Here is a 115,343-nt window from a genome sequence, read left to right as displayed (position 1 = left end):
AGCGCTCGATGGCCGGCGGGGCGGTGTACTCCGAGCCGGACAGGCCCAGGGTGGCGTCGTAGATCTTCTTGTAGGTGCCGTCCTGGACGTGCTTCTCCAGCGAGTCGTTGATCGCGTCCCGCAGCACCTTGTCGTCCTTGTTCAGGCCGACGCCGTAGGGCTCCTCGGTGAAGGGCTTGCCGATGACCTTCAGCTTCTTGGGGTTCTGCGCGGCGTAGCCCTTGAGGATCGAGTCGTCGGTGGTGACCGCGTCGACCTGGTTGGTCAGGAGCTGCTGCACGCAGTCCGAGTACTTGGCCAGCTCGACGACGCTCGCGCCGTACTCGGGCTTCTTGATCTCCTGGAGCGGGGTGGAACCCACGATCGAGCAGACCTTCTTGCCCTTCAGCGAGTCCGTGCCGGTGATGGCCGACTCGTCGTAGCGCACGAGCAGGTCGGCGCCCGCCTTGTAGTACGGACCGGCGAAGCCGACCAGCTGCTTGCGCTTGTCGTTGATCGTGTACGTACCGACGAAGTAGTCGACCTGGCCCTTGGAGATCGCCGTCTCGCGGATGCCGGAGTCGACGGTCTTCCACTCGATCTGCTTCTCCGAGAACCCGAGATCGGCGGCGATCATCTTGGCGATCTCGATGTCGAAGCCGGAGCGCACCTTGGTCGACTGGTCCTCGAAGCCCAGGAACGGCTGGTCGGCCTTGGCGCCGATGATCAGCTTGCCGCGCGACTTCGCCTCCTTGAAGGCCGGGGAGTCCAGGTCCACGCCGGTGGCGACGGTGTACGTGGGAAGGGCGGGTGCCTCGGAGGCGCCGGGCTTGGTACCGGCGGGCTTGTCCCCGGCCGAACCTTCCTTGCCCCCACAGGCCGTGGCGGTCAGGGCGATGACGGCGATGGCCGCGAGGGCGGCGGACTTGCGGAGCTGCATCTGAACTTTCCTTCTGTCGTAGGTCGTTGTCGTCAGTGGTGGAGGATCTTCGACAGGAAGTCCTTGGCCCGGTCGCTGCGGGGGTTGCTGAAGAACTGCTCGGGTGTCGCCTCTTCGACGATCTTTCCGTCCGCCATGAAGACCACGCGGTTGGCGGCGGAGCGGGCGAAGCCCATCTCGTGGGTGACGACGATCATCGTCATGCCGTCCCGGGCGAGCTGCTGCATGACTTCGAGGACCTCGTTGATCATCTCCGGGTCGAGCGCCGAGGTGGGCTCGTCGAAGAGCATGACCTTCGGGTCCATCGCCAACGCCCGTGCGATGGCAACGCGTTGCTGCTGGCCACCGGAGAGCTGAGCCGGATACTTGTCCGCCTGCGCACCCACGCCGACCCGGTCGAGCAGCGTCCGGGCCTTCTCCTCCGCGCTCTTCTTGTCCGTCTTGCGGACCTTCGTCTGGCCCAACGTGACGTTCTCCAGCACGGTTTTGTGTGCGAAGAGGTTGAACGACTGGAAGACCATGCCCACATCGGCACGCAGGCGGGCGAGTTCCTTGCCCTCCTGCGGAAGCGGCCGCCCGTCGATCGTGATCGATCCCGAATCGATCGTCTCCAGGCGGTTGATCGTGCGGCACAGCGTGGACTTGCCGGACCCGGACGGTCCGATGACGACCACGACCTCGCCCCGGGCGATGGTCAGATCGATGTCCTGGAGCACATGCAGCGCGCCGAAGTGCTTGTTGACGTCGCTCAGAACGACAAGGTCGCTCGCCTCGGGTATTGCGTCCTCGGCGGCCTTCGTCACTGAAACTCCGCTCATCGGCTCTAGCTCCGTCCTCCTCGGGTGGCTAGGACACTAGTGACGCAGTGCGATGACCGTCAGCAGATCTGAGGGAGAATTGAGGATAACGATCCGGCATTCACCGGACACGCGGCGTGAAGGGGGATCGGCGCCCGGCGCGCGGTGGCGTACCGGGTGCGTAACGGAAACCCCCTCGTAACGGGCCGGGACTTGACTGGGGCCCGCGAGTCGGCGTTGATGCCCAGGAGGGCGACGCGGCGAACCGTGGGCCGACGGCAGGTCCGACGAGCGCGCCGGGAGGCGCGAGGGACGTCTATCGTCTCTCCCTGGAGTGACGCCCTGTAATGCCGCGCAGCGAACCGCCGGCGGTACCGGAACCGCCGGAACACGGAAAGGAGGGCCAGTGAGACTACTGCTCGTCGAGGACGACAACCACGTCGCCGCGGCCCTGTCCGCCGTGCTCGCCCGCCACGGCTTCCGGGTCGTGCACGCCCGCGGCGGCGAGGAGGCCCTGCGGGCCCTGCTCCCGGCGGAGCGGGAACCCTTCGGGGTCATCCTGCTGGACCTCGGGCTGCCGGACCAGGACGGCTACGAGGTGTTCGGCAGAATCCGCAAGCGCACCTCCACCCCCGTCATCATGGTGACCGCCCGCGCCGACGTGCGCTCACGCATCCACGGACTCAACCTCGGCGCCGACGACTACGTCACCAAGCCGTACGACACCGGCGAACTGCTCGCCCGCATCCATGCCGTCGCCCGCCGCACCACCGGCGGCGAGGACACCGCGCAGATCCCGCTCGCCGCGCTGCTCCTCGGAGCCGTACGGGTCGAACTGCCGACCCGGCGGGTCAGCGTCGACGGCACCGAAGTCCAGCTCACCCGGAAGGAGTTCGACCTTCTCGCTCTGCTCGCCCAGCGGCCCGGCGTGGTCTTCCGGCGCGAGCAGATCATCAGCGAGGTGTGGCAGACCAGTTGGGAGGGGACCGGCCGGACGCTGGAGGTGCACGTCGCCTCGCTCCGGTCCAAGCTGGGGCTGCCCGCGCTCATCGAGACCGTGCGAGGGGTCGGCTACCGGCTCGTCCCGCCGGCCGCCTGAGGATCAGCCGCTCCGGTGCGTACCCGTCTGCTTCCCCTGCTCATCGTGCTCATGGCCGCCGTGCTGCTCGCGCTCGGCTTCCCCCTCGCGATCAGCGTGGCCCGCGCCGAGCAGCAGCAGGTCGTCATCGACCGCATCGACGACACCGCGCGCTTCGCCGCGCTCGCCCAGTTCATCAGCGAGCCGGTCGCCCCCGACGACGAGCGCCGCCGGACCTTGCAGGCGGACCTCGACGCCTACGCCACCGTGTACGGGATCCGGGCAGGGATCTTCTACCGCGACGACCGCTACCTGGCCAGGGCGCCGGCCACCTGGAACCTGCCCCGGGAGGGCGAGGGCCGCGCCGCCTTCCAGGAGGCGCTGCTCGGCCGCCGCTCCCACGACCCGCCGCAGGTCTGGCCCTGGCAGCACGGCCGGATCGTCGTCGCCTCGCCCGTGGTGCGCGACGGGGACGTCGTCGCCGTCGTCGTCCTCGACTCGCCCACCGACGAGATGCGGGCCCGCGTCCTGCACGGCTGGCTGATCATCGCGCTCGGCGAGGTCGCGGCGATGCTGGTGGCGGTCGGAGCGGCGTTCCGGCTCACCGGCTGGGTGCTGCTCCCGGTGCGCACCCTCGACGCCGCGACCCACGACATCGCGCGCGGCCGGATGCGCTCCCGCGTGGTCGAGGGCGGTGGGCCGCCCGAACTGCGCAGGCTCGCGCGCTCGTTCAACGAAATGGCCGACAACGTCGAGGAAGTCCTCGAACAGCAGCGGGCGTTCGTCGCGGACGCCTCCCACCAACTGCGCAATCCGCTCTCCGCGCTGCTGCTGAGGATCGAGCTCCTCGCCCTCGAACTCCCCGAAGGCAACGAGGAGATCGCCTCGGTACGCCTGGAGGGGAAGCGGCTGGCCCAGGTTCTCGACGACCTGTTGGACCTGGCGCTCGCCGAGCACGCCGAAGCCGACCTCGCTCTCACCGACGTCGCCGCCCTCACCGCCGAACGGGTCGCCGCCTGGCATCCGGTCGCCGACGGGAAGGGGGTGGGCCTCACTCAGGACGGGGCCCCGGCCGTCACCGCCTGGGCCGACCCGATAGCCCTCTCCAGCGCGCTGGACGCGGTGATCGACAACGCGCTGAAGTTCACCCCGCCCGGCCAGGACGTCACCGTGTCGGTAGCGGCGGAGGGCCCCGTCTCCACCGTCGTCGTCGCGGACCGGGGCCCCGGCCTCACCGACGAGGAGCTGGCACGTGTGGGCGACCGCTTCTGGCGGAGCAACCGCCACCAGAACGTACGGGGCTCGGGCCTCGGGCTGTCCATCTCCCGGGTGCTGCTCGCGGCGGGCGGCGCGACCATCGGCTACGGCCGCAACGACCCCCACGGCCTGCGGGTCACCGTCTCCGTACCGCGCGACGCGCCGCGCGACTGACGGGCCCCGGACCCCACCGGCCGGAAGCGATCAGGGCTTGACCGACCGGTAGTACTGCTGGGCGCCGTCGTGCAGCGGCAGCGGATCGGTGTAGATGGCCGTCCGCAGGTCCACCAACTGCGCCGAGTGCACCTCCCGCCCGATCCGGTCCCGGCTGTCGATGACGGTACGGGTGAACGCCTCGGTCATCGCCGCGTCCGTACGGTCCGTGGTCACCAGGAGATTGGCGACGGCCACCGTGGGCACGGACTGCCCGCGCTGCACCTCGGGGTAGGCGTCGGCGGGCATGACGGCCGCACGGTAGTAGCGGGTCGAACCGCCCGCCGCCTGGAGCCGGCGGATCAGCTCGTCCTCCAGCGGCACGAGGCGGACGTCGGTCCGCCGGGAGAGCTGCTGGACCGCGCTGGTCGGCAGCCCGCCGGACCAGAAGAAGGCGTCGAGCTTCCCCTCCACCAGCAGCGACGGCATGGTGTCGATCCCGGCGGTCACCGGGGTGACCCCCTTCGCCGGATCGACCCCGGCGGCCGTCATCAGCCGGTCGGCGACCAGCTTCACCCCGGACCCGAGCTGCCCGACGCCCACCCGCTTGCCCCGCAGGTCGGCGACGGTGCGCACGGAGGAGGAGCGGGGGACGATCAGCTGCACGTAGTCGTCGTAGAGGCGGACACAGCCCCTCAGCCGCCGGGCACCGGGCCTGCCGCCGCGCAGATACGTCGCCACGGCGTCGGCGGTGGCGATGGTGAAGTCCGCCTCACCCGCCGCCACCCGCTCGATGTTCTGCTGCGAACCCTGACTGGTCCGCAGCCGTATGGACACCGCCGGCATGTCCGTGGCGAGCGCGCCTTCGAGCCGCTCCCCGTAGAGCTGGTAGACCCCGGTGCGCACACCGGTGGAGAAGACCAGGGAGCCGCTGGGTGAGGGACTGTCGAGGGGCAGCACCCACCAGAGCAGGAGTCCCAGGGAGACCGTCGAGGCGGCGCCCGCGCGCAGCAGACGGCGACGGGTGGAGGACGGGCCGGTCGGGGACATGGCCGCGATCCTGCCAGCCCGGGGCCCGCGCTGACCAGAGCCGCCCGCCTGCCCGGCGGGAGAAGGGTCTTTCCCGGAGCGCCTACCCTTGAGGGATGACCAGCAGCAGCGACCGGAGCCTCGCAGTGGACGTTCAAGAACGCAAGAGCTACGAAATCCGTACGTACGGATGCCAGATGAACGTCCACGACTCGGAGCGGCTCTCAGGCCTGCTGGAGGGTGCCGGTTACGTCCGCGCGCCCGAGGACGCGGACGGCGACGCCGACGTGGTGGTCTTCAACACCTGCGCGGTCCGGGAGAACGCCGACAACAAGCTCTACGGCAACCTCGGCCGGCTCGCCCCGATGAAGACCAAGCGCCCCGGGATGCAGATCGCCGTCGGCGGCTGTCTCGCGCAGAAGGACCGCGACACCATCGTGAAGCGGGCCCCGTGGGTGGACGTGGTCTTCGGCACGCACAACATCGGCAAGCTGCCGGTGCTGCTGGAGCGCGCCCGCGTCCAGGAGGAGGCGCAGATCGAGATCGCCGAGTCCCTGGAGGCGTTCCCCTCGACGCTCCCCACCCGCCGCGAGTCCGCCTACGCGGCGTGGGTCTCCATCTCCGTCGGCTGCAACAACACCTGCACCTTCTGCATCGTGCCCGCCCTGCGCGGCAAGGAGAAGGACCGCCGCACCGGCGACATCCTGGCCGAGATCGAGGCTCTCGTCGCCGAGGGCGTCTCCGAGATCACCCTGCTCGGCCAGAACGTCAACGCCTACGGCTCCGACATCGGCGACCGCGAGGCGTTCTCCAAGCTGCTGCGGGCCTGCGGGAAGATCGAGGGCCTGGAGCGCGTCCGCTTCACCTCGCCGCACCCCCGCGACTTCACCGACGACGTGATCGCCGCGATGGCCGAGACGCCGAACGTCATGCCGCAGCTCCACATGCCGATGCAGTCCGGCTCGGACACGATCCTGAAGGCCATGCGCCGCTCCTACCGGCAGGAACGCTTCCTCGGCATCATCGAGAAGGTGCGCGCCGCGATGCCGGACGCCGCCATCTCCACCGACATCATCGTGGGCTTCCCCGGCGAGACGGAGGAGGACTTCGAGCAGACCATGCACGCCGTGCGTGAGGCCCGCTTCGCCAACGCCTTCACCTTCCAGTACTCCAAGCGCCCCGGGACCCCGGCCGCCGACATGGACGGTCAGGTCCCCAAGGAGGTCGTGCAGGAGCGCTACATGCGCCTCTCCGCCCTCCAGGAGGAGATCTCCTGGGAGGAGAACAAGAAGCAGGTCGGCCGCGTTCTGGAGGTCATGGTCGCGGAGGGCGAGGGTCGCAAGGACGGCTCCACCCACCGGCTCTCCGGCCGCGCCCCCGACAACCGCCTGGTCCACTTCACCAAGCCGGAGGGCACCGTGCGCCCCGGCGACGTGGTGACCGTCGAGATCACCTACGCCGCCCCGCACCACCTGCTCGCCGAGGGCGCCACCCTCGCCGTGCGCTCCACCCGCTCCGGCGACGCCTGGGAGAAGCGGAACGCCGCGGCGACCAAGCCCGCCGGTGTGATGCTGGGCCTGCCCACCGTCGGCGCACCCGCCCCGCTGCCCGCCGCCGCGGCGCCGGGTTGCGGCTGCGACTGACCCGCCACCACCGGCCCTGCCGGGGCAGGGCCCGTCCGTGAGGGAGCGGCCAGTACGCTGACCGGCATGCTTGTCGCCGCCGCCGTGAGCCCCTGCCCGCCCCTGCTGGTTCCCGAGGTCGCCGCCGGGGCCGCCCCCGAGCTCGCCCCGGCCCGGGCAGCCTGTGCCGAAGCCCTCGCCGTCCTCGCCGAGGCCCGCCCCGATCTGCTGATCGTGGTCGGGCCCGCCGGCGAGGGCGAGCGCGGTGTCTTCCCTCCGGGGAGCCCCGGGAACTTCCTCGGTTTCGGCGTGGACCTCGGGGTCCGGCTGGGCCCGGACGCCCCTGACGGCGGCGACGCCTGCGCCCGGCCGCTGCCCGCCGCGCTCGCCGTCGGCGCCTGGCTGCTCGCGGCGGCCGACTGGACCGCGTGCCCCGTGGAGGGGCTCGGCGTCGGCGAACCCCTGTCCCCGGAGCGCTGCGCCGAGGCCGGACGGGGTCTGGCGGAGCGCGCCGACCGGGTGGCCCTGCTGGTGATGGGTGACGGCAGCGCCTGCCGCACCGTCAAGGCGCCCGGCTATCTGGACCCCCGCGCCGAAGGATTCGACGCCGTCGCCTTCCGGGCCCTGGGGGAGGCGGACGTGCGGACCCTCGCGGAGCTCGACGCTCCGCTCGCGTACGCGCTGAAGGCGGCGGGCCGGGCCCCCTGGCAGGTGCTGGCCGGCGCCGCGGACGGGACCGGACTCCGGGGCCGTCCGCTGTACGAGGACGCGCCTTACGGAGTGGGCTACACGGTCGCCGCCTGGTCCTGAGCCGGTCCGGGCGGTGTACGGCCGCGGCCGGGCCCCGCGAACGGGCCGGTGTCCCACCCGGACGGGCCCCGCGAACGGGTGACGGCCGCGGAGCCGGGCCCCGCGGCCGTCACCCGGAGGCCGCGCACGGTCGTGCCGCAGTGGTCGTGCCGTCGCGGCCGGTGCCGTACGGGTGTGCCGTAGGGCGCTGCCTCAGTGGGCCGGCGGCGGGGGCGTTCTGTCCGTGCCGTCGAAGCCCGTCGTCGGGCCCGGACCGGGGGCGTCCTTGTGGCCGAGGCGGTCCACCGTGTCCTTCGCCTTCCGCGTACCGCTCTGGATCTTGTCGCTGTACTTGCCCTTGGTCTTCTCGTCGACCGTGCGCGCCGCCTTGTCCAGGCCCTGCCCGATCTTGCCCCCGTGCTGGTGCGCGAGGTCGCCGACCTTGTCGCCGACCTTCTCCTTCGCCGGTCCCAGCCGGGCCTTGAGATTGTCCAGGAACCCCATGGGTCATCCTCCGTGCCGTGGTCGCTCGGGCCGAGTCAGCTCCCGCACCGGCACTCCTGTCCGGTGGAGCCGATTTTACTCGCGAGGAACAAAAGGTGCTCAGTCGTACAAATGGAGGGGTTGGGTCGGCGGTACGCGGGAGGTTTGGGAGACTGGGGCGGTGAGAAACCCAGTTCCGGCCCCGCGTGTCATCACCGTCGTCGGCCCCACCGCGGCAGGCAAGTCCGATCTGGGGGTCTTCCTCGCCCAGCAGCTCGGCGGCGAGGTGGTCAACGCCGACTCCATGCAGCTCTACCGGGGCATGGACATCGGCACCGCGAAACTCACCCTTCCCGAGCGCGACGGAGTCCCGCACCACCTGCTGGACGTCTGGGACGTGACCCGCACCGCCAGCGTCGCGGAGTACCAGAGGCTGGCCCGGGCGGAGATCGACCGGCTGCTCTCCGAGGGCCGGTCCGCGATCCTGGTCGGGGGCTCCGGGCTGTACGTGAAGGGCACCATCGACGCCCTGGAGTTCCCGGGCACCGACCCCGAGGTGCGCGCCCGGCTCGAACAGGAACTGGCCGAACGCGGCCCCGGCGCCCTCCACGAACGGCTCGCCGCGGCCGATCCCGGTGCCGGCCGGGCGATCCTGCCCAGCAACGGCCGCCGCATCGTCCGCGCCCTCGAAGTCATCGAGATCACCGGAAAGCCGTTCACCGCCAACCTCCCCGGCGAGGAACCCGTCTACGACGCCCTGCAGATCGGCGTGGACGTCGAGCGCCCGGAGCTCGACGCCCGGATCGCCCTGCGCGTCGACCGGATGTGGGAGGCCGGGCTGGTGGACGAGGTCCGCGCGCTGGAGGCCGTGGGGCTGCGTGAGGGGCTCACCGCCTCCCGCGCGCTGGGGTACCAGCAGGTGCTGTCGGCGCTGGCCGGCGAGTGCACCGAGGACGAGGCCCGCGCCGAGACCGTCCGCGCCACCAAGCGTTTCGCGCGTCGTCAGGACTCCTGGTTCCGCCGCGATCCGCGGGTCCACTGGCTCGGCGGCGGAGAGCTGGACCGGGAGGAACTCCCGGCCCGAGCCCTGGCGTTGGTCGAGCGAGCGGTCGCACTCTGATCGCACACCGGCACCCGCCCCGCCAGCTGACGGTGAGTCGCGGACCAGGGCGTGGCGGTGGATCAACGACCTGCCCGGGCCCTTTCCGGGGGTCCCGCGTGGCAGGAACGTGGTGTGCGGCGCTCCCGACGGAGCGCCGCAGGTCCGCCGTCTGAGGTCGTTCCGTGATCCCGGCGGGTGTGCGACGGCGGTTGAGGAACTCCCCAGGGCTGTCCCGCGATTCATGGCGGGTGCGCGACGTCGGCCGGGGCACCTCGCCGCGCTGTCGGAACGTCCCGCTTCAGCCGGTGGGCGAACGCTGCTGCGCCGTGCGACGCACCGCATCCGACGCCGCGCACCGATCCACCAGGAATCGCGGGACGGCCCTGCGTCCACGTATCCCTGATTTCCGGTGGGCACGCCCGACCGGAATCGGACAGGGGCGAAGTCCGCCACGCGAGCCGGACGCGCAAGGAAAGAGCGTGCCGTGCGGGCCGCCGGCCGGATTCTTCCCGTGTTCCGCCGAACCCTGCCGTCTTTTCGCGCGGTTCCTCGCGTATCCCTGGCCGAAAGTCATAGGGAGTGTCGATCCGAGCTGATCACCGGTTCTGTCCACCTGTCGGACGGCGCCTTAACACGATCTTCCGTCGGGCTTTATCTTCCCGTTGTCCGATTGCTGCACCGCAGCAAGTTGCCATGGGTGCGAGAGGGCGGAAATGAAGACACATGAGGATGTTCCGGGGGAGCTGTTGGACGGTGGACTTCTCCGACGCGTGTACGGATTCATGCTCGACGACAGCCGGTGTGACGGGGAGGTGCTCGATGTGGAGAAGGTGTGTGTGCAGCTTGAGGTGCCCGAGGAGGACTTCCGGGGGGCACTGGCCGACCTGGTGGCACTGGGCCTCCTGGTGAACCGTCCCGGGCGGGGCTTCGTCGCGGTCTCGCCCGACGAGGCGACCACCCGCGTCCTGCTCCCGCTGGAGTCCGAACTGCGCACCAGGCGCGCCCGGGTCGAGGAGGTCAGGCGGCGGCTGGTGTCGTTCTCGCCGGTCTTCGACGCCAGCCTGCTGGCGCGCGAGAACAGGAGGCAGATCGAGCTCATCGACAACCTCCCCGACGTGCGCGAGGCGATCGCCGAGCTGTCGGCCAAGGCGCGCCGCGAGATCCTCACTGCCCAACCGGGCGGCGGACGCCGCGAGGACGTCCTGGTGGAGGCCGCGCCCCGGGACTACGACACCCTCCAGCGGGGCGTGCAGATGCGCATCCTGTACCAGCACACGGCCCGCAACAGCCGCGGCACCCAGTCGTACGTGGAGCAGGTGACCCGGCGCGGTGCCCAGGTGCGCACGCTGGACGACCAGTTCATGCGCTTCCTGGTCTTCGACCGGGAGTGCGCGGTGTTCGCGAACCCGGCGGACCCCGCCGGTGCCGTGGTGGTCCGTAACCCGTTCGTCATCGCCTTCATGGTCGAGACGTACGAACGCCTGTGGCTAACGGCCGAGCCCTTCGAGGCCGACGGGGACGTCCAGCCGGAGATCATGGACGACCTCAAGGACGCCATCGTGCGGCTGCTGACGGCCGGGATGACGGACGCGGCCGTGGCCCGCCGGCTCGGCATGTCCGTGCGCACCTGCCGGCGCCACGTCGCGGAGATCATGACCACCCTCGACGCGGAGAGCCGCTTCCAGGCCGGCTACCTGCTGGCCCTCCAGGAGCAGCCCAAGTGACGCGTGGCGACGCGCCAGAGCCGTCGCGTCGCCACAGTTCCTCCGCCCGGCAGCCCGATTGATCCCCTCCTCGCTGCTTGCGCCCCTTTTTCTTCTCTCGGACATCAAGTTGCCATGCAGCTTGATGCTCCACCATTTCTCCACTACTCGGCCCATAGTCCTGGCACTTTGATGCCACAGCGGTGAGCGGCCCGCAGTGCGGTACGGCGGAATTCGCGAGAACCGATCACATGGCGCAGCAACGACTGAGTGAGGGGCTGGACAGTGAATCGCTTCAGCAAGGCGACTGTTGCGGGAATCGCGATCATCGTGGCCGTCCTGGGCAGTGCAGGAGGAGCTGCGGCCCGGCAGCAGGAATTGCCCGCGAGTGCGACCCTCGCCACGGCCGGCGACACCGGCTGGGGATAAGCCCTGTGTCCACTTCGCTCAATGATCTGTACCGGAGCCTGGCGGAACACCCCGCGCAACGGATGCGTTTCCTGTCGCTCGCGGGAAAATCGGTAACAAAGAATTTTCCGCAGATTTACGAGGACGTGCTGGAACTCATGGGTGAGTTCCGCGAACGCGGGATCGGTCCCGGCGACCTGGTGGGTGTCACCGGTCCCAACTCCTACGAGTGGGTCCTGGCCGACCTGGCCCTTCTGGGCCTCGGCTGTGTTCCGGTGGCCTTGCCGCTGGAGCAGCGGGCCGACGCCGCGGCGCTGGGCGAACTCGCCGAGAAGTACGGCCTCGTGGCGGTGGTCACGACCCGGCCGACGGTGCCGGAGTCCGACGTGCCGGACCAAGTCGCGTTCCTCGGTGAGCGCCCGTTGAAGCTCGTGCGCAGGCAGGTCCCCGACGGCCACCGGCAGAACCTGCCCGAGGACGTCTTCACCATCGCCTTCTCGTCCGGCACGGCGGGCAGCAAGAAGGGCCTGCTGATGTCCGCGAAGGGTGTGGAGAACACCATGCGCACCTCGGCGGAGGCGTGGCGGCTCACCGCGGACGACGACCTGCTGATCGTCATGCCGTTCTCCAACTTCCAGCAGCGGTACCTGCTGTACACGGCCGTCCGGTACGGCACGGACGTGACGGTGGTCGCGCCGGAGCGGATGTTCCAGAAGCTCAGGGAGCTCCGGCCCACGGTCGTCCTGGGGCCGCCCTCGTTCTTCGAACTCGCCGCCAACCGGGTCGGTTCGGCGAGCCTGCGCGAGAGGTGGCCGTACCTCCTCGCCACGGCTCTGCACGCGGTCGCCCCAGGACGGGTGAGCCGCCGGCTGCGCACCCGCCTCGGGCGCGGCTGGCTGGACATGTACGGCTCGCGGGTGCGGCTGATGCTCACCGGGTCCGCTCCCGTTCCGCCGCGCACGGTACGGGTGTTCCAGCGTCTGGGCGCACCGCTCTTCGAGGTGTACGGGAGCACCGAGATCGGCTGGATCGCCTTCAACCTGCCGGGGCGGCACCGGATCGGCAGCGCCGGGCGCCCGGTCGACCGGATCGACGTGGACGTCGCCGACGACGGCGAGGTCACCGTACGCACCCGCCATCCCCAGTGCCTGGGCTACGTCTTCGAGGGGGTGGAGACGCAGGACGCGGTCTTCCTGGGCGACGACCGGATCGTGACCGGCGACCTCGGGGCGTTCGACCGGGCGGGCTTCCTGCGGCTCAAGGGCCGTAAGAAGAACGTGATCATCACGCGCAGCGGCGTCAAGATCAACCCCGAGGAACTCGAACTGGACCTGGAGAGGGCCTGCCCGGGCGCCCGGGCGATGGTCGCCTCACCCGACGGCGGCGGGCTGCTGACCTGTGTGGTGTGGCTCGACGACGAACGGCACGCCGGCCGGGTGGCGCAGGTTCGGGCCTACCTCGACGAGGCGAACGCCAAGCGGGAGCCTGCGCTGCGCATTTCGGAGACGGTCTTTCGGGCTTCGACCGAACTGAGCGTCGAAGAAGGGCTGTTGACGAGGAATTTCAAGATCGACCGAAACGCGGTCATGCGAAGGGTCTTCACCGAACGGACCGGAGTGGGACGTTGAACACGAGTCAAGCGAGCGACGAAGAGATCTGCGGGATCATCGCGAGCGTCATCACGAAGAAAGCGGCCAAGGGCGGTGTCCGTCCCGGCATGAGCTTGCGGGGCGACCTGGGAATCGACTCCCTCGCCCTGATGAGCATCGTCTTCGTCCTGGAGGAGAAGACCGGCATCGACGCGTTCGCCCGGGTCGACGCCTTCGTCGCCGCCGAAACGGTATCGGACATCATCGACATCGTCCGCAAGGGCTGAGGGGCACCGGCCGTGAACGACATCCGGAACGCCGAAGAGCCCCGAACCGGCGACACGCAGAAGATCATCGACTTCCACACCCACATCGCCTCCGGGATGTGCTTTCCCCGGTCGTTCAACGACGGCGTGGTCGACAACATGACCGTCGCCCTGACGAGCAGGGGCCTGCCCATCACCCGGGACAAGGTGGCCCGCATGCACGCGGGCACCCTGACCGACCCGCTCTGCGACGAGCTGGTCATGCAGATGGACGAGGCCGGCATCGGCGAGTCCGTCCTGCTGCTGCCCGACTTCACCTTCGCGCTCAGGGACAGTACCCACTCCATCGAGGAGCTCATCGACCACCACCGGGCGGTCGTCGAGCGCCATCCCGGACGCTTCCGGGTGCTGGTGGGGGTCGACCCGCGCTGGGGCGCCGACGGGCTCGCCCTGTTCGAGCGGGCCGTCGTGGAGTACGGGTTCGACGGCATGAAGCTGTACCCGCCGTGCGGCTACACGCTCTCCGACGAGCGCCTCTACCCGTACTACGAGATCTGCGCGCGGTACTCCCTTCCCGTCCTCTCGCACATCGGGGCCACCTCCCCGGTCCTCGACTTCGAGATCGCCCAGCCGATCTACGTCGACAAGGCCGCCAAGGACTTCCCCGGTGTCGACTTCGTCCTCGCGCACGGCAGCGTCCACTACCCGGACGAGGTCGCGATGCTGTGCACCAACCGCCCCAACATCTACGTGGACGTCAGCGGTTACGAGGCCTTCGGGGCCACGGCACTGCGCACGCTCTTCGGCCGGGGCATCAACCACAAGGTCCTCTTCGGCACCGACTGGCCGGTGTTCCGCCTCCAGGGCCGCCAACTGAGCCTGGTCGAGAAGCTGGAGAAGGAAGGGGCCTTCCCGGAGTCGATGAGCGACGCCGACCGGGACCTCTTCTTCCACGGCAACGCCGCCCGGCTGCTCGGCAAGAACAAGCTCAAGCAGGCCGCGCCCGCCACCGCGTGAGCCCACCGTCCCCGTCCCCCTCTCTTCCCTCCCTCCCCACTCCGGTTACTGAAGGGCTTCGACGTGTCTGAAAGCGCGACCGGTACGACCGGGACCGAGTTCCTCGGCCTCACCGACGAACAGATCAAGTTCTTCCAGGAGAACGGCTTCGTCGGCCCGTTCGACCTCTACGGCGAGGAAGAGGCTCCACTGCTGTGGAACCAGGCCATGATCGAGATGGTCACCTCGCAGAACAAGCCGCACAACTCCACGATCATCAACTACGACCGCCACCTGGACTGCGACACGCTGTCCGAGCACGTCGGCCGCCCGGAGATCGTGCACAAGCTGCGCAGCCTCATCGGCGACGACATCCTGTGCTGGAAGACCAACATCTTCAAGAAGGCGCCGGGCGACGCGGGCACCGGCTGGCACCAGGTGGAGACGTTCGTGGTGGGCGACACCACCACGGAGGCCTCGCCCTCCCTGAAGTACACCGAGGAGGGCGAGGCGTACACCCAGGAACTCACGGTCTGGACCGCGTTCTCCCCGGCGGGCAAGGAGAACGGCTGCCTGCGCTACATCCCCGGCAGCCACAAGAAGTGGTACTACGACGAGTCCAAGCCGCTCACCTACGACGTGGCGAGCAAGTCCCACGACTTCTTCGGCTACGACTACTCCGAACTCCAGCTCGACAGCGACTGGAACCCGGAGGACGAAGAAGTCTTCGAGATGGAGATGAAGCCCGGCCAGTTCGTCATCTTCCTCGCCAAGTGCATCCACGGTTCGCTGCCCAACGTCAGCGACACCACCCGCCTCGGCTACGCCTCCCGCTACGTCGCGCCCTCGGTGAAGGTGTACGAGGAGGTGGACAGCCTCAGCGAGTTCGGCGACACGATCAGCCTCGACTACCACGGCAGCGTCCTGGTCTCCGGCGAGGACAGGTACGGCTACAACCGCATCCACGCGCAGAACCTGAACGGCGTGCCCTTCAAGAAGGTCGGGACCGATGAGCGCTGACGACTACCGCGCGAAGTTCGCCGACTTCCTGCGGACCCAGCCCGCGACGGCCGGCCTCACCCGCGAGGACGTCGAGCGGGCCACCACCCGCGAGGAGCTGGGCATCAGCTCCCTGAACATGATCCTTCTCCTGGTGAACTACATCAAGGAGGAGGCGAGCGACAGCGTCCAGTTGCGCCCCGAGTGGGTGTCCAGGCTGGGTTCCGTCGACGGCATCGTCTCCGTCGTGCGCGAGATCGACGAGAGCGCGCTCGCCGCGGCGAAGTGACACCCGTGCCGGAGCGCACGGAGCGGCCCCGCACCGCCGAGCGGGACCAAGAGCTGTGAGCCGTACCCGGGTCCGGCGTCCCCCAGGGCGCCGGACCCGGGCCCATCGAAACGGGAGACAGTGACCGACAACCAACTCATCGCCCTCGGCTCCTTCGCATGTGCCTTCGGCGCCCTGGAACGCAAGGCGGAGGACATCCCCGGGTTCGAGCGGCTGTGGCGCGAGCAGTCGTCGGACACCGAGTTCTCCGCCATGGGCAGCCGGACCTTCCGCGGGTTCTCCGGCCCGGTCGAGGACCATGTGATCGAGACGGTGCGCGCCACCCTGCGGGACGGGTCGGTACGGCCCGCGGACGTGGACCGCATCGTCTTCGCCACCAGCGACGCCCGGCTCGCCTCGCTGCGGCCCGACTTCGCGGGCGAGGTGCTCGCGGCCCTCGGGCTGGTGCACTGCGTACCGGTGGTGCTCTCCTTCCAGCAGTGCTGCAGTTCGCTCGCCGCCCTGGGCCACGCCCGGCACCTGCTGGCCGAGGAAGGCGTACGCAACGTCGTCCTCGTCTCGCTCGACTTCACGCCCGACGACGCCGACCGGGTCAGGTCCTTCGCCCTGTTCAGCGACGCCGTGGCCAGCTGCCTGCTGACCCGCGACGAGGGTGTGGTGCGGCTGCTGTCGACCGCCGTCGGCGTCGACCACGCCGGTCTGCGGGGCCAGGACTCCTTCGTGTCGCGCCAGCAGGTGGCGCAGTCCTCGCTCACCACCGCCCTGGGCGGGCGCGGCCTCGCGCCGAGCGAGGTCACGAAGGTGTTCCCGGCCAACCTCTACCGGCCGGTGGCACTGTTCAACGCCGCCATCGCCGGCATCGGCCAGGACCAACTGCACTTCACCGGACCGCTGGAACGCTACGGTCACTGCGGCAACTCCGACTGGATGATCAACCTGGCCGACTACCACGACCGGACCGGCATCCGGCCGGACGAGACCTACCTGGCCGTGTCCTCGGCCCCCGGCTTCTTCGCCTGCGCGCTGCTCGCCGGCGTCTGAGACGCCGGGCCACCCTCCAGACGAGAAAGCGAAAGCCGGACGATGAAGATCTCAGTGGACGACCTCTCCGGGCGCGACATCGCCGAGTTCCTCCAGGCCCACGTGGACGAGATGCGGGCGATCACCCCGCTGGAGAGCAAGCACGCCCTCGACCTCGACGGACTGCGCGTACCCGAAGTCACCTTCTGGACCGCCTACGACGGTGACACCCTGGTCGGCTGCGGAGCCGTCAAGCGCATCGAGGAGGGCCACGCCGAGATCAAGTCGATGCGCACCGAACCCACCCGCAAGCGCTCCGGGGTGGCCTCCCGGCTGCTGGCCCACATCATCTCCGAGGCCCGTGGCATGGGCTACCGGCGCCTCAGCCTGGAGACCGGCGCCACCGACGCCTTCGCCCCGGCCCGCGGACTGTACGAGAAGTTCGAGTTCACCTACTGCGGCCCCTTTGCGAACTACCGGGAAGACCCCAACAGCGCGTTCATGACGCGCCTCCTGTAGCGCCCACTTTCGAAGGCGACGGTCGATGAAGGACATTCCCTACCCCTACGACACCGCGCTCTACAGCCGGCTGTTCCTGAACTGCTCCCAGCGCCAGTCCCTGGTGATGCTCGCCGAGCGCGGCCGGCCCGTGCACCAGCTGCTCTTCCGCGGCCTGGTCAGCACGGACGAGATCCTGCGGCAGATCATCAGGGAGCAGCGCCCCAAGTACGGCTTCGAGAGCGGCGTCGTCGGGCGGGAGGACCTCGCGCTCATCGGCGTCGCCGGCGAGGAGGCCGTGTTCGAGACCTACGCCGACGCGCGCGCCCTGCTCCTCGACGTCGTCGCCCAGGAGGGCTTCGCGATCCTGGTCGGCGACGTCTTCTACTGGCCGCACTGCCCCGAGTACCGCACCAAGCATCTGGTGCACACCATCGTGCTCACCGGGTACGACTCCGCCACCGGCGCGTGGCACGTCGTGGACGACAACCCGGCGAGCCTGCTGTGCTCGTACACCTACCCCGAGGACGTCGTCGCGGCCTCCTTCGACCACAACGAGCTGCGCCGCGTGCGGTACTTCACCACCAAGGACCTCGACCCGGCGCACGCCGTACAGGGCACCCGCGAGGCCTTCGCCGCCCTTCTGGCGGAGTACCGGGACAGCCACGCGCTGCTGGCCGGGGTGGAGGACCTGATCTCCTGCCGCTGGATCGCGCCCGAGCGGGTCTTCGCCTCCCTGCACGCCGCGTTCTCCCTCTACCAGGGCTCGCGCACCGCACTCAGGGAGTACCTGCGGCACGCGTCCGGCGACCCGGTCCTGGACGCACTGCTCGACCGGATCGTGCGGGGCGCGGCCGACGGCATGAACCAGATGCTCCTCGCCCAGGTGACCGGGGCGATCGACGTCCGGTGGACGGCCGAGGCGTGCCTCGCGCTCCAGCGGGCCGAGGAGGAGCTGCTGTCCCGGCTGCGGACCGTCGCGGGCGTCACCGCAACGGGCACCACGACCGGAACCACGGCCGGCACCAGCACGGCCGGAACCACGACAGCCACCCCGGCCGGAACCACGACAGGCACCAGCACGGCCACCGGAGGCGGGACATGACGGAGACACAGGCGGCGGTGCTCCTCGCCGACATCGCCCTGATCATCGCGGTGGCTCTGCTCGCGGGCCGGATCGCCCGCCGCCTCGGCCAGCCGTCGGTCATCGGGGAGATCGCGGTGGGCGTGCTGCTCGGCCCGACCCTGCTGAACGGGACCGTGGCCTCCACGCTCTTCCCGACCGACATCCGGCCCTACCTCGGCGCCGTGGCCAACCTCGGCCTGGTCCTGTTCATGTTCCTCATCGGCCTGGAGTTCGACTTCGCCCGGCTGCGCGGCTCGGGCCGGGTCACCGGGGCCACCGTCCTCGGCTCCACGCTCGTCCCCTTCGCGCTCGGCATCCTGCTCGGCTGGTACCTGCTGCGCTCGTACGACCCCGACCACCGCGTCGCCTTCGTCCTCTTCATCGGGGTCGCGGTGTCGGTGACGGCCTTCCCGGTCCTCGCCCGCATCCTCGCCGACCGGGGCATGAACGGCACCTGGCTCGGCGCCGTCGCCCTGTCCGCGGCGGCGTTCTGCGACCTCGCCGCCTGGACGACACTGGCCGGTCTGCAAGCCCTGGCCGGCGCGAGCGGCACCCGCCCATGGCTGGTGCTGCTCTGCGTCCCGTACGCCCTGGTGCTCTTCCTCGTCGTACGCCCCCTGCTCGCCCGGTTCCTGGTCCGCAGGGGGAGCGAGGAGCCACTGTCGGCCGGTGACGTCACGGTCGTCGTCGCCGGGGCCCTGGCCTCGGCGGCCCTCACCCAGCTGCTCGGGCTGCACTTCGTGATCGGCGCCTTCCTCTTCGGGCTCGCCATGCCCCGGCTGCGCCCGGCCCGGCACGAGGGCCTGCTGAGGCGCACGGAGCACACCACCACGCTGCTGCTCCCGGTCTACTTCATCGTCGCCGGCCTGAAGGTCGACCTCTCCGGCCTGGGCGCCGACGGTCTCGTCCAGCTCGGCTGGATCATGGTCGTGGCGGTCACCGGGAAGTTCGCCGGAACCTGGCTCGGCGCCCGCTCACAAGGCCTCCCGGCCCGCAACTCCGCCGTGCTGGCGGCCTTGATGAACACCCGAGGGCTCACCGAACTCGTCGCGTTGGGCGTCGGCCTGGAGGCCGGACTCATCGACGAGCGGCTCTACTCGCTCTTCGTCGTCATGGCCGTGGCCACCACGGTGATGACCGGCCCTCTGATCGGCCGCCTCATGGGCCGGGACGACGGCTCCCCGGCGCTCCTGGACCCGGACCTCGCCGTACCGCCTCGCGAGCGCGCGGTGGCCGGCGCCGGCCGGTGACCTCGCGTCCCCGCGCACCGACGCCGAACCACTCGCGTCGGCCCGGCGCGCCCGCGCGCGGACCGCTCCACGGGACGCCGGCGGGATCCGGGCGGGCCGGGCCCGCCACCACCCCCGAGGGTGTCTGATTTGTCTCCGTGGGCATCAAGTTGCCACGCAACTTGATGCCCACGGAGGGACGACTGCGGCGCCGGGCGATCTGGCACAGTCGTTCACGGCGCCGGACCCGGCCGGAGGGAATTTCCCGGTTTCCCCGCCCTTCCCGTACCTCCCGCGCGGGGCCGTTCCCCGGCCCGGACCGACCCGTCCCCGTGCGGCCGGCGGCATCAACACCCGGCGTCCTCACACGGCTTGAAGAAGCTTCTTCGTACTCCTGGAGGTGAACCGCATGAGTGGCGTGGTGGGCTGGATCGACTTCCGGCGCGACCTGGGCGACCAGCTCGGCGTGCTGCGATCGATGACGCGGACGATGGCGCACAGGGGCCCCGACACCGAGGACGTGTGGATCGGAGGGAACGCCGCCCTCGGCCACCGCGGCCTGGCCACCGGACGCCCCGACGACGTACGCCCCGCGCGCATCACCCTCGGCGGTGACACCGTCCACGTCGCGCACACCGGCGAGGTCTACAACGGCGACGAGCTGCGCCGCGACGTCCAGGCGGCCGGCGGCGCCCTGCGCGGCGGCTCGACCGCCGAAGCGCTCCTGCAGGCCTACCTGCTGTGGGGCACCGACTTCGTGGAGCGCGTCAACGGCGCCTTCGCCCTCGCCGTCTGGGACGGCCGCACCCGGCGACTGCACCTGGGCCGGGACCGGGTCGGCGTCAAGCCCCTCTACCACCACCCGTACGACGGCGGGGTCCTCTTCGCCTCCGAACCCAAGGGCATTCTCGCCAACCCCCTGTTCCGGCCCCGCCTGGAGCTCTCGGCGCTGCCCGTCGTCCTCCAGCCGCGCCTGGCCCGGCCGGGCGAGACACCGCTGAAGGACCTGTACGAGGTCGAGCCCGCCCACGTCGTGACGTACACCGCGAGCGGGGTCACCCGGCGGCGCTACTGGCAACTGGTGAGCGAGCCGCACCACGACACCTTCGAGGAGAGCGCCCGCACGGTCCGCGAACTCCTCGACGACACCGTGCGCCGCCAGCTCGCCACCGGTGTCCCGCTCGGCGCGATGCTCTCCGGCGGCGTCGACTCCACCTCCGTCGCCGCGCTCGCCGCGAGCGCCCTGCGCAAGGACGACCCGGACCGCCGACTGGCCACCTTCTGCGTGGAGTTCGAAAGCGACCCGGCGCACTTCGTGGCCACCGAGCTGCGCCCGGACCTCGACGCCCCGTACGCCGCCGAGGCCGCCGCGTTCCTCGGCACCGAGCACACCACGCTCACCGCCTCGGTGCAGGACCTGCTGGACGTCGTCCCCGCCACCCGGCGCGCCCGCGACCTGCCCGGCTGGGGCCAGTTCGACGCCTCGATGTACCTGATCTTCCAGCAGATCCGCGCCGAATGCCCCGTCGCGCTCACGGGCGAGGCCGCCGACGAGGTCTTCGGCGGCTACCCCTACTTCTTCAAGCCCGAGGCGCTGGCCGTCGACCGCTTCCCCTGGCTCTTCGACGGCCCGAAGCTGTCCCGCTACCTCGTCCCCGACCTGCTCGCCGAGCTGGACCCGGAGGAGGACGAGCGCGCCCGCTACGCGGACGTCCTCGCACGCGTGCCCCGGCTCCCGGGCGAGAGCCCCGAGGACGCCCGGATCCGGGAGGTCTTCTTCCTCGGCCTGGCCGGCCCGCTCTCGGTGATCCTGGACCGCAAGGAGCGCATGAGCATGGCCCACGGGCTCGACGTCCGGGTGCCGTTCTGCGACCACCGGCTGCTCCAGTACGTGTGGAACGTGCCCTGGGAGATCAAGTCCCGGGGCGGGGTCAAGGGGCTGCTGAAGGCCGCCATGGCGGACATCCTGCCGGCGAGCACCGTGAACCGCAGGAAGAGCGCCTACCCGCACGTGCAGAACCCCGCCTACGACCGGACCCTCGTCCAGGAAGCGACGTGGATCGTCAACGACGACGCCTCGCCGCTGAAGCCGCTGTTCGACACCGGGCGCACCAACGGCCTGATCCAGCAGATCGCCGCGGGCGCCGTCCACGGCGAGCTGCCCGGCGGCTCCAACCCGGCCGCGATCCTGATCCAGCTCGTCGAGATGCGGCGCTGGATGGACGAGTACCAGGTGTCCCTGCCCTGACCCGCCCGGCCCCGTGATCCGTGCGACGGACCCGGGCGCCGCCGACGTACCGACCGACCCCCAGGGAGTACCCCTTCATGCTCGAACTGGTCCCCATCACCGACGGCATCGGCACCGAGGTCCGCGGCATCGACGTCACCCGGCCGCTGTCCGACCGCGACTTCGACCGGATCTACCAGGCCTGGATCGACACGACCATCCTGCTCGTCCGCGGCCAGGACATGACGCCGGAGCAGCACATCGCGTTCACCCGGCGCTTCGGCGAGGTGTTCGCCTACACCCGCTCGCAGTTCAACGACGCCGAGTACCCCGAGATCCTCATCCTGTCCAACCTCACCCAGGACGGGAAGCCGATCGGCTCGGCCTACAGCGGGCGCGTCTGGCACAGCGACGGCGCCTACCTGACCAGTCCGCCGGTGGGCTCCATGCTGTACGCCCGCGAGATACCCCCGGCCGGGGGCGACACCTGGTACGGCAACATGTTCGCCGCGTACGAGGCGCTGCCGAGGGCCGTCAAGGAGCGCATCGAGGACCTGAAGGTGATCATCAGCCGGGTCCAGTCGCGCCCGTACAACTACCCCGACCGGCCGGCGCCCACGGAGCAGGAGCGCGCCGAGTGGACCGAGGTGGCGCACCCGCTGGTCCGCCTCCACGAGGAGAGCGGCCGCAAGGCCCTGTACGCGGGCGGCAACGTGCCCTGGCGCATCGAGGGCCTGTCCGAGGACGAGAGCGCACCGCTGATCACCTTTCTCCAGGAGTTCGCGATCCAGCCCCGCTTCACCTACCGCCACCAGTGGCAGGTCGGCGACATCGTGCTGTGGGACAACCGCAGCGCGATGCACCGGGCCACCCCGTACGACCAGGTCAACCACCGGCGGCTGCTGCACCGCACCACCGTCACCGGCCGGCGCGGCGCCACCGCCGCGGCCGCGTGAGGGGGCGGGCCACGGTGAGGTACGACTACGTCGTCGTCGGCGCGGGCGCGGCGGGCTGCGTGCTCGCCGGCCGCCTGACGGAGGACCCCGCGATCCGCGTGCTGCTCCTGGAGTCGGGCAGCGAACGGCGCAGCCCGCTGCTCAACGTCCCCGCCGCCGAGACGGTGCTGATGGGGAACCCGAAGTACGACTGGTGCTTCGAGACCGACGCCGACCCGACCATCGAGGGCCGCAGCGTCGGCATCCCCCGGGGCCGCCTGCTCGGCGGTTCCAACCAGATCAACGGCATGATCTTCGTACGCGGCCAGCGCCACGACTACGACGACTGGGAGGCCCTGGGCAACCCGGGCTGGTCCTGGGAGGGCGTCCTGCCGCACTTCCGCAGCCTGGAGCGGGTCAGCGGCATCGACGGCGCCAGCCGGGGCCGCGACGGGCGGATCGCCGTCGGACTGCCGCGCGACCGCGACGAGCTGACCGACGCCTTCCTCACCGCCGCCGTCAAGGCCGGCTACCCCGAGAACCCGGACTACAACTCCGGGGACCAGGAGGGCTTCGGCTACTACCAGGTCAACCACGAGGAGGGCCGCCGCTCCTCCGCCGCGGGCACCTACCTCAAGGCCGCCCGCAGCAGGCCCAACCTCACCCTGGTCACCGAGGCGCACGTCACCGGCCTGCGCTTCGACGGCAAGCGCTGCGTCGGCGTCGACTACCGGCGGGGCGAGGGCGAGCACCGCGCCGACGCGGCCCACGAGGTGATCGTCAGCGCCGGGACCGTACAGTCCCCGCAACTGCTCGAACTCTCCGGCATCGGCTCGGCCGCCCACCTCGGCGACGTCGGGGTGCCCGTGGTGCACCACCTGCCCGGCGTCGGTGAGAACTTCCGCGACCACTTCGCCGCCCGGCTGCGCTGGCGGGTGCGCCGCCCGGTCACCTTCAACGAGCGCTCCCGCGGCCTCGGTCTGGTCCGCGAGATCGGGAAGTACGCCCGCGAACGGCGCGGCCTGCTCAGCCTGCCGATCGCGCTCGGTCACGGCTTCGTCCGCTCCGACGACTCCCTGACCCGCCCCGACCTCCAGTACCACTTCGCGCCCGCCAGCTACGGCGGCGGCCGCAGCCGCCGCCTGGACACGGCCCCCGGCATGACCCTGGGCGTCTACCCGCTGCGCCCCGAGTCCAAGGGCTCCGTCCACATCCGCTCCCGGCAGCCGCTGACCCCGCCGTCGATCCGCACCCGCTTCCTCGAATCGGAGACCGACCGCGCCACCCTCGTCGCGGGCATGCGCATCGGCCGCCGCATCGTCGAGGAGCCGAGCCTGGACGCGTACCGGGCGTTCGAGCTGCTGCCCGGCAGCGACGTCCGCTCCGACGACGAACTGCTCGCCTACGCACGGCAGTACGGCGACACCTCCTACCACCCCGTGGGCACCTGCCGGATGGGCGACGACCCGCTGGCGGTCGTCGACGCACGGCTGCGGGTGCACGGCGTCGAGGGCCTGCGCGTCATCGACGCCTCCGTCATGCCGGCCATGGTCTCGGGCAACACCAACGCCGCGAGCATGATGATCGGTGAGAAGGGCGCCTCCCTCGTCCTGGCCGACCACAAGGACAGGACCCGCGCGTAGGCCGTGCGGTGAAGTCCCGCCTGTCCGGCGACGCCTGGCACACACGCTCGCCCACCACACGACCCGGCCGCCGCCCCGGGGCCGTACGCCGGCCGCCCCGCGGGCCCACCTCCTCCAGCAGCCGATTCCAGAACGGGAACCCCCATGCCTGAAAACCCCACGGTGGACCGCTTCGACTACCCGTCCAACCTCACCAGGGCCGGCTCGTACCGCACCCACCGCAGCGCCTTCTGGCCCCCCGCGGACAGCTACGCCCTGGGCTGCCTGGATCTCGCCGGGGCCGCCCCCGACCTCGGCGAGGGGTTCCGCCCGGCCCTCGCGGACCTCCGCGTCGCCGTGGAAGCCGAGTGGCAGCGGGTCAAGGAGATCGGTATCCCCGCGCGCCGCCGTTTCAACGACCCGGCGGCGATCGCCCAGGCGGTGCGCGGCGTCGCCGAGCACCTGCCGGGCGAGGCCGACCGGCGGGCCGCGGAACTGCGCGCCACCGCCGTCCAGGACGGCTACGACGACGACATCCTGCGCGAACTCGCCTCCCTCCAGGAGCAGATCACGCTCGTCGCCGGCCAGGTCTCCACCTGGTACGGCAAGGAGGTCCGGGGCCTTCCCACGGCCTTCGCCTGCCGCGCCGACGAGGCGCGCCAGCAACTGGTCACCGATGCCCTCGCCGACCGCGACGAGGTGGCCGGCTACCTGCGCGGTCTCCACGCCGACCTGCGCCTGGGCGACCTGCCGGCCTTCGGCGCCGCGGAACTCTTCTTCATGGCCGGAGAGGGAAACCTCCACCCCAAGCACATCGCCTACTTCCTCCCCGAGGACGAAGGCGTGAAGCACTCGCCGTTCAAGAAGACCTACTACTTCGCCAACGCGCACCGCGCCCTGCTCTCCACGGTCTCCGCGCCGTTGGCCCGGCGCTTCCTCGACATCGGCGTGGAGTTCGACCCGGCGCACGAACGCTTCGCCGCGATCCCCACCCTGGGCGTCCTCAGCCACGAGCTCGGCCACTTCGCGCACCGGCCCGCCACCGAGTACAAGGACCTCAACGCCGCCGACCGGTGGGCCTCGGTGGTCCTCCAGGAAGTCGCCGCCGACGTCTTCGGCATCCTCATCCTCGCCGAGGTCTGGGCGCCCCGCCTGGGCATCGACCCGGCCGACTGCGTCGCGTACTACCTCGCCGAGTGCCTGCGCTACACCGACCGCGGGCTCGGCCACTTCCCCGACAGCGACGGGATGTTCCTCCAGCTGTCCTACTTCGTCCAGCTCGGCGCCCTCGACCTGACCGGCACCCCGCACCTGACGGGAACGCCGCAGGTCGTCCTCGCCGGACTGCGCTCGCTGGCCCGCGTCCTGGCCGACACGCTCCTGGCCACCGACACCGACCGGGCCCTCCACCTGCACCGCGGCTACGGCCCGGCCACGACCGCCCCACTCGCCCCACTCGTCGAGCGCCTCCGTCCGGAGCCCTTCCGGTCTCTCGAGTACACGCAGGAACACCTCCACTCCGCCGCGACCTCCGGCCGCTGAAAGCGAGACACGATGATCACCGAGGCGAACCAGGATCTGGGTCAGGTACGCGACTACTACACGGCGCAGCGCTCGACCAGTGGCGACGGCGGGACCATCTACGCCATCTGGGAGAAGGGCGGGGCGTTCAACGATTCGGTCACCCCGTCCACCTACGTGCCGGAGTACCGCTCCCACATGGCCCTCAAGCTGCTCTCCCTGAGCGACGAGGGAGCGTCCGTCTTCTCGCTCGGCTGCGGCAACGCCGCCGTCGAGGGCGTCGTCGCCGGACTCGGCCGGACCGTGCGCGGGATCGACTACAACGAGGAGGCCGTCCAACTGGCCCGCCAGAAGGGTGTCGACGCCTTCGCCGCCGACTTCTACACCCTGCGGCCCGCCGACGTCGCGGGCGCCGACATCATCTACGCGGACGGCTTCCTCGGCCACCTCTTCGACGCCGACCGGGAGACCACGCCCGTCCTGGACAAGCTGGCCGAACTCCGCCCCAAGTCCGGCTCCTACCTGGTCTTCTCCAACGACGCGCCGCAGGACCGCGAGGCGCACTTCGCCCCCCACCAGCGCGTCGCCGACTTCTGGTACCTGTCCAAGGACTACCTCGCGGAACGCCTCGAAGCACGCGGCCACCGCGTGGTGGAGAGCTACTACTTCCCCTACCTGCGCCCGGTCAGCGGCATGCGCAACCGCACCATCTGCATCGCACGCGTCGCGTAGCGGAGGAGGAAGCCGTGCCCGTCTCCGACACCTTCGCCGCACGCCTGAACCCCCTCCTGGGCGACCTGGTGGCCACCTACGGAACGCCCTTCCACATCTACGACGCCGCCGGCATCGTCGACACCTACCGCGCCATGACGGACGCCTTCGCCGGCGAGCCCTACCGGCAGTACTTCGCCGTCAAGGCCCTGCCCAACCCGCACGTCCTCGCCCTGCTCCTGGCCGAGGGAAGCGGCCTGGACTGCGCCTCCCCGGTGGAGCTGGGACTCGCGGGCAGCCTCGGTGCCGGCCCCGGCGACACCGTGTTCACCTCCAACAACACCGCCCGCCACGAATTCGAACTCGCCCACAAGACCGGCTCGTTGGTCACCTTCGACGACCTCACCGCCCTGGACCGCTGCGACCCGCTGCCCGACACGGTCGCCTTCCGCGTCTCCCCGCACGGACTGTCGGCCGGCTCCCGCCTGATGGGCGACGCGCAGGCCACCAAGTTCGGCGTGCCCGTCGGCCAACTGGCCGACGCCTACCGCGAGGCGAAGGCACGCGGCGCCCGCCGGTTCGGCATCCACGGCATGACCTGCGCCAACGAGCTCGACGTCGACCGTGCCGCGCGCGCCGCCACCGACGTCGTCGAACTCGGCGCCCGCGTCGCCGAAGACGTCGGCATCCAGCTGGACTACGTCAACGTGGGCGGCGGCCTCGGCATCCCCTACCGCCCCGAGGACCGGCCCTTCGACTTCCGCCGATACGCCGAGGCCATCCTCGCCGCCCGCCGTGCCGCCTTCCCCCGTTCCGCGCCCCGCGTCCTCATGGAGTGCGGCCGTTACGTCACCGGACCGCACGGCGTCCTGGTGACCACCGTCATCAACCGGTGCGGCAAGGGCCGCGAGGTCGTCGGCGTGGACGCCTCGATGTCCGCGCTGATGCGGCCCGGCTTCTACGGCGCCTACCACCACGTCACCCTGCCCTTCGCACAGGGCCGCGCCGAGGCGCCGTACGACGTCGTCGGCTCGCTCTGCGAGAACATGGACAAGTTCGCGATCGACCGGCCACTGCCCGATCCGCGCGAGGGCGACGTCCTCCTGGTGCACGACACCGGCGCGCACGGCCACGCGATGGGCTTCACCTACAACGGCCGCCTGCGCCCCGCCGAACTGCTGCTCACCGGCGACGGCGACATCGTCGAGATCCGCCGCGCCGAGACCTACGACGACTACGTCAGTACCGTGCCCGGCACCCCCGCTTCCGTCCTCCCCGCCACACCGCACGCACGACAGGAGCGCCCCGCATGTACTCCCGACCGCTGATCGAGGACGCCTGGGAGCGCCGCGCCGCGCTGACCGAGGCCGAGCTCGCCGAGCTCGCCCCGCACGTCGAGGCCGGACTCGACGCCCTGGACCGCGGCGAACTGCGCGCCGCGAACCCCACCGACGGCACCTGGGCCGCCGATCCCTTCGTGAAGAAGCTGATCCTGCTCTCCTTCCCGCTCGGCACGAACACCCTCGCCGACGCCGGCCCGGGCCGCCCCAAGAGCTACGACAAGATCCCGCTGAAGTTCGAGCACTGGCAGGGGCCGGACTTCGAGAAGGCGGGCATCCGGGTGGTACCGGGCGCGGTCGTCCGGCGCGGCGCCCACATCGCCCCGGGCGCCGTCCTGATGCCCTCCTTCGTCAACATCGGCGCCTACGTAGGCGCCGGCACGATGATCGACACCTGGGCGACCGTCGGCTCCTGCGCCCAAGTGGGGGAGCGCTGCCACATCTCCGGCGGCGCGGGCCTCGGCGGCGTACTCGAACCGATCGGCGACAGCCCCGTCGTCATCGAGGACGACGTCTTCGTCGGCGCCCGGAGCGAGATCGCCGAAGGAGTACGGGTACGGCGCGGCGCCGTCATCGGCATGGGCGTCTACCTCGGCGCCTCCACCCCGATCGTGGACCGCGCGACCGGCGAGGTGACGCGCGGCGAGGTCCCCGAGGACGCCGTCGTCGTCGCCGGCACCCGGACCGACCCCCGCCACCCCGGCCTGGCCACGTACGCCGCGGTCATCATGAAGTACGCCGACGAGCGCACCCGCGGCAAGACGGCCCTGAACGACCTGGTGCGGGACTGACCCATGAGCCCCCTCGCCGGCGCCTTCGCCCGGCTGCGCGCACTGAACGACGGCGTCCCCGCCCCGGCCGGCCTCGCCCCCGTCCAGCTCCACCTGGGCGAGTCCCGGCTCGGCACGGGCGGCGTCGACGCCACACTGCTGGCCGACCCCGACGGCTGGACCCGCTACCCGCCGCTCGGCGGCACGCCCGCCCTGCGTACGGCGTACACCGGGTGGCTGCGCCGGCGCTTCGGCGCGGGCCCGATGCTGGACGGCCGCACCCTCGCGGTCGAGCCCACCCCGGGCACCAAGCAGGCGCTGGCCACCGCACTGGCGCTGGCGGTGGAGCGCGTACGGGGCGCGGGCGGCGGGCCGGTGGAGCGCGTAGGGGGCGCGGAGGGCGGGCCGGCGGAGCGCGTACGGGGCGCGGAGGGCGGGCCGGTGGTCGTCATGCCCAACCCGTTCTACCCGACCTACCACGCCGCCACCGAGGCCGTGGGCGCCCGGCCGGTGTTCTACGACCCCCGGGGCGGTCCCGCCGCACTGGAGGAGGCCGTCGCGGCGGCGGGCGGGGCCGTCGCCGCGGTCATCGTCTGCGACCCGGGCAACCCGCGCGGCGAACTCCTGCCCGCCGAGTTCCTGGGCGCGGCCACCCGCGCCGCCGTCACGGCCGACGCCCTGCTCCTCGTCGACGAGTGCTACACCGACCTGTGGCTCGCCCGGCCGCCGGCCGGATACCTGGCGCTGGTACGCCGCGGCGCCGTCCACCCGGAACGGTTCCTGGTCCTGCACACCCTGTCCAAGCGGTCCGGCGCGCCCGGCTTGCGCAGCGGCTTCGCCGCCGGGGACCCCCGGACCGTCGCCGACTACGCCCGCCACAACCAGGCCTGCGGCGTCCCGACCCCGCTGCCCGTGTGCGCCGCCGCCGCCCGGCTGTGGGACGACGACGCCCACGTGGAGCGGGCCCGCGCCCGACTGGCCGTCAACTGGGCCCTCGCCGACCGCGTCCTGGCCGGCGTCCCCGGCTACCGGCGGGCCGACGCCGGGTTCTTCCTCTGGCTGCCGGTCGGCGACGACGAGGCCGCCGCCCGCGCCCTCTGGCGCGACCAGGCGCTGACCGTCATGCCCGGCCGCTACCTGGCGGCCGGCGGACCCGACGGCACCAACCCCGGCGCCGGACACCTGCGCGTCGCCCTCGTCCACGACGAGCCGCTGATGCGCGAGGCCCTGCACCGCCTGCGCGCCGGACTGACCCGCACCTCACCCCTTCTCTGCGAGGACGTCTCCGCATGACGCTGACGCGACCCGACGACAAGCCGCTCCTGCTGGTCATCACCAGCGGCCTGCGGCGGTACCGCGAGTACCTCCTGGCCTCCATCGCGGGCAGCTACCGCGTCCACCTCATCGACGCGGTCGCCCCCACCTGGGAACTGCCGTACCTGTCCGGCCACACGGTCGTCCCCGACACCGGAGCCGGGCCGGTCCTGCGGGCCGCCCGCGAGGTCGCGGCCGGGGCGCCGGTCGCCGGGGTCATGAGCTGGCACGAGGAACACATCGTGCAGGCGGCCCTGGTCGCCGAGGCGCTCGGCCTGCCCGGCACGGCGCCGGACGCCGTGCGGCGCTGCCGCGACAAGTACGCCACCCGCACCGCGCTCGCCGAAGCGGGCCTGCCCCAGCCGGAGTTCGCGCTGGCCGGAAGTCTCGACGAGGCGCTCGCCGCCGCCGGCAAGCTCGGCTGGCCCGTGGTCATCAAGCCGCGCGCCGCCGGGGGCAGCCAGGGCGTCGTGCTGGTCCGCGACGCGGACGAGCTGGCCGACCAGTTCGACGCCACCCGGGGGGTCCACGTCCCCCACAACCCCGACTTCACCGAACTGGTCCTCGTCGAGGAGTACCTCGACGCCCCCGAGGTCAGCGTCGACGCCGTCGTCCACCAAGGCCGCGTCACCCCCGTCTTCGTCGGCCGCAAGGAGGTCGGCTTCCCGCCGTACTTCGAGGAGACCGGCCACCGCGTCAGCGCGGACGACCCCCTGCTCACCGACCCGGAACTGCTGGCGGCCCTCAGCGGCATCCACGAGGTCCTCGGCTTCACCGACGGCTGGACCCACACCGAGCTCCGGCTCACCGCCCGGGGACCGAAGCTGATCGAGGTCAACGGGCGCCTCGGCGGCGACCTCATCCCCTACCTCGGCCTGCGCGCCACCGGCATCGACCCCGGTCTCGCCGCCGCCGACGTCGCCTGCGGCGTCACCCCCGACACCACGGCCGGCAGGACGGCCCACGCCGCGATCCGCTTCTTCTACCCGCCCGCCGACGACACCACGATCGGCTCGCTGGACTTCGACCGCAGCGAACTGCCCGCCTGTCTGGACCTGTTGGAGCCGCTCGTCGGGCCGGGCGACGTCGTCTCACCGCCCCGCAAGGGCCTCATCGACGGCCGCGTCGCCCTCGCCTCGGCCGTCGCCGACACCGCCGAGGAGTGCGCCGCCGCACTCGACCGGGCCGAGCGGGCGCTCCGGCTGACCGTGGCAGGTGCGTGAGATGCGCGTCCTCGTCATGCACCGGGTGCCCGACGCGTTCGTACGGTACGCGCGCAACCTCGACCACATCCGCCACCAGGTCACCTACGTCAGCGTCCCCGAACGGGCCGCCACCCTCCCCGCCGACGTCCCGGCCCGCCGCGTCGAACGCCCCGGCACCGGCGACACCGCGGCCGAGGTGATCGCCGCCGTCAGCGACCTGCCCCGCCCCGACCTCGTCGTCGCCCTGTCCGAGTACGACCTGCTGCCCGCCGCCCGGGTCCGCGAGGCCCTGGACGTCCCCGGCCCGCGCGTCGCCGACGTCCTGCCCACCCGGGACAAGGTCGTCATGAAGACGGCCGTCGCCGCCGCCGGCCTGCGCACACCGCGCTACGCCCCGCTGGCCCGGGCCCTCGCCCACGGCGTCGAGTGGACCGGCCGCAGCGTCCTCAAGCCCCTCGCGGGCGCCTCCAGCGAGGGCATCACCACGTACCCGACGCCGGACGCCGCCCTCGCCGCCGTGCGCGACGGCTCGGCGCGCGTGGACGTCGACGACTTCGAGATCGAGGAGTTCGTCGAGGGCCCCATCACGCACATCGACGGAGCCGTCACCGCGGGCCGTCCGCTCGCCGTCGTCGCGAGCCGGTACCTCGGCACCTGTCTCGGCTACGCCCAGGGCGCGCCCCTGGGGTCCGTGCAGACGGACACACCGCCCGCGACGGTCGACTTCACCCTCGCCTGCCTGCGCGCGGTCGGCATCACCGACGGGCCTTTCCACCTGGAAGCCGTCGAGACCCCGCAGGGCCCGGTGTTCCTGGAAGTGGGCGCGCGCGTCGGGGGAGCGGACGTCGCCGACAGCTTCGAGCTGGCCACCGGCGTCCACCTGCCCTCCGTCCAACTCCGGCTCCTGACCGGCGAGTCGGCCTGGGTGCCCGAGCCCCCGGCCACCGACCCCGACGCCCGGTACGGCTGGTTCGTCGTCCCCGGCCACACCCTCGGCTCCACCCACTGCCGGATCGACGGCGAGAAAACCTTCCGCGACGACCCCGTCGTCCACCGCTGGGTGCAGCGCGCCCCGCACGAACCCGTCACGGCGGCCCTCACCTACGCGGACGCCGACATCCCCCTCGCGGGCGTCGTCGGCCCCGCCCCCACACCCGTACTGGAACGTTTCCTCACCGGCCTCTTCGCCTCGGTGACGGTGGAACCCGCAAAGGACCCGCGATGACCGTCGAGCCCCGCCTCGTCGTGGCCGCGCGCACGGCCGACGGCACCTCCGTGGTCGCCGCCGACGCGCCCGTCCCCGGCATCACCGTCGACGCCTGGCCCGGCTCCCGCTTCCACCTCGCCTGGGGCACCCCGGACGGCGGCGCCCGGGTCGGCGACGGCCTGCCCGAGCCCGTGACCCTGCCCTTCTTCGCGGGCACCGGCGGCACCCGGCTGCTGTTCGCCCGCTACGAGCCGGACCGGTCCGTGCCCGCCCCGACCGGCGACCCGGACGCGCTCGCCGCCGAGGTCAAGGAGCGGCTGCCGGGCCTGTGGGAGGTCTTCGAACCCGGCGGCACCGGCATGCACGCCACCGACACGCTCGACTACGGCATCTGCCTGGAAGGCGAACTCCACCTCGAACTCGACGACGGCAAGGAGGTCCTGATCACCCCGGGCACCTGCGTCGTCCAGCACGGCACCCGCCACACGTGGCACAACCGGGGGACGGCCGCGGCCCTCATGTGCTTCGTCGGCATCGGCGCCGCACGTGACCGCTGATCGGAGCACACCCATGGATCCCAAGGCCGCAGTCCGGTCGTGGCTGCCCGCGGGCGGCAGCGCCCGCCGGCTCGTCGCGGCGTCGTTCGTCGACTCCCTCGGCACCGGACTCTTCCTCGCGGGCTCGGCCCTGTTCTTCACCCGCGCCCTCGGCCTGTCCGCCGTCCAGGTCGGCATCGGCCTGTCCCTGACCGGCCTGGCCGGGTTCCTCGGCATGGTCCCCACCGGCAGGCTCGCGGACCGCATCGGCGGCAGGAACGCCATCGTCGCCCTCTACCTGTGGCGCGGCGCCTGCTTCGTCGTCTACCCGTTCGCCCACGAACCCGAGGTCTTCTACGTCGTCGCCTTCCTCATCGGGGTCGCCGAGTGGGGCGGCGGACCGATCGTCCAGGGCATCGTGGGCGCCGTCGAGAGCGACACCGACCGGGTCCGCACCATGGCCGTGATCGCCTCCGTGCGCAACGTGGGCTTCAGCGCGGGCGCCGTCCTCGCCTCGCTGGTCCTGGCGATGAACAGCGTCACCGCTTTCTCCGCGCTCGTGCTCGTCGACGCCCTGACCTTCTTCGCCGCCGCGACCGTACTGTCCCGCCTGCCCGCGACCGCCAACGTCCGCTCCCCGCGCGCCGGGAAGGGCGGGGCGCCCCCGACCCGCGTACGCGACCCCCGGTTCCTGGCGCTGGCGTTCCTCAACGGGGTGCTGTTCCTGCACTCGGTGCTGCTCGCCGCCGCGCTTCCGCTGTGGATCGCGACCCGCACCCAGGCGCCCACCTGGGTCCTGGGCGCCCTGGTCGTCCTCAACACCGCCCTGGTCATCCTGTTCCAGGTCCGCCTCAGCGGCGGTGCCGACGACCTGCGCAACGCCGCCCGGCGCCAGCGCTGGTCGGGCTGGTGCCTGGCGGCGTGCTGCCTGCTCACGGCCCTGACCGCCGAGGTCGGCCCGGTCGCGGCGACCGTGCTGATCGCCCTCGCCACGGTGACGCTCACGCTCGGCGAGATCTGGCAGTCGGTCGGTGCCTGGCGCCTGTCGTACGCGCTCTCCCCGCCGCAGTCGCGCGCCTACCACCTGTCCGTCTACGAACTCGGAACCAGCGCAGCCTCGGCCGTCGGCCCGGCGCTGATCACCTGGGCGGTCGCCGGGAAGGGACTGGGCGGCTGGGCGGCCCTGGCCGCGGGCTTCGCGGCGGCCGGGTCGGCGGTGGTCGTCATCGCGGCGGCCGCCCAGCGCGGGCTGGCGCCCGACGAGCCCGACGAGCCGCGCGAGCACGCGCGCGAGCCACACGAATCAACCCGGGAGAGGTGATCCATGCACGGGCAGAGACTGCTGCTGGTCGGAGTGGGAGTGACCGGACGGCCCTACATCACGGCCGCCCGGCGGCTCGGCGTACGGGTCCACGCGGTCGAGACCGCGCCCCGCGCCGAGGCGCTCGCCGGACTCGCCGACGAGGTCACGGTCTGCCGGGGCGGCTCGGACGAACTCTGGTACGAGGCCGCCTGCGAGGCGGTACGCCACACGCGCCCCGACGGGGTCGTCGCCTTCAGCGAGCCCCACGTCCTGGCCGCGGCGCTCGTGCAGAACGAACTCGGCCTGCCCGGACCGTCGTTGCGGGCCTCCGTGCTCTCCCGCAACAAGGCCCTCCAGCGGGGCCGCTTCGCCGCCGCGGGCATCGGCCAGCCCGAGTTCCTGGTCACCGAACGGCTCGGCGAGGGCCGCGACTGGGCCGCGGGACGCTTCCCGGTGGTCGTCAAGCCACTGTCCTCGGCGGGCAGCGCGGGCGTCGAACTCGTCGGTGACCGCGGCGCGTTCGAGGACGCGGTGGCCCGCAGGGACACCGAGGGCCGGCTCCTCGTGGAGCGCGCGGCGACCGGCCCCGAGTACAGCTGGGAGGCGCTGGTCCGCCACGGAAAGGTCTGGTTCGCCAACCTGACCGCCAAGGAGACCACCGGCCCGCCGTACTTCGTCGAGGTCGCCCACCGGGTCGCCACCGGGGCCGACGCCGCCACCCGGGCGACCGTCGCCGACCTCGGTGGAGCCGTCCTCGACGCCCTCGGCATGGACACCGGCATCGTCCACCTGGAGTTCCGCCTCACCGCCAGGGGCCCGGCGGTCATGGAGGTCGCGGTGCGCACCCCGGGCGACCACCTGATGGACCTGCTCGGCGACGCCTACGGCATCGACTGGTACGAGATGGTCGTACGCCTGGCCCTCGGCGCCGACCTGCCCGCACCGCCCGCCGCCCCCCTGCGGCACACCGCCGGCTACCTCCCGTCGGCCCGCCCCGGCACGGTCACCGAAATCCGCGGCCTCGACGAGGTCCGGGCCCACCCGCACGTCGTGGCGGCCGAGGTGACGGCCGCCCCCGGCGATACCGTCGCCCCGGCCCGCTCCTCCGTCGAACGCGTCGGCCACGTCCTGCTCTCCGCCCCGGACCCGGGAACGCTGGAAGTCGCCCTGGACGACGTGCGCACGACGCTGCGCGTGGTGACCCGCCCGGGAGGACTCCCCGATGACGGGACTTCGTGACCCCAGGGTCCGCGCAGCCGTCGAGCTCGACCTGGCCCACGCCCGCGAGTACGCGGGACTGCACGCGTACGACGGCACGCTCCAGGACCTGTCACCGGCAGGCGTCGCGGCGGCCCTCTCCCGCCTGGGGGAGGGCACCGCGCCCGCGGACGCCTTCGACGCCGAGGTGCTGGAGGTCCACGAGGACGGACTGCGCGCCCGCTTCGCCGAAGCGGAGCTGCACCGCCGCGATCCTCTGCTGCACCTGGCCGCCATGGACCTGGCCTGCTACGACCGCGCCTACGCACCCGCCGAGGACCGCCGCCGCGCCCGACAGGCGCACCTGGCGGCCTGGCCGGACGCCGTGGACAACGCCGTGACGGCCCTGGACCGGGTGCCGTCCCCCGTCGCACGCGCGGCCCTCCCCTCCCTGCGCGGCCTCGCCCAGGACGCCACCGGCGACGAGCCGGCCCTGGCCGCCGTGCGACGGCTGGTCGCGCACGTCGAACGGGCGGCGGACACCGGCCCCCCGTCGGCGGCCCTGGGCGAGGCCGCGTTCCTGCGCCTGCTGGGGGCGGGGGAGGCAATGACGTACGGCACCGCCGCGCTGACGGACACCGCGGACCGCGAACGGGTCCGGCTGTGGGCCTTGTTGGAGCAGGCGGTGGAACGCCTCGCCCCGGGCGTACACGTACGCCGGGTCGTCCCGGCCCTGATGAAGGACCACCCCACCACCGCGGAGGGCGTGTTCGCCCAGGCGCGGGCCCTGCTGACCGAGGTGACGTCCTTCGCGGTGACCCGTGACCTGATCGCCGACCCCGGCGGCGAGTGCCGGGTGGGCCCGGCCCCCGCGTCCCGCGCCTACGCGCAGGCCATGATGTCGTGGTCCGCACCCTACGAGCAGGACGCCCCCAGCTGGTACTACGTGGTCCCGCCGGACCCGGCCTGGCCGCCGCACGAGGCCGAAGAGTGGCTCTCGGTCTTCAGCCGCACCTCCCTGCCCGCCATCACTGTCCACGAGGTCACCCCGGGCCACTACGCCCACGGCCGCGCCCTGCGTGCCCTGACCGGCGACGTGCGCAGGTCCCTGGAGTCCCCGGCGTTCGTCGAGGGCTGGGCCCACTACGCCGAGGAGTTGTACGCCGAGGAGGGCTTCCGCGCCCACGACCCCCGCTACGTCATCGGCATGGCCCTGGAGGCGCTGCTCCGCGTGACGCGCCTGACCTGCTCCATCGCCCTGCACACGGGAGCCATGACGGTCGACGAGGCCGCGGCGCGCTTCGAGGCGGACGCGTTCCTGCGCGGGCGCTCGGCCCGTGCCGAGGCCCTGCGCGGCGCCGTCGAGCCCACGTACGGCCGTTACACCCTGGGCAAGACGGAGATCCTTCGGGTCCGCGACCAGGCCCGCGCCCACTGGGCCGGCGACTACACGCACCGCCGCTTCCACGACGCGCTCCTGTCGCTCGGCATGCCCCCGGTCGGCCTGCTGGCGAGGGCCGTCGTGGGCGACCTGGCCGCTGCCGTGCCACCGACCGTCCGACGCACCCCCACAGGTGGCAAAAGCTGACGCCCGAGGGGGAGTTGTCGGTGCGCGGGGTGGTCGCCGGCGCCGGAGCCCCGCCGGCTCCTCCACCCGCGGGAAGTTCTGCGCCCGGGGCCGCGGCTCTCGCGCGGCCGGCGGGGGCGGGGGGACGATACGGACTCCTGGGTGGCGGGCAGGATTCCCCGGACCGCCCGGAGAAAGATCCGTCTCCGGCCCAATTGGGCGCTGACCTGGGGCTATTGCTGACCCCCTACCGATCCGTCGACCGGCGACAGGCGTCTGACCTGCATAAACCCTGAATGAGGGGCTATAACAGCCTGATCACGTGATGGCATCGGGACGCCCCGGGCGTCCTTTCCGCCCGCGTGGGCGTGCCATCATCGAGCATCGATGGATTCCGGAAGTTCCGAGTGGGGAGGGCGCGTGGCGATGGAAGCCGGCCCTCGTGACACGGAGCAGGAGGCGGCGGAGAGGCGGCTCGCCGCCGACCGGCTGAACTCCGACCTGCCCGACGAGAGCGTCGTGGCGCCCGAGGTCGAGGTCGAGCTCCGCCCCGCCCGCAGGCTGCGGATCTGGCAGCTCGCCCCGATCGTGGTGCTCGCCGCGACCGGCTCGCTGATGTTCGCGTTCCCGCTCGCCTTCGAGTTCGGCGACGGCGGTGCCGTCGTCGCCATGCTCGGCCTGCTGATCAGCGGCTGCGCCGCCGGCTGGGGCATGATGGCCGCCCGCCGCGTCGGACACACCTGGCCCGGCCTGCCCGCCCGCGGCTCCGGCACCCGCCCGGACTGGCGGGTGATCGCGCTCTACGGCGCGTGCGTCCTCGCCCTCGTGGGCCTGGCCGTCTGGCGCGTGGCCCGCCTGCGCTGACCGGGCGCACCCCGGCGCCCGTACAGTTGCCTTGTGAGCACCGAGCAGATCACCTTCTTCAAGGGTCACGGCACCGAGAACGACTTCGTGATCATTCCGGACCCGGACAACGCCCTCGACCTGCCCCCGGCGGCCGTCGCGCGGCTCTGCGACCGCAGGGCCGGCATCGGCGGTGACGGACTGCTGCACGTCGTGCGCTCCGCGTCCCACCCGGAGGCCCGCGCCATGGCGGGCGAGGCCGAGTGGTTCATGGACTACCGCAACGGCGACGGTTCGATCGCCGAGATGTGCGGCAACGGCGTGCGCGTCTTCGCCCGCCACCTGCGGCGCGCCGGACTCGTCGAGGAGGGGGACCTCGCGATCGCCACCCGCGGCGGGGTCAAGCGGGTGCACCTCGCCAAGAACGGCGACATCACCGTCTCCATGGGGCGGGCCGAGCTGCCCGAACGGGGCGTGGCCGTCACCGTCGACGGCCGGAGCTGGGAAGCGCGCAACGTCAACATGGGCAACCCGCACGCCGTCGCCTTCGTGGACGACCTGGCGCACGCCGGGAACCTGTTCACCGAGCCCGCGTACAGCCCCGCGGAGGTGTACCCCGAGGGCGTCAACATCGAGTTCGTCGTCCGCCGGGGCACCCGCCACGTCGCGATGCGGGTGCACGAGCGCGGTTCCGGCGAGACCCGCTCCTGCGGCACCGGCGCCTGTGCCGTCGCGGTCGCCTCGGCCCGCCGGGACGGCATCGATCCCGCGGTGACCGGCACGCCCGTCACGTACACCGTCGATCTGCCCGGGGGCTCCCTGGTGATCACGGAACACCCGCACGGCGCCGTCGAGATGACCGGACCGGCCGTCATCGTCGCCGAAGGGGTCCTGGACGGGGACTGGCTCGGATCGGCGCTCGGACGATAACCCGACCACGTTTCGCTCGAACGGGTGATCCGCTTCACGCTGAGCGAGAGGCGGACTGCCGTACGTGGTGGGGTCGGTAGCATCAAGCACCGGCCCGGGGACACCAAGGTCTGCCTCTCACCGCCGGTCGACGTCGCCGGAGGTGCCCATGAGTGCAGAGGCCGCCAGTCCAGGTGTCCCCGTCCGCAAACGCTCCCGTCCCCGGATCGATCTGCGCAGACTCGGCCGGGTGGCGCTCCTCGGCCCGGTCTCCCGGGGAAGACTGCCGGACGCCATCGGCCATGTGGCGGAGGCGCACCGCGCGCATCACCCGGACGCCGACCTCTCCGTGCTGAGCCGGGCCTACGTCCTCGCCGAGTCCTCCCACCGCGGACAGATGCGCAAGAGCGGTGAGCCCTACATCACCCACCCGCTCGCCGTGACCCTGATCCTCGCCGAACTCGGCGCTGAGACGACGACTCTGACGGCCTCTCTGCTCCACGACACCGTCGAGGACACCGAGGTGACGCTGGATCAGGTGTCCAAGGAGTTCGGCGAGGAAGTCAGTTATCTCGTCGACGGCGTCACGAAGCTGGAGAAGGTCGACTACGGCGACGCCGCCGAGCCCGAGACCTTCCGCAAGATGCTCGTCGCCACCGGTAACGACGTCCGGGTCATGTCGATCAAACTCGCCGACCGCCTGCACAACATGCGCACCCTCGGGGTGATGCGGCCGGAGAAGCAGGTGAGGATCGCCAAGGTCACCCGGGACGTGCTGATCCCGCTCGCCGAACGCCTCGGCGTGCAGGCGCTGAAGACCGAGCTGGAAGACCTCGTCTTCGCCATCCTCCGCCCCGAGGAACACGCGCACACCCAGACGCTGATCGCCGAGTCGGAGAGCGGGCACAGCCCCCTCGACACCATCGCGCAGAACGTCCGCGGCGTCCTGCACGAGGCCGGTATCAGCGCCGAAGTCCTCATCAGGCCGAGGCACTTCGTCTCCGTGCACCGGGTCCGGACGAAACGCGGGGAACTGCGCGGCACCGACTTCGGCCGGCTCCTCGTGCTGGTCGGCGAGGACGCGGACTGTTACGCGGTCCTCGGTGAACTCCACACCTGTTTCACCCCGGTGATCTCCGAGTTCAAGGACTTCGTCGCCGCCCCCAAGTTCAACCTCTACCAGTCGCTGCACACCGCGGTCGTCGGCCCCGGCGGCGCGGTCGCCGAAGTCCTCATCCGCACGCACCGGATGCACAAGGTCGCCGAGGCGGGAGTCGTCGCCCTCGGCAATCCCTACGCGCCGGACACCGCTGCCCCCGCCGGGGAAGAACCGTCCGACGGCGAACGCGCCGACCCCACCCGGCCCGGATGGCTCTCCCGGCTGCTGGACTGGCAGGAGTCCGCGCCGGACCCGGACACCTTCTGGAGCACGCTGCGCGCCGATCTCGCGGAGGACCGCGAGATCACCGTCTTCCGCACCGACGGCCGCACCCTCGTCCTCCCCGCCGGCGCCAGCTGCGTGGACGCCGCCTACGCGCAGTACGGCGACGGGGCGCACCGCTGCATCGGCGCGCGGGTCAACGGCCGCCTCGCCACCCTGGCCACCTCCCTGGGCGACGGCGACACCGTGCAACTGCTGCTCGCCCGCGACACCGCCTCCGGCCCCTCCAGGGAGTGGCTCGACCACGCCCGTACCCCCGCCGCGCGCATCGCGATCGCCGGCTGGTTCGACGCCCACCCGGAGGACGCGGCCTCCCAGGACGCCGAGGACGCGCGGTACGCCCCCGACGCCGAAGGTCCGGCCGGGGCGGAGCCCGGTGGCGGGGACGCCGGCGGGCTCGACTGGCCCCCCTCGCACTCCTGGCGGCCCGGGACGGCCGCGGAGACCGGCGACGCCGAAGAGGCGGGCGCCGACGCCTCCGAGTGCCTGGTCACGCTCGTCGCGGAATCCTTCGGGCGCCCCCGGCTCCTCGCCGACCTCACCGAGGCCATCGCGACCGCCGAAGCCGCCATCGTCTCCGCCACCGTCGAGCCGCCCAGCGAGCAACGGGTGCGCCACACCTACACGTTGCAGCTCACCGACGCGGACGGCCTGCCCGCCCTCGTACGGGCCATGCGGGACGTCGCCGGGGTCTACGACGTCAGCCGCGCCTGACAGCCTCCGAGAGCCGGTGCCGGGCGGGCCCCGCCGCCGGGCGGCCCGCCCGGCCACCTCGTTCGGGTGGCCCGGCAGCGCGGCGTCCCCCGCCGGGGCGATCACCGCTGATAGCGGTGATCCATGCCGCCCACCTCCCGCCGCCTGCGCACCGTCCTGCTGGCCGCCGCGTCGGCCGGCCTGATCGCCGCCGCACCGCCCGCCCCTCCCGGAGGCGGCCCCCTCGGAATCGGGGACCGGCTCTTCCCCACGCTCGGCAACCCCGGGTACGACGTCCTCTCGTACGACATCTCCCTCGACTACGGCGGCCTCGGCACCGAGCCGATGGAAGCCGTCACCGTCATCGGGGCACGGACCACCGAGCCCCTGGACCGGATCAACCTCGACTTCGCCCGGGGCGAGGTCCGCTCGGTCGCCGTCAACGGACTGGCCGCCCGGTTCAGCGGCGAGGACGAGGACCTGATCGTCACGCCGGCCGCACGGCTGCCCGCGGGGGTGCCGCTGCGCATCACCGTCCGGCACACCAGCGACCCCGACCAGGGCAAGGACAGCGGCGGCTGGGTGCGCACCGCCGACGGCCTCGCCCTCGCGGCCCAGGCGGACGCCGCACACCGGGTCTTCCCCTGCAACGACCACCCGTCCGACAAGGCGTACTTCACCTTCCGGATCACCACCCCCGAGCGGCTCACGGCCGTCGCCAACGGACTCCCGACCGGGGTGAGCCACCAGGGCGCCACGGTGACCCGGACCTTCCGCACCGCGCACCCGATGGCCACCGAGCTCGCCCAGGTCTCCCTCGGCACCTCCGCGGTCCCGCACCGCAGCGGCCCCGGCGGCCTGCCGCTGCGCGACGTCGTCCCGGCGGCGGACGAGGCGGTCCTCGAACCCTGGCTGAGCAGGACGCCGGGCCAGATGGAGTGGATGGAGCGGCAGGTCGGCCCCTACCCCTTCGAAACGTACGGGCTGCTGGTCGCGGACACCGTCACCGGCTTCGAGCTGGAGACCCAGACCCTGTCGCTCTTCGAGCGGCGGCTCTTCACCGGGGACACGCACCCCGCGTGGTACGTCGAGTCGGTGATGGTCCACGAACTGGCGCACCAGTGGTTCGGCGACAGCGTCTCCCCGGCGTCCTGGTCCGACCTCTGGCTGAACGAGGGGCACGCGAGCTGGTACGAGGCCCGCTACGCCGAGGAGCGGGGCGGCCCCACGCTGGAGCGCCGCATGCGGGACGCGTACACCGGCTCCGACGGCTGGCGGGCAGCCGGCGGGCCCCCCGCCCGCCCTGCCCTGCCGGCCCCCGGGAACAAACTCGACCTGTTCCGGCCGGTGGTCTACGACGGCAGCGCCCTGGTCCTCTACGCGCTGCGCCAGGAGATCGGCGAGGACGCCTTCGGCCGGCTGGAGCGCGCCTGGGTGCGCGGGCACGCGGACGGGTCCGCCACCACGGCCGATTTCGTCGAGCTCGCCTCGCGCGAGGCCGGACGCGATCTCTCGGTTTTCCTCGACGGCTGGCTGTACGGGGAGACGACCCCCGCCATGCCCGGCCACCCGGAGTGGCACGCCACCGCCCCGAAGGCGGCGGGACCGGCCGCCCCGTCCCCGCACCCGGGCCGGGGCGCCGCGGGGAAACCCGCATGACGGGCCCGGCGGGCGCATGCCAGTATCAGGGGGTCGGCAACGAGGCCGGGCCGGTGAATCCCCCGGGAATCATCCGGAGACGTGACGCGTTGTGACAGTCACCACGGGAAATCTTCGACGTAAGGATCCAATGACCTCCTCTTCCTCCCTTCCCCAGGACGCGCAGGACGCGCAGAGCGCCACGGAGTCCGCCTCCGCACGTGCCACCGAGAGCCTTCGGGCCGACGCCCTGATGGAAGAGGACGTCGCCTGGAGCCACGAGATCGACGGGGCGCGGGACGGAGAACAGCTCGACCGCTCCGAGCGTGCCGCGCTGCGACGCGTGGCCGGCCTCTCCACCGAGCTGGAGGACGTCACCGAGGTCGAGTACCGGCAGCTCCGTCTGGAGCGTGTGGTGCTCGTCGGCGTGTGGACCTCCGGGACCGTGCACGACGCCGAGATCTCCCTCGCGGAGCTGGCCGCCCTCGCCGAGACGGCGGGCGCCCAGGTGCTCGACGCCGTCTACCAGCGGCGCGACAAGCCGGACCCGGCCACCTACATCGGTTCCGGCAAGGCGCTGGAGCTGCGCGACATCGTGCTCGAATCCGGTGCCGACACCGTCGTCTGCGACGGTGAACTCAGCCCCGGCCAGCTCATCCACCTCGAAGACGTCGTCAAGGTCAAGGTGGTCGACCGGACCGCGCTGATCCTCGACATCTTCGCCCAGCACGCCAAGTCCCGGGAGGGCAAGGCGCAGGTCTCCCTGGCACAGATGCAGTACATGCTGCCGCGCCTGCGAGGCTGGGGCCAGTCGCTCTCCCGCCAGATGGGCGGCGGTGGTTCCAGCGGCGGTGGCGGCATGGCCACGCGTGGTCCCGGTGAGACCAAGATCGAGACCGACCGGCGCCGCATCCGCGAGAAGATGGCGAAGATGCGCCGGGAGATCGCGGAGATGAAGACCGGCCGCGAGATCAAGCGGCAGGAGCGCAAGCGCAACAAGGTGCCCTCGGTCGCCATCGCCGGCTACACCAACGCCGGCAAGTCGTCCCTGCTCAACCGCCTGACCGGGGCCGGTGTCCTGGTGGAGAACTCGCTGTTCGCCACCCTGGACCCGACCGTCCGCCGGGCCGAGACGCCCAGCGGCCGGCTGTACACCCTGGCCGACACCGTCGGGTTCGTACGGCACCTGCCGCACCACCTGGTCGAGGCGTTCCGGTCCACCATGGAGGAGGTCGGCGACTCCGACCTCATCCTGCACGTGGTGGACGGCTCGCACCCCGTCCCCGAGGAGCAGCTCGCCGCCGTGCGCGAGGTGATCCGGGAGGTCGGCGCCACCAAGGTTCCCGAGATCGTCGTGATCAACAAGGCGGACGCGGCGGACCCGCTGGTCCTGGCGCGGCTGCTGCGCGCGGAACCGCACGCCATCGCCGTCTCGGCGCGTACCGGCGCCGGGATCGACGAGCTGCTCGCGCTGGTCGACGCCGAACTGCCCCGGCCGTCCGTGGAGATCGAGGCCCTGGTCCCGTACATCCAGGGCGCCCTGGTCTCGCGGGTGCACGCCGACGGCGAGGTGATCTCCGAGGAGCACACCGCGGAGGGCACCCTGCTCAAGGCGCGGGTCCACGAGGAACTCGCCGCGGAACTCGCGGTGTTCGTCCTCGCGGCCCACTGACCGCGACAGCCGTTCACGACGCCGGAGGCCCGGCCGCTCCCCACCGGGAACGGCCGGGCCTCCGGCGCGAGCGTCACTGCCCGGCGTACTTCCGGCTCACCCCTTCGTAGACCGCCTCGGCCTCCTTGCCCAGGCGCGGCCCCGCGAGCCAGCCCGCCGTGACCGGGCCGATCGAGGTGTTGGAGAACAGGGCGGGCTTGCCGTCGGCGCCCTCGCCGACCCAGCCACCGCCCGAGGCGCCCCCGGTCATCGAGCAGCCGATGCGGTACATCGTGGGCTCGCCTTGGAGCACCGAGAGCCGGCCCGGGGTGTCGTCGCACTGGAACGCCCTCTGCCCGTCGTACGGGGGAGCGGCCGGGTAGCCGGTCGCCGTCAGCGAGGAGATGCCGGACACCGCGGGCGCGTCGAAGTCGACGGGCAGCGCGTAACCGACCGTCTCCTCCAGCGACTTGGCCGACGCGCCGGTCTCCGGCGTCACGTGCAGCACCGCGAAGTCGTACGGGGCGCCCTGGCCACCGGTCGACGCGCCCTCGGCGATCCACTGGTCCGAGGTGGAGGCCCAGTCGCTCCACCAGACGCCGTAGGGAGCGATCTCCTCCTTGGTGGCGCTCTCCAGCTTCGCCGTCTCCATACCGCTGTCGTTGTACCCGGGGACGAAGGCGATGTTGCGGTACCAGCCGCCCTCCTTGCCCGCGTGCACGCAGTGCCCCGCGGTCCACACCAGGTTCGACTTGCCCGGGTGCGCCGGGTCCTTCACCACGGTGGCGGAACAGACCATCGAGCCCTCGGGCCCGTCGAACAGCAGCTTGCCGCTCTCCGGAACGCTGTCGTGGTACGGAGTGTGCGCCTCGGCGGCCTCCCGGACGGCGGGGGTCGGGTCGGTCACTCCCTCGTCACCGGAGATGTCGTCGGCGACGGGCTGCTCCGGAGAGGTGTCGGCGTCCCGCATCCGCTCCGGGTTCCAGAGGTTCTCGATGATCGGGTTGACGTAGTCCTTGGCCTCACGGAGCCACTGGTCCTTGTCCCAGTTCTTCCACTCGCCGTTCCGCCACTTGTCGAGATCGATCCCGTGCTCCTTGAGCCGGTTCTTCAACTCGTCCGGGATGACGATCTTCCCGTCCGAGGAGGCCGCGGCCGAGGCGGTGGGCTCCCCGGACGCGCCGTCCTCCTCGGGCCCGCAGGCGGTCGCCGTGAGGGCGAGTACCGTCGCGAGGGCGGCGGCCGCCAGCACGGACGAGGACCCGCGGCGCCCGCCCCTCCCGTTCCGGGCCGCATCGATCGGGTGAATGGGTCGCATCTGGTGATCCCCCTGGGACTTCGTCGTTCGTCGCTGCGTACGGCACCCCGGTCACCCCGGTGCGCCATGCCTGTCCGCTTGCGCGGTGCCGTGCCGTGCGGGAGGGAGCGGGAACGCCCCTTGCCCCGCGCCCGGCCGGGCAACGGCCCTATGCTGAGCGGCCTCTACTATGCCGGTGCTGTCGAAGACCGTGCCGGGCAGGTCCGTGGTTCCGCTCCGTCGAGTACCGCCGCCGCAAGGAACTTCCGATGTACCCGTGATCCCCGGCCCGTTGGCTCGTTGGTCCGTACGGGGGACACACGCCCGGAGTCCACCCGCGCGTTCCGCCGCCGGGAGAACGTACTCCGGGACGACGTGCAACACGACCGTGAACGCAGGAGGATCAACAGCCGTGGCCGTGACCGAATCAGCACCGGCGGCCCCGGCCGCGGCGCACGAGGGCATTCTCCGCCGCCAGTCGTCGCGCGAGTCGGCGGCGCGCACCTACGCGCGCTCCCTGCCGATCGTGCCCGTGCGGGCACGCGGGCTGACCATCGAGGGAGCCGACGGCCGCAGATACCTCGACTGCCTCTCCGGCGCGGGCACCCTGGCGCTCGGCCACAACCACCCCGTGGTGCTGGAGGCCATCCGCAAGGTCATCGACTCCGGCGCACCGCTGCACGTGCTGGACCTCGCCACCCCCGTGAAGGACGCCTTCACCACCGAGCTGTTCGCCACGCTCCCCGGCGAACTCGCCCGCGACGCCCGCATCCAGTTCTGCGGACCCGCCGGTACGGACGCCGTCGAGGCCGCCTTCAAGCTGGTGCGCGCGGCCACCGGCCGCACCGGACTGCTCGCCTTCACCGGCGCCTACCACGGCATGACCTCCGGCGCGCTCGACGCGTCCGGCGGTGCCACGGACGTCCGCGTGACACGCCTGCCCTTCCCGCAGGACTACCGCTGCCCCTTCGGGATCGGCGGGGACCGGGGAGCCGAGATCGCCGCCCACTGGACCCGGCACCTGCTGGACGACCCCAAGGGCGGAGTGCCCGCCCCGGCCGGGATGATCCTCGAACCCGTGCAGGGCGAAGGCGGGGTCAACCCCGCGCCCGACGCCTGGCTGCGCCGGATGCGCGAGATCACCGCCGACCGGTCCATCCCCCTCATCGCCGACGAGGTGCAGACCGGCGTCGGCAGGACCGGCCGCTTCTGGGCCGTCGAGCACAGCGGGGTGGTGCCCGACGTGATGGTGCTCTCCAAGGCCATCGGCGGCTCGCTGCCGCTCGCCGTGATCGTCTACCGCTCCTCGCTCGACCTCTGGCGGCCCGGCGCCCACGCCGGCACCTTCCGCGGCAACCAGCTCGCCATGGCGGCCGGCGCGGCCACCCTCGCGTACGTCCGCGAGAACGGCCTCGCCGAACGCGCCGCCACGCTCGGGGAGCGCATGCTCGGACAGCTTCGCGAGCTGGCCGGGCGCCACCCCTCCATCGGGAACGTCCGGGGGCGCGGCCTGATGATCGGCGTCGAACTCGTCGACCCCGAGGCCGCTCCCGAACACGACGGCGGCCCGCCGCCCGCCGACCCCGCCTTCGCCGTCGCCGTGCAGCAGGAATGCCTGCGCCGCGGACTCATCGTCGAACTCGGCGGACGGCACGACGCCGTCGTCCGGCTGCTGCCGCCCCTCACCCTCACCGACGAACAGGCGACGGCGGTCCTCGACCGCCTCGCCGACGCGCTGCAAGCCGCAGAAGGCTCGCCGCACCGGCGGGCCGCCGCCGGGTCGCTCCGCTGACCCCGCAACCCCTCACAAGGAAGACGCCGTGAACCCCACCCCCGCGCCCGAGGCCGACACCACCCTCACCAGCCAGCTCCGAGGGCAGGACGCACCGCTCGGCCCGCGTACGGCCGAGACGACGACCGTTCCCCGCCAGAAGGCCGGCCACCACGAGGACGAGAGCGCCCCGGCCCCGCACGCGGACCCGCTGGACGATCCGGACCCGTACCGCGCGGCCGACGTCGCGGGCGCCGAGAGCCTGCTGCGCTGCTGGGCGCGGGAGATGGACCTGCCCCGCCCGGAGCGGGACACCCTGCGCGTCCCCCTCCCCGCCAGCGGAACCGCCCTCCTCGTGCCGGTGCTCTACTGGTCGCCGACCGGCCACCACCGCTTCGGCCCTGCCGTCCTCGAAGGCGCCCCCGCGGGAGCCCCGACCACCGACGCGGTCACCGTCGCCGCCCTGCTCTGCCGCGAGGGCGACCGGCACGCCGCCGCCGAACTCGTGGGCCGCGTCGCCGACTCCGTACGCCACACCACCGGATTCCTCACCCAGCGGCGCCGCACGCCCGAAGAGCCCCCCGGCAGCGACCCCTTCCTCACCGCCGAGCAGTCCCTGCTGCACGGACACCCGCTCCACCCCACGCCCAAGAGCCGCGAAGGGCTTTCGGAGTCGGAGGCCCGGCTCTACTCGCCCGAACTCCACGGCAGCTTCCCGCTCCACTGGATGGCCGTCGACCGCTGCGTCCTCGCCACCGACTCCGCCTGGACCCGCGACGGCCGCCCGGTCACCGCCGAGGAACTGCTGGCCCCGCACACCGAGGGGCTGCGCCTGCCCGAGGGCACCGTCGCCCTGCCGGTCCACCCCTGGCAGGCCGAGGAACTGCGGCGCCGCACCGAGGTCACCGAACTCCTCGACGCGGGCCTTCTGCACGACCTCGGCGAGGCGGGCGGACGCTGGCACCCCACCTCCTCGGTCCGGACCGTGTACCGGCCGGGAGCGGGCGTCATGCTCAAGCTCTCGCTGGGCGTACGCATCACCAACTCCCGCCGGGAGAACCTCCGCAAAGAACTCCACCGGGGTGCCGAGGTGCACCGGCTCCTGAGCGGCGGCCTGTCCGCCGAGTGGCGCCGGGCCCACCCCGGGTTCGACATCGTCCGCGACCCGGCCTGGCTCGCCGTCGACACCAAGGACGGCACCCCGGTCCAGGGACTCGACGTGGTCCTGCGGAACAACCCGTTCGGCCCGCACGACGACGCGCTCTGCGTCGCCGGCTTCACCGCGGTGCGCCCCCGTCGCGGGCGTACGGCGATGCGCTCACGGCTGGCGGAGACCGTCTCCCGCCTCGCCGAGCGGACCGGACGCACCGTCGGCGCCGTCTCGGCGGAGTGGTTCCTGCGCTACCTCGACCGCGTCGTACGCCCCGTCCTCTGGCTCGACGCCAACGCCGGGGTGGCTCTGGAGGCACACCAGCAGAACACCCTCGTCATGCTCGACGCGGACGGCTGGCCCGTGGGCGGCCGGTACCGCGACAACCAGGGGTACTACTTCCGCGAGTCCCACCGGGGCGCGCTCGACCGACGGCTGCCCGGCATCGGCGCCGAGAGCGACACCTTCGTCTCCGACGCCGTCACCGACGAAAGGTTCGCCTACTACCTCGGCATCAACAACGTCCTCGGCCTGATCGGGGCCTTCGGTTCCCAGCACCTCGCCGACGAACACCTCCTGCTCGACGCGTTCCGCGGCTTCCTGCGGTCCGCCGCCGCGATGGGCTCGCCCCTGCCCGCGTACCTCCTGGAGACCGGCCGGCTGCGCTGCAAGGCCAACCTGCTGACGCGGCTGAACGGCATGGACGAACTCGTCGGACCCGTCGACACCCAGTCCGTGTACGTGACCATCACCAACCCGCTGAATTCCTGACCCTCCCGGCACGCAGGGACACCCCCGGCCCGCACGGACGGCCTTGCGTCCGGATCGTGCCGGACCCGCGCGGGGGCCGGGCGCCGCTCCTCGCGGCGTGGCGGGCGGCCGAAGTCGCTCCGCCCCGGCCGCCCCCGCCCCTCGCCCCGCGGCAGGGCACCTGCCCTCGCCCGGGTCGCGGACCGATCCGGGCGGAACCCCCGGGCCGGGACCCCGCCCACCCCCGGCCGCAGGGTCCCGGGCCCTCGCACACGCCGGAGACCGGAACGCCGGCACCCAGGAGAGCCGGGTACCGGTACGGCCGGTACCCAGGAGAGGAGAACGTCGTTGTGCCACCCGTCGACACGCCCGGGAACCCGGCGGCCGGACCGGTTTCGCGGAAGACCGCAGGAGGACAAGATCCCAGGATGACGAGAGCGGAAGACCCCGGGCCGAGCGGCGGGGCGCCCCGGGCGCACCGCCCGGCGACCGCCGTCGAGGACACCCTGGACCTGCGTCTGACCGAGGAACTCCTGGCCCTCATCACCTCGGACACCCCTCCCTCACCCGACCCGGCACCGGTCGGCGGTCCCGGGGCCTCCACGCTGCTGGACGCGCCCGGCACCTGGCGCCCCGCCACCACGGCCACCGGAATCTTCCAGCTGGTGCCGGTACGGCTCGAACGCGACCTCGCCGTCGTCACCCGCTGGATGAACGATCCGGCCGTCGCAGCCTTCTGGGAGCTCTCGGGGCCCGAGGAGGTCACGGCCCGCCACCTCGCCGCGCAGTTCGACGGCGACGGGCGGAGCGTCCCGTGCCTCGGCGTTCTCGACGGCAAGGCGATGAGCTACTGGGAGATCTACCGGGCCGACCTCGATCCGCTGGCCCGCCACTACCCCGCGCGCCCCCACGACACCGGGGTGCACCTGCTGATCGGCGGGGTCACCGACCGGGGCCGGCGGCTCGGCACCACCCTGCTGCGCGCGGTGGCCGATCTCGTGCTCGACCACCGCCCCGCCTGCGCGCGTGTCGTCGCGGAACCCGACCTGCGCAACACCCCCTCCGTCTCGGCCTTCCTGAGCGCCGGATTCCGCTTCTCCGCCGAACTCGAACTGCCCGAGAAGAAGGCCGCCCTGATGATCCGCGACCGAGCCCACCGAGACCAGCTGTGAAGACCACGCCGAAGCGCGCACACCGCTCGAACCCCATCGGTTCCGTCCCGAGGAGTCCCCGTGCAGAAATATCCCGTGAGCCCTGAACCTGCGGGGCGCCAGCAGCTCCCGGACCGCCCGGAACTGAACAGAGCCGTCTGGGACCGGGTCACGGCCCGCCTGCTCGCGAAGATGCTCGGTGAATTCGCGTACGAGGAGATCATCCGGCCGCTCCGGCAGCAGCCGCCCGTCACCACGGACGGTGCCGGCGAACCGTACGAGCTGCTCCTCGACGACGGGGCCGTGCTCGCCTTCCGGGCCCGCAGAGGGGTGTACGGCAGCTGGCGCGTCGACCCCGCCTCGGTCCGCGAGACCACCGCGCGGCAGAACGGCGACGGGAAGGGCCCGTCGCAGGGGCGGCCGTTCCGCGATCCACTGCTCTTCCTCACCCGCGCCCGACACCTCCTCGGCCTGGACGGCGCCACCCTCGGCCACCTCGTGCGCGAACTCACCCGCACCCTGGCCTCCGACGCGCACCTCGCCCACACCGCCCTCGGCGCGGCCGAACTCGCCGACCTCGGCTACGCCGAGCTGGAGGGCCACCAGACCGGCCACCCCTGGCTCGTCGCCAACAAGGGCCGTCTCGGCTTCTCCGCCGCCGACGCCGCCCGCTTCACCCCGGAGGCACGCGTGGCCACCACGCTGCCGTGGATCGCCGTCAGCACCCGGATCGCCGGCTACCGCGGCGTACCCGGGCTCGCCACCCCCGACCAGCTGTACGCCCGCGAGCTCGACCCCGCCGTGCGGGAGGCCTTCGCGGCCCGGCTCGCCGACCGCGGGCTCGACGCGCGGGAGTACGTCTACCTGCCCGTCCACCCCTGGCAGTGGGACGAGTGGATCGTGCCGCTCTACGCGCCCGCCATCGCCGGGAACGACATCGTCCCGTTGCACGCCGACGACGACCTCAGGCTGGCGCAGCAGTCCATCCGGACCTTCGCCAACGTGGGACGTCCCGACCGCTTCACGGTGAAGCTCCCGCTGTCGATCCTCAACACCCTCGTCTGGCGCGGACTGCCCACCGAGCGCACCCTCGCCGCGCCCGCCGTCACCGGCTGGGTGCAGGGGCTGTGCGCCACCGACCCGTTCCTGCGCGACACCTGCGCGGTGATCCTGCTCGGCGAGGTCGCCTCCGTGACGGTGGAACACCCGCTCTACGACCGGCTGCCCGAGGTGCCCTACCAGTTCAAGGAGATCCTCGGCGCGATCTGGCGCGAGCCGCTGCCGCCCAGGCTGGCGGCAGGCGAACGGGCGCGGACCCTGGCCTCCCTCCTGCACACCGACCCCGACGGCCGCGCCTTCACCGCCGAACTCGTCGCACGCTCCGGGCTGGCCCCCCGCGACTGGCTGGTCCGGCTCTTCGCCGCCCTGCTCCCACCGCTCCTGCACTTCCTCTACCGTTACGGGACCGTCTTCTCGCCGCACGGCGAGAACGCCATCGTGGTCTTCGACGAACGGGACGTACCCGTGCGGCTCGCGATCAAGGACTTCGTCGACGACGTCAACGTCAGCGCCCACCCGCTGCCCGAGCTCGACACCATGCCCGCGGACGTGCGCGCCGTGCTGCTGACCGAGGCGCCCTCCTTCCTCACGCAGTTCATCCACTCCGGGCTCTTCGTCGGCGTCTTCCGCTATCTGTCGCCGCTCTGCGAGGAACAACTGGGCGTTCCGGAGGGTGAATTCTGGTCACTCGTCAGGGCCGAGATCCTGCGCCACCACGCCCGGTTCCCGGAGCTGAAGGACAGGTTCGAGATGTTCGACATGCTGACACCGCAGATCGAGCGGCTCTGTCTCAACCGGAACCGGCTGCTCGTGGACGGTTACCGGGACCGCCCGGACCGCCCGCACGCGGCCGTCCACGGGGTCGTCCCGAACCCGCTGCACTTCGCCGGATCCGTTCTGGAGTGACCGCCCCTGTCACTGCCGCGCCGTAGGCTGGAGCGGCTATGACGAAGCCATCCCTCACCGAGCTCCTCCACGCCGCCGTCTCCGCCGTCGGCGGTACGGAACGGCCCGGCCAGACGGCGATGGCCGAGGCCGTCGCCGGGGCCGTGGACGACAACGCCCACCTCCTCGTCCAGGCCGGCACCGGCACGGGCAAGTCCCTCGGCTATCTCGTCCCCGCGCTGGCGCACGGGGAGCGGGTCGTGGTCGCCACGGCCACCCTCGCCCTCCAGCGCCAGCTCGTGGAGCGGGACCTGCCGCGGACCGTGGAGGCGCTGCACCCGTTGCTGCGCCGCCGCCCCCAGTACGCGATGCTCAAGGGCCGCTCCAACTACCTCTGCATGCACCGCCTCCACGAGGGCGTCCCGCAGGACGAGGAGGAGGGGCTCTTCGACCAGTTCGAGGCGGCGGCGCCGTCCAGCAAGCTCGGCCAGGACCTGCTGCGGCTGCGGGACTGGTCGGACGAGACCGAGTCCGGCGACCGGGACGACCTGACCCCCGGCGTCTCGGACCGCGCCTGGGCCCAGGTCTCCGTCTCCTCCCGGGAGTGCCTCGGCGCGTCGAAGTGCGCGTACGGCGCCGAGTGCTTCGCCGAGGCCGCCCGGGAGCGGGCCAAGCTGGCCGACGTCGTGATCACCAACCACGCGCTGCTCGCCATCGACGCCATCGAGGGCGCACCGGTGCTCCCGCAGCACGAGGTGCTGATCGTCGACGAGGCGCACGAGCTGGTCTCACGCGTCACCGGTGTGGCGACCGGCGAACTCACCCCCGGCCAGGTCAACCGCGCGGTGCGCCGCGCCGCCAAGCTGGTCAACGAGAAGGCGGCCGACGCGCTCCAGACCGCTTCGGAGGGTTTCGAGCGGGTCATGGAGCTGGCCCTGCCCGGTCGGCTCGAAGAGGTCCCCGAGGACCTCGGCTACGCCTTGATGGCACTGCGCGACGCCGCCCGCACGGTGATCTCCGCACTCGGTTCCACCCGGGACAAGTCCGTCCAGGACGAGGACGCGGTGCGCAAGCAGGCGATGGCCTCCGTGGAGTCGGTCCACGCGGTGGCCGAACGGATCACCCAGGGCTCCGAATGGGACGTCGTCTGGTACGAACGCCACGACCGGTTCGGCGCTTCCGTGCGGGTGGCCCCGCTCTCCGTCTCCGGGCTGCTGCGCGAGAAGCTCTTCGCCGAGCGCTCGGTGGTGCTCACCTCGGCCACACTGAAGCTCGGCGGGGACTTCAACGGCGTCGGCGCCTCCCTGGGGCTCGCCCCCGAGGGCACCGCGGGGGAGGACGTCCCGCAGTGGAAGGGGCTCGACGTCGGCTCGCCCTTCGACTACCCGAAGCAGGGCATCCTCTACGTCGCCCGCCACCTGGCCACCCCCGGCCGGGAGGGCGCGCGCACCGACATGCTGGACGAGCTGGCCGAACTGATGGAGGCCGCGGGCGGGCGCACGCTCGGCCTGTTCTCCTCGATGCGAGCGGCGCAGGCGGCGGCGGAGGTGCTGCGCGAGCGGCTGGAGAAGCCGATCCTGCTCCAGGGGGAGGAGACCCTCGGCGAGCTGATCAAGAACTTCGCGGCCGACCCGGACACCTGCCTCTTCGGCACCCTGTCGCTCTGGCAGGGCGTCGACGTACCGGGCGCGAGCTGCCAGCTCGTGGTCATGGACCGCATTCCCTTCCCCCGGCCCGACGACCCGTTGATGAGCGCCCGCTCGAAGGCCGTCGAGCAGGCCGGCGGTAACGGCTTCATGGCGGTCGCCGCCACCCACGCCGCACTGCTGATGGCCCAGGGCGCGGGCCGGCTCGTCCGGGCCACCGGCGACAAGGGCGTGGTGGCCGTCCTGGACCCCCGCCTCGCCAACGCCCGGTACGGCAGCTACCTACGGGCCTCGCTGCCCGACTTCTGGTACACCACCGACCGCAACCAGGTCCGGCGTTCCCTGTCGGCGATCGACGCGGCGGCGCGGGCCGAGGGCCGCTGAGCGCCTGTCGGGCGGCCCCTGATCGGGCGCTGAGCCGCCCCGTCGCGGGCCCGCGAGCAGCACGGAGCCCCGGTGGCCGTTCCCTGCGATGAGGGGCGGCCACCGGGGCTCCGTGGGCCAGGGCTGAGCTTCCGGGGTGGGGCTACCCGGGAGGGATCCACCGGAGTGGATCCACCGGTCGCGTCGACCGCTTCCAGAGGTCGGACGCGCCCGCTTCCGGGGTCAGACGCGCCGCAGTACGGCCACGACCTTGCCGAGAATGGTCGCCTCGTCGCCGGGGATCGGCTGGTACGCGGAGTTGTGCGGGAGCAGCCACACATGGCCGTCCTCGCGACGGAACCGCTTGACCGTGGCCTCGCCCTCCAGCATGGCCGCGACGATGTCGCCGTTCTCGGCGACGGGCTGGCGGCGTACAGTGACCCAGTCGCCGTCGCAGATGGCGGCCTCGATCATGGAGTCGCCGACCACCTTGAGCACGAACAGCTCCCCGTCACCGACCAGTTGGCGCGGGAGCGGGAAGACGTCCTCCACCGATTCCTCGGCGAGGATCGGACCACCGGCCGCGATCCGGCCGACCAGGGGGACGTACGAGGCGGCGGGCTTGCCCGTCGTGTCCGTCTGCTGCGAAATGGGCTGGTCCGAGCCCCGGACCTCGTACGCCCGCGGGCGGTGCGGGTCCCTGCGCAGGAAACCCTTGCGCTCCAGGGCCATGAGCTGGTGGGCCACCGACGAGGTGCTGGACAGGCCGACGGCCTGCCCGATCTCCCGCATCGACGGTGGGTACCCCCGGCGCTGCACCGAGTCGCGGATGACCTCGATGACCCGCCGTTGCCGGTCCGTGAGGCCCGAACTGTCGGCCCGGATGCCAGGTGGACGCCCGGGCAAGGAGCGCGCGGCCCTGGGGGGCTCCGGCCCGTCCGGGTTCGTGACAGAGTCATTCATTGCATGCACCGGCTCAGGTCGGCTCGGAGAGCGGTGGTCCCGGGCAGTGATCGTGGCACTGTCGGCGCTGGTGGTCACATCGGCCCCTCTCGAAATGTTCTCCCTGGCTGGACAACGGTAGTAGCTTTCGAAAGGTTGCGCCAAACACACGTTCGAGTGAAAAACGAATAAAGGCCTGCATGGCCTTTGTGACCGGGTGTATGCGCTCGGGTGCGGGCGGCTCGCGAATTCGGTTCATAACGGTACCGCCGCTCTTTTCCCGCGGTGGCACCGGGCCTCCTTCCGGCCCTTCCCTTGGCGCGCCCGGGAACCACGCGCGAGCGCCGCCCCCGGAGTCCCGCCGGCCCCCGGGCGGGCCGCCGCGAGGGCGCCACCCGGCGTCCCGGGGCGCGGTCGTTTCCCGTACCCTCGTGCCTTGGCCGTGCGCGGCCCGGGCGCCCCGGGCCGGTCCGACACGCCTGGAGCCGAAACCGAGCAAAACCCTAGATCTAGTGGTTGGATTGCCCGGGTCGCCCAGAGGTTGTGGTCCCCGGTCCGGTGGGCGCCGGGAATCCCCTATGCTGGTGACTGCTTCGAAGGGCCCCGGCGGGGCCCTGTGAGGCTCATTACTCGTGCCGTGAAGGAGGCTTGGGAACCATGCACTGCCCCTTCTGCAGGCACCCCGACAGCAGGGTCGTCGACAGTCGCACGACCGACGACGGCACCTCGATCCGGCGCCGCCGGCAGTGCCCCGACTGTTCCCGCCGGTTCACCACGGTGGAGACCTGCTCGCTCATGGTCGTCAAGCGCAGCGGGGTGACCGAGCCCTTCAGTCGTACCAAGGTCATCTCGGGAGTCCGCAAGGCGTGCCAGGGGCGGCCGGTCACCGAGGACGCCCTCGCCAAGCTCGGCCAGCGGGTCGAGGAGGCGGTGCGCGCCACCGGAAGCGCCGAGCTGACGACCCACGACGTGGGGCTCGCCATACTCGGCCCCCTGAGGGAACTCGACCTCGTGGCGTACCTGCGTTTCGCGTCCGTGTACCGGGCGTTCGACTCGCTCGAAGACTTCGAAGCCGCCATCGCGGAACTGCGCGAACGGCGGCTTCCCGCCGGAGAGGGCGGGGAGACCGTGGAGGTCCCCGCTCCCTCCGTTCCCGCCCACTGAGTGGTACACGCCGTCCGGCTGAGGTCTGCCGGACGGCGACAGGGTGGTCCACAGACCTGCTTCCGGCGTCGAGGGCGGCGTTCGAAGCACCAGACACAGCACTGTGCCCCGGGAAGAACTGGGCACTTCAGGGCGTTTTTGCCCACATATGGGAGGCGGCATGACAGAGACGGCGAGCGGCCCGGCACGGAGTTCCCGCACCAAGGGGATCAAGCCGAGCAAGGGTCTGCGTATCGAGCGCATCCACACCACTCCTGGCGTGCACCCGTACGACGAGGTGGCGTGGGAGTCCCGTGACGTCGTCATGACCAACTGGCGCGACGGCTCGATCAACTTCGAGCAGCGTGGCGTCGAGTTCCCCGACTTCTGGTCGGTGAACGCGGTCAACATCGTCACCAGCAAGTACTTCCGCGGAGCTGTCGGCACGCCGCAGCGCGAGACCGGTCTGCGTCAGCTGATCGACCGGATCGTGACGACCTACCGCAAGGCCGGCGAGGAGCACCAGTACTTCGCCTCCCCCGCGGACGCCGAGATCTTCGAGCACGAGCTGGCCTACGCCCTCCTGCACCAGATCTTCAGCTTCAACTCGCCGGTCTGGTTCAACGTCGGCACCCCCCAGCCGCAGCAGGTCTCCGCCTGCTTCATCCTGTCCGTCGACGACTCCATGGAGTCGATCCTCGACTGGTACAAGGAAGAGGGAATGATCTTCAAGGGCGGTTCCGGCGCAGGCCTGAACCTGTCCCGCATCCGTTCCTCCAAGGAACTGCTCTCCTCCGGCGGCAACGCCTCCGGCCCTGTCTCCTTCATGCGCGGTGCCGACGCCTCCGCCGGAACCATCAAGTCCGGCGGCGCCACCCGCCGCGCGGCCAAGATGGTCATCCTCGACGTCGACCACCCCGACATCGAGAACTTCATCGAGACCAAGGTGAAGGAGGAGGAGAAGATCCGCGCCCTGCGCGACGCGGGCTTCGACATGGACCTGGGCGGCGACGACATCACGTCCGTCCAGTACCAGAACGCCAACAACTCCGTCCGCGTGAACGACGAGTTCATGAAGGCCGTGGAGTCCGGCGGCACCTTCGGTCTGCGCGCCCGCATGACCGGCGAGGTCATCGAAGAGGTCGAGGCGAAGTCCCTCTTCCGCAAGATGGCCGAGGCGGCCTGGGCCTGCGCCGACCCGGGCATCCAGTACGACGACACCATCAACGCCTGGCACACCTGCCCGGAGTCCGGCCGCATCAACGGCTCGAACCCGTGCAGCGAGTACATGCACCTGGACAACACCTCGTGCAACCTCGCCTCGCTGAACCTCATGAAGTTCCTCAAGGACGACGGCGAGGGCAAGCAGTCCTTCGAGTCCGAGCGCTTCGCCAAGGTCGTCGAGCTCGTCATCACCGCGATGGACATCTCCATCTGCTTCGCGGACTTCCCGACGGAGAAGATCGGCGAGAACACCCGCGCCTTCCGCCAGCTCGGCATCGGTTACGCCAACCTCGGCGCCCTGCTGATGGCGACCGGCCACGCGTACGACAGCGACGGTGGCCGCGCGCTCGCCGGTGCCATCAGCTCGCTGATGACCGGTACCTCCTACCGCCGTTCCGCCGAACTCGCCGCGGTCGTCGGCCCGTACGACGGCTACGCCCGCAACGCCGAGCCCCACCAGCGCGTCATGCAGCAGCACGCCGACGCCAACACCAAGGCCGTCCGCGTGGACGACCTGGACTCGCCGATCTGGGCCGCCGCGACGGAGGCCTGGCAGGACGTGATCCGCCTCGGCGCGAAGAACGGATTCCGCAACGCCCAGGCGTCCGTCATCGCCCCGACCGGCACCATCGGCCTGGCGATGTCCTGCGACACCACCGGCCTGGAGCCCGACCTCGCCCTGGTCAAGTTCAAGAAGCTGGTCGGCGGCGGCTCGATGCAGATCGTCAACGGCACCGTGCCGCAGGCGCTGCGCCGCCTCGGGTACCAGCCGGAGCAGATCGAGGCGATCGTCGCCCACATCGCGGAGAACGGGAACGTCATCGACGCCCCGGCCCTGAAGACCGAGCACTACGAGGTCTTCGACTGCGCCATGGGTGAGCGTTCCATCTCGGCCATGGGCCACGTCCGGATGATGGCGGCCATCCAGCCGTGGATCTCCGGCGCGCTCTCCAAGACCGTGAACCTGCCGGAGACGGCCACGGTCGAGGACGTCGAAGAGGTCTACTTCGAGGCGTGGAAGATGGGCGTCAAGGCGCTCGCCATCTACCGCGACAACTGCAAGGTCGGCCAGCCCCTCTCCGCCAAGACCAAGGAGAAGGAGAAGGAGGCGGTCACCGCCAAGGCCGAGGAGACCATCCGCACCGCGGTCGAGAAGGTCGTCGAGTACCGCCCGGTCCGCAAGCGTCTGCCCAAGGGCCGTCCGGGGATCACCACCTCCTTCACGGTCGGTGGCGCCGAGGGTTACATGACCGCCAACTCCTACCCGGACGACGGTCTCGGCGAGGTCTTCCTGAAGATGTCGAAGCAGGGCTCCACCCTCGCCGGCATGATGGACGCCTTCTCCATCGCCGTCTCGGTCGGTCTGCAGTACGGCGTTCCGCTGGAGACGTACGTCTCGAAGTTCACCAACATGCGCTTCGAGCCGGCCGGCATGACGGACGACCCGGACGTGCGGATGGCGCAGTCGATCGTCGACTACATCTTCCGTCGTCTGGCGCTCGACTTCCTGCCCTTCGAGACCCGCTCGGCCCTCGGCATCCACTCCGCCGAGGAGCGTCAGCGTCACCTGGACACCGGCTCCTACGAGCCGACCGAGGAGGACGACGACCTCGGCAACGAGCTGCCGGCCCCGTCCGCCCCGCTGCACGTGGAGCCGCTGAAGGCCGTCGCCGCCCCGGCGGAGGCCGCCGAGAAGCCGGCGCCGCGGACCGCGCACACCTCGGCCGAACTGGTCGAGATGCAGCTCGGCATCAGCGCCGACGCCCCGCTCTGCTTCTCCTGCGGGACGAAGATGCAGCGCGCCGGTTCCTGCTACATCTGCGAGGGCTGCGGCTCGACCAGCGGTTGCAGCTGATACCGGGCGCCTTCAGGGCGTGAAGTAGCTGTTCAAGGCGGTGGAGCCGGTCTCGCGGCTCCACCGCCTTCGACGAGCGTGACGCCTGGCTGATGTGTCTGATGCAACGCGCCGCCGCATCGAGGGCTTGTCGCGGCGATCACTCTCCTGGCATGCTCCGGGCCATGATCAAGAGAATCGAGTCCTCCGTCCGCCGATGAGCGAGACGACCGGGACAGGACTGCCCGGATCACCGACAGCGCTGTTCGACCACGCGCGGCAGTTACATCAACTGGGCCCAGAAGAGCCGCTTCCGCGCGACGGGTACCCCTTTCCCGACGACACGTTGCACCGTCGTCGAGGCCCGAAGGCACCCAAAGACCGGCACGTGGTCGGCAAGGATATTGTGCTCATTCTGGACGCGCATTTCGCGAGGGCCTCTGCCCTGCCCAGCGAACTGGCCGACGTCTTCCACGACGTCTACGTCCCGATCCACCACAACGAGCACATCACCGCCGCGGCTGAGCGGGCGGACGCAGAACGCGCCCGCCAAACGGGCCGCTGGCGGATCCGCTATGGCACCGATCGCTGCTCAGTCACCGTAGGGCTCGCCCTGCTCGCCGCTGTGGGAACAGCTGACGACATCCCGCTGATTCAGACGATCGGGCTGCTCTCCGACCGCTTCGGGCCGCTGGCGGCGCACGCCTTCGAGCGGCGGACAGGAGGAGTCGAAGCCCTGCTCCGGCTCGCCGAGCGAGTCACAGGCTGGGGGCGCGTCCATGTCGTTGAAGCACTCTGCAGACACGACGATCCAACTGCCCGACCGTGGCTGCTTCGCAGGGCCTGTGACGGCGACTTCCTCAACGGGTACTTCGCCGGCAAGGTCGCCACAGTCGCCAGACTCCATGAGGCGCTTGCAGAGCTCGACACCGAGGCTGCGTGCGTTTCCCGATCGAGAGCCGGATGCCGAGGAACAGCGCACGCCTGGAACAGGTGGTCTCCGCCAGTGAACCGGGCGGAGGCACGCCGGAGCGCCGTCCGGCGTGATCCGCGCCCGTAGCTGATCAGCGGTGCACGAAGGGGACCGACCAGTGGTCGGTCCCCTTCGTGCGTACACGCGACCGGGGCCGACCGGGCGTTCAGACGGACGGCCCGGACCCGCCCATCTCGGCGGCGAAGGTACTCGGGTCGCCGTCGAAGCCCCGCAGTGCCCCGTGGTAGGTCCAGATGCCCGCGCCGTCCCGGGTGAACTCGGCCACGACCGCCGCCGTCGCCGAGGCGACGCGCGAGAAGTCGTCCTCGCCCAGTTCGGTGTAGCCCTCGCGGATCTGCACGCCGGTGCCGGCCACCGCGCCGAACGTCTTGCGGCCGTCGCGCTGCTGGATCGCCACACCCACGACGACCCGTACGTACCGCTCCGCGAGCCGCTCGAGTTCCAGGGTCATGACCTCGTCGAACCCGAGCCCCTGGCCGGTGCGGCTGTCCCGGTTCAGGGTGATCGTGCCGTCGGGGGAGCGGCTGTCGTGGTGCACCAGATAGTCGGGGTCGCCGAACGGGGCGTCGGCGAGGTACGTACCCGCGATGAGGTCCAGGTCGTTGGGCGGTTCACCGAACTCGCTGGGGTCCCACTTGAGCCGTACTTCGACCTTCTCGATGTCCTTGTTCGGATTGCTGCTGGGGGTGCTCATCGGACTTCCCTTCATGCCGCTGCGCCACCGGTCCGGTCCTACAACCCGATGATGGCCATAACTTGCGTCGGATCCAACCGCGTTGGCCCCGGGCGGCCGGATCGGGCCACACCCGGACCGAAGTGGCCTGAAGCGGTCCGTGCGCCGACGGACGGGCGTCGCCCCGAGCCCCGTACGTGCCCGCGCCGTCGGGCGATGCCTCAGTGCGGGATGCGGAGGGGTGGACGCTGGACGGTCTCCTCGCGGAACAGCTCTATCCGGCTGCTGACCTGGCGCAGGAGGTGAGTGTCCTCGATTCGGTCGAGGTAGAGGCAGTTGCGGGCCACGCCCTCCAGTTCGAAGGCGAAGCAGAGGGACATCAGGGGGTTGATGAAGAGTTCACTGCCCTTGGTGCGCGAGGTGAACCGTACGTCCCCGAACGAGCCACGGACCGCTGCGGCGATTGACCCGTTGACGATGCTGGGATGGTCGGGGGTGTTCTCCTGCGCGTGCGCGACCGCGTCGAGATAGAGCGCGCCCTCGCGCGTCGAACGGGAGAGGGAGAACGCCCCGAGGTAGGCGCCGTCCCGCTCCAGGGCGGCGATGTTCTCCAGCACGAGCCCGTGACTGACCCCGTGATACGCGTCGACCCCGAATCCGACGGAGACGATCAGCCGCTCCGGCACGTCGATCCCGGCGAGCGCGGCGACGGAGGCCAGGTCCTCCTCCGGCGTGCCGAGACCGGACTCGTCGCCGCGCATGAGGATGTCCGTACCGCCGTCGACGAGGACGACCGCGTCGATGCGGTGGCGCTCGATCAGCGCCAGGTACGCCTCCCGCAGCGGCTGGACCCCGACCCGCGCGAGAGCGTGGACGGTGCTCGGGTACCCGTGCCGCGCGAGCCACTGGGCAAGGGTGCGCTCGGGGAAGTACGTCTGGTACGGGGAGCTTTCGGGGGTGACGGCCGCGACGTCCGGAGCGACCCAGTCGCCCAGGGGGAGGCTGTCGATCGAGCTGAAGGTGAGATTGGCGAGCGTGACGTCCTTCCCCTGGTGCAGGAGGGAGAGCGCGATCGGCAGACCGGCGTAGATGTCGAAGCCGCCGCCGGCGCCCGCGACGAGTACGCGCCGGGCGGATTCCAGCCGGGAGAACAAGGGATGCGAGTGCAGACCGGTCATGGAGATCATTCTGGGCCGTCCGTACCGGGAATGGCCAGACACGGCCCAGGGACGGAGTCAGGACGTTCTCCACCGGAGAGTGACGCGCGCCACGCCCGGAGCCGTACGATGGCGCGGTGCTGGTCAAGTGGATGCGCTGCGCCGTGGTGGACCGTCATGGGTTCGAACAGGGGCAGCGACAGGGGGCGGGGCTGCTCGGTGAGCCGGGGTTCCGAGGACAGGGCGGCGGGTGGAGCCGGGGACGTCCGGACGTCGCCCACGTCTTCGCGTTCTGGGAGAACCGGGTCTTCTACGACTCCTACATGGCGCGGGCCGGTGACGCCGCGACCCCCGGGCGTCCGGGAGCCTACCGCGACGTACAGGTCAAGCTGTTCGAGCACCGCTTCGACGTGAAGACCGGTTTCGAACCGGACTTCACCGACGCCGACGTCGTCAGGGTCGCCCACAGCAAGGTCCGCGAGGACCGGGTGGAACACTTCGCGCTCATGCAGTACCGGGTCTGGAACCCGGCCATGGCGGGTTCGCCGGGCATGCTGCGGGGGGTGTTCGGCGAAGCGCCGGGCCACGAGTTCCTGGTGCTGTCCATGTGGCAGTCGAGCGCGGAGCGCGGAAAGTACCGGATCCAGAGCGCCGAGCGGCTGTCGGACCGCGCCGAGACGGAGACGGACGTTCTGGCTCTGGCCGGGGACGTCGTCCAACTGGAACCGTCCTGGACGGTGGCCTGACAGATCCCGGGGCCGGGGCCGCTGCCGGGAGCCCTGCGGCTCGGGGGCGGTGTCCTTCGCGCCGCCGAGCCGTCTGTCGCCTGCGCCGTCTGTCGCCTGCGCCGTCCGTGGCCCGCGTTGTCCGGGGTTCGTGCTGCCGGGGCCTGCGCTTCCCGGAGTCCGGTCCGTGCGACCGTTCGAACCACGCCCTAGGGTCGTCCCATGGCCCGACCGCAGCGCATCGTCCTCGTACGGCACGGAGAGTCCGAGGGCAATGTGGACGACACGGTGTACGAACGTGAGCCCGACCATGCCCTGCGGCTGACGCACACCGGGCTCCAGCAGGCGGAGGCGGCCGGCCTCCGGCTGCGCGAGGTGTTCGGCGAGGAGCGGGTGAGCGTCTACGTCTCCCCCTACCGCCGGACCCACGAGACCTTTCGCTCGCTCGGGCTCGACCTCACCCGTGTGCGGGTGCGCGAGGAGCCCCGGCTGCGCGAGCAGGACTGGGGAAACTGGCAGGACCGCGACGACGTGCGGCTCCAGAAGGCAAACCGGGACGCTTACGGGCACTTCTTCTACCGCTTCGCGCAGGGCGAGTCCGGGGCCGACGTCTACGACCGGGTCGACGCCTTCCTGGAGAGCCTGCACCGCAGTTTCCAGGACCCCGACCACCCACCGAACGTGCTGCTCGTGACGCATGGGCTCACCATGAGACTGTTCTGCATGCGCTGGCTGCACTGGTCGGTCGCCGAGTTCGAGTCGCTGTCCAACCCGGGCAACGGCGAGACCCGGACACTGCTGCTCGGGCCCGACGGCCGCTACACGCTCGATCGCCCGTTCGCGCGCTGGCGGACCCCCGAGCCGTACGGCATCACCGGATAGGGCGGCCGGTCGTCGAGACTGGATGGTGCGGGTCCCTGGACCGGTGGCCGTGCGGGTCCCTGGACCGGTGGCCGCTGTCCCGGGGCCGGCCGCAGCGATCCCCGGAACCGGACGGCGTGTCCAGGGAACCGGGCGGAGCGGCCCGCCAGACCGATGGAGCGGTTCCCGGTCCGTCACGGCACTACTGGATAGAGTGGCAGGAAGATGACCTCTTACTCCTCCGAAACCTTCGAACGTCGTTACGCGCGTACTCTCGCCAGCCTGCGCGGCCTCTCCGTCGGAGACGCCCTGGGCTCCCAGTTCTTCGTCCCCGTGAACTATCCGCTGCTGCGCAGTCGCACCCTGCCGCCGGGGCCCTGGCAGTGGACCGACGACACCGAGATGGCCTGCTCGGTAGTGGCGGTGCTCGCCGAGCACGGCCGCATCGACCAGGACGCGCTGGCCCACTCCTTCGCCGAACACCACGACTTCGACCGCGGCTACGGTCCCGCGGTGAACAGAATGCTCCGGCTGGTACGTGAGGGCGGTGACTGGCAGGGACTCGCCGCCGGGCTGTTCCAGGGGCAGGGGTCCTGGGGCAACGGCTCCGCCATGCGCATCGCGCCGCTCGGAGCCTGGTACGCCGACGACCCGGAGCAGGCCACCCATCAGGCCGAGATCTCCTCCTACACCACGCACCAGCACCACGAGGCGGTGACCGGAGCGATGGCCGTGGCCGCCGCCGCGGCCCTAGCCGCCTCCCCCGGAGGGCCGCCCTCACCGGAAGCGCTGCTGGACGCGGTGATCGCCCTGCTGCCGCGCAGCGCGGTGGTGGCCGGGCTGCGGCGGGCCAAGGACATGCTGGACTACGAGGACCCCACGACGGTCGCCGCGGTCCTCGGCAACGGCCGTCGCACCAGCGCCCAGGACACGGTCCCCTTCGCTCTCTGGTCGGCGGCCCGCGCCCTCGGCTCGTACGAGGACGCGTTCTGGGTGACCGCCCAGGCGGGCGGGGACGTCGACACCACCTGTGCCATCGTCGGCGGGATCGTCGCGGCGTCCCCGGCCGGCGCCCCGCCCGCCTCATGGCTGGAACAGACCGAGGAACGGCCCTCCTGGGTGCCTGCCGAACCCCACGTCTGACCGGCTTCGCGCGGTTCCGCGCGGTTGCCTGCTGTTACGAACCGCCCCGCGCGGCTCCGAGTGGTTCCGTACGGAGCCGCGCGGTCTGTTTGGAACCGCGCGGCTCCGTACGGAACCGTCCTGCTCCGCGCTGGTCCGGACGGCTTGGCGGAGGCTCGACGGACGCGTCGACCTGTACGGATCGCGCGTTGCCGGGCGCGGAGGGCGGCCGGGCCGTCGGCATGCCCCCCGTCGTGTCACGGTCCTGCCACAGGGGCGTCGGGGCCGGTTCGCCCGGGCGACGCGCCGCTACTGTTTCGGCCACGCGTCGCCTGACGGTTTCCGCCGGGACGCGAGCAACGAGACAGCGGGTGACGCGCCGACGCTCAGCGGTACGGCGGCCCCGCGTGGGGAGGGGTCCCATGCCTACGTCCGACCAGCCGTCCGGGATACCGGGTCCGCGGGACACGCCGTCTCCGCCCGGTGCGGCCGAGGGGTCCGGCGGTTCTGGTGGTGCCGGGGACCGTGACGGTTCCCGTGGGCCGAACGGTGCAGCCGGTTCATCAGACGGGCCGGGCGGGGCGGCCTCGGCGCCCGTGTCCCCGCCTGCCGTGTCTCCGCCTCCCCTTTCCCCGTCCGACGTGTCCCCGGTGCCCGCGTCTTCGCCGACGGGAAAGCCCTCCGGTTACGGCGTCCGTCCCGGTACGGCCGCCGCGCCGTCCGTCCCGGCGCCGGTTCCGCCCGCCAATCCCTGGCAGCGACCCCGGCCCGCGCAACCGGGGGCGTTCGCCCGGGTCCGCCCCGCGGACCCGCCGCTCATCGGGGGCGGGACCCTCGTGGCGGTCCTCGTCACCGGCGTACTCAGCGCGCTGCTGCTCGGTGACGGCATCGGTATCAACCTTCTCCTGGTGGCCCTGCCCGCTGCGGCCGGTGCCTGGCTGGAGGCGCGCAGGGCGGGGCGTCGGGCGCGGGCCTGGACGCTGACCTGGGCGGTCGGCGGGCTGGCTCTGCTGGTGGTCCCGGCGCTGCTGGACGCGGGCTGGCCGACCTTCCTCGCCGTGGTGTCCGCCGCCGCGCTGGGTTCGCTCGCCCTGCACGGCACCCGGAGCTGGTTCGGCGTGCTCGCGGGCTCGTTGGGGGTGCTGGACGCGGTGATTCCGGGCATCGGATGGGGGTGGCGCGGTATCAGGGCACGGGCCACCGGCTCGCGGGCGCGCTGGGGCACCGCGCTACGGACGGCCGCCGTCGCCGTCGTGCTGCTGCTGGTGTTCGGAACGCTCTTCGCGAGTGCCGACGCGGCCTTCGCGGATCTCCTCGGTGACGTTCTGCCGGACGTCTCGCTGGGGGAGGGGCCCTGGCGGTTCTTCCTTCTCGCGATCGGAGTGGCCGGTGCTCTCGCCGCCGCGCGTACAGCCGCCGCCCCCACACGCTGGGACGGGATCACCGTCCGGCCCGGGCGGGCGCGGGGACGGGTGGAGTGGGCACTTCCGCTCATCGTGCTCGACGTGCTGTTCGCCGCCTTCATCGCTCTCCAGCTCGTCGTGCTGCTCGGTGGCTACGACAAGGTTCTGGAGGAGACGGGCCTCAAGCCCGCGGAGTACGCCCGCGAGGGCTTCTGGCAGCTGCTCTGGGCCACTCTGCTGACCCTGGTGGTCATCGCTCTGGCCCTCCGGCTCGCCCCGCGCGGGGGAGCGAAGGACCGTCTGCTGGTCAAGGGTGTGCTCGGCACCCTCTGCGTACTCACCCTCGTCGTCGTGGCCTCGGCGCTGCGCCGCATGGATCTCTACGTCGACGCGTTCGGTCTCACCCGGCTGCGTATCTCGGTGGCGGCGGTCGAACTGTGGCTCGGTGTCGTCCTGCTGCTGATCATCGCCGCCGGAGTGTTCGGCGCCCGGCACCTGCCCCGGGCGGTCGTCGTCAGCGCCGCCGTGGGAGTGCTTGCCTTCGGGCTGGTCTCCCCCGACCGGTTGATCGCCGAGCAGAACGTCCAGCGCTACCGCGAGGGCAAGGCGATCGACATCACCTACCTCCAGCAGCTGTCGGCCGACGCCGTGCCCGCCTTGGACGGCATCCCCGACGAGAGGATGCGGGCCTGTGCGCTCCAGGTGATCCAGAGCGCGCTCCTGGATTCGGACGAACCCTGGTACGCCACGAGCTGGAGCGAGGCGAGGGCGCGGGACATCCTCGCCGGACACCCCGTCGACCCGGTCAGGACCTCGTGCGACGGCGGGGCGGGCGGCTTCGACGACTCCAGCGACCGTGACCCCGCCGAGCCCGGCCCGGCCGATCCGGCCGATTCGGAGTACGACCCGTACTGACGGGCCCCGTGTGCGGCGGGCCCCGCGTGCGACCGAGCCGCCCGTCGGCCGGAGGGCTGACAGGAGTGCCCGCGGGAGTCCGCCCGCGGCACCTCCGGGTGGCCCGGCACCTCCGGGCGGGGCGGGTGGCACCCCGGCGGGGCTGCGGCGGGGCTGCGGCGGGGCTGGTGGAGGCCGGTCCGGGGCGGGGGCGATGGCGATCCCCGTCCGAAAAGGCCCGTCTTCCGCCCGAACGGATGCCCGGTCGATCTCTGTACACCGTGGCGGCCGGGCAGTTCACGGAAATGCCCGGCCCCCGGGGTGTCGCCATCGCGTCCATCGGCGTACGCTGTCTGGCGCCATGCCGTACGAACCACCCACGCACACTGTCGAGCGCTCGCTCCGTGCCACCACCGGTGCCCGGACCGTCGCCGGTGTCGACGAAGTCGGACGCGGAGCGTGGGCAGGCCCCGTCACCGTCTGCGCGGCGGTCACCGGTCTGCGAAGACCCCCCGAGGGACTCACCGATTCCAAGCTGATCACACCCCGGCGCCGGGCCGAGCTGGCGCCCGTCCTGCGTGACTGGGTCACCGCCTACGGCCTCGGTCACGCCTCCCCCGAGGAGATCGACGAGCTCGGCATGACCGCCGCCCTGCGTCTCGCCGCCGTCCGCGCCCTGGACGAACTGCCGGTGCGCCCCGACGCGGTGATCCTCGACGGCAAGCACGACTACCTCGGTAGCCCCTGGCGGGTACGCACCGTCATCAAGGGGGACCAGTCCTGCATCGCGGTCGCCGCAGCCTCGGTCATCGCCAAGGTGTACCGGGACACGGTGATGGCAGAACTCGGCGCGGACACCGGAGAGTTCGAGGAGTTCGCCTTCAGGGCCAATGCGGGCTACCCGTCACCGACGCACCAGGCCGCGCTGGAGCGACTGGGGCCCACCCCCCACCACCGCCTGTCCTGGTCGTACCTCGACGCGCTGCCGCGGTGGCAGCACCTGAAGAAGGTCCGCTTCTCCGCCAAAGCGGCAGCACTCGAAAGCGGGGGCCAGCTCGGCTTCGATTTCTGATCGCGCTCACGCACCCACCGGCCGACACCTGGCGTATCGGCATCTGTACAGACAACCATCCATGCCTCTTACTCCCGAGGAGCCTCAGATTCACGAGAGCGCTCAGGGTCCCCGTGCTGTTCCGGCCTCCGGCCGCACCGCGTCGACCCCCCGTCCCGTTCCCGGGCCGCGTTCCGCGGCCACACCGCGTCCCGGACACCCGGGACCCGCACGGCCTGCGCCGCCGGCGCAGCGCCCCCACCCGGTCCCCGGCCCGTCGCGGCGCGCGGAGAATCGTTCCGTGCCGCAGCTGCAGGTGATCCCGGCCCCCTCCGCCGGAGCGCTCGACGCCGCCGAGGAGGCCGTCGATCTGCTGCTCGACAATGGCCGCGCCCCGGGCGACGTCCTCGTGCTCACCACGGGCGAGCAGCACCCGTGGGCCACGCACGAACTCTCCTTCGGCGAGGCGTCCTACTGGGCGCAGCACGAAGCCGGCGACGACGTGTTCTTCGCGGACCTGTCGGCGGTCGGCCGTGCCGCCGGCCGGCCCGTCGTGGTCGTCGCCGTCAACGGTGAGCCGGCCGGCGACGCGGCCCAGCAGTTGTCCCTCGCACGGGAGCGGGCCGGCACCCTGTTGATCGTGTGCGGTGACCCGCAGACGATCAACGCCGCCCTCGGCGTGAGCGTCTGATCCGACCGGAAGCCCGTCCGGCCCGGAACTCCGGTCCGGCCGTCCTGCGGGACGGCCGGACCCCGGTCCGCCGGGTTCAGCGGGCAGCCGTGCGCAGCATCACCTCGGCCGCTCCGCCACCCGTGCGGAGAGGAGTCGGGACGGCGGCGAAAGTCTCCGCGAGCGACGCGGGCGTCGAGAGCGAACTCGGCTGTCTGCCTCCCCGGCCCTCGCCCAGTACCTGCCATCCGCCGCGGGTCAGGGTGATGTACGCACCGCAGCGCAGCCCGTGCAGGGTGCAGGCGTCCCGCAGCCCCCACATCCACGCGCCGTCCTCCTCCGTCCAGCGCTCGTCTCCCTCGCGGCAGTAGAGCAGTACGGCGGTACGCGCCGGGGTGCGGCGGCGCAGGTCGTGCGGGATGACCCGGCGCAGGTGGGACAGGAGCGCGTTACGGAACTCCCAGCCGTCCGCGACCGCGGAGCCGCGCCGGACGAACGAGGCGCTGGCGTTCAGGCGTTCCTCGTGATCGAGGACGGCCACGACGGCGGTCGCCGGAGTGGGCCGGTGGCGGGCGTGCAGCCCACTGACCACCTCGCGGGGGTTGCGCAGCAGAGGTATGCCCGCCGAGGTCCACTCGGTGGGCTCCAGCATCCGGGCGAGCCGACTGGTGGAATCGGCAGGCATCGAGGACGCCGCCCACGGTGAAGTGTCTGCGGACGGTGCGAATCCGAAGGTCACGGTTCTCCCTTCGTTACGCGCCCACGAGGCGGGCAGGATGACAGAGGGCACGCCCATACAGGCCGTGAAGTGACCGTCCGGGAGGCAACTCCAATTCTCCCTGGCGTATCGGCGGGCGGCAACGAGCAATTGGAACACCCGACGGATATCCACCGGAAAGACCTGGATATCCCTGCCCGTGATGGCCCCCCACGACGCCTCCCGCCTCCTTGGAACGGCCCGGCACGGAAACAACACCCCGGAACCGCGTTGGACACGAGAGTCTTCCGTGGCGCGGTCCGTCACCCTGCGTGAGGTGGCCGTGCGGCCCGGCCATCGGGTTGCATGGGGGGCATGGACACCCTGGATCTCCGCAACGAAGCAGACGCCATTCTCGCCGAACTGGTCGGTGATCCGGGCGGCTCGGCGCGGCTGCGGGAGGACCAGTGGCAGGCGGTGTCGGCCCTGGTGGAGGACCGCCGCCGGGCCCTGGTGGTGCAGCGCACCGGCTGGGGGAAGTCGGCGGTGTACTTCGTCGCCACCGCCTTGCTGCGCCGCCGCGGCGCCGGCCCCACCGTGATCGTCTCGCCGCTGCTCGCCCTGATGCGCAATCAGGTCGACTCGGCGGCGCGGGCAGGGATCCAGGCCCGCACCATCAACTCGGCGAACCCGGAAGAGTGGGAGACCATCTACGGCGAGGTCGAGCGCGGCGAGACCGACGTCCTCCTCGTCAGCCCGGAGCGCCTCAACTCCGTCGACTTCCGTGACCAGGTGCTGCCCCGGCTCGCCGCCACCACCGGTCTGCTGGTGGTCGACGAGGCGCATTGCATCTCCGACTGGGGACACGACTTCCGGCCGGACTACCGCCGCCTGCGCGCGATGCTCGCCGAGCTCGCCCCCGGGGTACCGGTCCTGGCCACCACCGCGACCGCCAACGCGCGCGTCACCGCGGACGTCGCCGACCAGCTCGGCACGGGCGCGGGTGAGGCGCTCGTCCTGCGCGGGCCGCTGGAGCGGGAGAGCCTGCGCCTCGGAGTCGTACGGCTGCCGGACGCCGCGCACCGCCTGGGCTGGCTCGCCGAACATCTGGACGAGCTGCCCGGCTCCGGAATCGTCTACGCCCTCACCGTCGCCGCGGCCGAGGAGGCCACCGCCTTCCTCCGGCAGCGGGGCTTCGCGGTCGCCTCGTACACCGGTCGCACCGAGAACGCCGACCGGCTCCAGGCGGAGGCCGACCTCCAGGAGAACCGGGTCAAGGCCCTGGTCGCGACCTCGGCCCTCGGGATGGGCTTCGACAAGCCGGACCTGGGTTTCGTCGTCCACCTGGGCTCCCCCTCCTCTCCCATCGCCTACTACCAGCAGGTGGGACGAGCGGGCCGCGGTGTGGCCCACGCGGACGTGCTTCTGCTGCCGGGCAAGGAGGACGAGGCCATCTGGCGTTACTTCGCCGACACGGCATTCCCGCCCGAGACCCAGGTGCGGCAGACCCTCGCGGCACTTGAGGGTGCGGGCCGGCCGCTTTCGGTGCCCGCCCTGGAGACGTCGGTCGAGCTCCGGCGCAGCAGGCTCGAGACGATGCTGAAGGTGCTGGACGTGGACGGCGCGGTGAAGCGGGTGAAGGGCGGCTGGACGGCCACCGGTGCCCCGTGGGAGTACGACGCCGAGCGCTACGCCTGGGTGGCGCGGCAGCGGGCGGCCGAGCAGCAGGCCATGCGCGACTACGTGAGCACGTCCGGATGCCGGATGGAGTTTCTGCGTCGTCAGCTGGACGACGAGGGCGCGGCCGCGTGCGGCCGCTGCGACAACTGCGCGGGAAACTGGGCCGACTCCTCCGTATCGGCGGAGACCCTCTCGGGTGCGGCGAAGGAACTGGACCGGCCAGGGGTGGAGGTCGAGCCGCGCCGCATGTGGCCGACGGGTCTGGCCGCGCTGGGCATCGACCTGAAGGGGCGTATCCCGGCCAGGGAACTGTGCTCCGGCGGGCGGGCCCTGGGCCGGCTTTCGGACATCGGCTGGGGCAACCGGCTGCGCCCGCTGCTGGCCGAGAACGCGCCGGACGTACCCGTTCCCGACGACGTCCTGCACGCGGCGGTCGACGTTCTCGCCGACTGGGCGCGCTCCTCGGGAGGGTGGGCGGCGAACACCCCGGAAGCCTCCGCCCGGCCGGTGGGTGTCGTCGCGGTGCCGTCCCTCTCGCGCCCGCGGTTGGTCGGCTCCCTCGCCGAGGGAATCGCGACCATCGGCCGGCTGCCCTTCCTGGGCACATTGACGTACAGCGGGCCGGAAGGGGAGCACACCGCGCGGCGCAGCAACTCCGCGCAGCGTGTCCGAGCATTGTCGGGCGCCTTCACGGTCTCCGACGAACTGACGGCCGCGCTGGCCGCGTCGCCCGGCCCCGTCCTGCTCGTGGACGACTCCACCGATTCCGGCTGGACCCTCGCGGTCGCCGCGCGGCTGCTGCGCAGGGCCGGCGCCGAGCAGGTCCTTCCGCTGGTGCTGGCCGCCTCCGGCTGAGTCCTCGCAAGCTCCGTCACCGCATGCCGGGTCTCCGCCCGAGCGGCTTCCACGTACCCGGCCGGGCTGGTTCACTGCCTCGGCGGTGCCGCCCGGTCGAAGACCGCGGCGGAGGGAACGAACCCGACCGGGAGGGCCGCCGCGGACCATGGCTGCGTCACGGTCCTCCGCACGCCGACCATCGCCAGGGCTGGCAGGGCGAAGCGCACGAGAACCAGCGGCCCGCGCTTCAGCGTCGCGGCCGGACGGACCCACCGGTTCTGAGAGCCGCTCTCCTCCGGTCATCCCACGGCTGGTTGCCCCTTCTCCCCGCCGATCCCCCATGAAGGCCGCCGCCGACGGGCGGACGCTGTCACCGGGGTGATGGAGGAGCCGGGGGGTGGAGCGGAGGGACATGCGGGCGTTCCGATGGCGAGCGGGCGCGCAAAGCGGGTCGTGGTGTCGGGTGCCGTGCGCTTCGATGTGCTTCCGAGTGGTCATGTCCCCATGAGAGGCCCTCCCTCTGACAATGCGCCAGTGACGCTGAGTGCCTGTGGATAACAGTTATCCACAGGGGTCGCGGAAAATGGCGTCGTGCGGGACGGTCATCCCATGAACAAACATCATGAATCCACCGGCCCCGCCGACACCCAGCAGGTCACTCTGCGTGGCCCCGCAGACCTCGCCGACGCCCTTCCCTATCTGCTGGGATTCCATCCGACGGACAGTGTGGTCCTCGTGGCGTTGCACGGTGGCAGTGGCCGCTTCGGGGGGCGACTGCGCCACGGAATTCCGGGGTCGGAGTCGGAATGGGGTTCGGTCGCGGGTCAGTTGGCGGACTGTCTGATCTCGGGAAGCGAGCGGCGGGGCGACCGGCCCGACGCGATCGTCCTCTTCCTGTGCCAGGACCCGGGCCCGGGGGAGGCCGCCCACGAGGTCATGGAGAGGTTGAGGCCCTTCGCCCAATTCCTGCGCACCGCTTGCGGTTCTCTCGACGTCCCTGTGCTGGAGGCGCTCTGCATCTCCAACGGCAGGTACTGGTCGTACTGTTGCCCGGACGGCCGGTGCTGTCCGAAAGAGGGCAACCCTCTCGCCCTGCCGGGCACCACGGTGATGGCCGCTGCCGCTGCCTATGCCGGGATCCAGGTCAAGGGCTCGCTCCGTGAGCTGGAACAACGGCTCGTGCCCTGGTCCGGCGCGCTCGCACCGGAGCAGCTTCGCGCGTTGGACGAGGTGGGCGCGGCGATGGTGGCCCGCATCCTCGACACTCACGGGCGCAGCCAGGTGGCCACGGAAACCCTGAACCTGGCGAGAGGCCTGCTGGAGCGCGTCGGCAAGACGCCCGTGCCCCCGGCCGCGGATGCCGCGGACTGCCGCGACGACGGCCTGATCAGTCACGACGAGGCCGCCGCCGTGATCCTGGGACTTCAGGACCGCGAGACCCGGGATCGCGCCGCACGGTGGATGGAGGGTCCGGAGGCCCACGCGGCACTGCGTCTCTGGCGTGCTCTCGCCCGGCGTTGTGTGGGCCCTTACGTGGAGCACGCCGCCGCCCCGCTGGCGCTGGCCGCCTGGGTCTCGTGGTCCACCGGGGACGAGCCGGGCGCGCGGGTGGCGCTCTCGCTCGCCCTCCGGGCGGACCCGGACTACGCCTTCGCCCAGCTTCTCCACCAGGCGTGCAACGAAGGCGTGGATCCGGAGAAGCTACGGCGTTGTCTGCGGGAAGAGGAGGAGGAAGCCCTGAAGTCCGCTGCCGGAGAAGGTGCGTCTCGGCCCCGCAGGGCAAGCCGGGTGCGTTCCGGCGCGCCGGCCGGGCCGTCCGGCAGAACTCGGAGCGGTAGGGCCTCCGGTCACAACCGTCCCGTCACCCCGGCCAATCCGGGGGCGGCAGGGACCCGGCGCCGTGAGCGGCTGCCGCGCGGACAGCAGGAGGACAGAGACGGCACCAGCGGCTGAGCGGGCATCCGAGCCGCGTGTCCGTACGGCTGCGCTTCCGCGCGGCCCCTCGCGACGCGACTCCGTTTCCGCACTGCTCCGGCTTCCGCACGGTTCGGCCCGCACGGTTCGGCCCAGGCGCTTCGGTCCTCGGCGCCCGGGCACGGGCGGCTGGAGCGCGAGCGGGCGGGGCGGCTGGAGTGCGAGCGGGGCGTTGCGGCGGGAGTGCGGCGCGGCGGGTGCGTCGCTGTCCCGGGGGTCAGACCACACCGCACCACCGCGTCACCGCCGCGCGCACCTCCCTTCGGCTCCCTTCGGCATGTTCGTCGGCATCGGCATCGGGTGGTCGTGCGCGCACCCGTCCCGGTGGGATACGCCTTCAAGCGCTGCGGAATGGAGTGTTTATCGTCAGGGAGACGACTATGATCACCGCATGCCGTCCTACGACCCGTCGACTTTCCCGCCCTTCGCTGTCACGGTCGACCTGGTCGTGCTGACAGTGCGGCGCCACGCACTGTGCGCGCTGGTCGTGCGCCGCGGGGAATCGCCCTTCCAGGGCTGCTGGGCTCTGCCCGGCGGGTTCGTCCGTGCGGACGAGGACCTGGGCGCCGCGGCGGCCCGCGAGCTGGTCGAGGAGACAGGGCTCTGCGCGCACGATCCGGCCGTTTCCGGGGCCGGCAACGGTGCCCACCTCGAACAGCTCGCCACGTACGGCGCCCCGGCCCGTGACCCACGCATGAGGGTCGTCAGCGTGGCCCACCTCGCGCTCTCGCCCGACCTCCCCGCTCCCCGCGCGGGCGGGGACGCCAACAGTGCGCGGTGGGCACCTGTGGACGACCTTCTGGCCGTGGGCGCTGACACGGCGCAGGAGGCGGAGTCGCCCGCCCCCCTGGCGTTCGACCACTCCCGTATTCTCGCGGACGGCGTGGAGCGGGCGCGTTCCAAGATCGAGTACTCCTCGCTCGCCACGGCGTTCTGCCCGCCGGAGTTCACGGTCGGAGAGCTGCGCCGCGTCTACGAGGCCGTGTGGGGAGTGGTCCTGGACCCGAGGAACTTCCACCGCAAGGTAACCGGTACGCCAGGATTTCTGGTGCCCTCCGGAGGCACGACCACACGACAGGGCGGCCGTCCCGCCCAGTTGTTCCGTGCGGGTTCTGCGACGGTCCTCAATCCGCCCATGCTGAGGCCGGAAGTCTGACCCCGGTAGTCGGCGGGGAGAACGCGTGAGCGATCTCGTGATCGGTGCTCTGCGGTGCCCCGCGGTGCCCCGCGGTGCCCCCGCGGTGCCCCGTGGTTTCCCGAGTCCGTGAGCGCGGAACACTCGTAGACTCCTTGCTGCACCAAAAGTCGTAAATGTCGCGTTATGTTGCTGAGGTACGCACGCTCCCTGCCGCCGAGCGGTCATACCTTCCGCGAGAGAAGCGATGCTCCAGGCCATCGGACTGACCAGTGCCCGCCGCCGCGACCTGCCGCCCGCGGTGGACGATCTCACCTTCGAGGCCCGCTCGGGCCGTGTCACCGCGCTTCTCGGCGTCCCGGGCGCCGGAAAGACGACGGCCCTGCGCCTCATGCTCGAACTGGACCCCGGGCGCGGAGTCACCTACTTCAGAGGGCGTCCGCTGCACCGGATCGGCCATCCGCCGCGGGAAGTGGGCGTGCTCCTCGGAGATGTACCGGGGCATCCTGCGCGGACCGCGCGGGGGCAGTTGCGCATGCTCTGCGCCGCCGCCGGGGCTCCCTTGTCGCGCGCCGACGAGATGCTCGATGTCGTGGGTCTCTCCGGGCTCGGCGACCAGCGCATCGGCGGGCTCTCCGTCGGGATGGACCGCAGACTGGGGCTCGCCGCAGCCCTGTTGGGCGACCCGCACACGCTGCTGCTCGACGATCCCACCGACGGGCTTTCCTCCCACGAGAGCGGCTGGTTGTACGGGCTGATGCGCGCGCACGCGGCCCAGGGGGGCACGGTGCTGTGGACCACCTGCGACCCCAAGGAGGCCATCCGCTCGGCGGACCGCGTCGTCACCATCGGCGACGGCAGGCTCGTGGCCGACCAGGAGGTCGCCGACTTCGCCCGTACCAGACTGCGCCCCCGCGTCGTCGTACAGTCCCCGCACGCCGCCCGACTCGCGGCAGTCGTCGGCCGGGAAGCCCGGGACGCGCGCCGGTCCGTGGAGATCGTGGCCGAGGAGGGGACACGCCTGTCGGTGTACGGCAGCAACTGCGCGGAGATCGGGGACGCCGCGTTCCGGTACGACATTCCCCTGCACCGGCTCGCCGACGAACTCGGCGACGCGGGCCCTCCCGCGCCTCCCGCACCCGCGCTCGCCTCCGCGGCGGCGCTCTCGGAACTGCCCCCGCCGATCACCGTGCGCCCTCCGCGGGGTCCGCTCCGCCCGATGCGGTACGAGGTGAGGCGCATGCTGGGGGTGACGACAACGCCGTTGATCATGGCAGTGGTCGTGATCGCGTCGGCGGCCGCCTCGGTGCTGCTGGCGCGTGTCGGAGGAGTCTCGCAGTCGCATCTGCTCGCAGGCTGGCCGACGCTGCTGCCGCTCCCTCCGGCAGCGCTCGGGGCAGGCCTGTTGGGGGCACTCTCCTACGGCGACGAATTCCGCTACCCGGCTCTCGCGGCGAGCAGGGGGACGGTGCCGAGGCGGCTCGGTCTGCTCGTGGCGAAGCTGCTCGTCACCGGGGCGGCGGTGACCGTTCTGTCGCTCCTCGTCGTGGTCTGCGACATCCAGTTGCTCCGCCTCTTCTACGGGGAAGAGGTGGCCGCGGTTCCCGGGAACGCGGCATTGCTGGCGGTGAGTTGGGCCGCTCTGGCCGTCGGCTGCGCCTGGGCGGGGCTGCTCGCCGCGGGAATCTTCAGGGTGGCCGGTGCGGGAGTGGCGGCCGTGCTCGCCGTCCCGGTGCTCGTGATGCCGCTGTTGCAGAAGGTGTTCGCCGGCCCCGCCGCGCACGCGCTGACCGGTCTTCCCGCCCGCCTGCGCGGACTGGCCTGGCTCGACATCCCGCCGGGACCGGACCGGTGGTTGCTGGCGGCCGGCCGGATCCTCGCCCAGCCCGTCGGCCTGGCGCTTCTCGTTTCGCTGGGGGCTCTGGTGTGCGCCTACGCGGGCACCGCCTTGCGGAACAGGGCACGTTGGTGATCATGAGGGAGCCGAAGGCCGGGCGGCGAACGTCAAGCGCGGCCCACCTTGACCGAATTGAGACGATAAAGCGTCAATTGCGGCGTCAGCGACGATCACCCTTTCGTGTGCTTTTCAGCAAAGACCTCAAGGGGTGCGCGAGCCAGGCCGACAAATGATGCGTGAGTACCCTTGCGCACACCATGATGACCACCGCCCGCTCCGCCGATTCCGGCCTCGCCGGCCCGGGCGATCTCGACCGTTACCCATACTCGGAGCCGGCCGGCGACCGTGCGCCGCTGCGGTCCTGGGGCGGCTCGGAATCCGAGCTGGGGCGCACCGGCCGCCGGGGGTCGGCAAGCCGTGGCCGAGGCTTGCACGGTCAACTCGTCCAGCAACTCGGTCAGATGATCGTTTCGGGTGACCTCGGTGCGGACCGCCCGCTCGTTCCCGAAGAGATCGGGCAGCGATTCGAGGTCTCCCGTACCGTCGTGCGCGAGTCCCTGCGCGTCCTCGAAGCGAAGGGGCTTGTCAGCGCCCGACCCAACGTGGGGACTCGGGTGCGCCCGGTGAGCGACTGGAACCTGCTCGACCCCGACATCATCGAATGGCGCGCCTTCGGCCCTCAGCGCGACGACCAGCGCCGCGAGCTGGCGGAGCTGCGGTGGACGATCGAGCCGCTCGCGGCAAGGCTCGCCGCCGGGCATGGCCGGGAGGACGTTCAGCAACGGCTCGGCGACATGGTCGAGATCATGGGACACGCGCTGGGGCAGGGGGACGCAGTCACCTTCTCCCGTGCCGACGCGGAGTTCCACGCCCTGCTGATCCAGGCCGCCGGTAACCGGATGCTCGACCATCTCTCCGGCATCGTGTCCTCCGCTCTCCACGTCTCCGGCAGTCCGGTCACCGGGTGCGACCGGCCGAGCGAGGCTTCGGTCGGCCAGCACGCCAGGATCGCGGACGCCCTTGCCGCGGGTGACGAGGCCGGTGCCGAATCGGCCATGCGGCAGCTCCTCGTCGTCGTTCACCCCGAGGTGGAGCGAGTGGTTCCGGCTCCGCGCGAGCACTGAGAGCGGTACGGCCGGGGTACACGCACCCTGTGCCGCCGGACCGTGCGGTCCGGCGGCACAATTGTGGAGGGATGTCGTACCTGGCAGTGTTCGTCGCAAATGAGGTGTGACTCGGGCCACGCGGATTGGGCGTAACACTCCTCGAAACAATGCGATGACCTAAGAGGTGACCGCCGCGGAAGGAATACAGCAGCCATTCGGCGCGCTGTGCAGATCCCAGGCCAAGCCCGCGCCGTCGGCGACACTCCAGTCGACGGACGTCGGTTCCAGCCCTCCAGGGCGGGGCCGGAAGCCGTTTCCATCGTTCCGAGAGGTTGTTCGTGTCGGCCAGCACATCCCGTACGCTCCCGCCGGAGATTGCCGAATCCGAGTCCGTCACGGCGCTCATCGAGCGGGGAAAGGCTGATGGGCAGATCGCCGGCGACGACGTGCGTCGGGCCTTCGAGGCTGACCAGATTCCGCCAACCCAGTGGAAGAATGTTCTGCGCAGCCTCAATCAGATCCTCGAGGAAGAGGGTGTGACGCTGATGGTCAGTGCCGCGGAGTCGCCCAAGCGCGCCCGCAAGAGCGTCGCGGCGAAGAGCCCGGTCAAGCGCACCGCCACCAAGACCGTCGCGGCGAAGACGACCGTGACGAGGACCGTCGCGGCATCCGCCGCCCCGGCCGTCGACAGCGCGGACGCGTCCGGCGAGTCCGGTGCGGTCCCCGCGAAGAAGGCGGTGGCCAAGAAGGCCGCCGTGAAGAAGACCGCCGTGAAGAAGACGGTGGCCAAGAAGACCGCCGCCAAGAAGTCCGGCAAGCAGGACGACGACCTTCTCGACGGTGACGAGGCGGTCGAGGACGTCAAGGTCGGCAAGGGCGAGGACGAGGAGGGCGAGGGCGAGAACAAGGGCTTCGTCCTCTCCGACGACGACGAGGACGACGCGCCCGCGCAGCAGGTCGCCGTCGCCGGTGCCACCGCCGACCCGGTCAAGGACTACCTCAAGCAGATCGGCAAGGTCCCCCTCCTCAACGCCGAGCAGGAGGTGGAGCTCGCCAAGCGGATCGAGGCGGGTCTGTTCGCCGAGGACAAGCTGGCGAACGCCGACAAGCTCGCTCCGAAGCTCAAGCGCGAGCTGGAGATCATCGCCGAGGACGGCCGACGGGCCAAGAACCACCTGCTGGAGGCCAACCTCCGTCTCGTGGTCTCGCTCGCCAAGCGCTACACCGGTCGCGGCATGCTCTTCCTGGACCTGATCCAGGAGGGCAACCTCGGTCTGATCCGCGCGGTCGAGAAGTTCGACTACACCAAGGGCTACAAGTTCTCCACGTACGCCACCTGGTGGATTCGTCAGGCGATCACCCGCGCCATGGCCGACCAGGCCCGTACCATCCGCATCCCGGTGCACATGGTCGAGGTCATCAACAAGCTGGCGCGTGTCCAGCGGCAGATGCTCCAGGATCTGGGCCGCGAGCCCACCCCGGAGGAGCTGGCCAAGGAACTCGACATGACCCCCGAAAAGGTCATCGAGGTCCAGAAGTACGGCCGCGAGCCGATCTCCCTCCACACCCCGCTGGGTGAGGACGGAGACAGCGAGTTCGGTGACCTGATCGAGGACTCCGAGGCGGTCGTTCCGGCCGACGCGGTGAGTTTCACCCTCCTCCAGGAGCAGCTGCACTCGGTGCTCGACACCCTCTCGGAGCGTGAGGCGGGCGTTGTCTCCATGCGCTTCGGTCTCACCGACGGTCAGCCGAAGACACTGGACGAGATCGGCAAGGTCTACGGGGTGACGCGCGAGCGCATCCGGCAGATCGAGTCGAAGACCATGTCGAAGCTCCGCCACCCGTCGCGTTCGCAGGTTCTGCGCGACTACCTCGACTAGGCCGTGCCCTGAAAGTAGCGCTGTCCGCCCGGAGGGCGTCGCCGGACGGGCGGGACTTTCACAACACGATCTAGGCCGACCGGTCCCAGATCGGGCCGGGGGCCCGGAACCACTCGGTTCCGGGCCCCCGGCCCGATCTCTTTGGGGGTGCGGGCCGCTTCGGACTGAATGACTCTGAGTAGGTGATATCCACCTCGGAGTCAGGAGTGTCCATGTTCCACAGGTTCGCTCGCGCCTTGACCGGGGCGGTGGCGCTGACGGCGGCCACCGCCCTGGCGGCCGGGTCCCCGGCGTCCGCCGCGACCGACAGCATCATCATCGGAGGAGAGCCCGCCAGCGTGGTGGACAGCCCGTGGGTGGTGGCTCTGTCGAGCCGCGCCCTGTTCGGGGAATCGCGCGGCGGGCAGTTCTGCGGGGCGGTGGTGGTCGCTCCCACCAAGGTGCTGACCGCAGCCCACTGCCTCGGCTCCGACGTGCTCGGGGGGGAGGTGGCCGACGTGCCGGACCTGCGGATCATTGCGGAGCGGGACGATCTGCGCGGTACCGGAGGGCGGGAGATCCCGGTGAAGGAGGCGTGGGTCAATCCCTCGTACAACCCCAGTACCAACGTGGGCGACGCAGCCGTGCTGACGCTGACCGAAGCGCTTCCGGAAAAAAGTTCGATTCCGGTCGCCCGGGAAGGTGACACCGCCTACCTCGCGGGCGGGCAGGCGCTCGTCTACGGGTGGGGCGACACGACGGGGTACGGGACGTACGCGTCGACGCTGCGGGCGGCCTCGGTACAGGTTCTGTCGGACGAGGCGTGCGACCTCGCCTACCCGGGCGGCTCACGCGGGTCGTACGACGCCTCGTCGATGGTCTGTGCCGGTAACCCCGATGGCGGTTACGACGCGTGTCAGGGCGACAGCGGAGGGCCACTGGTGGTCGAGGGGCGTCTCATCGGCCTGGTCTCGTGGGGCAACGGCTGCGCACGCGCGGACAGCCCGGGGGTCTACACCCGGGTCTCCGCCGCGGTCGCGTGGGCGGCCGGCAGGATCTGAGAACCTCACACCTCCACCCCACCCCTGGACTCGCCCCACGGCGGGACGGAGCACATGAGAACGGGCGGCCTCCCCTACCGGGGAAGCCGCCCGTCGGACGGTCGGAGACCGGCCCATCGCTCGTCGTGGATGCGAGGTGTCAGTGTTGTGCCTCGTCGGCGGCACCGGCCTGTACGGCGGTGAGCCGATCCGTCTCATCCTGTATTTCCGCGGCGATCTTCTTGAGTTCCGGCTCGAACTTGCGCCCGTGGTGGGCACAGAAGAGCAGTTCACCGCCGCTGGTGAGGACGACGCGCAGGTAGGCCTGGGCGCCGCAACGGTCACAGCGGTCTGCTGCGGTCAGCGGGCTCGCGGGGGTCAGAACAGTAGTCACGTCGCCTCTTCTCTAGCTCGACGAGCTGTCGTACCAGGGTCAACATCCAACCAGGCCGAAAACGTTCCCGCTCGTGGCATTTCTTCGAAAACTTCTCTTCAGGTGGCTGGGCTGCCGACGGTTGGCGGCGAATGTGCCGTATTGCGGAGCGCTACGGTTTCGCGTTGCTGGTGTCGGGTCGGTCCTCCGGCCGGCTTGCCGGTTGTTCATGAGGACGTGCCCGGAGCCTAAATGGTTCATGCCTCAAAAGGAACGTGATGTGCACGTCACTCCGAGGGATGATCGAACATCCATGCGATCTGTTGGGGGGCTCGACTAGCATGATGATTCCCCGAGGGTGGCGTGACAACCGCTCTACCAGGCCTCGGTAGGCTTTCAGCGGCCACCACGGCCGCACCCGATACCCAAACGGGCCCCCATTGAAATTCAGCGAGGAGCGAACCGCGTGACCGCCGATACGTCCGTGCCGTCCACTGCGCTGCTGACCGGAGCCGGCGGCGTCGTCGACAGGGACAGCTCCAACTACACCGCGCGGCACCTTCTCGTCCTCGAAGGGCTGGAGGCCGTCCGCAAGCGTCCCGGCATGTACATCGGGTCGACCGACAGCCGCGGCCTCATGCACTGCCTCTGGGAGATCATCGACAACTCGGTCGACGAAGCCCTCGGTGGGTACTGCGACCACATCGAAGTGATCCTCCACGACGACTCCTCGGTCGAGGTGCGCGACAACGGCCGTGGCATTCCCGTCGACGTCGAGCCCAAGACCGGGCTCTCCGGCGTGGAGGTCGTCATGACCAAGCTCCACGCCGGCGGCAAGTTCGGCGGTGGCTCGTACGCAGCCTCCGGCGGCCTCCACGGCGTCGGCGCCTCGGTCGTCAACGCGCTCTCCGCGCGCCTCGACGTGGAGGTCGACCGGAACAGCTCCACCCACTCCATCAGCTTCCGGCGCGGGGTGCCGGGTGCGTTCGTCGAGCAGGGGCCGGACAGCCCCTTCGACCCGGACAACGGGCTCCGCAAGACCAAGCGGGTGCCCAAGGCCCGCACCGGTACCAGGATCAGGTACTGGGCGGACCGGCAGATCTTCCTCAAGGACGCCAAGCTCGACCTTGAGACGCTGTACCAGCGCGCCCGCCAGACGGCCTTCCTCGTGAACGGACTCACCATCGTCGTGCGCGACGAGCGTGGCCTGAACGGCGAGGGCAAGACGGAGGAGACGTTCCGCTTCGACGGCGGCATCAGCGAGTTCTGCGAGTACCTCGCCCAGGACAAGGCCGTCTGCGACGTGCAGCGGCTGACCGGACAGGGCACCTTCAAGGAGACCGTCCCGGTCCTCGACGAGCGTGGGCACATGACCCCGACGGAGGTCACCCGCGAGCTGGGCGTCGACATCGCGCTGCGCTGGGGCACCGGCTATGACACCGTGGTCAAGTCCTTCGTGAACATCATCGCCACCCCCAAGGGCGGCACCCACGTGGCCGGATTCGAACGCTCGCTGACCCGTACGGTCAACGAGGCACTGCGTTCGGCCAAACTGCTCCGGGTCGCCGAGGACGACGTCGTCAAGGACGACGCCCTGGAGGGCCTCACGGCGGTCGTCACCGTCCGGCTCGCCGAGCCCCAGTTCGAGGGGCAGACCAAGGAGGTGCTCGGTACCTCGGCGGCCAACCGGATCGTCGCCAACGTGGTGGCCAAGGAGCTCAAGGCCTTCCTGACGTCGACCAAGCGCGACGCCAAGGCGCAGGCCCGGGCAGTGCTCGACAAGGCGGTGGCCGCCGCCCGCACCCGCATCGCCGCGCGTCAGCACAAGGACGCCCAGCGTCGCAAGACGGCCCTGGAGTCCTCCTCCCTGCCGGCGAAGCTCGCCGACTGCCGCAGCGACGACGTGGAGCGCAGCGAGCTCTTCATCGTCGAGGGGGACTCGGCCCTCGGCACGGCCAAGCTCGCGCGCAACAGCGAGTTCCAGGCGCTGCTGCCCATCCGCGGCAAGATCCTGAACGTGCAGAAGGCGTCCGTCTCGGACATGCTGAAGAACGCCGAATGCGGGGCGATCATCCAGGTCATAGGGGCGGGGTCGGGCCGGACCTTCGATATCGACGCCGCCCGCTACGGCAAGATCGTTTTGCTGGTGGACGCCGATGTCGACGGCGCGCACATCCGTATCCTGCTGCTCACGCTCTTCCAGCGGTACATGCGGCCGATGGTGGAAGCGGGCCGGGTCTTCGCCGCGGTGCCTCCGCTGCACCGCATCGAGCTGGTCCAGCCGAAGAAGGGCCAGGACAAGTACATCTACACGTACTCGGACGGTGAACTGCGCCAGACGCTGGTGGACCTGCGGCGCAAGAACACCCGATTCAAGGACTCCATCCAGCGGTACAAGGGCCTGGGCGAGATGGACGCCGACCAGCTGGCCGAGACCACGATGGACCCCCGCTTCCGGACCCTGCGACGGATCAACATCGGCGATCTGGAGTCTGCGGAGAAGGTCTTCGACCTGCTGATGGGCAACGAGGTCGCGCCCCGCAAGGAGTTCATCACGAGCTCGGCGGCGACCCTGGACCGCTCGCGCATCGACGCCTGAGCGGCTCGTTACCTCCGCCTCGTACGCCTCTCCACCCGTGGGTGGAGAGGCGTACTCCGCCTGTGACCAACCCGGGGGGTCGATCCCTCGGCAGCTCTCCGTCCGTAGCGGTGTTCTTGTGATCGTCGCCGTCGCCGGCCGGACTCTGCTGCGCCAGCTCTCGGCACGTCAGCTGTCGGCTCGGTGGTGGCTCCTTCCCGGAATCCTGGCGGTGCTCCCGCTGCGTGGCGGAATGCTGCTCGACAGGCGGCACGAGACCGTGTCGGCGGGGGCGCTCGCAGTCGAACTGATGGTCGGGCTCGGCCTCGGCGCCGGCTGGGGGTTGACGGCCCGGGTCTGGCTGGACGCGGACGGCTCCCCGTGGTCCGGGGCACCCGAGCCACGGCGTTCGTCTGGGCGGGCGGTCTGGCGCTGCGTGCCGCCCTCTGGGCCGCCGGGACGGCCATGGGGGTGGAACAGGGCGGTGACGGTCTCCGGCTCGCTCTGGCCGTCACCCTGCTGGTGCGAGGAGCGGTCCTGTACCGGCGTCCGGAGCCGTCCCTTCGGATCCGGCCGAGCTCGCGGGGCAGTCAAGCGCACGCGGCGGCGTCGCCGTCGGCAGGCGGCGCTCCGCATCGCGCCGCGACCCGCGCCGGTGACGGGACAGGGATTCCGGTGGCGCGAAGGGACCTTCCGTGACCGCGGCGATCTGGACCTCGTGGCCTTCTCGCGAGGCGCTCGCACGCATGCCGAGGGCGCCCGCCCGGTCAGCCCCGTCCGTACTCGTCCGGACTCTGCTCATCGCCGAAGGGCTCGACAACACCGAGAGCGCGCGCCGGCCGCACGTTTCCCCGGCCACGGTGAGAACGCGCGTCAACCACCTGTTCGCCAAGACGGGGGTGCGGGACCGGGCGCAGGCGGTTCGTTACGCATACGTACGAGGGCTCACACGGTCACCTGGTACGGATGTCACCTGAACAGGTGAAAGCGGTGCATGCTGCAACCGAGATCCCCCCTGTCCGGACACTCTTGGCTGAGCGGCCGAAAAGGCTCGCGGACAAGGGAGTTGTTCGGTGGAGAAGGAAGCAGGGCGGGTGGAGGCGGTGACCCGGCTCGACGAGCCGTGGTACGACGCACTGGCCCCAGCGTGGGGCGAGCGGGACGGTACGGGGACAGCGGCGCCCGATGCTCCACCCCTCCCCGGGGCTCCGCAGAGCGGCCACAGCGCTGCCGACATCTACCGAGAGGTCCAGCGGAGCGAGGCTTTCCGCGAAGTGCGCCGCCGATACCGGAGGTTCGTCGTTCCGGCGACCGTCGCGTTCCTCCTCTGGTACCTCGCCTACGTGGTCGCGGCCACCGGGGCACCCGGGCTGATGGCCCGTCCGGTGGCCGGGGCTCTGAATGTCGCCATGGTCGCCGGGCTCGGCCAGTTCCTCACCACCTTCCTGCTGACCTGGGCGTACGCCCGGCACGCGCGGCTCCGCCGGGACCGGGCGGCGCTGGAACTGCGCTGGGAGACCCAGGAGCTGACGAGAGGTGTCGAGCGTTGAGCGGGGACCATCAGACGCTCGCGCTGGTGCTGTTCAGCGCGTTCATCGCCGTCACCCTCGGCATCACCACCTGGGTCGGACGTACCCGCCAGGGCTCGGCCGAGGAGTTCTATGCCGGGGGCCGGCTGTTCTCTCCCATGGAGAACGGTTTCGCCATCGCCGGTGACTACATGTCGGCTGCCTCGTTCCTCGGCATCTCCGGGCTCATCGCCCTCTTCGGCTACGACGGGATGCTGTATTCGGTCGGGTTCCTCGTCGCCTGGCTGGTCGTCCTGCTCCTGGTGGCCGAACTCGTGCGCAACTGCGGACGGTTCACCCTGGCCGACGTGGTGGCCGCACGCATGGCGGAGCGCCCCGTGCGCACCGCCGTCGGGGCGTCGTCGGTGACCGTCTCGGTGCTGTACCTCGTCGCGCAGATGGTCGGTGCCGGCAGCCTGGTCGCCATGCTCCTCGGCGGTACCAGCGGCGCCACCCGTTCCTGGACCGTGGTCGGGGTCGGCGCACTCATGGTGGTCTACGTCTCGTTCGGCGGCATGCGAGCCACCACCTGGATCCAGATCGTCAAGGCCGTCCTCCTCATGGCCGGCACGATCGCCCTCACCGTGGCCGTTCTGGTCCGGTTCCACGGTGACGTCAACGCACTGCTCAGCACCGCGGCCGAACGCAGTGGCCACGGACGGAGTTTCCTCGCGCCGGGACTCAAGTACGGCGGCGGTTGGACGGCACGCTTCGACTTCATCAGCCTCGGACTGGCGCTGGTCCTCGGCACGGCCGGACTGCCGCACATTCTGTCCCGCTTCTACACGGTGCCGACGGCCCGTGCGGCCCGGCGGTCCGTCGTCTGGTCGATCGGGCTGATCGGCAGCTTCTACCTGATGACGATCGTGCTCGGGTTCGGCGCCGCGGCACTTGTCGGGCCCACCGCGGTCCGGTCCTCCAGCGAGGCCGGGAACACCGCGGTTCCGCTGCTGGCGCTGGCGCTGGGCGGCGGCGAGGGAGCCACCGGCGGAACGATTCTCTTCGCCGTGGTCGCCGCCATCGCTTTCGCCACGATCCTGGCAGTGGTCGCGGGGATCACCCTCGCCTCCTCGGCCTCGGTCGCCCACGACCTCTACGCCTCGCTCCGCCGCCCCGGCGGCAAGCCGTTCGGCGAGGTCGCGGTAGCCCGGGTGGCCGCCGTCGGGATCGGGGTGGTCGCCATCGGGCTGGGCCTGCTCGCCCAGGACCTCAATGTGGCCTTCCTCGTCGGGCTGGCCTTCGCGGTGGCCGCCTCGGCCAACCTTCCGGCGCTGCTCTACTCGCTCTTCTGGAAGAACTTCACCACCCGTGGTGCCGTCTGGGCCGTGTACGGGGGGCTGGTCCCGGCTCTGATTCTCGTACTGCTCTCGCCGGTCGTCTCCGGCTCGCCCACCGCCCTCTTCCCAGGGGTCGACTTTCAGCTCTTCCCGCTGGAGAATCCCGGTCTCGTCTCCATTCCCCTCGGATTCCTCGCGGGGTGGATCGGCACGGTGACCTCCGCCCAGCCGCCCGACGAGGACAGGCACGCCGAGATGGAGGTCAGGTCGTTGACCGGAGCCGGGGCGGTCTGACCGGAGCCGGGCGGTCCGGCAGTGGTCCGACCGGAGTCGGCGCGTTCCGGCAACAGGCCGGGGGCCGACAACAGGCCGCGGTACGGCAGCGGGCCGCGGTCCGGCAAGGCGGCGTGGTCCGGCGGCGGCCGGGTGGTGGGGCGGAGGTTTTGACGGGCACGCAATCGGTTTGCGTTCCTTGCGCTAATCTTGCGCTCATGACGCGACGACTTGCTCAGGTGGCACAGAAGGTTGGGGTCAGTGAGGCCACGGTCAGCCGGGTCCTGAACGGTAAGCCAGGCGTCTCGGACGCCACTCGGCAGGCGGTGCTCTCCGCGCTGGACGTGCTCGGGTACGAGCGACCGACCCAGCTGCGGGGCGAGCGGGCCAGGCTGGTCGGGCTCGTTCTTCCCGAACTCCAGAATCCCATCTTCCCGGCTTTCGCCGAAGTGGTCGGCGGCGCCCTCGCCCAGCAGGGGCTCACGCCCGTGCTCTGTACGCAGACCAAGGGCGGGGTCTCCGAGGCGGATTACGTGGACCTGTTGCTCCAGCAGCAGGTGTCCGGAGTGGTCTTCGCCGGTGGCCTCTACCACCAGGCGGACGCCGCCCACGACCACTACAAGGTGCTCGCCGACCGTCGCATCCCCGTCGTCCTGATCAACGCGGCCATCGCCGAACTCGGCTTTCCGGGTGTCTCCTGCGACGACTCCGTCGCGGTCGAGCAGGCGTGGCGGCATCTCGCCTCGCTCGGGCACGAGCGGATCGGCCTGGTTCTCGGTCCCGGCGACCACGTTCCCTCCCAGCGCAAGCTCGACGCCGCACGGCAGTTGGCCCGTGAGTACGGGGCGACGATCCCGGACGAACACGTGGCACGGGCCATGTTCTCGCTGGAGGGCGGCCAGGCCGCGGCTTCCCGGCTGCTCGACCGGGACGTCACCGGCATCATCTGCGGCAGCGACCCGCTCGCGCTCGGCGCGGTGCGCGCGGTACGCCGCAGGGGGCTCTCCGTGCCGCACGACGTGTCGGTGGTCGGATACGACGACTCCGCCTTCATGAACTGCACCGAACCGCCCCTGACGACGGTTCGTCAGCCCATCGAGGCCATGGGCCGGGCGGCCGTCGAGCTGCTGTCCGTGCAGATCGGGGGCAAGGCGGTGCCCTCCGACGAGCTGCTCTTCGAGCCGGAACTGGTGGTGCGCGGATCGACCGCCCCGCCGCCGCGCGAGAATTCGCGCTGATCTGTCGCTATCTTGCGTTGCCGGAGCGGCTCTCAGGGGCCGATGAAGCGATCGAGGAAATGACCGGGGAAGGCAACGCCTGCGGCGGGGGCGGTCCGGTGTACTGGCCGCGGGGGCGCAGGCGCAGGGGCCGTTCCGCGTACTCCTCCAGGGCGTGCGCGATCCAGCCCGCCGTGCGGGCCACCGCGAACACGGTCTCACCCGCCTCGGCGGGCATGGCCTCGGAGACCGACAGCACGGCCAGCGCCAGATCGACGTTGGCGTGCAGAGGTACGTGCCGGGCGGCGGTCGACACCACGTCCCGCGCCGCGGCGAGCGCCGAAGCGGCCTCGGGCACGTCCTCCAGCAGGGCGAACAGGACCCGTGCGCGGGGGTCTTCGCCGTCGTAGAGCCGGTGGCCGAGTCCGGGGATCCGCCTTCCGGTACGCAGGTGGTCGGCGACGACCGGTGCGGCACCGCCCCGTTCCACGACCTCCCGGAGCATCCGGTGGGCGAGCCCGCTGGCCGCCCCGTGCAGCGGTCCTTCCAGCGCCCCGAGCCCCGCCGAGACCACGGCGTACGGATGTGCGTGCGCGGAGGCCGCCACCCGGACGGCGAGGGTGGACGCCGCGAGGTCGTGGTCGATCAGCAGCGCGAGCGCGGTGTCCAGCACGGCGAGTGACGCGGCGCCGACGGGACGCGCGGTGAGCGCGGGCCACAACCGGGCCGCGATGCCGGGGCCGGCGGGGCCCGTACCGGTGCGACCGACGTCGCCGACGGGAGCCCCGGAGGCCGGGACCCGGTCGGCGGGCGCACCGGCGGCCGGCAGCAGTGCGCCCACCAAGGTCGGGATCAGGCCGCGCGCCGCGTCCAGGACCGAGGCGGGGGAGAGGTCGAAACGCAGTGGGTCGGCAGCCGCCGCAGCGACGACCGCGACCCGCAGCCGGTCCGTCGTCCCGCTGTGCGCGGGCAGTGCGGCGACGGCCTGTCGTGCCGCGGTCAGGGCCTGCGGGGGAGCGGAGAAACGGACGCCCGGCCTGAGTTCGCCGGTCCAGAGCCATTCGGCGACTTCCTCGTACCCGTGGTGCAGGGCGAGTTCGCCCGCGTCGACGCCCCGGTAGTAGTAGCGGTCCTGGTCGATGAGGGTGATGCCGGTACGGAAGACCAGGTCCGCCCCGCCCGCCGGCAGGGGGTCGCGCCGACCTGTGCGCCGGGCCAGGGCCCGCACCTCGTCGGCGTCGAACGTGCTCCCCCGCCCTCCGGGCGCGCGCACGCTGCTGAGCTGACCGCGGCTGACGTAGGCGTACACCGTCTCCGGTTTCACGCCGAGCAGAGCGGCCGTCTCGCGCGTACTGAGCCGCTCGCCGGTTCCGGTGTCGAAGTCGCGCGCTCCCTGATCCGTCATGTGCTCACCGTATCCACTCCACTATATATTGATTCAATCAATATTGACGCCCATGCAATCAAGCATGGATAGTCGAATCAATGACCTGGGAGAGCGTGACCAGGAAGAGGAAGATCCGAAGAGGAGCCGGCGATGCCGACCAAGACCCACAGCCCCGCCCCGACCGGCGTCCCCCGCGGCCTCGCGGGTGTCGTCGTCACCGACACCGTCCTGGGCGACGTCCGGGGGACCGAGGGCTTCTACCACTACCGCCAGTACTCGGCGATCGAGCTCGCGCAGACCCGGAGCTTCGAGGACGTCTGGTACCTGATGTTCCACGGTGAGCTGCCCGACGAGCCCGCCCGCGCCGCGTTCGCCGCGCGCACCGCCGAGCTGCGCCACCTCCCGGACGAGGTCCGCGCGGCGCTGCCCGCCATCGCCCGCGCCGGAGCCGTGTCCGGCCCGCTGGCGGGGCTGCGTACCGCGCTCTCCCTGCTCGGCGCCTCGGCCGGGTACCGCCCGCTGTACGACATCGAGCCGGGTCGCCGCCGTGAGGACGCGCTCGCCGTCTGCGCGGCGGTGCCCACCCTGTTGACCGCCCTGCACCGTCTGGGCGAGGGTCTCGAACCGGTCGAACCGCGCGACGATCTGCCGCACGCCGCCAACTACCTGTACATGCTCACCGGCGAGTTGCCCGACGCCGTCCGTGCGCGGGCGGTCGAGCGCTATCTCATCTCCACCGTCGACCACGGGTTCAACGCGTCCACCTTCACCGCGAGGGTCGTCGCCTCCACCGGTGCCGACATGGCCGCCTGCCTGGTCGCGGCGGTCGGCGCGCTCTCCGGCCCCCTGCACGGAGGTGCGCCGAGCCGCGCACTGGACACGCTGGATGCGATCGGCACCCCGGACCGTATCGACGGCTGGATCCGCGAACAGGTCCTCTCGGGCGGACGGATCATGGGCTTCGGCCACCCGGTCTACCGCACCGAGGATCCGCGTTCGCGGATGCTGAGGGAGATCGCCCAGGACTTCGGCGGCCCGCTCGTCGACTTCGCCGTCGAGGTGGAGCGTCAGGTGGAAGCCATCCTCGCCGAGCTCAAGCCGGGCCGTGAGCTGCACACCAACGTGGAGTTCTACGCCGGAGTCGTGATGGAGCTCTGCGGGCTTCCCCGGGCCATGTTCACGCCCACCTTCTGTGCGGCGCGGGTGGTCGGCTGGAGTGCCAATATCCTGGAACAGGCGGCGGACTCGAAGATCATCCGACCCGCGGCCCGCTATGTCGGGACGCCTCCGCCGCAGCCGGTCCCGGCACCCTGACCGTGGTGCCGCCATTGCTTCGCTCCGTGAGGATGGCCCGTCTTGCCCGCTTCGGCCCCACCGGGTGATGCCCGCATTCCGCAGATCCCGGTCCTCGTGCTCGCGGGTTTCCTCGGTTCGGGCAAGACCACCCTGCTGAACCACCTGCTCCACCACCGCGCCGGAAACCGCGTCGGCGTGATCGTGAACGACTTCGGGGCCATCGAGATCGACGCCATGACGGTCGCCGGACAGGTCGGCTCGACGGTCTCGCTGGGCAACGGCTGCCTGTGCTGCGCGGTGGACGCGAGCGAGCTGGACTCCTATCTGGAGACCCTGACGCGGCCCGCCGCCCGCCTCGATCTGATCGTCATCGAGGCCAGCGGACTCGCCGAGCCCCAGGAACTCGTACGGATGCTGCTGGCGAGCGAGAACCCGAGGATCGTCTACGGCGGGCTGGTCGAGGTCGTCGACGCGGCCGAGTTCGAGCGCACCCGGGAGCGGCACCCGGAGACCGACCGGCACCTCGCCGTCGCCGATCTGGTGGTCCTCAACAAGACCGACCGGATCGACGACGCCGAGCACGAGCGGCTGTACGCCTCGGTCACCTCGCTGACCGACCGTGCCGCCGTCGTCTCCACGGAACACGGACGGATCGACCCGTCGCTGCTCTTCGACCCCGCGCTCCGTCCCGACAGCGACCGGACGGCGGCCCGCCAACTCACCTTCGAGGACCTGCTGGCAGGGGAGGCGGACCAGCACGGCGGATCGGGGAACCACGGCGGAGCCCATCCCCACGCCGCGTACCAGAGCGTCGAGCTCTCCACCGGAACGCCGCTGGATCCCCGCCGGTTCATGCGGTTCCTCGATTCACGGCCCGAGGGGCTGTACCGCATGAAGGGCTTCGTGGACTTCGGCGCTGCCGACCCCCGCAACACCTACCTGGTGCACGCGGTGGGCCGGTTCCTCCGGTTCGTCCCGCGTCCGTGGGCCCGCGACGAGCCGAGGCTCACCCAACTCGTCCTGATCGGTTCAGGGTTCGACGGGGAGGCGCTCCTGCGGGAACTGGAGGATTGCCGGACGCCCGGCCCGGGCGGCGCGGACTCGGGCGGCGCGGGCCCCGGCGGCGTACCGGAGGCCGAGCCGCGCGACGCGGACGATCTGGAGCGCGCCATGTGGGGGGTCCTGCGTTACGTCGCCACGGGCCGGTCTGCCGATGGAGCCGACCGGCCCGTGGAAGACGACGGACCTGCCGAGCCGGACCTGCGGTAGGCACTGTCCGGCGGGGGTGCCGGGTGGCTCAGCCGGTCCTCGCGGAGTGCCGCGAGCCGGATCGCGGAGCCGAGTGGCCCCGACGGGGTGGTCGAGCATGGCCTGTGCCGTGCCAGGGGGACCGCTCCGGCACAGTTCGGGCGGGGCGTCATGCCGACTGGCGGACGCCGTGGTGCCCGGCCGCGATGCTCCTTCAGCATGTCGTCGGGCGTCGCACAGAGTCTCGGCGCGAGGGTGGCCACGTCGTTCGTCACGAAACGATAGGGGTAGCTCCCTCGTTCTCGTCCCTGCGGACATCCCTGCGGACATCCCTCGGACCACGTGACCAGGAGGAACCAGTGTCGTACGAGGAACCAGCGTCGTACCCGAAGCCGCTCACCCCCGAGGAGAAGCTCGCCGACGCGAAGCAGCTGTTGAGCCTCCCGCGTGTCGTCGTGATCTGCGGCTCCACCCGCTTCATGGCCGAGATGAACGAGGCCGATCTGCGGGAGACCGGAGCCGGAAGGATCGTCGTCAAACCGGGCTGTGACATGAAGTCACCGCACGCACTCTGGTCCGATCCTGTCGAGGCCGAGGCGCTGAAGGTTCGACTCGACGATCTGCACCGGGCGAAGATCCGGCTCGCTGACGAGGTGCTGGTGGTGGGCGATTACGTCGGAGACAGCACCCGAGCCGAAATCGCCTACGCCCGGTCGCTGGGCAGGCCCGTGCGGTTCACGCACCCCGAAGTCGACCCTGGCGCCTGACCGCCCGCCGCCACCCCCGACGACCAGGGCCGGCAGCCCGCCGCCCGGCCGCCCTTCGTCGACGGCCCCGCCCGCCCGGTTGCCGTTTCCGATCCGTCCCGGGGAACCCGGACCGGTGCGCGTCGTGGACCGGTACGAGTCGTGCGCCGACGCGCGAAGCGAGGCCGGTAGTCCGGGCAGTGGTTCGTCGGGGCCGTCGTCGGGGTCGATCACGGTGGGGAGAGTCCGCGGCCTCGCGACGCACCGCACCTGACGCCGCGCCCCCGACGCGCCTCGGCCCGCCGGACACGCCCGGCCGCTCGGAGCCGTACGGAAAACGGGGCGACGGGCCCGCCCCGCCGCGCCCGTCCTCCGTACGACTGCGGCTGCCGCTACACCGGACCCGCGACCGAGGCGACCGGGTCGGTCAGCGGGATGCCCGAACCGTCACGGCGCGGGTCGGGTTCCGGCAGTCGCGCGGGTGCGCCGTTCTGTTGCGCGGCGCGGGCGGGCAGGGGGCCGGCCCAGGCGAAGACCAGCACGTCCTCACCCTTGAGGAACCGCTGGCACCGCACCCCACCGGTGGCCCGTCCCTTGCGCGGGTACTGGTCGAAGGGTGTCAGCTTCGACGTGAGCACCGAGTCGTCCAGTGTGCCGTGCGAGCCGGCCACCGTGAACACCGCCGCGTCAGCGGCCGGTTCGACCGCGGTGAAGGACAGCACCTCGGCGCCGTCCGTGAGCTTGATCCCGGCCATGCCGCCGGCCGGACGCCCCTGCGGACGCACCTGGGCCGCCGGGTACCGCAGCAACTGCGCGTCGGTCGAGATGAAGACGAGGTCCTCCTCGCCCGTACGCAGCTCCACGGCGCCGACGATCCGGTCGCCCTCCTTCAGGGAAATGACCTCCAGTTCGTCCTTGTTGGCCGGATAGTCCGGCACGACGCGCTTCACCACCCCCTGGAGGGTGCCGATCGCCAGGCCCTGCGACGTCTCGTCGAGCGTGGTCAGGCAGATCAGCTCCTCGCCCTCGTCCAGCGTGAGGAACTCCGACACCGGAGCTCCGCCCGAGAGGTTGGGAGCGGCGTGGGTGTCAGGCAGCTGGGGCAGATCGATCACCGCGACGCGCAGCAGCCGCCCGGTGGAGGTCACCGCCCCCACCTCGCCGCGCGCGGTCGCCGGTACGGCGGACACGATCACGTCGTGCTTCGCGCGCTTGGCGTCCTCGTCCTCGGCCACCGGGTCGGCGTTGGCCGTCCGGGCGAGCAGACCGGTGGAGGAGAGCAGCACCCGGCACGGGTCGTCCGCCACCTGAAGGGGTACGGCGGAGACCTGCGAGCCCGCCGACTCCAGCAGCACCGTACGCCGGTCGGTACCGAACTTCTTCGCCACCGCCGCCAGTTCGGAGGAGACGAGCTTGCGCAGCTCGCTGTCCGACTCCAGGATCGCGGTCAGCGCCTCGATCTCCGAACTGAGCCGGTCGCGCTCGCTCTCCAGCTCGATCCGGTCGAACCGGGTCAGCCGGCGCAGCGGAGTGTCCAGGATGTACTGCGTCTGGATCTCGCTCAGCGAGAAGCGCTCCATGAGGCGCTCCTTCGCTGCCGCGGAGTTGTCGCTGTCCCGGATGATCCGGATGACCTCGTCGATGTCGACGAGGGCGACGAGCAGCCCCTCCACCAGGTGCAGCCGATCGCGCCGCTTGGTGCGGCGGAACTCGCTGCGCCGGCGCACGACCTCGAAACGGTGGTCGAGGTAGACCTCCAGGAGCTCCTTGAGCCCCAGGGTGAGCGGCTGGCCGTCGACGAGCGCGACGTTGTTGATGCCGAAGGACTCCTCCATCGGCGTCAGCTTGTAGAGCTGCTCCAGGACGGCCTCCGGCACGAAGCCGTTCTTGATCTCGATGACCAGACGCAGTCCGTGCGAGCGGTCGGTGAGGTCCTTGACGTCGGCGATGCCCTGGAGCTTCTTCGACGAGACCAGGTCCTTGATCTTGGAGATGACCTTCTCCGGACCGACCGTGAAGGGCAGTTCGGTGACGACGAGGCCCTTGCGGCGCGGGGTGACGTTCTCCACGGCGACCGTCGCCCGGATCTTGAACGTGCCGCGCCCGGCGGCGTAGGCGTCCTTGATACCGCTCAGACCCACGATCCGGCCACCGGTCGGCAGGTCGGGACCGGGGACGAACCGCATCAGCGCTTCGAGGTCGGCGTTCGGGTACCGGATGAGGTGGCGCGCGGCGGCGACGACCTCACCGAGGTTGTGCGGCGGCATGTTGGTCGCCATGCCGACCGCGATCCCGGACGCGCCGTTGACCAGCAGGTTCGGGTAGGCGGCCGGGAGGACGACGGGCTCCTGCTCCTGGCCGTCGTAGTTCGACTGGAAGTCGACGGTGTCCTCGTCGATCGACTCCGTCATGAGGGACGTGGCGTCGGCCATCCGGCACTCGGTGTACCGCATGGCGGCCGGCGGGTCGTCGTTGCCGAGGGAGCCGAAGTTGCCGTGTCCGTCCACGAGCGGGAGACGCATGGAGAACGGCTGCGCCATGCGCACCAGGGCGTCGTAGATCGACGCGTCCCCGTGCGGGTGCAGCTTACCCATGACCTCGCCGACCACGCGGGCACACTTGACGTACCCGCGGTCGGGGCGCAGTCCCATCTCGTTCATCTGGGACACGATGCGGCGGTGCACCGGCTTCATGCCGTCGCGCGCGTCGGGCAGGGCCCGGGAGTAGATCACCGAGTACGCGTACTCGAGGAAGGAGCCCTGCATTTCGTCGACGACGTCGATGTCGAGGATCTTCTCCTCGAAGTCGTCCGGCGGCGGGGTTTTCGTGCTGCGGCGGGCCATCGCGGCTGCGACTCCTTCACAGATTCTGTCGGGCAACCTGAGGTTCTGACGCGGACCATTGTGGACCGCCCCGCCGACAGTGCCGACCTCGACCCGTCCCAAGGGCCCGGCCGGACCCCGCCGGGACGCCCGTTTCCAGGGGTTCTCCGGCCATACCGGGAGCCGGGCCGACGCCGTACCGGAATCGGAACCGACGCCGTACCGGGAGCCGAACCCGCGCCGTACCGGGAGCCGAACCGACGCCGTACCGGAGTCAGAACCGACGCCCGGGCCGACCCCCCCCCCCGCGCGCAAGGCTTCGGCACCACGCGTCAACATCAGTCGTCAAGAACTACCAACGAGCACAACATCGGGGGAACGGGAACTTCGCCAGGTACCCGTGCGCTTGCTTACAGTGGCAGGTCTGGCAGAAAGTCCAGTACCGCGATCGAAGGGACGTACATGCCCATGGGTCACACGGCCACCGCACAGGCCGGCTCCGGCGGCCTGACAGCGACCGAGCACCGTCTGGCCAATGGCCTGCGTGTGGTGCTCTCCGAAGACCACCTGACCCCGGTCGCCGCAGTCTGCCTCTGGTACGACGTCGGCTCCCGTCACGAGGTGGAGGGGCGCACCGGTCTCGCGCACCTCTTCGAGCACCTGATGTTCCAGGGCTCGAAGCAGGTCAAGGGGAACGGTCACTTCGAACTCGTCCAGGGCGCGGGCGGGTCGCTCAACGGCACGACGAGTTTCGAGCGCACCAACTACTTCGAGACCATGCCGACCCACCAGCTGGAGCTCGCCCTCTGGCTCGAAGCCGACCGGATGGGCTCGCTGCTCGCCGCGCTCGACGAGGAGTCCATGGAGAACCAGCGGGACGTCGTCAAGAACGAGCGCCGCCAGCGGTACGACAACGTCCCGTACGGCACCGCGTTCGAGCGGCTCACCGCGCTCGCCTACCCGGAGGGCCACCCGTACCACCACACGCCGATCGGCTCCATGGCGGACCTGGACGCGGCGACGCTGGAGGACGCCCAGGAGTTCTTCCGTACGTACTACGCGCCCAACAACGCGGTGCTCTCGGTCGTCGGCGACATCGACCCCGAGGAGACCCTCGCCTGGATCGAGAAGTACTTCGGCTCCATCCCGTCCCACGACGGCAAGAAGCCCCCGCGCGACGGTTCTCTCCCCGGCACCATCGGCGGGCAGCTGCGCGAAGTGGTCCACGAGGAGGTCCCGGCCCGCGCGCTGATGGCCGCGTACCGCCTGCCGCACGACGGCACCCGTGAGGCGGACGCCGCCGACCTGGCCCTGACCGTCCTCGGCGGCGGCGAGTCGTCCCGGCTGCACAACCGCCTGGTGCGCCGCGACCGTACGGCGGTGGCTGCCGGCTTCGGGCTGCTGCGGCTGGCCGGAGCGCCCTCGCTGGGCTGGCTGGACGTCAAGACGTCCGGAGGCGTGGAGGTCGAGAGCATCGAGACCGCGGTCGACGAGGAGCTGGAGCGGTTCGCCACCGAGGGCCCGACGCCCGAGGAAATGGAACGCGCGCAGGCCCAGTTGGAACGCGAGTGGCTCGACCGACTCGGTACGGTCTCCGGCCGCGCCGACGAACTCTGCCGCTTCGCGGTGCTGTTCGGTGACCCGCAGCTCGCGCTGACGGCCGTCGGACGCGTTCTCGACATCACCGCCGACGAGGTGCGGAAGGTCGCCGCCGCCACGCTGCGCCCCGACAACCGTGCCGTGCTGGTCTACGAGCCGGTCGAACCGGCCGAGCCGGACGACGGGACCGCTGCCGAGGACGGCGCGGACACCGACGCCGACGAGGAGGCCGGCAAGTGAGCGACGCCGCCGTGACTGGAGTAGCCATGGACTTCCACCCGCAGCCCACCCCGGGAACCGCACGCCCCTGGGCCTTCCCGGCACCCGAACGCGGCACCCTGCCCAACGGGCTGACGGTGCTCCGCAGCCACCGCCCCGGCCAGCAGGTCGTCGCGGTCGAGATCCACCTCGAAGCACCGCTCGACGCCGAACCCGAGGGCCTGGACGGCGTCGCCACCATCATGGCGCGTGCCCTCTCCGAGGGAACCGACAAGCGCAGCGCCGAGGAGTTCGCCGCCGAGCTGGAGCGCTGCGGCGCCACGCTCGACGCGCACGCCGACCACCCGGGCGTCCGGGTCTCGCTGGAGGTGCCCGTCTCCCGCCTGGCCAAGGCGCTCGGCCTGGTCGCCGAGGCGCTGCGGGCCCCCGCCTTCGCCGACAGCGAGATCGAGCGCCTGGTGGGAAACCGCCTGGACGAGATCCCGCACGAGCAGGCCAACCCCGCGCGCCGCGCGGCCAAGCAGCTCTACAAGGAGCTGTTCCCGGCCACCGCCCGGATGTCGCGCCCGCGTCTGGGCACCGAGGACACCGTGCGGCGGATCGACGCCGCCGCCGTCCGCGCCTTCTACGACGCCCACGTCCGCCCCGCCACGGCGGTCGCGGTCGTCGTCGGCGACCTCACCGGCATCGACCTGGACGCACTGCTCGCCGAGACCCTGGGCGACTGGTCGGGCAACGGCGGCAGCCCCCGTCCGGTGGCGCCGATCACCGCGGACGACACCGGCCGCGTGGTCGTCGTCAACCGTCCGGGAGCCGTACAGACGCAGCTGCTCATCGGCCGCATCGGCGCGGACCGGCACGACAGCGTCTGGCCCGCCCAGGTCCTCGGGGCGTACTGCCTCGGCGGCACGCTCACCTCGCGGCTCGACCGGGTGCTGCGCGAGGAGAAGGGCTACACCTACGGCGTACGCGCGTTCGCCCAGGTGCTCCGCTCCACCGCCGGCGGTCCGGACTCCGGACCGGCCGGTGCGGCGATGCTGGCCATCAGCGGTTCGGTGGACACCGAGTCCACGGGACCCGCGCTCGACGACCTCTGGAAGGTCCTGCGGACCCTCGCGGCGGACGGGCTGACGGACGCCGAGCGCGAGACCGCCGTGCAGAACCTCGTGGGGGTCGCCCCGCTGAAGTTCGAGACGGCGGCCTCGGTCGCGGCGACCCTCGCCGACCAGGTCGAGCAGCAGCTGCCCGACGACTTCCAGGCCCACCTGTACGCCCGGCTCGCCGAGACCGGCACGGTCGAGGCGACCGCCGCGGTGGTCAACGCCTTCCCGGTGGACCGGCTGGTGACGATCCTGGTGGGCGACGCGGCGCAGATCGCCGAGCCCGTCCGCGCGCTGGGCATCGGTGAGGTGACGGTCGTGAACGGCTGACCGGCCGTCACCCGCACGACCGGGTACGCCCGGCAGCGCGACCCCGGCGGGAGAGATCTCGTCGGGGTCGCGTCGTTTGTCCTCTTTGCCGGAAGCGTGGCTGTCTGCCCTGTGGGATGCGCTACAAAACGCCCTGTCCGTTTGGTGATCGAAAGCGCCGCGGCCTAGCGTCGATCCGGCTGTCCGCCGACTGTGTACCGCACTCGCGGTGCCGGACAGCCATCGCCGAGTCCCCGTCAGGCGCGAGCCTGGGGAGCCGGGGACCCGTGAAGTCCCTGGGGTGAATCGGGCGCGCCCGTCTCGTGAGAGGCGTGAACGCCCGTAGGAGACCTTCCTGCTCCGAACCCGTCAGCTAACCCGGTAGGCGAGAAGGAAGGAAAGGATCCGCTCCTCCATGGCGTTCACCCGTGCCACCGGGACGCATCGTGCCCCGGGCCGTCTGACGCGCACCACCGCCCGGTTCGCCGGTGTCGCGGCACTCGCGGCCACCGGCGTCGTCGCTTCGACGGCCTCCCCGGCCCTCGCCGCCGATCCGTCCGTCCCGTCGCCCCGTACGACCGGCCTCATCGGGGCCGTGGCGCTCGGCGACTCCATCGCGGACCGGATAGCCGACCAGGCGGAGGCCCAGCACCGCGTCGCCGAGGCCAGGGCGAAGGCCGAAGCGAAGGCCAAGGCCGAGGCCGCCGTACGGGTCAGGGAAGCCCGTGAGGCGAAGGCGCGCGCCGCGCGTGCCGCCGAACGCAAGCGGCTGAACTCCTTCCACCTGCCCGTCGCGGGGTCGTACATCAGCACCGGTTACAGGTCGAGCGGCTCCCTCTGGTCCTCCGGCAGCCACTCCGGCGTCGACTTCCACGCCGCCACGGGTACCCCCGTCCACGCCGTGGGCGCGGGCACGGTCGTCGAAGCCGGCTGGGGCGGCGCGTACGGCAACAACGTCGTGCTGCGGATGACGGACGGCACGTACACCCAGTACGGCCACCTCTCCTCGATCGGTGTCTCGGTCGGCCAGAGCGTCTCGTCGGGCGAGCGGATCGGCCTCTCCGGCGCCACCGGCAACGCGACCGGCCCGCACCTGCACTTCGAGGCGCGCACCGGACCGGAGTACGGCTCCGACATGGACCCCGTGGCGTATCTGCGGGCCCACGGCCTCACGGTCTGACCCGCGCTCCCGGTCCTGCCTTCGCGCTCGCCCCCACCGGCGCTGACCGGCCCTGATCGCCCCCTGATCACCCCGAAGCCCCGGACCCGTGCCGGGGCTTCGGCATATCACCCGAAACCCTCCGGCCCGCCGGCTCCGCAGGCAAAAGATATGTGCGAATTCCGGTACGCCATCGGAAATTCACTCAGATTGCAATAGAGTCACGGTGCAGGCTTCGATCGGCCGCGTTTCGCGGGGATTAAGGCGGAGGTTCGGACATGCGCATTCCCGCGCACTCGGTATGCACGGCAATCCGTGAAGACATCGTCTCGGGCGTCTACGAGCGCGGCAGCCGCCTCACCGAGGAGCTTCTGGCGCGGCGCTACGGCGTCTCGCGCGTCCCGGTGCGCGAAGCCCTGCGGACCCTGGAGTCCGAGGGGTTCGTGGTCACCCGCAGGCATGCGGGCGCCTGTGTCGCCGAACCGACCGAGCAGGAGGCGGCCGACCTCCTGGAGGTGAAGCTCCTGCTGGAGCCGCTGGGTGCGGCACGGGCCGCGCAGCGCCGCACCGAGGCTCACCTCAAGGTCCTGCGCGGACTGGTCAAGCTGGGACAGGAGCGGGCCCGCCGGGGCGAGGGGGAGGACCTGCGCTCGCTGGGCGGCTGGTTCCACGAGACGCTCGCCCAGGCGTCGGGCAGCCCCGGTCTCATCGCGCTGCTGACCCAGCTCCGGCACAAGATCACCTGGATGTACGCCGTCGAGCAGCCGGTCCGCCCCGTCGAGTCGTGGGCCGAACACGGAGCCCTCGTGGACGCGGTGGCCCGGGGCGACGCGGAGCGCGCCAGGGGGCTGGCCACGCAGCACGCGGAGCGTTCGCTGGCCGCACACCGGCCGCGCCGCCCGGTCCGAGCGGTGAAACAGTCCCGGGTGAGCACTTCGCAACATCCCGTAAACACCTCGGGTGCCCGTCATTAACAAACTCGCCGTATACAAAGAGAAGCGAATTGGCGGGAGCATTCTCCGTGCTGCCGGAATTACCGTCACGGCTGCCGCGAGAAAAGGCCGAGCCGAAAACGGCTGAGCCGCGCCGTCCGTGAAGGACGGCGCGGCCCGGCCGAGCGAAGAATTCCGTCATGGGGTCCGGCGGAAGGGGTGTCAGACCGTTTCCGGAAGCTCGTCGAGTCCTTCGGAGACCAACCTCGCCAGGCGGTCCAGTGCGGCGTCCGCGCCCTCCGCCGCGGAGGCGAGCACGATCTCCTCGCCACCCTCCGCTCCCAGTCCGAGGACCGCGAGCATCGACGCGGCATTGACCGGGCTGCCGTCCGCCTTGGCGATCGTCACCGGGACCCCGGAGGCCGTGGCGGCGCGGACGAAGATGGAAGCGGGGCGGGCGTGCAGGCCTTCTGCCCATCCGACGTTGACGCGGCGCTCAACCATGGTTCTGCCCTTCGTGAATCTGCGATGTCCTGATCGGTATTCGATTTGTCTAGACCATTGTGTCATGGGGGCGTGGACCCGCGTAGCCTCCTGCCGGCGGACGTCGCCCGGTGGGCTTCCCAGCCTGCCCCGGCGCCGAATCCGCCGCGACCCGTGCCCGGCACGGCGATGCCCGTACGGCCCGGACGGGTGACCGGGACGTCGGGCCGGAGCGTCGGGCCGGGGCGTCGGGCCGGCCGGGGTGACCGACGGCCGGGTGGCCGGGCCGTGCCGCCGTGCGCCCCGACCGTCCGGTGCTCCGGGCGCACCCGCCCCGGAGCACCGGACGGTCGTAGGCTTTCCCCATGCAGCCCACGCCGGAGCAGAGTCCGCCTCACGCGTACCCCGACCACTGGGAGGCGGACGTGGTGCTGCGGGACGGTGGCACCGCCCGGATCGGACCCATCACCCCGGACGACGCCGGACGGCTGGTCAGCTTCTTCGAGCAGGTCTCCGACGAGTCGAAGTACTACCGCTTCTTCGCGCCCTACCCCCGGCTCTCCGACCGGGACGTCCACCGCTTCACCCACCACGACTACGTCGACCGGGTGGGGCTGGCGGCCACGGTGGGAGGGGAGTTCATCGCCACCGTCCGCTACGACCGGATCGACGATCAGGGCCGTCCCGCCTCCGCGCCCGCCGACGAGGCCGAGGTCGCCTTCCTCGTCCAGGACTCCCACCAGGGCCGCGGCGTCGCCTCGGTGCTGCTCGAACACATCGCCGCGGTCGCCCGGGAGCGCGGCATCCGCCGCTTCGCCGCCGAGGTGCTGCCCGCCAACACCAAGATGATCAAGGTTTTCCGGGACGCCGGCTACACCCAGCAGCGGAGCTTCGAGGACGGATCGGTCCACCTCACCCTCGACATCGAACCGACCGCCGAGTCGCTCGCCGTGCAGCGCGCCCGCGAACAGCGTGCCGAAGCCCGTTCCGTCCAGCGGCTCCTGGCCCCCGCCTCGGTGGCCGTCGTCGGCACCGGCCGCGCCCCGGGCGGGGTGGGGCGGACCGTGCTCCGCAACCTCCTGCACTCCGGCTTCACCGGCCGCCTGTACGCCGTCAACCACGCCTTCGCCCCCGATCAGGACAGCATCGACGGGGTCCCCGCGCACCGGTCGGTCGGCGACATCGGCGAGCCGGTCGACCTCGTGGTCGTCGCCGTCCCCGCGGAACGGGTCCCCGAAGCCGTCGCGGACTGCGGGGAGCACGGGGTGCGGGGCCTGGTCGTCCTCACCGCCGACTACGCCGAGCGAGGAGCCGAGGGCCGCGACCGCCAGCGAGCGCTCCTGCGCCAGGCACGCTCGTACGGCATGCGCGTCATCGGGCCGAACGCCTTCGGCGTCATCAACACCTCCGGCGCCGTCCGGATGAACGCCTCGCTCGCCCCGGAATCGCCCCCTCCGGGCCGCATCGGCCTCTTCACCCAGTCCGGCGCCATCGGCATCGCCCTCCTCTCCGGTCTCCACCGGCGCGGTGCGGCGCTCTCCACCTTCATCTCCGCCGGGAACCGCGCCGACATCTCCGGCAACGACTTCCTCCAGTACTGGTTCGACGACCCCGAGACCGATGTGGCCCTGCTCTACCTGGAGTCGCTCGGCAACCCCCGCAAGTTCACCCGGCTCGCCCGCCGCACCGCCGCCGTCAAACCCGTCGTGGTGGTCAAGGGCGCCCGGCACAGCGGCGCCACCCCGCCCGGCCACGCCGTGCCCGTCAGCCGCATCCCCGACGCCACGGTCTCCGCGCTGATGCGACAGGCCGGGGTGATCAGGGTGGACACGGTCACCGAGATGATCGACGCGGCCCTCCTCCTCGCCGACCAGCCGCTGCCCGCCGGCCCCCGCGTGGCGATCCTCGGCAACTCGGAATCGCTCGGCCTGCTCACCTACGACGCCTGCCTCACGGAAGGGCTCCGCCCCCGGCCGCCCCGCGACCTGACCACGGCGGCCGGGCCGGCGGACTTCCGCGCGGCCCTCGCCGAAGCGCTCGCCGATCCGACGTGCGACGCGGTGATCGTGACCGCGATCCCGCTGGTCGGGGTCGAGGGGGAGGTGCAGAGCGGCGACGGCGAGGTGCTGGCGGCAGCCCTGCACGAGGCGGTGGCGGAGCGTACCGCAGGGCCCGCCAAGCCGGTGGCCGTCGTGCATCTGGAGATCGGCGGACTCGCCCAGGCACTGGCGGCCACGGCCGGGACACGCCCGACCGGGACACGCCCGGCCGGGACACGCCCGGCCGCGCGGGACGCCCCCATGACGGGCGAGCCCACGGAAGGGTCCGCGCAGGACGGCCCCATGACGGGCCGGCCCACGAAGACACCCACGGAACCGCCCGCGGCGACCGCCTCCGTACCGCCGCCCCCCGCCGGGGCGGCTGCCACGGAACCCGGGGCCCACACCCCGGCCCCCACCGGCCGCATCCCCGCCTATCCGGCCGCCGAACGGGCCGTCCGCGCGCTGAGCGAGTCGGTGAAGTACGCCCAGTGGCGCCGTCAGGCCGCCGCCCCGGGCAGGGTGCCCGAGTTCCTGGACGACACCATCGACGAACCCGGCACCGCCGCGCTCATCGACGCGCTGCTCGGCCCGGCTCCCGATCCGCGCGGCCGGCCGCTCGGACACGACGAAGCCCGCGAACTGCTCGGCGGCTACGGCATCGGCGTACGGGCCACCCTCCCCGCCCCCGACCCGGACGCCGCCGTGGCCGCAGCCACGCGACTCGGCTGGCCGGTCGCACTCAAGACCACCGCACCCCATCTGCGCCACCGCGCCGACCTGGGCGGCGTCCGCCTCGACCTCGCCGGGGAAGACGCGCTGCGACGGGCGTACGGCGAACTCACCGAGCTCCTCGGAAAACCCGCCGAACTCCAGCCCGTCGTGCAGTCCATGGCACCCCGGGGCGTCGACACCGTGGTGCGGGCCACGATCGACGCCGCCGCGGGTGCCGTGCTCTCCTTCGGTCTCGCGGGCACCCCCTCCGAACTCCTCGGGGACATCGCCCACCGGCTGGTTCCGGCCACCGACCGGGACGCCGCAGAACTGATCCGCTCCATCCGCGCGGCTCCCGTGCTCTTCGGCTGGCGCGGCTCCTCGCCCGTGGACACCCGGGCACTGGAAGAACTGCTGCTCCGGGTCTCCCGCCTGGTCGACGACCATCCCGAGGTGGTCTCGGTCACGCTGGAACCGGTCGTGGTGGCCACGCAGGGGCTGACCGTCCTCGGCGCGAGCGTCCGGCTCGCCCCGCCGCCCGCGCAGACCGATCTCGGACCCCGCCGGCTGCCGAACTACTGACCGGGCCCGCCCTCCCCGCGGAGTCCCCAGCGGTCACCGGGGCCCGTAAGATGGGGGTCATGGCAAAGACCGGTACGACGACCCAGGGGCTGCGCGCGGCGATCGAGCGCAGCGGCTACTACCCGGCCCTCGTGGCCGAGGCGGTGGAGGCCGCCGTCGGCGGGGAGCCGGTCGCCTCGTACCTCGTGCACCAGGAGACGACCTTCGACTCCAACGAGGTCCGGCGCCATGCCACGGTCCTGGTCCTGACGGACACCCGCTTCATCGTCAGCCACACCGACGAGCAGACCTCCGAGACCGAGTCGCCGACTCCGTACGCGACCACCTCCACGGAGTCCGTGCACCTCGGCCGGATCTCGTCCGTCGTGGTGAGCCGCGTGGTGGCGGACCCCGAGAAGTACGTGGCCGGTTCGCTGCCCCGCGAGGTCGTCCTCACCATCGGCTGGGGCGCGGTCTCCCGCATCGACCTGGAGCCGGCCGCCTGCGGCGACCCCGACTGCGACGCCGACCACGGCTACACCGGCAGCTCCACCGCCGACGACCTCAGCCTGCGGGTCAGCGAGGCCGGCGACGGCCCGGACACCGTGCGGCAGACGCTCGCCTTCGCCCAGGCACTCAGTGAGGCCACGGCAGCCACCGCGGCCTCGGCCGCGAACGCGGCGACCAACCGCTGATGGTCCAGCCCGCCTGGCAGGACCCCGTGCTGCTCCCGCTCGACACCGCTCCCGTACCCGAGTACGGCACCGGGTCCCTCGCGGATCTGCTGCCGACCCTCGTCGCGGGGCAGGAGGTGCCCGGCTTCACCGCCTCGATCCCGGAACTCACCCCGGCCGACCGCAACTGCGTCTTCCTGATCGACGGCCTCGGCTGGGAGCAGATCAAGGCGCATCCGGACGAAGCCCCGTTCCTGCACTCCCTGCTGCCCACCTCGCGCGGCGGCACCGGCCGTCCCATCACCGCGGGCTTCCCCGCCACGACGGCGACCTCCCTCGCCTCGGTCGGTACGGGCCTGCCGCCCGGGAAGCACGGGCTGCCCGGGTACACCGTGCGCGATCCGGCCACCGGCGGGCTGATGAACCAGCTCCGCTGGAAGCCCTGGACCTCGCCGAAGGCGTGGCAGCCGTACCCCACCGTCTTCGGCCTCGCCGACGCGGCGGGGGTGCGTACGGCCCAGGTCTCGGCGCCCGCCTTCGAGCAGACGCCGCTGACCAAGGTCGCGCTCAGCGGCGGCTCGTTCCTGGGCCGCCTGGCCGGTGAGGAACGCATGGACGTCGCGGCCCAGCGGTTGGCCGCCGGGGACCGCTCGCTGGTCTACACGTACTACAGCGAGGTGGACGGCGCGGGCCACCGCTTCGGTACCGACTCCGACGCCTGGCGCGGGCAGTTGATGTACGTCGACGGTCTCGCCCGGCGCCTCGCCGAGCAGCTGCCGCCCCGCTCGGCCCTCTACGTCACCGCCGACCACGGCATGATCGACATCCCGTTCGACGAGCAGTCCCGCATCGACTTCGACGAGGACTGGGAGCTGCGCGCCGGCGTCGCCCTGCTGGGCGGGGAGGGCCGTGCCCGTCACGTCTACGCCGTGCCCGGAGCCCAGGCCGACGTGCTGACCGTCTGGCGGGAGGTGCTCGGAGAGCAGTTCTGGGTGGCGAGCCGGGACGAGGCGATCGCCGCCGGCTGGTTCGGCCCCGAGGTGGACGAGCGCGTGTACGGCCGCATCGGTGACGTGGTCGCCGCCGCCCATGACGACGTGGTGATCACCGCCTCGTCCAACGAGCCGCACGAGTCCGCGATGGTCGGGATGCACGGTTCGCTGACCCCGGTGGAGCAGCTCGTCCCCCTTCTCGAAGTTCGCACCTGACACCGCCGCCCCACCGGCTCGTCCCCCCTGCCCCCCCCCATGTCGAAAGGCGTTCGACCTCTCATGCCCGAGCTTGTGTTCTTCTCCGGAACGATGGACTGCGGAAAGAGCACGCTGGCCCTGCAGATCGGTCACAACAGGTCCGCGCGCGGGCTCCAGGGCGTGATCTTCACCCGCGACGACCGGGCGGGCCAGGGGAAGCTCTCCTCACGGCTGGGGCTGGTGACGGAGGCCGTCGAGGCGGCCGACGGCATGGATCTCTACGCCTACGTCGTGAACCAGCTGTCCCAGGGCGGCAAGGCGGACTACGTGATCGTGGACGAGGCGCAGTTCCTGGCCCCGCCGCAGATCGACCAGCTCGCCCGGATCGTGGACGACCTCGGGATGGACGTCTTCGCCTTCGGGATCACCACCGACTTCCGCACGAAGCTCTTCCCCGGCTCGCAGCGCCTGATCGAGCTGGCCGACCGCCTCGAACACCTCCAGGTGGAAGCTCTGTGCTGGTGCGGCGCCCGCGCCACGCACAACGCCCGCACGGTGGACGGGGAGATGGTCGTCGAGGGCGAACAGGTCGTGGTCGGTGACGTCAACCGCCCCGCCAAGGAGGTCGGTTACGAGGTGCTCTGCCGCCGTCACCACCGGCGCCGCGCCACCTCCGCCACCGCCCACGCGGGTGCCCTGTCGCCGGACGTCCTCCCGGTGAACCAGACCTGACGGCTCGTCCGTTCGCGACGAGCTGTCGGCCGCGCCGCCCGCCGGCGGCCGGCCGGCGCCGCTCTCTCCCGGCGGCCCGGGCGACCCGTGATCCACGGCGTGCGGAGACGGCGAGGCGCCCAAGGGGTGAGGACGGGGCATGGATCCGGTGCCCGACCCACCGCGTGGAGCCGGGCCGAGCCTGCCGGCCATGAATCACCCCGGTCCCGGTGGGCGGCGAGGGCTCCTACGACCACCTCCGGGGCCGGCGCGGCCGACCCGGACCGCGAGGAGGACCACACGGCCGAGGGTGTGACCGTGGCGTCCCGCTGACGGCTGCCCCGCCGCCTCCGTACACGCGGCCGAACCTGCCGCCTCCGCGCCGGCCGCCGCCCCGCCCTCCTCCGCCCCGCCCTCCTCCGCCCCGCCCTCCTCCGCCCCGCCCTCCTCCGCCCCGCCCTTCTCCGCCCCGGCCTTCGCAACACGCGTTGGTCCGCGGCGGTTCACGCGACGCCCGTTCCTTGATCCCGTTCCCTGCAAGCACACCTTGCGCGCCGCGCGGGGGTTGACCGGGCCGGACGCGCGTTACGTTGTGCGCCGCCGCCGGACGTCCGGGGCGTCCGAGCGACCGCGCCGGCTCCTCCGGCATGTCCGTACGGCGGTCCCGGCATGCCTTCGTCCGGCTGCGTTCGAGCCCCCGGACGGGCCGTTCGCCGACCGGGAACGGCCGCCGCGAACCCTCGCCCCTCGTGTGATCCGCCCACCGCAGATAAGGCCGATTCATGACTTCTTCGCCGCGCAGTGCCCCCGGGCGGCTGGCCGCCGCAGCCGCCCTGGCCTCCCTGCTCGCGGGGTGTTCCTCGTCCGACGACAGTGCGGGCGGGGACGACGGCTCGACGAAGATCGGCTTCGTCAACGGAGCCGGCACCGTCTTCCACACCTGCCTGCAGAAGGCGATGGAACAGTCCGCGAAATCCCAGGGCGCCCACCTCGTCGTCGCCAACTCGTCGCAGAACCCGGTCACCGAACTCTCCAACATAGAAGACCTGATCGCGCGGGACGTGGACGAGCTGATCGTCCAGACCGTCGATGTGGACACCCTCGACGTGGACGTGGCCAAGGCGCGGGCCGCCGGCATCCCGATCTTCCTCACCTCGGTGAACGTGGAGGACCTCTCGGGGGTGCTCGGCGCGGTGGTCGTGGACCTCGGCCGGCTCGGCGCACTCGACGCGGGCTGGGTGGAACAGGACGCGGCAGGGCAGGACGTCAAGGTCGGAGTGATCGCCGGAGCCCCCGGCGCGGCCTCGGATCTGATGGTCGCCGGGTTCGAGCAGGCCCTTCCGGCGAACGCGAAGATGGTCTCGGAGCTTCCGGGGATGTTCGATCCGGCCAAGGCCCGTGAGTCCGCGCAGGACATGATCGAGGCCCATCCCGATCTCGACTACGCCTTCGTGGCGAACGAGGAGATGGCCCTGGGCGCCCGACAGGTCTTCGACGCGGCCGGTGCCCACGTCAAGATCGTCACCGTGAACGGCACCGACGAGGGGCTCAAGGCGGTCAAGGACGGACGGTTCTCCGCCACGGTGGCCAACTCCGCCTCGGTACTCGGTCAGTTGGCCGTACGGAACAGCCTCGGGCTGATGGCGGGAAGCGCCGTCGAGAAGGTCACCTCCGCCCCGATCCTCCTGGTCACCCGGGAGAACGTGGACGAGGCGCCCGCGTACTGTTCCTGACGGCCCGGGGCGTTGCCACCAAGGGGGCGCCCGTCCGTCGCCTCTTCCGGCTCCCGGATGCCGAGAATCCGGCGTTCGGAGTTCCGCGATGTCGAGAATCCGGCTATGGGGCCCGCCGACTGGCACCGGTGCGGTCCTTGTCCGCATAGTTCCGTCTGGCATCGAAAGACAGCGGCGGGCATCCGCCGCGGAGGAGCTCTCCGTGAACAGCACACCCCCGGCCGCCGGCCGCGCCCCCGACCGGCGCGCGGCCACCTTGGTCATGGCCTGCATAGGCGTGTTCGTGGCCTATTTCCCGATCACCACCGTGTCGGTGAGCCTCCCCGTCATCCAGGAAGCTCTCGGCGCCTCCACCTCGGACCTCTCGTGGGTCTCGGACGCCTTCGTCCTGCCGGTGGCCGCTCTGATCCTGACGGCCGGAGTCTTCGGCGACGTACACGGGCGCAAGAAGGTCTTCCAGGCGGGGCTCGCACTCTGCGCCGCCGGTGCCACCGTCTCGCTCTGCGCCCAGTCGATCACCATGATCTGGATCGGACAGGCCCTCTCCGGTGCCGGGGCCGCCGCACTGCTGCCGATGACCCTCGCGCTCATCAGCCACGTCGTCCCCGACCACCGCGAACGCGGCAAGTTCATCGGCCTCTGGACGACCTTCCTCATGGGGGCGCTCGCCGTCGGCCCGCTGATCGCCGGCACGATCACCGCCCACGCGGACTGGCGGTGGATCTTCCTCCTGCCCGTCCCGCTCTCCCTCGCGGCGATGGCCGCCGGCGCGTGGCTACTCGACGAATCCCGGTCGCCCTACCCCCGCAAGCTCGACTGGCCCGGTCAGATCACCGCGGCCGTGGCCATCACGGCCCTCGTCTACGGGGTCATCGAAGGCGGAGCGTCCTCCTTCACCGAGCCGCAGGTCCTCGCGGCCCTGGCGATCGCGGTGATCTGCGGGATCGTCTTCGTGCTGGCCGAACGCCGCAGCGACAGCCCGATGCTGGACCTGCGCATCTTCCGCAGCCCGGCCTTCACCGGCTCCACGCTGGTCGTCATGATCAGCTTCCTGGGGCTGATCGGCTTCTTCTTCGTGCTCAGCCTCTACTTCGGCATGGTGCAGCGGCTCACCACGCTGGAGGCGGGAACGCGCCTCCTCATGGTCACGATCATGCCGCTCGTCCTGGGCGCCGTCTTCGGCCGGCTCGCCCAGCGGCTCTCGGCCCGGCTCCTGATCGCCGGTGGGCTGCTGATCGCCACGGTGGGGCTCTGCACGCTGACCACCATCGGCATCGACACCTCCTTCGCCTCGCTGGCCTGGCGGCTCGCCCTGCTCGGCACCGGCCTCGGCATCGCCTTCCCCTGCATCACCGCGACCGCCGTGGGCTCCGTACCGCCTCACCAGGCCGGCATGGCGGCGGCTGGCAACAACGCCTTCCGGCAGGTCGGCGCCGCCCTCGGCCCCGCCATCCTGGGGGCGCTGCTGACCACGAAGGCCGTCGGTGCCCTTCCCGGACACCTGGGCGACCAAGGGCTCACGGGCGCGGCCGCCGAGCGCATCACCGCGGCCGTCGATCGCGGCGGCCTCGAGGCCGTCGCCGGTATGCCACTGGGCGCGGACACGGGACGGGCCCTCCACGCACTGTCGCTCTCCTTCGTGGACGGCCTCCACCTCTGCCTCGTCGTCTCGGCCGCTCTCATGCTGTGCGGCGCGATCGTCGCGGCCGTCACCCTGCGCCCCCGCGGTGCCGCACCCTCCGTCCCCGCGGCGGGAAGCACCGGTGTCGTCCGGGCCGCCGACGGCGAGGCGCGCACGGGCGCACCGGCCGCCGCGGGCACCGGACCGGACCACGCCTGACGGACCACCTCGGCCGCCCCCACCAGCACCTACGAGCGGGCATGCTGGTGGGGGCGGGCCGCCGTACGGTCGTCCGCACACGGTCTGCACACGCGCACCGGACGGACGCACGGATCGGAGACGCACGGTGGCCCTGCCCGACGCCCTGGACCTGAAGGTGATGCAGGCCCTCCAACTCGACGGCCGCGCCTCCTTCGTGCAGATCGCCGACGTCCTCGGCGTCTCCGACAAGACCGTCGCCCGCCGCTTCGCCGGGCTGCGCCGCGACACCGGTTTCCGGGTGGTCGGGATGACCGACGAGACCAAGCTCGGGCGGTCCAGCTGGATCGTCCGGCTGCGCTGCACACCCGATGCCGCCGACCCGCTCGCCACCGCGCTCGCCCGCCGCGCCGACACGTTCTACATCAGCCTCATGTCCGGCGGCACCGAGGTCATGTGCGCCATGCGGCCGCGCACCCAGCGGGAACGCGACGAACTCCTGCTCGGGCGGCTGCCGCGCACCCCGCGCGTCGTCCAGGTCAGCGCCCACTGCGTACTGAACCAGTTCTACGGCGGCCCGCTGGACTGGCTGAGCAAGACCGACGCCCTGACCCCCGAGCAGGAGGACGCCCTGCGGCCCCGGCTCGGGGAGCCGCCCGCCGGGCCCGTGACCCTCGACGCCGTGGACGAGGCGCTGATCGAGGTGCTCCGCCGGGACGGCCGGGCGCCGATGGCCGAACTGCAGAGCAGGACCGGCCAGTCCGAAGCCGTGGTCAAGCGGCGGCTGGACCGGCTGCGCCGCAGCGGCGCCCTCTACTTCGACGTCGAGTACGACCACGAACCTCTCGGCCACGGCGTGGGAGCCATGCTCTGGCTCACCGTGGCGCCCGCCGACCTGGTCGCGGTGGGAAAGACGCTGGCGGCCCACCCCGAGGTGCGGTTCGCGGCAGCGGTCACCGGTCGCGCGAACATCGTCGCCGCCGTCCAGTGCCGGACCACCCAGGACCTGTACGCCTACCTGACGGACCGTATCGGCGCCACCCACGGTGTGCAGAACGCCGAGACCGTGCTGACGTTGCGTCAGGTGAAGGTGCTGACGTACGACCCCCGCCGCTGACCGCGCGCCCGCCCACTGGTCAGCGCTCGCCGCTCCGCACGATGGTGAAGGCCGCACCTTCCGGGTCCGAGACCGTCGCCAGCCGGCCGCTCGTGCCCTCGCGCGGCGGCTGCAGGATGTGCCCGCCCAGCTCCACCACGCGGGCGGCGGCCACGTCGGTGTCCTCGACCTCGAAGTACGTCATCCAATGCGGACCCCGGTCACGCGGCAGGGCGTGCCCGACTCCGTGCAGGGCCGCCACCGGGCGGCCGTCCAAGTGCAGTGTCTGGTAGTCGAAGTCGGCGGAGACGACCGCCTGGGCCTCGTAGCCGAACACCGCCTGGTAGAACTTGGCGACCGAGGACGTCTCCCGGGTGATCAGCTCGTTCCAGACCGGGGTGCCCGGTGCGCCCCAGAGGTGCGTCCCCGCGTGCCGGGCGGCCTGCCAGATGCCGAAGACCGCTCCGTTCGGGTCGGAGGCGATGGCCAGCCGGCCGGCCGGACCCGCGTCGAGAGGGCCGACCGCCACCGTGCCGCCGCAGGAGCGGATCGTCTCGGCGGTGGCGTCCGCGTCGTCGGTGGCGAGGTAGGTCGTCCAGGCGATCGGCAGATGGCGGTCGGGGGGCAACTGGCCGATCCCCGCGATCTCTTCGCCCTGGAGCCTGCCGCGCACGTACGGGCCGAGCTGTTCGGGGCCGGGCTTGAACTCCCATCCGAAGAGGGCGCCGTAGAAGTCCTGGGTGGCGCTCAGGCCGTGCACGATCAGGCTCACCCAGCAGGGCGTGCCGGGTGTGCGCCGGGAGACAGCCTCGGTCATCGTCTTTCTCTCCTCGGACCATCGTGGTGGCCGCGCGGCAGATCGGGGGCGGTCCGCCGTCCAGGGGTGCGGTACGGCTCGTACGCCCCGCCCCGATGCTCGCACCACCTGGGCCCGGAGACGCACCGGCCGCGCCGCGCGCCGCGCGTTCTCGGCAGAACCGGACCGTTTTGTCTGGTACGCAATGTTTGTCGCCCGCGTTCACGCGGACGCCACACCCCGGGGCCGGTCACTGCGCGAGGATGGCCCTCATGAAGCCCATCATCACCGCATCCGCATACGCGGGCGAGTCGGCAGGACCCCGCCCGCCCGTGGTCCTCGACATCCGCTGGCAGCTCGGCGGCCCGAACGGCCGGGCCGCCTACGAGGCCGGGCACCTCCCCGGCGCCGTCTACGTGGACCTCGACAGCGAACTGGCCGGCCCGGCCGGAGCCGGTGGCGGCCGTCATCCGCTGCCCGACCCGGAGAGCTTCGGGGCAGCGATGCGCCGGGCGGGAGTCTCCTCGGACCGGGGGGTGGTGGTCTACGACGGCGGCCAGGGCTGGGCGGCGGCCCGTGCCTGGTGGCTGCTGCGCTGGGCGGGGCACAGGGACGTCCGGGTGCTGGATGGGGGTCTCGCGGTGTGGGACGGCGAACTGTCCACCGACGTCCCGAGCCCTCACGAGGGCGACTTCCGGCCGAAGCCCGGGGAGCTGCCGGTGCTCGACGCCGACGCCGCGGCAGCCCTGGCCCGTACCGGGGTGCTGCTCGACGCGCGCGCCGGTGAGCGCTACCGGGGCGATGTCGAACCGATCGACCGGGTGGGCGGCCACATTCCGGGCGCCCTCTCCGCGCCGACGGGGGAGAACGTGGGCGAGGACGGGCGCTACCTGCCCGCCGCGCGGCTCGCCGACCGCTTCGCCGCCCTCGGTGCCACCGGCGACGGCGAGATCGGCGTCTACTGCGGTTCAGGCGTCTCCGGGGCCCACGAAGTGCTCGCCCTGGAGATCGCCGGCCTGCGGGCGGCGCTGTACCCGGGCTCCTGGTCCGAGTGGTCCTCGGACGAATCGCGCCCGGTCGCGACCGGACCGGACCCCCAGTAGGCACCGCCGCCGGGCAGTGTCCGGAAACAGCCTCGGGGGCCGCACACGTCGCGTGTGCGGCCCCCGAGGTCCGTAAGGGTCCTGATCGGTCCGGGTCCTGATCAGTCCTGCTTCTTGCGCCGGGTCCCGAAGACGATCTCGTCCCAGCTGGGCACCGCCGCCCGGCGGCCCGGACGGACGCCGTCCGCCTCGGCCTGGCGGTCGGTGGTCCCCGTCAGCCGGTCACGGTGCCCCGCGACGGCACGCGGCATCAGCACGTCGGCGTAGGCGGAACCGGCTCCCGCCGACGCCGCCGCGGCCGGTGGCTCGTCCGCCGCCGGCTCCTCGACGGCCGGCTCGATCGCCGCCGGCTCGGGCTGCGAGGGCCGCTCGGGCACGACCATGTCGCCCCGGAAGCTCGGTACCGCCTCCAGGAGGCTGGTCAGCGAATCGCGTTCGGCGGCCGTCGGGCCGGAGTACTCCTCCGGCTCGGCGTGCCGCTCCATCTGCCGGTCCAGGGCGCGGTCCAGCGGACGGTCCCGGGGCAGCCGCGCGATCCTCGGTACGAACGGGAAGCTCGGCTCCGGAGCCGTGGCGTCCGATTCACCGATGAGGGAACGCGCCTCGTCGTCCACGGCCTGGACCAGCCGCCTCGGCGGGTCGTAGGTCCAGCTCGCCGAGTGCGGTTCGCCCGCGACGCGGTAGACCAGCAGGACCTCCCAGGTGCCGTCGTCGCGGCGCCAGGAGTCCCACTGAACCGTTTCCTTGTCCGCGCCGCGCAACAGCAGACGTTCCTGCACGGCGTCGCCGAGCTGGGGGCCGGTGTTCTCGCCGGGACGGCGTACCGGCGTCTTCCGGGCCCGCTCGGCCATGAAGGCGCGCTCCGCGAGCACGGGGCCCTCGAAGCGGCGGACACGGTCGACGGGAATCCCGGCGAACTGGGCGACCTCCTCGGCGGAGGCACCGGCTCGTATCCGGGCCTGGATGTCCCGCGGGCGGAGGTGGCTCTCCACCTCGATTTCGATCTGTCCGAGCCGCGCGCGGTCGTTGCGCACCGCGGCACGGAGACGCTCGTCGATCGGAAGCGTGTACTCCGTGCTGTCCGCAGCCTTGAGCACCAGTCGTGTGCCGTCGTTGGAGACGGCCACGACACGCAGTTCGGGCATGGGGACCTCCCGGGTGGTGCCTGCCGACGTCACGTGCGTCGCTGCTTCCGCTAGTCGAGTGTGGCCTGCCCGGGTGCAGCCTGCCACAACCTTGCCAAGTTGCCCGGCGTGTGTCGGGCCTTGGCCCTGGTACGCCGTCGTGACACGGTCACCCATGGTGGCGCAGAACGACCGGTGCGGTCACCCTGTGCAACGGGTCTCCGT

The 115,343-nt window shown here is 71.7% G+C and carries 89 protein-coding genes, 1 pseudogene and 1 riboswitch (1 of these 91 only partly in view); of the genes and pseudogenes, 75 read left to right on the top strand and 15 right to left on the bottom strand.

From position 1 onward, the window contains the following. Together OHT52_RS05675 and OHT52_RS05670 are read right to left on the bottom strand one after the other, a co-directional pair. On the bottom strand, positions 1 to 919 hold the 5' portion of the coding sequence (locus tag OHT52_RS05675) for a glutamate ABC transporter substrate-binding protein (protein WP_328719040.1). It extends 5 nt beyond the left edge of the window; the window shows 919 of its 924 coding nt (coding positions 1-919); its start codon is at positions 917 to 919; its stop codon lies beyond the left edge, outside the window. Positions 920 to 951: 32 nt separating this feature from the next. Then, positions 952 to 1,737, bottom strand: a complete 786-nt coding sequence (locus OHT52_RS05670; protein WP_328719039.1) for an amino acid ABC transporter ATP-binding protein — start codon at positions 1,735 to 1,737, stop codon at positions 952 to 954. Between the two features lie 385 nt (positions 1,738 to 2,122). Between OHT52_RS05670 and OHT52_RS05665 the strand changes: the two genes are divergently transcribed. Together OHT52_RS05665 and OHT52_RS05660 are read left to right on the top strand one after the other, a co-directional pair. Next, positions 2,123 to 2,815: a response regulator transcription factor gene (locus OHT52_RS05665; RefSeq protein WP_328719037.1), complete on the top strand. Its 693-nt coding sequence runs from the start codon at positions 2,123 to 2,125 to the stop codon at positions 2,813 to 2,815. Between the two features lie 15 nt (positions 2,816 to 2,830). Beyond that, positions 2,831 to 4,225 (top strand): sensor histidine kinase, encoded by a 1,395-nt coding sequence (locus tag OHT52_RS05660; RefSeq protein WP_328719036.1) that lies wholly within the window; start codon positions 2,831 to 2,833, stop codon positions 4,223 to 4,225. A 30-nt stretch (positions 4,226 to 4,255) separates the two neighbouring features. On the opposite strand, the gene OHT52_RS05655 is transcribed toward OHT52_RS05660, so the two are convergent. Then, positions 4,256 to 5,254, bottom strand: coding sequence for a TAXI family TRAP transporter solute-binding subunit (locus OHT52_RS05655; RefSeq protein ID WP_328719035.1), 999 nt, complete (start codon positions 5,252 to 5,254; stop codon positions 4,256 to 4,258). 95 nt (positions 5,255 to 5,349) lie between these two features. Between OHT52_RS05655 and miaB the strand changes: the two genes are divergently transcribed. Next, entirely contained in the window at positions 5,350 to 6,876 is a 1,527-nt protein-coding gene (gene miaB, locus OHT52_RS05650; RefSeq protein ID WP_328719034.1) for a tRNA (N6-isopentenyl adenosine(37)-C2)-methylthiotransferase MiaB, read from the top strand. A 66-nt stretch (positions 6,877 to 6,942) separates the two neighbouring features. Beyond that, the gene (locus tag OHT52_RS05645; protein WP_328719033.1) at positions 6,943 to 7,665 is read left to right on the top strand and encodes a class III extradiol dioxygenase subunit B-like domain-containing protein; all 723 of its coding nucleotides are present in this window, start codon (positions 6,943 to 6,945) and stop codon (positions 7,663 to 7,665) included. Between the two features lie 192 nt (positions 7,666 to 7,857). Here OHT52_RS05645 and OHT52_RS05640 read toward each other — a convergent pair whose 3' ends face one another. Continuing rightward, positions 7,858 to 8,148, bottom strand: coding sequence for an antitoxin (locus tag OHT52_RS05640; protein ID WP_328719032.1), 291 nt, complete (start codon positions 8,146 to 8,148; stop codon positions 7,858 to 7,860). A 160-nt stretch (positions 8,149 to 8,308) separates the two neighbouring features. Between OHT52_RS05640 and miaA the strand changes: the two genes are divergently transcribed. The 30 genes from miaA (at position 8,309) to hflX (ending at position 44,003) form a co-directional block, all read left to right on the top strand. Continuing rightward, positions 8,309 to 9,247 (top strand): tRNA (adenosine(37)-N6)-dimethylallyltransferase MiaA, encoded by a 939-nt coding sequence (miaA, locus tag OHT52_RS05635; protein WP_328719031.1) that lies wholly within the window; start codon positions 8,309 to 8,311, stop codon positions 9,245 to 9,247. A 764-nt stretch (positions 9,248 to 10,011) separates the two neighbouring features. Then, positions 10,012 to 10,953, top strand: a complete 942-nt coding sequence (locus OHT52_RS05630) for a helix-turn-helix transcriptional regulator (protein WP_328719030.1) — start codon at positions 10,012 to 10,014, stop codon at positions 10,951 to 10,953. Positions 10,954 to 11,183: 230 nt separating this feature from the next. Beyond that, positions 11,184 to 12,968: an AMP-binding protein gene (locus OHT52_RS05625; RefSeq protein WP_328719029.1), complete on the top strand. Its 1,785-nt coding sequence runs from the start codon at positions 11,184 to 11,186 to the stop codon at positions 12,966 to 12,968. Then, positions 12,965 to 13,216, top strand: a complete 252-nt coding sequence (locus OHT52_RS05620) for an acyl carrier protein (RefSeq protein ID WP_328719028.1) — start codon at positions 12,965 to 12,967, stop codon at positions 13,214 to 13,216. The genes OHT52_RS05625 and OHT52_RS05620 overlap by 4 nt, the downstream gene beginning before the upstream one ends. 12 nt (positions 13,217 to 13,228) lie before the next feature. Then, positions 13,229 to 14,212 (top strand): amidohydrolase family protein, encoded by a 984-nt coding sequence (locus tag OHT52_RS05615; RefSeq protein ID WP_328719027.1) that lies wholly within the window; start codon positions 13,229 to 13,231, stop codon positions 14,210 to 14,212. Between the two features lie 63 nt (positions 14,213 to 14,275). Continuing rightward, positions 14,276 to 15,211 carry a chlorinating enzyme gene (locus OHT52_RS05610; protein ID WP_328719026.1) on the top strand — a complete coding sequence of 312 codons (936 nt, stop codon included), beginning with the start codon at positions 14,276 to 14,278 and terminating at the stop codon, positions 15,209 to 15,211. Next, on the top strand, positions 15,201 to 15,479 hold the full coding sequence (locus OHT52_RS05605) for a hypothetical protein (RefSeq protein WP_328719025.1): 279 nt from the start codon (positions 15,201 to 15,203) through the stop codon (positions 15,477 to 15,479). Before OHT52_RS05610 ends, OHT52_RS05605 begins: the two co-directional genes overlap by 11 nt. A 120-nt stretch (positions 15,480 to 15,599) precedes the next feature. Next, positions 15,600 to 16,520, top strand: coding sequence for a hypothetical protein (locus OHT52_RS05600; protein WP_328719024.1), 921 nt, complete (start codon positions 15,600 to 15,602; stop codon positions 16,518 to 16,520). Positions 16,521 to 16,562: 42 nt separating this feature from the next. Then, complete coding sequence (locus OHT52_RS05595; RefSeq protein WP_328719023.1) at positions 16,563 to 17,018, top strand: GNAT family N-acetyltransferase; 456 nt, start codon at positions 16,563 to 16,565, stop codon at positions 17,016 to 17,018. Positions 17,019 to 17,043: 25 nt separating this feature from the next. Further along, positions 17,044 to 18,102 carry a hypothetical protein gene (locus OHT52_RS05590; RefSeq protein WP_328719022.1) on the top strand — a complete coding sequence of 353 codons (1,059 nt, stop codon included), beginning with the start codon at positions 17,044 to 17,046 and terminating at the stop codon, positions 18,100 to 18,102. Continuing rightward, a complete protein-coding gene (locus OHT52_RS05585; protein WP_328719021.1) occupies positions 18,099 to 19,373 on the top strand; it encodes a cation:proton antiporter in 1,275 nt (424 codons plus the stop codon). The genes OHT52_RS05590 and OHT52_RS05585 overlap by 4 nt, the downstream gene beginning before the upstream one ends. Before the next feature lie 388 nt (positions 19,374 to 19,761). Continuing rightward, complete coding sequence (gene asnB / locus OHT52_RS05580; RefSeq protein WP_328719020.1) at positions 19,762 to 21,600, top strand: asparagine synthase (glutamine-hydrolyzing); 1,839 nt, start codon at positions 19,762 to 19,764, stop codon at positions 21,598 to 21,600. A 77-nt stretch (positions 21,601 to 21,677) separates the two neighbouring features. Further along, positions 21,678 to 22,535, top strand: coding sequence for a TauD/TfdA dioxygenase family protein (locus tag OHT52_RS05575; RefSeq protein ID WP_328719019.1), 858 nt, complete (start codon positions 21,678 to 21,680; stop codon positions 22,533 to 22,535). Between the two features lie 14 nt (positions 22,536 to 22,549). Beyond that, entirely contained in the window at positions 22,550 to 24,157 is a 1,608-nt protein-coding gene (locus OHT52_RS05570; RefSeq protein WP_328719018.1) for a GMC family oxidoreductase, read from the top strand. 144 nt (positions 24,158 to 24,301) lie between these two features. Beyond that, on the top strand, positions 24,302 to 25,678 hold the full coding sequence (locus tag OHT52_RS05565) for a hypothetical protein (RefSeq protein ID WP_328719017.1): 1,377 nt from the start codon (positions 24,302 to 24,304) through the stop codon (positions 25,676 to 25,678). A 12-nt stretch (positions 25,679 to 25,690) separates the two neighbouring features. Continuing rightward, the gene (locus OHT52_RS05560) at positions 25,691 to 26,389 is read left to right on the top strand and encodes a class I SAM-dependent methyltransferase (RefSeq protein ID WP_328719016.1); all 699 of its coding nucleotides are present in this window, start codon (positions 25,691 to 25,693) and stop codon (positions 26,387 to 26,389) included. A gap of 14 nt (positions 26,390 to 26,403) precedes the next feature. Continuing rightward, positions 26,404 to 27,696 carry a diaminopimelate decarboxylase gene (locus OHT52_RS05555; protein ID WP_328719015.1) on the top strand — a complete coding sequence of 431 codons (1,293 nt, stop codon included), beginning with the start codon at positions 26,404 to 26,406 and terminating at the stop codon, positions 27,694 to 27,696. Beyond that, positions 27,678 to 28,499: a 2,3,4,5-tetrahydropyridine-2,6-dicarboxylate N-succinyltransferase gene (locus tag OHT52_RS05550; RefSeq protein ID WP_328719014.1), complete on the top strand. Its 822-nt coding sequence runs from the start codon at positions 27,678 to 27,680 to the stop codon at positions 28,497 to 28,499. The genes OHT52_RS05555 and OHT52_RS05550 overlap by 19 nt, the downstream gene beginning before the upstream one ends. A gap of 3 nt (positions 28,500 to 28,502) precedes the next feature. Then, complete coding sequence (locus OHT52_RS05545; RefSeq protein ID WP_328719013.1) at positions 28,503 to 29,771, top strand: aminotransferase class I/II-fold pyridoxal phosphate-dependent enzyme; 1,269 nt, start codon at positions 28,503 to 28,505, stop codon at positions 29,769 to 29,771. After that, a complete protein-coding gene (locus OHT52_RS05540; RefSeq protein ID WP_328719012.1) occupies positions 29,768 to 31,015 on the top strand; it encodes an ATP-grasp domain-containing protein in 1,248 nt (415 codons plus the stop codon). The genes OHT52_RS05545 and OHT52_RS05540 overlap by 4 nt, the downstream gene beginning before the upstream one ends. Before the next feature lies 1 nt (position 31,016). Then, positions 31,017 to 32,222 carry an ATP-grasp domain-containing protein gene (locus OHT52_RS05535; RefSeq protein ID WP_328719011.1) on the top strand — a complete coding sequence of 402 codons (1,206 nt, stop codon included), beginning with the start codon at positions 31,017 to 31,019 and terminating at the stop codon, positions 32,220 to 32,222. Continuing rightward, positions 32,219 to 32,761, top strand: coding sequence for a cupin domain-containing protein (locus OHT52_RS05530; RefSeq protein WP_328719010.1), 543 nt, complete (start codon positions 32,219 to 32,221; stop codon positions 32,759 to 32,761). Before OHT52_RS05535 ends, OHT52_RS05530 begins: the two co-directional genes overlap by 4 nt. 13 nt (positions 32,762 to 32,774) lie before the next feature. Then, a complete protein-coding gene (locus OHT52_RS05525) occupies positions 32,775 to 34,061 on the top strand; it encodes an MFS transporter (protein ID WP_328719009.1) in 1,287 nt (428 codons plus the stop codon). A 3-nt stretch (positions 34,062 to 34,064) separates the two neighbouring features. Next, positions 34,065 to 35,282 (top strand): ATP-grasp domain-containing protein, encoded by a 1,218-nt coding sequence (locus OHT52_RS05520; protein WP_328719008.1) that lies wholly within the window; start codon positions 34,065 to 34,067, stop codon positions 35,280 to 35,282. Beyond that, complete coding sequence (locus OHT52_RS05515; protein WP_328719007.1) at positions 35,266 to 36,828, top strand: DUF885 family protein; 1,563 nt, start codon at positions 35,266 to 35,268, stop codon at positions 36,826 to 36,828. The genes OHT52_RS05520 and OHT52_RS05515 overlap by 17 nt, the downstream gene beginning before the upstream one ends. A gap of 405 nt (positions 36,829 to 37,233) precedes the next feature. Further along, positions 37,234 to 37,671 (top strand): hypothetical protein, encoded by a 438-nt coding sequence (locus tag OHT52_RS05510; RefSeq protein ID WP_328723624.1) that lies wholly within the window; start codon positions 37,234 to 37,236, stop codon positions 37,669 to 37,671. A 33-nt stretch (positions 37,672 to 37,704) separates the two neighbouring features. After that, entirely contained in the window at positions 37,705 to 38,580 is an 876-nt protein-coding gene (gene dapF, locus OHT52_RS05505) for a diaminopimelate epimerase (RefSeq protein ID WP_328719006.1), read from the top strand. Between the two features lie 148 nt (positions 38,581 to 38,728). After that, a complete protein-coding gene (locus OHT52_RS05500) occupies positions 38,729 to 40,714 on the top strand; it encodes an HD domain-containing protein (RefSeq protein WP_328719005.1) in 1,986 nt (661 codons plus the stop codon). A gap of 123 nt (positions 40,715 to 40,837) precedes the next feature. Continuing rightward, complete coding sequence (locus OHT52_RS05495; protein ID WP_328719004.1) at positions 40,838 to 42,352, top strand: M1 family metallopeptidase; 1,515 nt, start codon at positions 40,838 to 40,840, stop codon at positions 42,350 to 42,352. Between the two features lie 130 nt (positions 42,353 to 42,482). Next, positions 42,483 to 44,003 (top strand): GTPase HflX, encoded by a 1,521-nt coding sequence (hflX, locus tag OHT52_RS05490; protein ID WP_328719003.1) that lies wholly within the window; start codon positions 42,483 to 42,485, stop codon positions 44,001 to 44,003. Between the two features lie 73 nt (positions 44,004 to 44,076). Here hflX and OHT52_RS05485 read toward each other — a convergent pair whose 3' ends face one another. After that, positions 44,077 to 45,300 carry a trypsin-like serine peptidase gene (locus OHT52_RS05485; protein WP_328719002.1) on the bottom strand — a complete coding sequence of 408 codons (1,224 nt, stop codon included), beginning with the start codon at positions 45,298 to 45,300 and terminating at the stop codon, positions 44,077 to 44,079. Between the two features lie 391 nt (positions 45,301 to 45,691). Here OHT52_RS05485 and OHT52_RS05480 point away from each other — a divergent pair, with 391 nt between their 5' ends. The 5 genes from OHT52_RS05480 (at position 45,692) to OHT52_RS05460 (ending at position 54,075) form a co-directional block, all read left to right on the top strand. Further along, positions 45,692 to 47,071, top strand: coding sequence for a diaminobutyrate--2-oxoglutarate transaminase family protein (locus OHT52_RS05480; protein WP_328719001.1), 1,380 nt, complete (start codon positions 45,692 to 45,694; stop codon positions 47,069 to 47,071). A gap of 28 nt (positions 47,072 to 47,099) precedes the next feature. After that, a complete protein-coding gene (locus OHT52_RS05475) occupies positions 47,100 to 48,971 on the top strand; it encodes an IucA/IucC family protein (protein ID WP_328719000.1) in 1,872 nt (623 codons plus the stop codon). 407 nt (positions 48,972 to 49,378) lie between these two features. Further along, positions 49,379 to 50,122: a GNAT family N-acetyltransferase gene (locus tag OHT52_RS05470; protein WP_328718999.1), complete on the top strand. Its 744-nt coding sequence runs from the start codon at positions 49,379 to 49,381 to the stop codon at positions 50,120 to 50,122. A gap of 60 nt (positions 50,123 to 50,182) precedes the next feature. Next, the gene (locus OHT52_RS05465) at positions 50,183 to 52,066 is read left to right on the top strand and encodes an IucA/IucC family protein (protein ID WP_443046503.1); all 1,884 of its coding nucleotides are present in this window, start codon (positions 50,183 to 50,185) and stop codon (positions 52,064 to 52,066) included. Between the two features lie 38 nt (positions 52,067 to 52,104). Next, complete coding sequence (locus OHT52_RS05460) at positions 52,105 to 54,075, top strand: ATP-dependent DNA helicase (protein WP_328718997.1); 1,971 nt, start codon at positions 52,105 to 52,107, stop codon at positions 54,073 to 54,075. A gap of 222 nt (positions 54,076 to 54,297) precedes the next feature. Here OHT52_RS05460 and lexA read toward each other — a convergent pair whose 3' ends face one another. Next, positions 54,298 to 55,095, bottom strand: coding sequence for a transcriptional repressor LexA (lexA, locus tag OHT52_RS05455; RefSeq protein WP_328718996.1), 798 nt, complete (start codon positions 55,093 to 55,095; stop codon positions 54,298 to 54,300). Between the two features lie 558 nt (positions 55,096 to 55,653). On the opposite strand from lexA, the gene nrdR reads away from it, so the two are divergent. From nrdR to OHT52_RS05440, 3 genes are all read left to right on the top strand, one after another. Then, complete coding sequence (gene nrdR, locus OHT52_RS05450) at positions 55,654 to 56,160, top strand: transcriptional regulator NrdR (protein ID WP_328718995.1); 507 nt, start codon at positions 55,654 to 55,656, stop codon at positions 56,158 to 56,160. Positions 56,161 to 56,320: 160 nt separating this feature from the next. Further along, positions 56,321 to 59,218 (top strand): vitamin B12-dependent ribonucleotide reductase, encoded by a 2,898-nt coding sequence (locus OHT52_RS05445; protein WP_328718994.1) that lies wholly within the window; start codon positions 56,321 to 56,323, stop codon positions 59,216 to 59,218. A 196-nt stretch (positions 59,219 to 59,414) separates the two neighbouring features. Next, entirely contained in the window at positions 59,415 to 60,257 is an 843-nt protein-coding gene (locus tag OHT52_RS05440) for a hypothetical protein (RefSeq protein WP_328718993.1), read from the top strand. 79 nt (positions 60,258 to 60,336) lie between these two features. Here the strand turns inward: OHT52_RS05440 and OHT52_RS05435 are convergent, their stop codons facing one another. Together OHT52_RS05435 and OHT52_RS05430 are read right to left on the bottom strand one after the other, a co-directional pair. After that, positions 60,337 to 60,885 carry a TerD family protein gene (locus OHT52_RS05435; RefSeq protein ID WP_328718992.1) on the bottom strand — a complete coding sequence of 183 codons (549 nt, stop codon included), beginning with the start codon at positions 60,883 to 60,885 and terminating at the stop codon, positions 60,337 to 60,339. Positions 60,886 to 61,085: 200 nt separating this feature from the next. Then, positions 61,086 to 62,042, bottom strand: coding sequence for a DUF1152 domain-containing protein (locus tag OHT52_RS05430; protein WP_328718991.1), 957 nt, complete (start codon positions 62,040 to 62,042; stop codon positions 61,086 to 61,088). Between the two features lie 116 nt (positions 62,043 to 62,158). On the opposite strand from OHT52_RS05430, the gene OHT52_RS05425 reads away from it, so the two are divergent. From OHT52_RS05425 to OHT52_RS05400, 6 genes are all read left to right on the top strand, one after another. Further along, complete coding sequence (locus tag OHT52_RS05425; RefSeq protein ID WP_328718990.1) at positions 62,159 to 62,767, top strand: DUF4937 domain-containing protein; 609 nt, start codon at positions 62,159 to 62,161, stop codon at positions 62,765 to 62,767. Positions 62,768 to 62,968: 201 nt separating this feature from the next. Next, positions 62,969 to 63,628 carry a histidine phosphatase family protein gene (locus tag OHT52_RS05420; RefSeq protein ID WP_328718988.1) on the top strand — a complete coding sequence of 220 codons (660 nt, stop codon included), beginning with the start codon at positions 62,969 to 62,971 and terminating at the stop codon, positions 63,626 to 63,628. 204 nt (positions 63,629 to 63,832) lie between these two features. After that, positions 63,833 to 64,750: an ADP-ribosylglycohydrolase family protein gene (locus tag OHT52_RS05415; protein ID WP_328718987.1), complete on the top strand. Its 918-nt coding sequence runs from the start codon at positions 63,833 to 63,835 to the stop codon at positions 64,748 to 64,750. 401 nt (positions 64,751 to 65,151) lie between these two features. Then, a complete protein-coding gene (locus OHT52_RS05410; protein ID WP_443046502.1) occupies positions 65,152 to 67,047 on the top strand; it encodes a DUF4153 domain-containing protein in 1,896 nt (631 codons plus the stop codon). Between the two features lie 340 nt (positions 67,048 to 67,387). Further along, positions 67,388 to 68,098 carry a ribonuclease HII gene (locus OHT52_RS05405; RefSeq protein WP_328718985.1) on the top strand — a complete coding sequence of 237 codons (711 nt, stop codon included), beginning with the start codon at positions 67,388 to 67,390 and terminating at the stop codon, positions 68,096 to 68,098. 61 nt (positions 68,099 to 68,159) lie between these two features. Continuing rightward, positions 68,160 to 68,768 (top strand): hypothetical protein, encoded by a 609-nt coding sequence (locus OHT52_RS05400; RefSeq protein WP_328718984.1) that lies wholly within the window; start codon positions 68,160 to 68,162, stop codon positions 68,766 to 68,768. Between the two features lie 76 nt (positions 68,769 to 68,844). On the opposite strand, the gene OHT52_RS05395 is transcribed toward OHT52_RS05400, so the two are convergent. Next, on the bottom strand, positions 68,845 to 69,486 hold the full coding sequence (locus OHT52_RS05395) for a hypothetical protein (RefSeq protein WP_328718983.1): 642 nt from the start codon (positions 69,484 to 69,486) through the stop codon (positions 68,845 to 68,847). A gap of 333 nt (positions 69,487 to 69,819) precedes the next feature. Between OHT52_RS05395 and OHT52_RS05390 the strand changes: the two genes are divergently transcribed. From OHT52_RS05390 to OHT52_RS05360, 7 genes are all read left to right on the top strand, one after another. Further along, the gene (locus OHT52_RS05390) at positions 69,820 to 71,979 is read left to right on the top strand and encodes a RecQ family ATP-dependent DNA helicase (protein ID WP_328718982.1); all 2,160 of its coding nucleotides are present in this window, start codon (positions 69,820 to 69,822) and stop codon (positions 71,977 to 71,979) included. Positions 71,980 to 72,570: 591 nt separating this feature from the next. After that, on the top strand, positions 72,571 to 73,914 hold the full coding sequence (locus OHT52_RS05385) for a DUF4192 domain-containing protein (RefSeq protein WP_328718981.1): 1,344 nt from the start codon (positions 72,571 to 72,573) through the stop codon (positions 73,912 to 73,914). Positions 73,915 to 74,326: 412 nt separating this feature from the next. Next, entirely contained in the window at positions 74,327 to 75,091 is a 765-nt protein-coding gene (locus OHT52_RS05380) for an NUDIX hydrolase (protein WP_328718980.1), read from the top strand. Positions 75,092 to 75,317: 226 nt separating this feature from the next. After that, entirely contained in the window at positions 75,318 to 77,042 is a 1,725-nt protein-coding gene (locus tag OHT52_RS05375; RefSeq protein ID WP_328718979.1) for an ABC transporter ATP-binding protein, read from the top strand. Positions 77,043 to 77,203: 161 nt separating this feature from the next. Further along, positions 77,204 to 78,091 (top strand): FadR/GntR family transcriptional regulator, encoded by an 888-nt coding sequence (locus OHT52_RS05370; RefSeq protein WP_328718978.1) that lies wholly within the window; start codon positions 77,204 to 77,206, stop codon positions 78,089 to 78,091. A gap of 320 nt (positions 78,092 to 78,411) precedes the next feature. Beyond that, positions 78,412 to 79,953 carry an RNA polymerase sigma factor gene (locus OHT52_RS05365; protein WP_327178371.1) on the top strand — a complete coding sequence of 514 codons (1,542 nt, stop codon included), beginning with the start codon at positions 78,412 to 78,414 and terminating at the stop codon, positions 79,951 to 79,953. Positions 79,954 to 80,165: 212 nt separating this feature from the next. Then, positions 80,166 to 80,993 (top strand): S1 family peptidase, encoded by an 828-nt coding sequence (locus OHT52_RS05360; RefSeq protein ID WP_328718977.1) that lies wholly within the window; start codon positions 80,166 to 80,168, stop codon positions 80,991 to 80,993. Between the two features lie 139 nt (positions 80,994 to 81,132). Here OHT52_RS05360 and OHT52_RS05355 read toward each other — a convergent pair whose 3' ends face one another. Beyond that, positions 81,133 to 81,366, bottom strand: coding sequence for a DUF7455 domain-containing protein (locus OHT52_RS05355; protein WP_327178373.1), 234 nt, complete (start codon positions 81,364 to 81,366; stop codon positions 81,133 to 81,135). Between the two features lie 445 nt (positions 81,367 to 81,811). Here OHT52_RS05355 and OHT52_RS05350 point away from each other — a divergent pair, with 445 nt between their 5' ends. The 5 genes and pseudogenes from OHT52_RS05350 to OHT52_RS05330 all read left to right on the top strand — a co-directional run bounded on the left by OHT52_RS05350 (position 81,812) and on the right by OHT52_RS05330 (position 88,279). Continuing rightward, on the top strand, positions 81,812 to 83,944 hold the full coding sequence (locus OHT52_RS05350) for a DNA gyrase/topoisomerase IV subunit B (RefSeq protein ID WP_328718976.1): 2,133 nt from the start codon (positions 81,812 to 81,814) through the stop codon (positions 83,942 to 83,944). A 737-nt stretch (positions 83,945 to 84,681) separates the two neighbouring features. Further along, positions 84,682 to 84,900, top strand: a pseudogene (locus OHT52_RS05345) (response regulator transcription factor); the annotation flags it as partial. Between the two features lie 96 nt (positions 84,901 to 84,996). Then, the gene (locus OHT52_RS05340; RefSeq protein ID WP_328718975.1) at positions 84,997 to 85,473 is read left to right on the top strand and encodes a DUF485 domain-containing protein; all 477 of its coding nucleotides are present in this window, start codon (positions 84,997 to 84,999) and stop codon (positions 85,471 to 85,473) included. After that, complete coding sequence (locus OHT52_RS05335) at positions 85,470 to 87,062, top strand: solute symporter family protein (protein WP_328718974.1); 1,593 nt, start codon at positions 85,470 to 85,472, stop codon at positions 87,060 to 87,062. The genes OHT52_RS05340 and OHT52_RS05335 overlap by 4 nt, the downstream gene beginning before the upstream one ends. A gap of 197 nt (positions 87,063 to 87,259) precedes the next feature. After that, entirely contained in the window at positions 87,260 to 88,279 is a 1,020-nt protein-coding gene (locus tag OHT52_RS05330) for a LacI family DNA-binding transcriptional regulator (protein WP_328718973.1), read from the top strand. Between the two features lie 7 nt (positions 88,280 to 88,286). Here the strand turns inward: OHT52_RS05330 and OHT52_RS05325 are convergent, their stop codons facing one another. Continuing rightward, entirely contained in the window at positions 88,287 to 89,663 is a 1,377-nt protein-coding gene (locus OHT52_RS05325) for a citrate synthase (RefSeq protein WP_328718972.1), read from the bottom strand. A 132-nt stretch (positions 89,664 to 89,795) separates the two neighbouring features. Between OHT52_RS05325 and OHT52_RS05320 the strand changes: the two genes are divergently transcribed. The 3 genes from OHT52_RS05320 (at position 89,796) to OHT52_RS05310 (ending at position 92,956) form a co-directional block, all read left to right on the top strand. Further along, entirely contained in the window at positions 89,796 to 90,959 is a 1,164-nt protein-coding gene (locus OHT52_RS05320; protein WP_328718971.1) for a citrate synthase/methylcitrate synthase, read from the top strand. Between the two features lie 42 nt (positions 90,960 to 91,001). Further along, complete coding sequence (locus OHT52_RS05315; RefSeq protein WP_328718970.1) at positions 91,002 to 92,210, top strand: CobW family GTP-binding protein; 1,209 nt, start codon at positions 91,002 to 91,004, stop codon at positions 92,208 to 92,210. Between the two features lie 338 nt (positions 92,211 to 92,548). Next, positions 92,549 to 92,956, top strand: a complete 408-nt coding sequence (locus OHT52_RS05310; protein ID WP_328718969.1) for a hypothetical protein — start codon at positions 92,549 to 92,551, stop codon at positions 92,954 to 92,956. 371 nt (positions 92,957 to 93,327) lie between these two features. Here OHT52_RS05310 and OHT52_RS05305 read toward each other — a convergent pair whose 3' ends face one another. Continuing rightward, positions 93,328 to 95,778 carry a DNA gyrase/topoisomerase IV subunit A gene (locus OHT52_RS05305; protein WP_328718968.1) on the bottom strand — a complete coding sequence of 817 codons (2,451 nt, stop codon included), beginning with the start codon at positions 95,776 to 95,778 and terminating at the stop codon, positions 93,328 to 93,330. Between the two features lie 441 nt (positions 95,779 to 96,219). Between OHT52_RS05305 and OHT52_RS05300 the strand changes: the two genes are divergently transcribed. The 4 genes from OHT52_RS05300 to OHT52_RS05285 all read left to right on the top strand — a co-directional run bounded on the left by OHT52_RS05300 (position 96,220) and on the right by OHT52_RS05285 (position 101,117). Then, on the top strand, positions 96,220 to 97,596 hold the full coding sequence (locus OHT52_RS05300) for a M16 family metallopeptidase (RefSeq protein WP_328718967.1): 1,377 nt from the start codon (positions 96,220 to 96,222) through the stop codon (positions 97,594 to 97,596). A 26-nt stretch (positions 97,597 to 97,622) separates the two neighbouring features. Continuing rightward, complete coding sequence (locus OHT52_RS05295; RefSeq protein ID WP_328723623.1) at positions 97,623 to 99,005, top strand: M16 family metallopeptidase; 1,383 nt, start codon at positions 97,623 to 97,625, stop codon at positions 99,003 to 99,005. A gap of 213 nt (positions 99,006 to 99,218) precedes the next feature. Further along, positions 99,219 to 99,386: riboswitch (cyclic di-AMP (ydaO/yuaA leader) on the top strand. Between the two features lie 13 nt (positions 99,387 to 99,399). Beyond that, the gene (locus OHT52_RS05290; RefSeq protein ID WP_328718966.1) at positions 99,400 to 100,164 is read left to right on the top strand and encodes a M23 family metallopeptidase; all 765 of its coding nucleotides are present in this window, start codon (positions 99,400 to 99,402) and stop codon (positions 100,162 to 100,164) included. Positions 100,165 to 100,421: 257 nt separating this feature from the next. Further along, complete coding sequence (locus tag OHT52_RS05285; RefSeq protein ID WP_328718965.1) at positions 100,422 to 101,117, top strand: GntR family transcriptional regulator; 696 nt, start codon at positions 100,422 to 100,424, stop codon at positions 101,115 to 101,117. A 180-nt stretch (positions 101,118 to 101,297) separates the two neighbouring features. Here OHT52_RS05285 and OHT52_RS05280 read toward each other — a convergent pair whose 3' ends face one another. Then, positions 101,298 to 101,579, bottom strand: a complete 282-nt coding sequence (locus OHT52_RS05280; RefSeq protein ID WP_328718964.1) for an HPr family phosphocarrier protein — start codon at positions 101,577 to 101,579, stop codon at positions 101,298 to 101,300. Between the two features lie 344 nt (positions 101,580 to 101,923). Between OHT52_RS05280 and OHT52_RS05275 the strand changes: the two genes are divergently transcribed. The 7 genes from OHT52_RS05275 to OHT52_RS05245 all read left to right on the top strand — a co-directional run bounded on the left by OHT52_RS05275 (position 101,924) and on the right by OHT52_RS05245 (position 112,116). Further along, positions 101,924 to 104,893, top strand: a complete 2,970-nt coding sequence (locus OHT52_RS05275) for a bifunctional acetate--CoA ligase family protein/GNAT family N-acetyltransferase (protein ID WP_328718963.1) — start codon at positions 101,924 to 101,926, stop codon at positions 104,891 to 104,893. A 59-nt stretch (positions 104,894 to 104,952) separates the two neighbouring features. Next, a complete protein-coding gene (locus OHT52_RS05270; protein WP_328718962.1) occupies positions 104,953 to 105,567 on the top strand; it encodes a DUF5998 family protein in 615 nt (204 codons plus the stop codon). After that, positions 105,567 to 106,754, top strand: coding sequence for an alkaline phosphatase family protein (locus tag OHT52_RS05265; RefSeq protein ID WP_328718961.1), 1,188 nt, complete (start codon positions 105,567 to 105,569; stop codon positions 106,752 to 106,754). The genes OHT52_RS05270 and OHT52_RS05265 overlap by 1 nt, the downstream gene beginning before the upstream one ends. 63 nt (positions 106,755 to 106,817) lie before the next feature. Further along, complete coding sequence (locus OHT52_RS05260; protein WP_328718960.1) at positions 106,818 to 107,468, top strand: thymidine kinase; 651 nt, start codon at positions 106,818 to 106,820, stop codon at positions 107,466 to 107,468. A gap of 761 nt (positions 107,469 to 108,229) precedes the next feature. Then, positions 108,230 to 109,180, top strand: a complete 951-nt coding sequence (locus tag OHT52_RS05255) for a sugar ABC transporter substrate-binding protein (protein WP_328718959.1) — start codon at positions 108,230 to 108,232, stop codon at positions 109,178 to 109,180. Between the two features lie 262 nt (positions 109,181 to 109,442). After that, entirely contained in the window at positions 109,443 to 111,020 is a 1,578-nt protein-coding gene (locus tag OHT52_RS05250; protein WP_328723622.1) for an MFS transporter, read from the top strand. Positions 111,021 to 111,147: 127 nt separating this feature from the next. Then, on the top strand, positions 111,148 to 112,116 hold the full coding sequence (locus OHT52_RS05245; RefSeq protein WP_328718958.1) for an Lrp/AsnC family transcriptional regulator: 969 nt from the start codon (positions 111,148 to 111,150) through the stop codon (positions 112,114 to 112,116). A gap of 19 nt (positions 112,117 to 112,135) precedes the next feature. Here the strand turns inward: OHT52_RS05245 and OHT52_RS05240 are convergent, their stop codons facing one another. Next, positions 112,136 to 112,912, bottom strand: coding sequence for a VOC family protein (locus tag OHT52_RS05240; protein WP_328718957.1), 777 nt, complete (start codon positions 112,910 to 112,912; stop codon positions 112,136 to 112,138). 251 nt (positions 112,913 to 113,163) lie between these two features. Between OHT52_RS05240 and OHT52_RS05235 the strand changes: the two genes are divergently transcribed. After that, a complete protein-coding gene (locus tag OHT52_RS05235) occupies positions 113,164 to 113,994 on the top strand; it encodes a sulfurtransferase (protein WP_328718956.1) in 831 nt (276 codons plus the stop codon). 101 nt (positions 113,995 to 114,095) lie between these two features. On the opposite strand, the gene sepH is transcribed toward OHT52_RS05235, so the two are convergent. Beyond that, positions 114,096 to 115,139: a septation protein SepH gene (gene sepH, locus OHT52_RS05230; protein WP_328718955.1), complete on the bottom strand. Its 1,044-nt coding sequence runs from the start codon at positions 115,137 to 115,139 to the stop codon at positions 114,096 to 114,098. Between the last annotated feature and the right edge of the window lie 204 nt (positions 115,140 to 115,343).

Source organism: Streptomyces sp. NBC_00247, assembly GCF_036188265.1.
GTDB lineage: Bacteria > Actinomycetota > Actinomycetes > Streptomycetales > Streptomycetaceae > Streptomyces.
Note: the sequence above shows the minus strand (reverse complement) of the source record. Positions and strands in the feature narration are given on the sequence as shown.

Bases quoted from the DNA above. Each gene is read 5' to 3' on its own strand.
- OHT52_RS05460 (WP_328718997.1), top strand. From the start codon at position 52,105: ATGACGAAGCCATCCCTCACCGAGCTCCTCCACGCCGCCGTCTCCGCC.
- OHT52_RS05400 (WP_328718984.1), top strand. From the start codon at position 68,160: ATGCCTCTTACTCCCGAGGAGCCTCAGATTCACGAGAGCGCTCAGGGT.
- OHT52_RS05485 (WP_328719002.1), bottom strand. From the start codon at position 45,300: ATGCGACCCATTCACCCGATCGATGCGGCCCGGAACGGGAGGGGCGGG.
- OHT52_RS05470 (WP_328718999.1), top strand. From the start codon at position 49,379: ATGACGAGAGCGGAAGACCCCGGGCCGAGCGGCGGGGCGCCCCGGGCG.
- OHT52_RS05545 (WP_328719013.1), top strand. From the start codon at position 28,503: ATGAGCCCCCTCGCCGGCGCCTTCGCCCGGCTGCGCGCACTGAACGAC.
- OHT52_RS05630 (WP_328719030.1), top strand. From the start codon at position 10,012: ATGCTCGACGACAGCCGGTGTGACGGGGAGGTGCTCGATGTGGAGAAG.
- OHT52_RS05420 (WP_328718988.1), top strand. From the start codon at position 62,969: ATGGCCCGACCGCAGCGCATCGTCCTCGTACGGCACGGAGAGTCCGAG.
- OHT52_RS05280 (WP_328718964.1), bottom strand. From the start codon at position 101,579: ATGGTTGAGCGCCGCGTCAACGTCGGATGGGCAGAAGGCCTGCACGCC.
- OHT52_RS05500 (WP_328719005.1), top strand. From the start codon at position 38,729: ATGAGTGCAGAGGCCGCCAGTCCAGGTGTCCCCGTCCGCAAACGCTCC.
- OHT52_RS05670 (WP_328719039.1), bottom strand. From the start codon at position 1,737: ATGAGCGGAGTTTCAGTGACGAAGGCCGCCGAGGACGCAATACCCGAG.
- OHT52_RS05375 (WP_328718979.1), top strand. From the start codon at position 75,318: ATGCTCCAGGCCATCGGACTGACCAGTGCCCGCCGCCGCGACCTGCCG.
- OHT52_RS05585 (WP_328719021.1), top strand. From the start codon at position 18,099: ATGACGGAGACACAGGCGGCGGTGCTCCTCGCCGACATCGCCCTGATC.
- OHT52_RS05560 (WP_328719016.1), top strand. From the start codon at position 25,691: ATGATCACCGAGGCGAACCAGGATCTGGGTCAGGTACGCGACTACTAC.
- hflX (WP_328719003.1), top strand. From the start codon at position 42,483: ATGACCTCCTCTTCCTCCCTTCCCCAGGACGCGCAGGACGCGCAGAGC.
- OHT52_RS05260 (WP_328718960.1), top strand. From the start codon at position 106,818: ATGCCCGAGCTTGTGTTCTTCTCCGGAACGATGGACTGCGGAAAGAGC.
- OHT52_RS05655 (WP_328719035.1), bottom strand. From the start codon at position 5,254: ATGTCCCCGACCGGCCCGTCCTCCACCCGTCGCCGTCTGCTGCGCGCG.
- OHT52_RS05625 (WP_328719029.1), top strand. From the start codon at position 11,184: ATGGCGCAGCAACGACTGAGTGAGGGGCTGGACAGTGAATCGCTTCAG.
- OHT52_RS05525 (WP_328719009.1), top strand. From the start codon at position 32,775: ATGGATCCCAAGGCCGCAGTCCGGTCGTGGCTGCCCGCGGGCGGCAGC.
- OHT52_RS05565 (WP_328719017.1), top strand. From the start codon at position 24,302: ATGCCTGAAAACCCCACGGTGGACCGCTTCGACTACCCGTCCAACCTC.
- OHT52_RS05380 (WP_328718980.1), top strand. From the start codon at position 74,327: ATGCCGTCCTACGACCCGTCGACTTTCCCGCCCTTCGCTGTCACGGTC.
- sepH (WP_328718955.1), bottom strand. From the start codon at position 115,139: ATGCCCGAACTGCGTGTCGTGGCCGTCTCCAACGACGGCACACGACTG.
- OHT52_RS05295 (WP_328723623.1), top strand. From the start codon at position 97,623: ATGGACTTCCACCCGCAGCCCACCCCGGGAACCGCACGCCCCTGGGCC.
- OHT52_RS05520 (WP_328719008.1), top strand. From the start codon at position 34,065: ATGCACGGGCAGAGACTGCTGCTGGTCGGAGTGGGAGTGACCGGACGG.
- OHT52_RS05410 (WP_443046502.1), top strand. From the start codon at position 65,152: ATGCCTACGTCCGACCAGCCGTCCGGGATACCGGGTCCGCGGGACACG.
- OHT52_RS05415 (WP_328718987.1), top strand. From the start codon at position 63,833: ATGACCTCTTACTCCTCCGAAACCTTCGAACGTCGTTACGCGCGTACT.
- OHT52_RS05515 (WP_328719007.1), top strand. From the start codon at position 35,266: ATGACGGGACTTCGTGACCCCAGGGTCCGCGCAGCCGTCGAGCTCGAC.
- OHT52_RS05530 (WP_328719010.1), top strand. From the start codon at position 32,219: ATGACCGTCGAGCCCCGCCTCGTCGTGGCCGCGCGCACGGCCGACGGC.
- OHT52_RS05290 (WP_328718966.1), top strand. From the start codon at position 99,400: ATGGCGTTCACCCGTGCCACCGGGACGCATCGTGCCCCGGGCCGTCTG.
- OHT52_RS05590 (WP_328719022.1), top strand. From the start codon at position 17,044: ATGAAGGACATTCCCTACCCCTACGACACCGCGCTCTACAGCCGGCTG.
- OHT52_RS05255 (WP_328718959.1), top strand. From the start codon at position 108,230: ATGACTTCTTCGCCGCGCAGTGCCCCCGGGCGGCTGGCCGCCGCAGCC.
- OHT52_RS05320 (WP_328718971.1), top strand. From the start codon at position 89,796: ATGCCGACCAAGACCCACAGCCCCGCCCCGACCGGCGTCCCCCGCGGC.
- OHT52_RS05495 (WP_328719004.1), top strand. From the start codon at position 40,838: ATGCCGCCCACCTCCCGCCGCCTGCGCACCGTCCTGCTGGCCGCCGCG.
- OHT52_RS05300 (WP_328718967.1), top strand. From the start codon at position 96,220: ATGCCCATGGGTCACACGGCCACCGCACAGGCCGGCTCCGGCGGCCTG.
- OHT52_RS05360 (WP_328718977.1), top strand. From the start codon at position 80,166: ATGTTCCACAGGTTCGCTCGCGCCTTGACCGGGGCGGTGGCGCTGACG.
- OHT52_RS05385 (WP_328718981.1), top strand. From the start codon at position 72,571: ATGAACAAACATCATGAATCCACCGGCCCCGCCGACACCCAGCAGGTC.
- OHT52_RS05405 (WP_328718985.1), top strand. From the start codon at position 67,388: ATGCCGTACGAACCACCCACGCACACTGTCGAGCGCTCGCTCCGTGCC.
- OHT52_RS05550 (WP_328719014.1), top strand. From the start codon at position 27,678: ATGTACTCCCGACCGCTGATCGAGGACGCCTGGGAGCGCCGCGCCGCG.
- OHT52_RS05270 (WP_328718962.1), top strand. From the start codon at position 104,953: ATGGCAAAGACCGGTACGACGACCCAGGGGCTGCGCGCGGCGATCGAG.
- OHT52_RS05265 (WP_328718961.1), top strand. From the start codon at position 105,567: ATGGTCCAGCCCGCCTGGCAGGACCCCGTGCTGCTCCCGCTCGACACC.
- OHT52_RS05240 (WP_328718957.1), bottom strand. From the start codon at position 112,912: ATGACCGAGGCTGTCTCCCGGCGCACACCCGGCACGCCCTGCTGGGTG.
- OHT52_RS05435 (WP_328718992.1), bottom strand. From the start codon at position 60,885: ATGAGCACCCCCAGCAGCAATCCGAACAAGGACATCGAGAAGGTCGAA.
- OHT52_RS05510 (WP_328723624.1), top strand. From the start codon at position 37,234: ATGGAAGCCGGCCCTCGTGACACGGAGCAGGAGGCGGCGGAGAGGCGG.
- OHT52_RS05330 (WP_328718973.1), top strand. From the start codon at position 87,260: ATGACGCGACGACTTGCTCAGGTGGCACAGAAGGTTGGGGTCAGTGAG.
- OHT52_RS05605 (WP_328719025.1), top strand. From the start codon at position 15,201: ATGAGCGCTGACGACTACCGCGCGAAGTTCGCCGACTTCCTGCGGACC.
- nrdR (WP_328718995.1), top strand. From the start codon at position 55,654: ATGCACTGCCCCTTCTGCAGGCACCCCGACAGCAGGGTCGTCGACAGT.
- OHT52_RS05325 (WP_328718972.1), bottom strand. From the start codon at position 89,663: ATGACGGATCAGGGAGCGCGCGACTTCGACACCGGAACCGGCGAGCGG.
- OHT52_RS05535 (WP_328719011.1), top strand. From the start codon at position 31,017: ATGCGCGTCCTCGTCATGCACCGGGTGCCCGACGCGTTCGTACGGTAC.
- OHT52_RS05440 (WP_328718993.1), top strand. From the start codon at position 59,415: ATGAGCGAGACGACCGGGACAGGACTGCCCGGATCACCGACAGCGCTG.
- OHT52_RS05445 (WP_328718994.1), top strand. From the start codon at position 56,321: ATGACAGAGACGGCGAGCGGCCCGGCACGGAGTTCCCGCACCAAGGGG.
- miaB (WP_328719034.1), top strand. From the start codon at position 5,350: ATGACCAGCAGCAGCGACCGGAGCCTCGCAGTGGACGTTCAAGAACGC.
- OHT52_RS05390 (WP_328718982.1), top strand. From the start codon at position 69,820: ATGGACACCCTGGATCTCCGCAACGAAGCAGACGCCATTCTCGCCGAA.
- OHT52_RS05250 (WP_328723622.1), top strand. From the start codon at position 109,443: ATGGCCTGCATAGGCGTGTTCGTGGCCTATTTCCCGATCACCACCGTG.
- OHT52_RS05595 (WP_328719023.1), top strand. From the start codon at position 16,563: ATGAAGATCTCAGTGGACGACCTCTCCGGGCGCGACATCGCCGAGTTC.
- OHT52_RS05235 (WP_328718956.1), top strand. From the start codon at position 113,164: ATGAAGCCCATCATCACCGCATCCGCATACGCGGGCGAGTCGGCAGGA.
- OHT52_RS05645 (WP_328719033.1), top strand. From the start codon at position 6,943: ATGCTTGTCGCCGCCGCCGTGAGCCCCTGCCCGCCCCTGCTGGTTCCC.
- OHT52_RS05285 (WP_328718965.1), top strand. From the start codon at position 100,422: ATGCGCATTCCCGCGCACTCGGTATGCACGGCAATCCGTGAAGACATC.
- OHT52_RS05575 (WP_328719019.1), top strand. From the start codon at position 21,678: ATGCTCGAACTGGTCCCCATCACCGACGGCATCGGCACCGAGGTCCGC.
- OHT52_RS05305 (WP_328718968.1), bottom strand. From the start codon at position 95,778: ATGGCCCGCCGCAGCACGAAAACCCCGCCGCCGGACGACTTCGAGGAG.
- asnB (WP_328719020.1), top strand. From the start codon at position 19,762: ATGAGTGGCGTGGTGGGCTGGATCGACTTCCGGCGCGACCTGGGCGAC.
- OHT52_RS05275 (WP_328718963.1), top strand. From the start codon at position 101,924: ATGCAGCCCACGCCGGAGCAGAGTCCGCCTCACGCGTACCCCGACCAC.
- OHT52_RS05640 (WP_328719032.1), bottom strand. From the start codon at position 8,148: ATGGGGTTCCTGGACAATCTCAAGGCCCGGCTGGGACCGGCGAAGGAG.
- OHT52_RS05540 (WP_328719012.1), top strand. From the start codon at position 29,768: ATGACGCTGACGCGACCCGACGACAAGCCGCTCCTGCTGGTCATCACC.
- OHT52_RS05430 (WP_328718991.1), bottom strand. From the start codon at position 62,042: ATGACCGGTCTGCACTCGCATCCCTTGTTCTCCCGGCTGGAATCCGCC.